Annotated in this window: 94 protein-coding genes, 1 tRNA gene and 1 pseudogene (1 of these 96 running past the window's edge); 46 read left to right on the top strand and 50 right to left on the bottom strand. The window is 41.6% G+C overall.

Going from position 1 to position 115,343, the window contains the following annotated elements; all coding sequences use genetic code 11:
- Window positions 1-80: 80 nt before the first annotated feature.
- A pseudogene (locus Q0017_RS00005) lies at window positions 81-455 on the bottom strand (cytochrome b); the annotation flags it as partial.
- Window positions 456-658: 203 nt separating this feature from the next.
- Here Q0017_RS00005 and Q0017_RS00010 point away from each other — a divergent pair.
- Both Q0017_RS00010 and rnhB read left to right on the top strand, forming a co-directional pair.
- Complete coding sequence (locus tag Q0017_RS00010; RefSeq protein WP_298141198.1) at window positions 659-1,051, top strand: hypothetical protein; 393 nt, start codon at window positions 659-661, stop codon at window positions 1,049-1,051.
- Between the two features lie 76 nt (window positions 1,052-1,127).
- Window positions 1,128-1,706 carry a ribonuclease HII gene (rnhB, locus tag Q0017_RS00015; RefSeq protein ID WP_298141671.1) on the top strand — a complete coding sequence of 193 codons (579 nt, stop codon included), beginning with the start codon at window positions 1,128-1,130 and terminating at the stop codon, window positions 1,704-1,706.
- A gap of 61 nt (window positions 1,707-1,767) precedes the next feature.
- On the opposite strand, the gene csrA is transcribed toward rnhB, so the two are convergent.
- From csrA to alaS, 3 genes are all read right to left on the bottom strand, one after another.
- Window positions 1,768-2,022: a carbon storage regulator CsrA gene (gene csrA, locus Q0017_RS00020; RefSeq protein ID WP_297424220.1), complete on the bottom strand. Its 255-nt coding sequence runs from the start codon at window positions 2,020-2,022 to the stop codon at window positions 1,768-1,770.
- Between the two features lie 258 nt (window positions 2,023-2,280).
- Window positions 2,281-3,561, bottom strand: coding sequence for an aspartate kinase (locus Q0017_RS00025; RefSeq protein ID WP_298141202.1), 1,281 nt, complete (start codon window positions 3,559-3,561; stop codon window positions 2,281-2,283).
- A 296-nt stretch (window positions 3,562-3,857) separates the two neighbouring features.
- Complete coding sequence (gene alaS, locus Q0017_RS00030) at window positions 3,858-6,551, bottom strand: alanine--tRNA ligase (RefSeq protein ID WP_298141205.1); 2,694 nt, start codon at window positions 6,549-6,551, stop codon at window positions 3,858-3,860.
- Between the two features lie 479 nt (window positions 6,552-7,030).
- Here alaS and Q0017_RS00035 point away from each other — a divergent pair, with 479 nt between their 5' ends.
- From Q0017_RS00035 to Q0017_RS00060, 6 genes are all read left to right on the top strand, one after another.
- Window positions 7,031-8,056 carry a type I glyceraldehyde-3-phosphate dehydrogenase gene (locus tag Q0017_RS00035; protein WP_298141208.1) on the top strand — a complete coding sequence of 342 codons (1,026 nt, stop codon included), beginning with the start codon at window positions 7,031-7,033 and terminating at the stop codon, window positions 8,054-8,056.
- A gap of 3 nt (window positions 8,057-8,059) precedes the next feature.
- On the top strand, window positions 8,060-8,365 hold the full coding sequence (locus Q0017_RS00040; protein ID WP_298141212.1) for a hypothetical protein: 306 nt from the start codon (window positions 8,060-8,062) through the stop codon (window positions 8,363-8,365).
- 238 nt (window positions 8,366-8,603) lie between these two features.
- On the top strand, window positions 8,604-9,770 hold the full coding sequence (locus tag Q0017_RS00045; RefSeq protein ID WP_298141215.1) for an ATP phosphoribosyltransferase regulatory subunit: 1,167 nt from the start codon (window positions 8,604-8,606) through the stop codon (window positions 9,768-9,770).
- 63 nt (window positions 9,771-9,833) lie between these two features.
- Entirely contained in the window at window positions 9,834-11,153 is a 1,320-nt protein-coding gene (locus Q0017_RS00050) for an adenylosuccinate synthase (RefSeq protein WP_298141218.1), read from the top strand.
- A gap of 122 nt (window positions 11,154-11,275) precedes the next feature.
- On the top strand, window positions 11,276-11,581 hold the full coding sequence (locus Q0017_RS00055; RefSeq protein WP_298141221.1) for a hypothetical protein: 306 nt from the start codon (window positions 11,276-11,278) through the stop codon (window positions 11,579-11,581).
- A gap of 95 nt (window positions 11,582-11,676) precedes the next feature.
- Entirely contained in the window at window positions 11,677-12,456 is a 780-nt protein-coding gene (locus Q0017_RS00060; protein ID WP_298141225.1) for a M48 family metallopeptidase, read from the top strand.
- 105 nt (window positions 12,457-12,561) lie between these two features.
- On the opposite strand, the gene Q0017_RS00065 is transcribed toward Q0017_RS00060, so the two are convergent.
- On the bottom strand, window positions 12,562-13,611 hold the full coding sequence (locus Q0017_RS00065; protein ID WP_298141228.1) for an NADP(H)-dependent aldo-keto reductase: 1,050 nt from the start codon (window positions 13,609-13,611) through the stop codon (window positions 12,562-12,564).
- A 152-nt stretch (window positions 13,612-13,763) separates the two neighbouring features.
- Window positions 13,764-14,471 (bottom strand): cAMP-activated global transcriptional regulator CRP, encoded by a 708-nt coding sequence (crp, locus tag Q0017_RS00070; protein WP_298141231.1) that lies wholly within the window; start codon window positions 14,469-14,471, stop codon window positions 13,764-13,766.
- 145 nt (window positions 14,472-14,616) lie between these two features.
- Between crp and Q0017_RS00075 the strand changes: the two genes are divergently transcribed.
- Window positions 14,617-15,042 carry an OsmC family protein gene (locus Q0017_RS00075; protein WP_298141234.1) on the top strand — a complete coding sequence of 142 codons (426 nt, stop codon included), beginning with the start codon at window positions 14,617-14,619 and terminating at the stop codon, window positions 15,040-15,042.
- Between the two features lie 341 nt (window positions 15,043-15,383).
- A complete protein-coding gene (gene clpB / locus Q0017_RS00080; RefSeq protein WP_298141237.1) occupies window positions 15,384-17,963 on the top strand; it encodes an ATP-dependent chaperone ClpB in 2,580 nt (859 codons plus the stop codon).
- Between the two features lie 47 nt (window positions 17,964-18,010).
- Here clpB and rlmKL read toward each other — a convergent pair whose 3' ends face one another.
- The gene (rlmKL, locus tag Q0017_RS00085) at window positions 18,011-20,215 is read right to left on the bottom strand and encodes a bifunctional 23S rRNA (guanine(2069)-N(7))-methyltransferase RlmK/23S rRNA (guanine(2445)-N(2))-methyltransferase RlmL (protein WP_298141240.1); all 2,205 of its coding nucleotides are present in this window, start codon (window positions 20,213-20,215) and stop codon (window positions 18,011-18,013) included.
- 345 nt (window positions 20,216-20,560) lie between these two features.
- On the opposite strand from rlmKL, the gene Q0017_RS00090 reads away from it, so the two are divergent.
- From Q0017_RS00090 to Q0017_RS00105, 4 genes are all read left to right on the top strand, one after another.
- On the top strand, window positions 20,561-21,577 hold the full coding sequence (locus Q0017_RS00090) for an aspartate carbamoyltransferase catalytic subunit (protein ID WP_298141243.1): 1,017 nt from the start codon (window positions 20,561-20,563) through the stop codon (window positions 21,575-21,577).
- A gap of 10 nt (window positions 21,578-21,587) precedes the next feature.
- On the top strand, window positions 21,588-22,823 hold the full coding sequence (locus Q0017_RS00095) for a dihydroorotase (RefSeq protein WP_298141246.1): 1,236 nt from the start codon (window positions 21,588-21,590) through the stop codon (window positions 22,821-22,823).
- Window positions 22,824-23,005: 182 nt separating this feature from the next.
- Window positions 23,006-24,505, top strand: coding sequence for an OmpA family protein (locus tag Q0017_RS00100; RefSeq protein WP_298141249.1), 1,500 nt, complete (start codon window positions 23,006-23,008; stop codon window positions 24,503-24,505).
- A gap of 82 nt (window positions 24,506-24,587) precedes the next feature.
- A complete protein-coding gene (locus tag Q0017_RS00105) occupies window positions 24,588-25,367 on the top strand; it encodes a Rossmann-like and DUF2520 domain-containing protein (RefSeq protein WP_298141252.1) in 780 nt (259 codons plus the stop codon).
- Between the two features lie 38 nt (window positions 25,368-25,405).
- Here Q0017_RS00105 and Q0017_RS00110 read toward each other — a convergent pair.
- Together Q0017_RS00110 and cysS are read right to left on the bottom strand one after the other, a co-directional pair.
- A tRNA-Gly gene (locus Q0017_RS00110) sits at window positions 25,406-25,481 on the bottom strand.
- A gap of 55 nt (window positions 25,482-25,536) precedes the next feature.
- A complete protein-coding gene (gene cysS, locus Q0017_RS00115; protein WP_298141255.1) occupies window positions 25,537-26,958 on the bottom strand; it encodes a cysteine--tRNA ligase in 1,422 nt (473 codons plus the stop codon).
- Window positions 26,959-27,188: 230 nt separating this feature from the next.
- Here cysS and Q0017_RS00120 point away from each other — a divergent pair, with 230 nt between their 5' ends.
- From Q0017_RS00120 to Q0017_RS00180, 13 genes are all read left to right on the top strand, one after another.
- A complete protein-coding gene (locus tag Q0017_RS00120) occupies window positions 27,189-28,166 on the top strand; it encodes an SIS domain-containing protein (RefSeq protein WP_298141674.1) in 978 nt (325 codons plus the stop codon).
- A 3-nt stretch (window positions 28,167-28,169) separates the two neighbouring features.
- Window positions 28,170-28,709, top strand: coding sequence for an HAD family hydrolase (locus tag Q0017_RS00125; protein ID WP_298141257.1), 540 nt, complete (start codon window positions 28,170-28,172; stop codon window positions 28,707-28,709).
- Window positions 28,710-28,740: 31 nt separating this feature from the next.
- A complete protein-coding gene (gene lptC / locus Q0017_RS00130; protein WP_298141260.1) occupies window positions 28,741-29,283 on the top strand; it encodes an LPS export ABC transporter periplasmic protein LptC in 543 nt (180 codons plus the stop codon).
- Window positions 29,273-29,815, top strand: a complete 543-nt coding sequence (gene lptA / locus Q0017_RS00135) for a lipopolysaccharide transport periplasmic protein LptA (RefSeq protein WP_298141263.1) — start codon at window positions 29,273-29,275, stop codon at window positions 29,813-29,815. Before lptC ends, lptA begins: the two co-directional genes overlap by 11 nt.
- Window positions 29,815-30,555: an LPS export ABC transporter ATP-binding protein gene (lptB, locus tag Q0017_RS00140; protein ID WP_298141267.1), complete on the top strand. Its 741-nt coding sequence runs from the start codon at window positions 29,815-29,817 to the stop codon at window positions 30,553-30,555. The genes lptA and lptB overlap by 1 nt, the downstream gene beginning before the upstream one ends.
- Before the next feature lie 148 nt (window positions 30,556-30,703).
- Window positions 30,704-32,242, top strand: a complete 1,539-nt coding sequence (locus tag Q0017_RS00145) for a TolC family outer membrane protein (protein ID WP_298141677.1) — start codon at window positions 30,704-30,706, stop codon at window positions 32,240-32,242.
- Complete coding sequence (locus tag Q0017_RS00150; RefSeq protein WP_298141270.1) at window positions 32,242-34,383, top strand: type I secretion system permease/ATPase; 2,142 nt, start codon at window positions 32,242-32,244, stop codon at window positions 34,381-34,383. Before Q0017_RS00145 ends, Q0017_RS00150 begins: the two co-directional genes overlap by 1 nt.
- Window positions 34,380-35,552: an HlyD family type I secretion periplasmic adaptor subunit gene (locus Q0017_RS00155; protein ID WP_298141274.1), complete on the top strand. Its 1,173-nt coding sequence runs from the start codon at window positions 34,380-34,382 to the stop codon at window positions 35,550-35,552. Before Q0017_RS00150 ends, Q0017_RS00155 begins: the two co-directional genes overlap by 4 nt.
- 250 nt (window positions 35,553-35,802) lie before the next feature.
- The gene (locus tag Q0017_RS00160) at window positions 35,803-42,777 is read left to right on the top strand and encodes an Ig-like domain-containing protein (protein WP_298141277.1); all 6,975 of its coding nucleotides are present in this window, start codon (window positions 35,803-35,805) and stop codon (window positions 42,775-42,777) included.
- 71 nt (window positions 42,778-42,848) lie between these two features.
- Entirely contained in the window at window positions 42,849-43,217 is a 369-nt protein-coding gene (locus Q0017_RS00165; RefSeq protein WP_298141280.1) for a hypothetical protein, read from the top strand.
- A gap of 92 nt (window positions 43,218-43,309) precedes the next feature.
- Window positions 43,310-43,903, top strand: a complete 594-nt coding sequence (locus Q0017_RS00170; protein ID WP_298141283.1) for a YigZ family protein — start codon at window positions 43,310-43,312, stop codon at window positions 43,901-43,903.
- Complete coding sequence (locus Q0017_RS00175; RefSeq protein WP_298141286.1) at window positions 43,896-44,513, top strand: DapH/DapD/GlmU-related protein; 618 nt, start codon at window positions 43,896-43,898, stop codon at window positions 44,511-44,513. Before Q0017_RS00170 ends, Q0017_RS00175 begins: the two co-directional genes overlap by 8 nt.
- Before the next feature lie 83 nt (window positions 44,514-44,596).
- Window positions 44,597-45,439, top strand: coding sequence for a universal stress protein (locus Q0017_RS00180; RefSeq protein ID WP_297425828.1), 843 nt, complete (start codon window positions 44,597-44,599; stop codon window positions 45,437-45,439).
- A gap of 118 nt (window positions 45,440-45,557) precedes the next feature.
- Here the strand turns inward: Q0017_RS00180 and Q0017_RS00185 are convergent, their stop codons facing one another.
- The 4 genes from Q0017_RS00185 to mutS all read right to left on the bottom strand — a co-directional run bounded on the left by Q0017_RS00185 (window position 45,558) and on the right by mutS (window position 50,339).
- Window positions 45,558-46,223 (bottom strand): O-methyltransferase, encoded by a 666-nt coding sequence (locus Q0017_RS00185; RefSeq protein ID WP_298141289.1) that lies wholly within the window; start codon window positions 46,221-46,223, stop codon window positions 45,558-45,560.
- A gap of 97 nt (window positions 46,224-46,320) precedes the next feature.
- Window positions 46,321-47,046: a D-Ala-D-Ala carboxypeptidase family metallohydrolase gene (locus tag Q0017_RS00190; protein ID WP_298141292.1), complete on the bottom strand. Its 726-nt coding sequence runs from the start codon at window positions 47,044-47,046 to the stop codon at window positions 46,321-46,323.
- Between the two features lie 133 nt (window positions 47,047-47,179).
- Window positions 47,180-47,503 carry a ferredoxin FdxA gene (gene fdxA, locus Q0017_RS00195; protein ID WP_298141295.1) on the bottom strand — a complete coding sequence of 108 codons (324 nt, stop codon included), beginning with the start codon at window positions 47,501-47,503 and terminating at the stop codon, window positions 47,180-47,182.
- Window positions 47,504-47,705: 202 nt separating this feature from the next.
- Entirely contained in the window at window positions 47,706-50,339 is a 2,634-nt protein-coding gene (mutS, locus tag Q0017_RS00200) for a DNA mismatch repair protein MutS (RefSeq protein WP_298141297.1), read from the bottom strand.
- A gap of 183 nt (window positions 50,340-50,522) precedes the next feature.
- Here mutS and Q0017_RS00205 point away from each other — a divergent pair, with 183 nt between their 5' ends.
- The 5 genes from Q0017_RS00205 (at window position 50,523) to Q0017_RS00225 (ending at window position 57,007) form a co-directional block, all read left to right on the top strand.
- Window positions 50,523-52,136 (top strand): GTPase domain-containing protein, encoded by a 1,614-nt coding sequence (locus Q0017_RS00205; protein ID WP_298141300.1) that lies wholly within the window; start codon window positions 50,523-50,525, stop codon window positions 52,134-52,136.
- 142 nt (window positions 52,137-52,278) lie between these two features.
- Window positions 52,279-53,832, top strand: coding sequence for a GTPase (locus Q0017_RS00210; RefSeq protein WP_298141303.1), 1,554 nt, complete (start codon window positions 52,279-52,281; stop codon window positions 53,830-53,832).
- A 50-nt stretch (window positions 53,833-53,882) separates the two neighbouring features.
- Window positions 53,883-54,164: a hypothetical protein gene (locus Q0017_RS00215; RefSeq protein ID WP_298141306.1), complete on the top strand. Its 282-nt coding sequence runs from the start codon at window positions 53,883-53,885 to the stop codon at window positions 54,162-54,164.
- Window positions 54,165-55,922 carry an AAA family ATPase gene (locus tag Q0017_RS00220; RefSeq protein ID WP_298141309.1) on the top strand — a complete coding sequence of 586 codons (1,758 nt, stop codon included), beginning with the start codon at window positions 54,165-54,167 and terminating at the stop codon, window positions 55,920-55,922.
- A complete protein-coding gene (locus Q0017_RS00225) occupies window positions 55,919-57,007 on the top strand; it encodes a hypothetical protein (protein ID WP_298141312.1) in 1,089 nt (362 codons plus the stop codon). Before Q0017_RS00220 ends, Q0017_RS00225 begins: the two co-directional genes overlap by 4 nt.
- Here the strand turns inward: Q0017_RS00225 and Q0017_RS00230 are convergent.
- Window positions 56,934-58,142 carry a GGDEF domain-containing protein gene (locus tag Q0017_RS00230; RefSeq protein WP_298141315.1) on the bottom strand — a complete coding sequence of 403 codons (1,209 nt, stop codon included), beginning with the start codon at window positions 58,140-58,142 and terminating at the stop codon, window positions 56,934-56,936. The two genes, Q0017_RS00225 and Q0017_RS00230, sit on opposite strands and share 74 nt — an antisense overlap.
- A gap of 329 nt (window positions 58,143-58,471) precedes the next feature.
- Here Q0017_RS00230 and Q0017_RS00235 point away from each other — a divergent pair, with 329 nt between their 5' ends.
- The gene (locus Q0017_RS00235) at window positions 58,472-59,245 is read left to right on the top strand and encodes a TenA family transcriptional regulator (RefSeq protein ID WP_298141318.1); all 774 of its coding nucleotides are present in this window, start codon (window positions 58,472-58,474) and stop codon (window positions 59,243-59,245) included.
- Between the two features lie 34 nt (window positions 59,246-59,279).
- Here the strand turns inward: Q0017_RS00235 and Q0017_RS00240 are convergent, their stop codons facing one another.
- The 14 genes from Q0017_RS00240 to Q0017_RS00305 all read right to left on the bottom strand — a co-directional run bounded on the left by Q0017_RS00240 (window position 59,280) and on the right by Q0017_RS00305 (window position 76,941).
- Window positions 59,280-61,268 carry an alpha/beta fold hydrolase gene (locus Q0017_RS00240; RefSeq protein WP_298141322.1) on the bottom strand — a complete coding sequence of 663 codons (1,989 nt, stop codon included), beginning with the start codon at window positions 61,266-61,268 and terminating at the stop codon, window positions 59,280-59,282.
- A gap of 114 nt (window positions 61,269-61,382) precedes the next feature.
- A complete protein-coding gene (locus Q0017_RS00245; protein ID WP_298141324.1) occupies window positions 61,383-62,288 on the bottom strand; it encodes an ABUW_2363 family tetratricopeptide repeat lipoprotein in 906 nt (301 codons plus the stop codon).
- Window positions 62,289-62,397: 109 nt separating this feature from the next.
- Window positions 62,398-63,204, bottom strand: a complete 807-nt coding sequence (cysE, locus tag Q0017_RS00250; RefSeq protein WP_297425799.1) for a serine O-acetyltransferase — start codon at window positions 63,202-63,204, stop codon at window positions 62,398-62,400.
- The gene (locus Q0017_RS00255; RefSeq protein WP_298141328.1) at window positions 63,204-64,052 is read right to left on the bottom strand and encodes an RNA methyltransferase; all 849 of its coding nucleotides are present in this window, start codon (window positions 64,050-64,052) and stop codon (window positions 63,204-63,206) included. The genes cysE and Q0017_RS00255 overlap by 1 nt, the downstream gene beginning before the upstream one ends.
- An 18-nt stretch (window positions 64,053-64,070) precedes the next feature.
- On the bottom strand, window positions 64,071-67,634 hold the full coding sequence (gene dnaE / locus Q0017_RS00260; RefSeq protein ID WP_298141332.1) for a DNA polymerase III subunit alpha: 3,564 nt from the start codon (window positions 67,632-67,634) through the stop codon (window positions 64,071-64,073).
- A 125-nt stretch (window positions 67,635-67,759) separates the two neighbouring features.
- On the bottom strand, window positions 67,760-68,455 hold the full coding sequence (locus Q0017_RS00265) for a methionine ABC transporter permease (protein WP_298141335.1): 696 nt from the start codon (window positions 68,453-68,455) through the stop codon (window positions 67,760-67,762).
- Complete coding sequence (locus Q0017_RS00270) at window positions 68,452-69,477, bottom strand: methionine ABC transporter ATP-binding protein (RefSeq protein ID WP_298141338.1); 1,026 nt, start codon at window positions 69,475-69,477, stop codon at window positions 68,452-68,454. The genes Q0017_RS00265 and Q0017_RS00270 overlap by 4 nt, the downstream gene beginning before the upstream one ends.
- A gap of 76 nt (window positions 69,478-69,553) precedes the next feature.
- Window positions 69,554-70,420, bottom strand: coding sequence for a MetQ/NlpA family ABC transporter substrate-binding protein (locus tag Q0017_RS00275; protein ID WP_298141341.1), 867 nt, complete (start codon window positions 70,418-70,420; stop codon window positions 69,554-69,556).
- Window positions 70,421-70,937: 517 nt separating this feature from the next.
- A complete protein-coding gene (purD, locus tag Q0017_RS00280; protein ID WP_298141344.1) occupies window positions 70,938-72,221 on the bottom strand; it encodes a phosphoribosylamine--glycine ligase in 1,284 nt (427 codons plus the stop codon).
- A gap of 129 nt (window positions 72,222-72,350) precedes the next feature.
- Window positions 72,351-73,925 (bottom strand): bifunctional phosphoribosylaminoimidazolecarboxamide formyltransferase/IMP cyclohydrolase, encoded by a 1,575-nt coding sequence (purH, locus tag Q0017_RS00285; RefSeq protein ID WP_298141347.1) that lies wholly within the window; start codon window positions 73,923-73,925, stop codon window positions 72,351-72,353.
- Between the two features lie 81 nt (window positions 73,926-74,006).
- The gene (gene fis / locus Q0017_RS00290) at window positions 74,007-74,276 is read right to left on the bottom strand and encodes a DNA-binding transcriptional regulator Fis (protein ID WP_001086304.1); all 270 of its coding nucleotides are present in this window, start codon (window positions 74,274-74,276) and stop codon (window positions 74,007-74,009) included.
- A 369-nt stretch (window positions 74,277-74,645) separates the two neighbouring features.
- Window positions 74,646-75,509 carry a DUF3426 domain-containing protein gene (locus tag Q0017_RS00295; protein WP_298141352.1) on the bottom strand — a complete coding sequence of 288 codons (864 nt, stop codon included), beginning with the start codon at window positions 75,507-75,509 and terminating at the stop codon, window positions 74,646-74,648.
- Between the two features lie 20 nt (window positions 75,510-75,529).
- Window positions 75,530-76,429, bottom strand: coding sequence for a 50S ribosomal protein L11 methyltransferase (prmA, locus tag Q0017_RS00300; RefSeq protein ID WP_298141355.1), 900 nt, complete (start codon window positions 76,427-76,429; stop codon window positions 75,530-75,532).
- A 152-nt stretch (window positions 76,430-76,581) separates the two neighbouring features.
- Window positions 76,582-76,941: a hypothetical protein gene (locus Q0017_RS00305; protein WP_298141358.1), complete on the bottom strand. Its 360-nt coding sequence runs from the start codon at window positions 76,939-76,941 to the stop codon at window positions 76,582-76,584.
- Between the two features lie 227 nt (window positions 76,942-77,168).
- Here Q0017_RS00305 and mnmG point away from each other — a divergent pair, with 227 nt between their 5' ends.
- Entirely contained in the window at window positions 77,169-79,049 is a 1,881-nt protein-coding gene (gene mnmG / locus Q0017_RS00310) for a tRNA uridine-5-carboxymethylaminomethyl(34) synthesis enzyme MnmG (RefSeq protein WP_298141361.1), read from the top strand.
- A gap of 42 nt (window positions 79,050-79,091) precedes the next feature.
- On the opposite strand, the gene Q0017_RS00315 is transcribed toward mnmG, so the two are convergent.
- Window positions 79,092-80,450 (bottom strand): tetratricopeptide repeat protein, encoded by a 1,359-nt coding sequence (locus Q0017_RS00315; RefSeq protein ID WP_298141364.1) that lies wholly within the window; start codon window positions 80,448-80,450, stop codon window positions 79,092-79,094.
- A 96-nt stretch (window positions 80,451-80,546) separates the two neighbouring features.
- A complete protein-coding gene (locus Q0017_RS00320; RefSeq protein ID WP_298141366.1) occupies window positions 80,547-80,906 on the bottom strand; it encodes a hypothetical protein in 360 nt (119 codons plus the stop codon).
- A 367-nt stretch (window positions 80,907-81,273) separates the two neighbouring features.
- Here Q0017_RS00320 and mhpT point away from each other — a divergent pair, with 367 nt between their 5' ends.
- Complete coding sequence (gene mhpT, locus Q0017_RS00325) at window positions 81,274-82,479, top strand: 3-(3-hydroxy-phenyl)propionate transporter MhpT (RefSeq protein WP_298141369.1); 1,206 nt, start codon at window positions 81,274-81,276, stop codon at window positions 82,477-82,479.
- Between the two features lie 306 nt (window positions 82,480-82,785).
- On the opposite strand, the gene Q0017_RS00330 is transcribed toward mhpT, so the two are convergent.
- Window positions 82,786-83,790: a WYL domain-containing protein gene (locus tag Q0017_RS00330; protein ID WP_298141372.1), complete on the bottom strand. Its 1,005-nt coding sequence runs from the start codon at window positions 83,788-83,790 to the stop codon at window positions 82,786-82,788.
- Between the two features lie 240 nt (window positions 83,791-84,030).
- Here Q0017_RS00330 and Q0017_RS00335 point away from each other — a divergent pair, with 240 nt between their 5' ends.
- The 5 genes from Q0017_RS00335 to Q0017_RS00355 are packed head-to-tail and all read left to right on the top strand — an operon-like array spanning window position 84,031 to window position 88,169.
- Window positions 84,031-85,572, top strand: coding sequence for a circularly permuted type 2 ATP-grasp protein (locus Q0017_RS00335; RefSeq protein ID WP_298141375.1), 1,542 nt, complete (start codon window positions 84,031-84,033; stop codon window positions 85,570-85,572).
- A gap of 27 nt (window positions 85,573-85,599) precedes the next feature.
- Window positions 85,600-86,202 carry an alpha-E domain-containing protein gene (locus Q0017_RS00340; protein WP_298141378.1) on the top strand — a complete coding sequence of 201 codons (603 nt, stop codon included), beginning with the start codon at window positions 85,600-85,602 and terminating at the stop codon, window positions 86,200-86,202.
- Complete coding sequence (locus Q0017_RS00345; RefSeq protein ID WP_298141381.1) at window positions 86,199-86,978, top strand: transglutaminase family protein; 780 nt, start codon at window positions 86,199-86,201, stop codon at window positions 86,976-86,978. Before Q0017_RS00340 ends, Q0017_RS00345 begins: the two co-directional genes overlap by 4 nt.
- Window positions 86,979-87,005: 27 nt before the next feature.
- A complete protein-coding gene (locus Q0017_RS00350) occupies window positions 87,006-87,740 on the top strand; it encodes a proteasome-type protease (protein ID WP_298141384.1) in 735 nt (244 codons plus the stop codon).
- 3 nt (window positions 87,741-87,743) lie between these two features.
- On the top strand, window positions 87,744-88,169 hold the full coding sequence (locus Q0017_RS00355) for a BLUF domain-containing protein (protein ID WP_298141386.1): 426 nt from the start codon (window positions 87,744-87,746) through the stop codon (window positions 88,167-88,169).
- A 35-nt stretch (window positions 88,170-88,204) separates the two neighbouring features.
- On the opposite strand, the gene alr is transcribed toward Q0017_RS00355, so the two are convergent.
- The 12 genes from alr to ppsA all read right to left on the bottom strand — a co-directional run bounded on the left by alr (window position 88,205) and on the right by ppsA (window position 100,581).
- Window positions 88,205-89,275 carry an alanine racemase gene (alr, locus tag Q0017_RS00360; protein WP_298141389.1) on the bottom strand — a complete coding sequence of 357 codons (1,071 nt, stop codon included), beginning with the start codon at window positions 89,273-89,275 and terminating at the stop codon, window positions 88,205-88,207.
- A gap of 24 nt (window positions 89,276-89,299) precedes the next feature.
- Window positions 89,300-90,733, bottom strand: coding sequence for a replicative DNA helicase (gene dnaB / locus Q0017_RS00365; RefSeq protein WP_298141392.1), 1,434 nt, complete (start codon window positions 90,731-90,733; stop codon window positions 89,300-89,302).
- A gap of 142 nt (window positions 90,734-90,875) precedes the next feature.
- A complete protein-coding gene (gene rplI / locus Q0017_RS00370) occupies window positions 90,876-91,322 on the bottom strand; it encodes a 50S ribosomal protein L9 (RefSeq protein ID WP_297425734.1) in 447 nt (148 codons plus the stop codon).
- Between the two features lie 9 nt (window positions 91,323-91,331).
- Window positions 91,332-91,559 (bottom strand): 30S ribosomal protein S18, encoded by a 228-nt coding sequence (gene rpsR / locus Q0017_RS00375; RefSeq protein WP_152874543.1) that lies wholly within the window; start codon window positions 91,557-91,559, stop codon window positions 91,332-91,334.
- Between the two features lie 12 nt (window positions 91,560-91,571).
- Window positions 91,572-91,961: a 30S ribosomal protein S6 gene (rpsF, locus tag Q0017_RS00380; protein ID WP_297425728.1), complete on the bottom strand. Its 390-nt coding sequence runs from the start codon at window positions 91,959-91,961 to the stop codon at window positions 91,572-91,574.
- Between the two features lie 193 nt (window positions 91,962-92,154).
- Window positions 92,155-93,039, bottom strand: a complete 885-nt coding sequence (cyoE, locus tag Q0017_RS00385; protein ID WP_298141395.1) for a heme o synthase — start codon at window positions 93,037-93,039, stop codon at window positions 92,155-92,157.
- Window positions 93,040-93,049: 10 nt separating this feature from the next.
- Window positions 93,050-93,385: a cytochrome o ubiquinol oxidase subunit IV gene (cyoD, locus tag Q0017_RS00390; RefSeq protein ID WP_297425842.1), complete on the bottom strand. Its 336-nt coding sequence runs from the start codon at window positions 93,383-93,385 to the stop codon at window positions 93,050-93,052.
- Entirely contained in the window at window positions 93,382-94,002 is a 621-nt protein-coding gene (gene cyoC / locus Q0017_RS00395) for a cytochrome o ubiquinol oxidase subunit III (protein WP_298141398.1), read from the bottom strand. Before cyoC ends, cyoD begins: the two co-directional genes overlap by 4 nt.
- Before the next feature lie 4 nt (window positions 94,003-94,006).
- Window positions 94,007-95,995, bottom strand: coding sequence for a cytochrome o ubiquinol oxidase subunit I (gene cyoB, locus Q0017_RS00400; protein WP_298141401.1), 1,989 nt, complete (start codon window positions 95,993-95,995; stop codon window positions 94,007-94,009).
- 3 nt (window positions 95,996-95,998) lie between these two features.
- On the bottom strand, window positions 95,999-97,096 hold the full coding sequence (gene cyoA / locus Q0017_RS00405) for a ubiquinol oxidase subunit II (RefSeq protein WP_298141404.1): 1,098 nt from the start codon (window positions 97,094-97,096) through the stop codon (window positions 95,999-96,001).
- A gap of 282 nt (window positions 97,097-97,378) precedes the next feature.
- Window positions 97,379-98,131, bottom strand: a complete 753-nt coding sequence (locus Q0017_RS00410; RefSeq protein ID WP_298141407.1) for an RDD family protein — start codon at window positions 98,129-98,131, stop codon at window positions 97,379-97,381.
- A gap of 68 nt (window positions 98,132-98,199) precedes the next feature.
- A complete protein-coding gene (gene ppsA / locus Q0017_RS00415; RefSeq protein WP_298141410.1) occupies window positions 98,200-100,581 on the bottom strand; it encodes a phosphoenolpyruvate synthase in 2,382 nt (793 codons plus the stop codon).
- Between the two features lie 153 nt (window positions 100,582-100,734).
- Between ppsA and Q0017_RS00420 the strand changes: the two genes are divergently transcribed.
- The gene (locus Q0017_RS00420; protein WP_298141413.1) at window positions 100,735-101,571 is read left to right on the top strand and encodes a pyruvate, water dikinase regulatory protein; all 837 of its coding nucleotides are present in this window, start codon (window positions 100,735-100,737) and stop codon (window positions 101,569-101,571) included.
- A gap of 242 nt (window positions 101,572-101,813) precedes the next feature.
- On the opposite strand, the gene Q0017_RS00425 is transcribed toward Q0017_RS00420, so the two are convergent.
- Window positions 101,814-102,809, bottom strand: coding sequence for an LLM class flavin-dependent oxidoreductase (locus tag Q0017_RS00425; RefSeq protein ID WP_298141416.1), 996 nt, complete (start codon window positions 102,807-102,809; stop codon window positions 101,814-101,816).
- A 222-nt stretch (window positions 102,810-103,031) separates the two neighbouring features.
- The gene (locus Q0017_RS00430) at window positions 103,032-103,466 is read right to left on the bottom strand and encodes a glycine zipper domain-containing protein (protein WP_298141418.1); all 435 of its coding nucleotides are present in this window, start codon (window positions 103,464-103,466) and stop codon (window positions 103,032-103,034) included.
- Window positions 103,467-103,802: 336 nt separating this feature from the next.
- On the opposite strand from Q0017_RS00430, the gene prfA reads away from it, so the two are divergent.
- Window positions 103,803-104,891: a peptide chain release factor 1 gene (gene prfA / locus Q0017_RS00435; protein WP_298141421.1), complete on the top strand. Its 1,089-nt coding sequence runs from the start codon at window positions 103,803-103,805 to the stop codon at window positions 104,889-104,891.
- Complete coding sequence (gene prmC / locus Q0017_RS00440) at window positions 104,892-105,710, top strand: peptide chain release factor N(5)-glutamine methyltransferase (protein ID WP_298141423.1); 819 nt, start codon at window positions 104,892-104,894, stop codon at window positions 105,708-105,710.
- A 36-nt stretch (window positions 105,711-105,746) separates the two neighbouring features.
- Here prmC and Q0017_RS00445 read toward each other — a convergent pair whose 3' ends face one another.
- Entirely contained in the window at window positions 105,747-106,100 is a 354-nt protein-coding gene (locus Q0017_RS00445) for a hypothetical protein (protein WP_298141426.1), read from the bottom strand.
- 158 nt (window positions 106,101-106,258) lie between these two features.
- On the bottom strand, window positions 106,259-107,272 hold the full coding sequence (locus Q0017_RS00450; RefSeq protein WP_298141429.1) for an AraC family transcriptional regulator: 1,014 nt from the start codon (window positions 107,270-107,272) through the stop codon (window positions 106,259-106,261).
- 126 nt (window positions 107,273-107,398) lie between these two features.
- Between Q0017_RS00450 and Q0017_RS00455 the strand changes: the two genes are divergently transcribed.
- Entirely contained in the window at window positions 107,399-108,163 is a 765-nt protein-coding gene (locus tag Q0017_RS00455) for a 3-hydroxyacyl-CoA dehydrogenase (RefSeq protein WP_298141432.1), read from the top strand.
- 175 nt (window positions 108,164-108,338) lie between these two features.
- Here Q0017_RS00455 and Q0017_RS00460 read toward each other — a convergent pair whose 3' ends face one another.
- Window positions 108,339-109,850 carry an aldehyde dehydrogenase family protein gene (locus Q0017_RS00460; RefSeq protein ID WP_298141435.1) on the bottom strand — a complete coding sequence of 504 codons (1,512 nt, stop codon included), beginning with the start codon at window positions 109,848-109,850 and terminating at the stop codon, window positions 108,339-108,341.
- A gap of 196 nt (window positions 109,851-110,046) precedes the next feature.
- Here Q0017_RS00460 and Q0017_RS00465 point away from each other — a divergent pair, with 196 nt between their 5' ends.
- Window positions 110,047-111,219 (top strand): transcriptional regulator, encoded by a 1,173-nt coding sequence (locus tag Q0017_RS00465; RefSeq protein WP_298141438.1) that lies wholly within the window; start codon window positions 110,047-110,049, stop codon window positions 111,217-111,219.
- Here Q0017_RS00465 and Q0017_RS00470 read toward each other — a convergent pair.
- Window positions 111,216-112,184 carry an alpha/beta hydrolase gene (locus Q0017_RS00470; RefSeq protein ID WP_298141441.1) on the bottom strand — a complete coding sequence of 323 codons (969 nt, stop codon included), beginning with the start codon at window positions 112,182-112,184 and terminating at the stop codon, window positions 111,216-111,218. The two genes, Q0017_RS00465 and Q0017_RS00470, sit on opposite strands and share 4 nt — an antisense overlap.
- A gap of 132 nt (window positions 112,185-112,316) precedes the next feature.
- Window positions 112,317-113,531 (bottom strand): iron-containing alcohol dehydrogenase, encoded by a 1,215-nt coding sequence (locus Q0017_RS00475; RefSeq protein WP_298141444.1) that lies wholly within the window; start codon window positions 113,529-113,531, stop codon window positions 112,317-112,319.
- Between the two features lie 233 nt (window positions 113,532-113,764).
- On the opposite strand from Q0017_RS00475, the gene Q0017_RS00480 reads away from it, so the two are divergent.
- Window positions 113,765-115,343, top strand: the 5' portion of a protein-coding gene (locus tag Q0017_RS00480; protein ID WP_298141446.1) for an AAA family ATPase. The gene runs 134 nt beyond the window's last position; 1,579 of the gene's 1,713 nt are visible here — the first part of the coding sequence; the start codon lies at window positions 113,765-113,767; the stop codon falls past the right edge of the window.

Raw genomic sequence — 115,343 nt, forward strand, 5'->3', positions numbered from 1 at the left:
TACTATGATAAGATTAACCCGTTAGGTCAGGTGGCCTAACTTAAATAAAAAGTCTCCGACAAACCCGGTACGGTTCACAACTCAAATAGATATAAAACTGGTGCAGGATGTCCTGCGCTCCAACTAAATAAACAGCCGGTTACCGGCAATGCAATCAACATAAAATATAAAGCCAAATGACCCAAATGCGCCATTTTTTTCATAAAAGGGCTCATGGTGTCGGGAAGTTGCGGTACGGGATGGGTATAGCGCCAAAAAAGGCGTACCACCAATAAGAAAATAATTACGGTAGCAATATTTTTATGTAAAGTGATGACATTGCCTTTGAAGTCACCATCGACCTCATAAGACAAAAAATTCCCACTATAAAAACCAATCAGCCATGCTGCAATAAAAATAATAGCCATAATCCAATGTAAGTACTGTGCTGTACGGGTGTAATATTTTTGATCCATGTTGTTTTAAACTCGTCTAAATAAAGATCAGTATAAGATGTATTTTTGTTTCAGCACATACTGTGCATGCAACGCTCTATTCATGTCATTGAAACGCTAGTTGCTGTTATTTTACCCATCTAAATGGGGTATGCATGTCTTATATAACAACATTTGGGCACAATAGCGCCATACATGTTGTATAACCATTTGGGAAAATGATCGTGAAAAAATTACTTGCTGTGGTAGCACCTTTTGTTCTTGCTTTAACTGCCTGCGCAACAACCGATGGCACAACTGCTACAGGTCAAACTTCACCTACAGTCGGTGCACAGCAATTGGCAATGGCAGCGGTAAAGGTAGGCGTACAGGCTAAATGCGTTACCGAAGTTGAAAACAACAGCTATTGGAAAACTGCCTCGCAACTGTTAACACAAACCCAAAAGCAAGAGCTACAAACTGAAGTTTGCGGCTGTGTGGGCGAAAAAGCCACTACTTCAGTGACTGCAACAGATTTAGTTATTGCTGCGATGGATAAAACCTCACAAGCCAATTTAGCCACTAAAATAGTGACGAATACCTTAAATGCGTGTGTGGTTGAAACTTTAAAAAACTAAGTCCTTAAATACACCCCAAAAGCGATCTTAAGCTGTGTCTTAGGGTCGTTTTTTTATGAACAAAAGTGAGAACAATATGTTAATTGCAGGTACAGATGAAGCAGGGCGAGGGCCTTTAGTTGGTTCGGTGGTGGCAGCAGCAGTCATTTTAGATCCAAAAAATCCGATTACTGGTTTAAATGACTCTAAAAAACTCACCGAAAAAAAACGTGAGCAATTATTTATTGAGATTCAAGACAAAGCTTTAGCATGGTCAATTGCCCAAAGTAGTGCAGCAGAGATTGATGAGCTTAATATCTTACAAGCCTCTTTACTTGCCATGCGCCGTGCTGTAGAGGGCTTAAGCATTCAACCGGAACATGTTTTGATTGATGGCAACAAGCTAGTGCAAGGTTTAAGCATGTCTTGCGAGGCTGTGATTGGGGGGGATGCTTTACATGCTGAGATTTCAGCGGCGAGTATTTTAGCCAAAGTGACCCGTGATCGCCAAATGCTTGAGCTTGATGCACAGTATCCGCAATTTGGTTTTGCCAAGCATAAAGGCTATCCGACCAAAGCACATTTTGCCGCTATTACAGAGCATGGCGTAATTCTTGAACACCGTCGTAGTTTTGCACCAGTGCGTAAAGCTTTGACCGAGCAGCAATCACAATAAAGCGATGTCGCAAAAACGTTTAAAGCGGCATAAATGCCGCTTTAGGAGAAAAACATCGATCTTAACGATTGTAGTTATTCTGTGAGAAATCACCTTCTTCAAAAGTAGGTTGATAATCTTGGTCAAGGTGCTGTAAATGCTCATGCATGGCACGCTCATGTTGAATGCGTTGGTAAATTTCTTCACGATGCACCGACACTTCTTTTGGGGCGTTTACACCAATACGAACTTGGTTACCTTTAACACCAAGCACAGTCACGCTGACTTGGTCCCCAATCATTAAAGTTTCTCCGACACGTCGGGTCAGAATCAGCATGCTTATCTCCTTGCCAAATGCTATAAACTGCGATTTTTAAAACGTAAAACACAACCTTGAGAATGAAAAGTATTCATCTAAAAAGATGTATCGCATTATATGCTATATAACGCAATATCTATTTTATATAGATTTACAAAAATCCTTATTTGCTAATATAACAGAGCCACTATAAAAGAAAATATAGTGGCTCTGTTTTTTTGTAGCATTTGGCAACTACAGCTAAAATCAACTTATTTTTCAAAGCTGATGATCGCATTAAGCACGTACGCTAGATTCGCCTGATTCGCGGTCTAAACCAAATGCGGTATGTAGGGCACGTACTGCAAGTTCAAGATAATTTTCTTCAATAATCACAGAAATTTTGATCTCTGAAGTTGAAATCATTAAAATGTTAATGCTCTCATCGGCAAGTGAGGTAAACATTTTGCTTGCCACACCCGCGTGTGAACGCATACCCACACCCACGATCGATACTTTTACGATATCATCGCGTGTAGACACTTCACGCGCGCCAATGTTTTGCGCTGTTTCTTCTAAGATTTTTTTAGCTTTAGCCAACTCGCTGCGGTTGACCGTAAAGGTAAAATCAGTCGTACCATCTTCTTCTACGTTTTGGATGATCATGTCGACTTCGATGTTCGCATCACCAATTGGCTTTAAAATTTTAGATGCAATACCCGGCTCATCAGGCACGCCTAAAATTGTTAATTTTGCTTCGTCACGGTTAAATGCGATACCCGAGATAATTGGTTGTTCCATGTTGTCTTCCAATTCAGTAGTGATAAGTGTTCCGACGTTTTGTTTAAAGTCTTCGTCAAAGGCGCCATCGTTGTCATTGTCAAAGCTTGAAAGTACACGTAGTGGCACTTGGTATTTACCTGCAAACTCAACCGAACGAATTTGTAGTACTTTTGAACCTAATGATGCCATTTCAAGCATTTCTTCAAATGAAATACGATCTACTTTTTTCGCTTTTGGTGCAACGCGTGGGTCAGTGGTATATACACCGTCTACGTCGGTATAGATTTGGCATTCATCTGCTTTTAATGCTGCCGCCAATGCCACACCTGAAGTATCTGAACCGCCGCGACCTAAAGTTGTGGTGTTACCCTGAGCATCAAAGCCTTGGAAACCTGCCACTACAATCACACGACCTGCATCTAAATGCTCAGTCATAACGTCGGTATCAATTGATTCAATACGTGCTTTGGTAAATGCGCTGTCGGTTCTAATCCCGACTTGACGACCTGTTAAAGACTTCGCCGCAACACCAATTGAGTTCAATGCCATTGATAACATGGAAATCGTGACCTGTTCACCCGTAGACACCATTTGGTCTAATTCGCGTGGGTCAGGGGTCTCAGTAATGGCTTTCGCTAAAGCAAGTAGACGATTGGTTTCGCCACTCATTGCCGATACTACCACCACCACCTTGTGGCCGTGGTCATGCCAGCGCTTTATACGACGAGCAACATTTAAAATGCGCTCAGGAGTACCCATTGAAGTACCGCCATATTTTTGTACGATTAATGCCATAACTATCCTTACCAAGTAAATAAGTCACTAGACTTAAAACACTTACACATATTTGACGCTGCCGATATAGCAGCCTCATATACCACGTTGCTTATTCAATATATCTTGTTAGGCGAGATATATTAAAGATACTTAGTGTCTGCAAGACTACATTGAGTCTTGCAGGACTCCATCATTATTATCATGTCAGGTTTAGCTTCATCAAAAAATCAAACTAAACTTCACAAGTGTTTGCCTTTTATACAATGAACAGGGTAGAACCCTCATACCCTGTTATTTTGGCCGTATAAAAAAGCTTATTTTGCTGCAAGCCAAGCTGCTAAATCAGCCATCACTGGAGCAAATTTTTCGTTGAAGGGCGCGCCACCTTGTGCTAAATCAGGTTTACCACCACCTTTACCACCAAGCTCAGTTGCAAGATGTTTGATAATGTCACCTGCTTTAATAGACGCGGTAAAGTCTTTTGCGACAGAAGCAAGTAAGCTGACTTTGTCACCTTCTACTGCTGCAAGCACAATCACTGCATTGTCTAATTTTGATTTCACACCGTCATGTAGGGTACGAAGTGATTTGGCATCCATACCTTCAACTGTGGTGATTAAGGTTTGACGACCTGCAATCTCTTGAACTTGGCTTAATAATTCAGCCGCTTGTAAGCTGGCTAATTTTTGATTGAGCTGTTCAATGTGTTTTTGCAAGCTTGATGCTGTGGCACTTAAAGCTTCTACTTTTTCTAAAGTTTGGTCTTTTTGCGCTTTTAACAGCTCATTAATGGCATGAATGTCACGATCGGCTTTTTGTGCAGCTGCAACAGCTTTACTGCCAGTCACCGCTTCAATACGACGCACACCTGCAGCAACACCACCTTCTGAGGTGATTTTAAACAAGCCAATGTCGCCTGTACGCTTAACATGAATACCGCCACAAAGTTCGATTGAGAAGTTTTTCTCTTCAATCACTGAACCCATCGCAAGTACGCGTACTTCGTCGCCATATTTCTCACCAAACAACATCATTGCGCCTTTGGCTTTGGCAGATTCAATGTCAAGCAGTTCAGTAGTGACTTCTGTATTGGCAACCACTTCAGCATTTACAAGACGTTCAATTTCTTGCAATTGTTCAAAGGTCACAGGTTGGTCGTTGGCAAAGTCAAAACGTAACACGTCAGAGGCAACCAATGAACCTTTTTGTTGAACATGTGAACCTAAGATTTGACGCAGCGCAGCATGTAAAAGGTGCGTTGCAGAGTGATTACGCGCAGTTGCAGCACGAATATCTGCTTTAACCACAGCTTCCACATTTTGAGTAACTTTTAAGTTACCCATGGTCACAATTCCTTGGTGAACGAACGCGCCACCAGATTTTTTGGTGTCTTGCACTTCAAAAATACCTGTATCGTTTTTAAAGATACCTGTATCACCAATTTGACCACCACTTTCTGCATAGAACGGTGTTTGGTTTAACACGATAAGCGCTTCGTCGCCTTCAAGCACTTCATCGACTTGCTCACCATCTTTATAGATGGCGATAATTTGACCTTGGCCTTGAGTTGCATCGTAACCATCAAACTGCGTTTCGCCTTCAACGTTCACCACACTGTTGTAGTCAATGGCAAACTTACCTGCATCACGCGCACGTTGACGCTGTGCTGCCATTTCAGTTTCAAAGCCCGCTTCGTCAAGGGTTAAATCACGTTCACGCGCAATGTCAGCAGTTAAGTCAGTTGGGAAACCATAGGTGTCGTAAAGTTTAAATACTACTTCACCCGGAATCACTGAACCTTTTAAGTTGGCAAGTTCACCTTCAAGCAATTTCAAACCTTGCTCTAGAGTTTTTGCAAATTGCTCTTCTTCTTTTAACAGTTGCGCTTCAATGCGTGCTTGGTTGGCTGCCAGTTCTGGATAAGCTTCACCCATCACTTCAATTAAAGGCTGCAACATTTTGTGGAAGAATGAACCCGTTGCGCCTAACTTGTTACCATGACGCACCGCACGACGGATAATACGACGCAATACATAACCACGACCTTCGTTTGAAGGATTCACACCATCGGCAATTAAGAATGAGCATGAACGTGCATGATCGGCAACCACTTTTAAAGAGGCAGGGTATTCAACAGGCTTACCTGTTTCTTGCGCTTTGGCTTCAAGTTCAGTGGTGTCGAGACCAATGATTTGAGCTGCCGATTTGAGTAAGTGTTGGAACAAGTCAATTTCGTAGTTTGAGTTGACGTGTTGTAAAACTGCAGAAATACGCTCTAAGCCCATACCTGTATCAACAGATGGTGCAGGAAGAGCATGAAGTACGCCATCAGCGGTGCGGTTAAACTGCATGAAGACGTTGTTCCAAATTTCAATGAAACGGTCGCCATCTTCTTCAGGTGTGCCCGGTAAGCCACCCCAAATGTGATCGCCGTGGTCAAAGAAAATTTCAGAACAAGGACCACAAGGGCCAGTATCACCCATTGCCCAGAAGTTATCTGATGCGTATTGACCGCCTTTGTTATCACCAATACGGATAATGCGTGACGCATCTAGACCAATCTCTTTGTTCCAAATGTCAAACGCTTCATCATCGGTGTGATAAACAGTGGCGTATAATTTGTCTTTAGGTAAGGCTAACCATTCATCTGAGGTTAAAAATTCCCATGCATATTGAATGGCATCGCGTTTGAAGTAATCACCAAACGAGAAGTTACCTAGCATTTCAAAGAAAGTGTGGTGACGGGCTGTATAACCGACATTGTCTAAGTCATTGTGCTTACCACCGGCACGTACACATTTTTGTGAAGATGTTGCACGTACATAATCGCGCTTTTCAAGACCCAAGAAGCAGTCTTTAAACTGGTTCATACCAGCGTTGGTAAACAATAACGTTGGGTCATTGGCGGGTACCAGAGAACTCGACGCGACACGTGTATGGCCTTTTGTCTCAAAAAAGCGCAAATATGCTTCACGAATTTCAGCTGATGTCATAAAACGAGTACTCACAACCAAGTCACTCCATAATTTCTGATTTGGCAAAAGCATAACAGTTTAATACGGCAAAAAAAGCCGAACTGTTACACGGGGCTTAAATATTAAAAAACGACAAATTATACCCAAAAAAGTGCTATCCACCAATGCTTTTAGCCCGATTGGCTGACAATTGCCAAGTACAATATTTTAAGTGCAAGGTGTTGTGGTCAAACGGTAATCTTTGAGGTACTGATACCAAACGCATGACCCTCAAGCGTTGGGACTCGGTAACGTGTTCATTTTTTACTTGTTTTAACGCATAAAGTAAACAAAAAAGGGGCATATTTTTAATTTTTTTGCAATTTAGTCAAATTTAATTTCAATATATTAGAATTTAATTCTATTTTGTTGGTATTTTGGGCATTAAGCGCGTTTAGTGTGCAAATTTTTCTCTCTTGTTTTGGTTAAATCCATTAACATAAGCCCGCTAGTAAAATGAAAAAGGAACGCGCATGCAACGGGTAGCCATTAATGGGTTTGGACGAATTGGCCGTAATGTATTACGTGCATGGTTTGAGCATCCTACACAATTTAATTTTGATTTAGTGGCCATTAATGACATTGCAGATGTAGAGACCTTAGTCCATTTATTTAAATACGACACCACCCATGGACGTTTTAATGGTGTAGTAGAGCTTGAACAACAACACAACGCCACCTTTTTAAAAATTTGTGCAGCCAATAAATCGTTGCGTGTTCAGGTGTTGCAATGTAAACAACCATGTAACTTACCATGGCAACCATTGAATGTAGATGTGGTGCTTGAATGCAGTGGATTATTTCGCTCAAGAGCTGCTGCCACAGAACATATCAGCGCAGGTGCTAAACGCGTGATTATTGGCGCAGCCCCGTTTGATACAGTTGATGCTGCCATTGTCTATGGTGTCAATCATCATGAAGTCAAAGCATCTGATCAAATTATCTCTAGTGTGTCGTGTACCACCCAAGCCTTAGTGCCATTGGTGAAAATTATCGATGATGCCTTTGGGATTGAAAGTGCATTAATGACCGAAATTCATGCTGTTACCGCCGATCAATCGGTGTTGGATCATGCGCATCGTGATTTACGTCGTGCACGTGCTTCGGGTCAAAATATCATTCCGACCACATCAAGTGCTTTAGGTGCACTCAAACGGGTTTTACCTAAAATGGATGGGCGGATCGATGGCTATTCAATTCGTGTGCCGACCATTAACGTAGCCGCGATTGATCTCAATTTTATTGCACAAACTACAATTGATGTGACGCGTTTAAATCAAGTCTTAAGCCAAGCCGCACAAGGGGACTACGCTTGTATTATGCAAGTCACCGATGAACCTTTGGTATCATCTGACTTTAACCATTCGCCTTATTCATTGATTGTAGATTTAAATCAAACCATGGTGGTCGGGCAGCAAGCCAAAGTTTTTGCATGGTATGACAATGAATGGGGCTATGCCAACCGTTTGTTAGATCTTTGCCAATCGTTTGAGGACTAAACTATGCTGCTATTGGCGATGATCCTGAGTTTCACTGCATTGGCGTTATGCATATTTTTATATCAAAAAATGCAGCAACGCGTGCAGACCACTGAAACAGCGCTTGAACATGCCACTCAAAAAACCGCGCATTTAGAGCAGCATTTAAGTCAAACCTTGAGCCTTATTCAAGACATGACGCAAAAGATGCAGCAACAACAGCACATACAGACACAGCAAGCCACGCGCTTACAACAGCTTGAGCAGCAACATGCGCAATTGGTTGAGCTGATGACTCAATTGGTCAAAGCACAGCAAAAAGCGCCTTAAGAAAAAGCGGCGTTAAAACATTGCAAAGTGCAAGTTCAGCAGATCTTTTTTGTTTAGACGCTTTGAGATAAAAAGCTCTAGATTCGCTCATTGCTAAGATTATTTATGATTTTTAAGTTTTGGCAAAAAAGACGTGTGCAAGCACTAAACTATCGTGCTAGACTAAGAGAAATCGGGTGTGCTCCCGATTTTTTTATGCGGATTTTGTTCCGCGCTGACAAGAATTTAGGTTTACAACATGCCCATTTCAGAGACATGGTTATTACCTGATGGTGTAGCTGATGTATTACCCGAACAGGCGCAAGTAATCGAAACTTTGCGCCGTGACGCATTAGATTTCCTCGCATCGCGTGGTTATCAGTTGGTGTACACACCTTTCATTGAATACATCGAATCTCTCTCTTCTCTTTCAGAATCGAATCAAGATTTAGACTTAGCCACTTTTAAAGTGATCGATCAATTGTCGGGTCGTTTACTTGGTGTGCGTGCCGATATGACACCACAAGTGGCACGTATCGATGCACATGTACATCCTGTACATGGTGTGGCACGTTATTGCTATGCAGGAACGGTCTTACATACGAAACCTCAAGGGTTTAATACCACACGTGCACCGCTGCAACTTGGTGCGGAATTATTCGGTTCAGACAGCATTGATGCTGACGTTGAAATGATTGATGTCATGCTAGGTTTGCTCAAACAAGCAGACTTTGCACACGGGATTCATCTTGATTTAGGTCATGTCGGTTTATTCCGTAGTCTTGTCAAGCATGCCGGTTTAAATAAAGCCACCGAACGTCATTTATCTGATTTGTATCAGCGTAAAGCATTACCGGAATTGGCTGAATTTACCCAAGATTTAAACTTCGGTCAGGACTTTTATGCCCTAGGTCGTTATGCAAGTGATCTACAACAATTGCAAGCACATTTAAGTGCTGAGATTGTCAAAGACCCTGCATTTAAACAAGCATTTGATGCCTTAAGTTCAACCAAAGCGGCGATTCAAGCCCGTTGGCCTGAGCTACATATTGGCATTGATGTGGTCGAATTACGTTCTTATCACTATCACACCGGCTTGATGTATGCTGTGTATGCACCAAATCGTGCTGCACCTTTGGCACAAGGCGGGCGTTATGATGGTATTGGAGAACACTTTGGCCGTGCGCGTCCAGCAACAGGTTTCTCATGTGACTTATATGCTTTAAGCGCGGGTCAATACCAACAAATTAACGTTGTGGTTGCACCAAATGGCAGTGATCCAGCATTACTTGCGGCAATTGAAGACAGCCGTAATCAGGGTTTGAGCGTCATTCAACTCTTAGGTGATGATGCGATTGAATCTGTTCCTGCAGCCACTCATCAAATGGTGCTTGTAGACGGACAGTGGCAAGTTCAACCAATCTAAATCAGTGATTGCCAAGAGATTGGCAATCGTTTTTTATTTTAAGCATGATGCAATGAGGCTATTATGGGCAAGAATGTTGTGGTACTTGGTACCCAATGGGGCGACGAAGGTAAAGGTAAAATCGTTGACCTGCTCACAGATCAAGCGGCTGCGGTTGTTCGCTATCAAGGTGGACACAACGCAGGCCATACACTGGTAGTTGGTGGTAAGAAAACTGTATTACACCTCATTCCATCTGGTATTTTACGTGAAAACGTATTGTGCTTAATTGGCAATGGTGTAGTTCTTTCTCCTGAAGCGCTGATCAAAGAGATGGATATTCTTGAAAAAGAAGGCGTTCCAGTAAAAGAGCGTTTACGTATTTCTCCAAACTGTCCATTGATTTTGCCAAACCACATTGCACTTGACCAAGCGCGTGAAATTAAGCGTGGCAACGCGAAAATTGGTACAACAGGTCGTGGTATTGGTCCAGCTTACGAAGATAAAGTTGCACGTCGTGCAATTCGTGTAGCTGACCTTGTACGTGGTGGCGAACATCTTAAAGCACAGTTAACTGAGCTTCTTGAGTACCATAACTTCCAATTGACTCAATTCTACGGCGTAGAAGCAGTTCAATTAGACGACGTACTTGCACTATGTGACCAATGGCGTGAAGTGGTTGCACCGCTGGTGATTGACGTGACTGGTGAACTTCATAAATACCGTAAAAACGGTGACAACATCATGTTTGAAGGCGCGCAAGGTTCACTTCTTGACGTTGACCATGGTACATATCCGTATGTAACTTCTTCAAACACCACGGCTGGTGGCGTAAGCTCAGGTTCAGGTTTAGGTCCACTGCACTTAGACTATGTACTTGGTATTACAAAAGCATACACCACACGTGTGGGTGCAGGTCCATTCCCAACTGAGTTGGTTTACGACGCTGCAAATGATGTGGGTGATGCCATTGGTAAACACTTAGGTGTTGTAGGCAACGAAATTGGTGCCTCTACTGGTCGTCAACGTCGTTGTGGTTGGTTCGATGCTGAAATTCTACGCCGTTCGGTAGAAGTCAACTCATTGTCTGGTATTTGCTTGACCAAGCTTGATGTTCTTGACGGTTTAGAAGAAATCAAAATCTGTGTAGGTTATGAAGCTGCAGATTCTGGTTGTGTAGGTTCTTCTGATGCGCTTGCATTTGAAACACTCAAACCAATCTACGAAACTATGCCAGGTTGGACCGAATCTACTTTTGGTGCTAAATCTTTAGAGCAATTGCCACAAGCTGCAATTGACTATATTAAACGTCTTGAGCAGTTAATCGAATGTCCAATCGACATCGTATCGACTGGTCCTGACCGTGACGAAACCATTATCCTTCGTCATCCATTTGATGCTTAAGCATAATTAATGAAAAACCCATCTTCGGATGGGTTTTTTTATGTCAAGACTAAAGTTGCACAGACCAAAGCTGACAGCTTGTTACAATCGAGAAAAATATAAAATTAGGATAATCACAACACATGCAGCGTCATATTGCCAATACCATGTTTTATTCACTTTTATTTGCCATGGGTGGAGCACCGACCATTGCGATGCTGATCATTCAGTCACAACCGCATGATCCTGCAATGTTTTATCAGATTTTTATTGGTTTGAGTGTCATGATTGCATGTGTGTTGGTGCCAGTGATTTTGCTGCAAAATGGTTATTTGTATTTAAAACGCAAAGATGATGTTTTAAATGAAAAGATTGAACCATTGACCCACTTTTATTTGGTGCTGAATGTTTTATGTTTAGTGTATTGGTTGATTTATCAATTTACATAAATCGTATGAATGCATTAAAAACCGATATAGGTATATGATTAAGGATTCTTTATAATTCATGTTATTACATCAAAAAATGAATGTGGAGATAGTTTGTGAATAAGATCATTTTAAGTGCGTTTGCCGTGGGTGCAATCACGTTATCGGGTTGTGCTACGGTTGCTGATATGGCAGGTGCTGACACAACAACATTGAATATGACAGCCACTGAAGGATTTAATAAAACCCTTCAAGAAGCGCGTGCTAAGGGAACATTAGATACCTCATCAAGCACATACCGTCGCATTAACACTGTATTTAACAATCTACGTCCTTATGCCGATCAAATGAATCAAACCGGTACTAAGTTTAATTGGCAATTGGCGGTGCTAAAAAATGACCAAGTCAATGCCTATGTAGCACCGGGCGGCAAAGTGGTGTTTTATACCGGTATTGTCAATAAACTTAAATTAACCGATGCTGAAATTGCAGCGATTATGGGGCATGAAATGGTGCATGCACTCGAGGAGCATGCGAAGCAAAAAATTGGCGCTCAAGCTTTAACCAATTTGGCGCTGAATGTAGGACTTGGTTATGCAGGTGTGGGTGAAGCTGGTACAGCTGCTGCCCAACTCGGTTCGCAAATTGGTATTGGCTTGCCGTATTCGCGTAATTTAGAAAGTCGTGCTGATCAAGGTGGCTTATTGCTCATGGCACGTGCAGGCTACAACCCACAAGCTGCAATTAGCTTATGGGAAAAAATGAGCGCTTATGACGGTGGTAAACAAGGCTTAGCATTTTTATCTACCCATCCATCAAATAGTGCGCGTACTGAAGCCATGCGTAAAAATTTAAGCCAAGCGCAAGCTTTATATAATCAAAGCAAGAAAAAATAAAAAAAGGCTGCATCATGCAGCCTTTTTTGTCAGCATAAGACAAGTCTTTTGTATCACATGCACTATTAATATATGGATAAAACAAAGCAGCGCTTTGTTTTATCTTTAAGGTGCAGGGTTGGGCTGCTGAACATGAATAGCTTGAATTGCTGTTAAAATTTCATCAGACAAATTGACCTCAAATGCATCAATATTTTCTTTCAGTTGAGTTAAATTGGTTGCACCAATAATGGTTGAGGTGACAAAGAATTGTTGCTTGATAAAGCCAAGCGCCAATTGGGTTAAGCTTAAATCATGTTGCTGTGCAAGTTGCGCATATTGTTCGGTTGCCCATTCGCTTTGTGGATTGCTGTAGCGAGTAAAACGGCTAAAACGTGTGATTCGAGCAGTTTCAGGACGTGCGCCATGACGGTATTTTCCAGTTAAATAACCAAAGGCGAGTGGTGAATAGGCCAATAAACCAACGCCCTCATAATGGGCAATTTCAGCCATGCCAATTTCATAACTGCGGTTGAGTAAGTTATAAGGGTTTTGCACGCTCACCACTTTTTCTAAACCCAATTTTTCAGCCAACTGCAGAAACTTCATAGTGCCCCAAGGCGTTTCATTGGATAGACCAATATAGCGAATGCGCCCCGCTTTGACTTCATCACTGAGTGCAGCTAAAGTTTCTTCAAGTGGCGTGAGCTGTAAAGCATCTGCTGCATTTTGGTTGCTATAACCTAGAGGTCCAAAAAAGTTGCTGGAACGCTCTGGCCAATGTAACTGATATAAATCGATATAATCGGTTTGCAAGCGTTGTAAATTGCCATTAATAGCAGCACGAAGATCTGTACGGTTAAAACGGGTGTGTCCATCTCGAATATGACTGCCACCAAAACCTGGACCGCTTATTTTTGATGCCAAAAACACCTTGTCGCGCCCACCACGCTGTTTGAAGTAATGACCAATGATCTGTTCGGTGGCACCTTGCGTACTCGCTTGTGGTGGCACAGGGTACATCTCAGCGGTGTCCCAAAAATACACACCACGCTCCAAAGCGTAATCGAGCTGATCGAAGGCTTGTTGCTGATTATTTTGTTCACCAAATGTCATGGTGCCTAAACAAATTTCAGGCACAAGCACACCGCTGTTTCCAAGCGCTTTAAATTGCATGGTTATCCTATTTAAGCTTTATTATAAGCATTGAGCATACGCAAATTGACAGCTCAATGAAAATAACAAATCTGTAAAAGCAACTGTGTAGATAAAACAGCATAAAAAAAGGCAAATGTGAAAACATTTGCCTTTTTTTATGCTTTAAAGATTTATTCTTCGTCGTCAAAATCATCTTCAGTGATTTTGTTTTCATCAGGTACGATATCAAAGATTAAGATCGCTTTACCTTCTGTTTCAATCATGCCTTGTTCTTCAAGGGTTTTAAGCACACGTCCCACCATCTCGCGTGAACAACCGACAATACGACCAATTTCTTGACGAGTAATACGAATCTGACGACCGTTTGGTAAAATCATCGCTTCAGGTTGTGAAGACAAATCAATTAAACAACGTGCAATACGACCTGACACATCAATAAAGGCAAGGTCAGTTACTTTACGTGTGGTATTTTTTAAACGACGTACCAACTGTGCAAAAACAGCATAGCTTAAATCAGGATAAATTTTGCTTAAATCATGGAAATTTTCGTAGGTGATTTCAGCAATTTCGCACACATCACGGGTACGAACTTCGGCAGTACGTTGTGGATTTGATTCAAATAACCCCATTTCCCCAAAAAAATCACCTGGATTTAAATAAGCCACTACAATTTCGCGTTCATCATCTTCACGCAAAATAATTGAGACAGAACCTTTTAAAATTAAATACAAAGATTTTGATTCTGTGCCTGCATCCACAATGGTGGTACGTTTTGGATAGCGGTTGATATAGGCACGTTTGAGAAGCGCTTTAACCGAGTCTGGGAGTTGACCTGGTGATAGGGCATCAGTACTCAATTGTGAAAAATTTGCAGTCATGCTAACAATTCCGAATGTGGATAAACGATAGGCGTTATGGCCTAAATCTGCTGCTCACACGTCAAGAGATGAAATTCCGTATCAACTCAATTTATGTTAGTGTACAGTTACCGGGTAAATTTATAGCTTTTTTTAGGTAGTTGCAATGCAAACAACAGTGCAGTGGATGGATAACGTCGCATTTGAAGCCCAATCAGAAAGTGGTCATCGTATCATTATGGATGGTGCTGAAGCCTATGGTGGACAAAACCGTGGTCCACGTCCGATGGAATTAATATTAATGGGGCTTGGTGGTTGTGCATCGTTTGATATTGTGACCATCTTAAAGAAATCACGCCAAGATGTGACCAATGTAGTATGTCAGCTACAAGCACAGCGTGCTGATAGTGTACCTGCGGTGTTTACTAAGATTCATTTACACTTTGTTGTAAGCGGTCGTGCGGTTAAAGACAAGCAAGTAGCCAAGGCAGTTGAGCTGTCGGCAGAGAAATATTGTTCGGCAAGTAAGATGTTGTCAGATGGTGGTGTTGAAATCACTCATGATTATGAAATCATTGAAGTTTCTGAATAATTTAGTTTAAAAATTAGACACTTGAAAGGTTGATGTTCTATCAGCCTTTTTTTTGAGCGATTTTTGCAAAAAAATACAGCCTTTGTAACAATTTATATGAATAAAAAAACCAACTAAATGAGTAAGTTATTTAAAATAAACTTGAGCAAAGTAGTTGGATTAAAAATAAACAGCTTTTTTAATTGCAAGACTTGAAATTTAAAGTTTATGCTACAATATTAAAACTAAAATTTACCTTAAATTTTTATTAAAACATTGAAAAATATATAAAAATAAATTGAAAAGATAAAACTTGCACCCATATATGTTTCAAGTCGAACATTTGCATAGGAACAATAACAATGCGTTTCGAAAAATTTACCAATCGTTTACAACAATCGCTCTCTGATGCGCAGTCATTGGCCATGAGCCGTGACCATACTGCCATTGACACCATTCATCTGTTATCCACCTTGTTAGATGAGTCGAGCAACCTCAGTTTATTACAGCAAGCAGGCTGCAATTTGCAGCAGCTTAAAAGCGCTTTACACCAAGCCTTAACTGATGCTGCCACCTTAAGTACGCCAAGTGCAGACATTAATTTAAACCCTGAGGCGGTCAAAGCCTTAACGCTTGCCGATAGTTATGCCACTAAAGCGGGGGATGAGTTTCTATCTACCGATTGGTTGTTGTTGGCTTTAAGTGAAGTGGGTAATACCAAACCATTGTTGCAAAAAACGGGGCTTAATCCATCAAGCCTGCGCCAAGTCATTAAAAAAATTCGAGGGGATGAAAAAGTCATGAGCAATAACCATGAAGAGCAACGCGATTCACTCAATAAATACACCATTGATTTAAATGAACGTGCCTTGGCTGGCAAATTAGACCCTGTGATTGGTCGTGATGACGAGATTCGTCGTACCATTCAAGTCTTATCGCGCCGTACCAAAAACAATCCAGTATTGATTGGTGAACCTGGGGTCGGTAAAACCGCCATTGTAAAAGGCTTGGCGCAACGTATCATTAATGGTGAGGTACCTGATAGCCTAAAAGGTAAACGGGTCTTGTCGCTTGATTTAGGCGCGTTGTTGGCTGGTGCCAAATATCGTGGCGAATTTGAAGAGCGTTTAAAAGCAGTGCTTAAAGATTTAGCCAAGCTCGATGGTGAAGTGATTCTATTTATTGATGAATTACATACCTTGGTGGGTGCAGGTAAAGGCGATGGTGCGATGGATGCAGGCAATATGCTCAAACCTGCGCTCGCGCGTGGTGAGTTACGCTGTGTAGGTGCCACCACTTTAGATGAATACCGTCAATTTATTGAAAAAGATGCCGCGCTTGAGCGTCGTTTCCAAAAAGTCTTGGTCGATGAGCCAAGTGTGGAAGACACCATTGCCATTTTGCGTGGCTTAAAAGAGCGTTATGCCACTCATCATGGTGTACAAATTTTAGATTCAGCCATTATTGCGGCGGCTAAAATGTCGCATCGTTATATCACCGACCGTCAACTGCCGGATAAAGCCATTGATTTAATTGATGAAGCAGCATCACGCATTAAAATGGAACTAGATTCTAAACCAGAAAGTTTAGATAAACTTGAGCGCCGTTTAATTCAACTTAAAATGCAGTTGGCGGCGGTGCAAAAAGATGAAGATGCGGGTGCTAAAGCTGAAATTAACCATTTAGAAAAACAAATCATTGAAGTTCAACATGAGTTTAATGATCTAGAAGAAATTTGGCGTGCCGACAAAGCTTTGGTTGAAGGCAACAAAGATCTACAGATTAAACTCGATCAAGCCCGTATTGCACTTGAAAAAGCCCAACGTGAAGGCAATTTAGAAGAGGCTGGACGTTTGCAATATGGCGTGATTCCTGAATTGCAAAAACAGATGGAACGCGTAGAAACTGCCACAGAAAGTGAAGCGCCAAAATTGCTACGCAATAAAGTCACAGACAATGAAATTGCTGAAGTGGTGAGTGCTGCGACCGGTATTCCTGTGGCAAAAATGTTGCAAGGTGAGCGTGAAAAACTGTTGCAGATGGAAAGCTTCTTACACAATCGTGTGGTCGGACAAGATGAGGCCGTGGTGGCTGTGTCCAACGCAGTACGTCGTTCGCGTGCCGGATTGTCAGATCCGAATCGTCCAAGTGGGTCATTTTTGTTCTTAGGTCCAACGGGGGTGGGTAAAACCGAACTGACCAAAGCCTTAGCCAATTTCTTGTTTGATGATGACGATGCCATGATTCGTGTGGATATGTCAGAATTCATGGAGAAACATTCAGTCAGCCGTTTGGTGGGTGCGCCTCCAGGTTATGTGGGTTATGAAGAAGGTGGAGTATTAACCGAAGCGGTACGTCGTAAGCCATATAGCGTAGTGTTGTTTGACGAAGTTGAAAAAGCCCATCCAGATGTATTTAACATCTTGCTACAAGTACTTGATGATGGACGTTTAACCGACTCGCAAGGGCGCGTGATTGACTTTAAAAACACTGTGATTGTGATGACTTCAAACCTAGGTTCGCATGATGTACGTGAATTAGGTGACCATGCCAGCGAAGAAGAAGTGCGTAGTGTGGTGATGGCGGCGGTGAGTGAACATTTCCGTCCGGAGTTTATTAACCGTATTGATGAATTGGTGATCTTCCATGCCCTGAAAAAAGCACAAATTCGTGGCATTGCTGATATTCAATTGCAACGTCTACGTAGTCGTTTGGTTGAGCGTGATTTGCAATTAACCTTAGATGATGCCGCTTTTGATCAATTAATTGATGCCGGATTTGACCCAATTTACGGCGCACGTCCATTAAAACGTGCGATTCAGCAACAAGTAGAAAACGGCTTAGCACAGCGTATCTTGGCTGGTGACTATGTGCCGGGTGATACCATTTTGGTCACTGCTCAAAATGGTGAATTGCTGTTTGATACACTAAAACTCAGCTAATTTAATAAAAAAAACCGCGCCTTGGCGCGGTTTTTTATGCAATATCTTTAGTTTTGCGGATGCATGATTTTCCATGCACGGTGAATCTTTTGGTTACGCTTAAAGTCGGGACCAATGGTTTCATGTGAAATTTCTTCGACATCAAAGAACGCTAAAATTTCTTCGTCCATTTCAAAACCACGGTAGTTGTTTGAGAAGTACAAGGTACCTTCCGTAGTTAGGCGGTTCATGGCACGTTTAAGTAACGACAAATGGTCACGTTGCACGTCAAAGGTACCGTGGAATTTCTTCGAGTTTGAGAAGGTTGGTGGGTCAATAAAGATCAAGTCATATTGTTCATGACCTTCTTTGAGCCACTCAAAGCAATCTGATGAGAAGAACATATGTTGTTCATCTGCATGATCGACAGTTAAGCCGTTGAGTACAAAGTTCTCTTTTGACCAATTTAAGTAAGTATTGGATAAATCGACACTTGTAGTACTCGCAGCACCACCTAAAGCGGCATGTAAGCTTGCTGTAGAGGTATAGCTATACAGATTTAAGAAGTGTTTGCCTTTAGCTTCTTTGGCAATACGTAAACGCATTTGACGGTGATCAAGGAACAAACCGGTATCTAAATAATCCGTTAGGTTGACCAAGACTTTGGCTTTGCCTTCTTGCACAATAAAACGCTTTGAAGCAGTACTTTGTTTGGTGTACTGATTTTTACCTTCTTGGCGAGCACGGGTTTTAATAAAGATCGCATCACGACCTAAACCAGTGACTGCACGAATCGCTTGTAAGCCTAAGTTAAAACGCTTTTTGGCTTTTTCAGGATCAATAGTTTTAGGTGGTGCGTATTCTTGCACATGTAAACGATCGCCATATAAGTCAATCGCCACGTTAAAGTCAGGTAAATCGGCATCATATAAACGTAAGCAATACACGCCTTCTTTAACCGCCCATTTCTTTAAAGTTTGCATGTTTTTGGTTAAACGGTTAGCAAATTCAACAGCACCTTCAATCGGTTCAAACTGTTGTGGCTGCCACTCGGCTAAAAACGGCACCATTGCGTTGCCCGGTTTAATTTTGCCTGAACGAATGTAAATCGGTAATTTACCGTTCATTAAACGTAAGGTTTGTGGCTCATTAAATGCCAAAACGTCGGCTTGTTCAATTTGTGATGCAATCACAGCCGCGGTTTGATTTGGGAAGTTCTTTTGTAACAGCGCTGATAAACCTAAATACAAGGCGCGGTTGGAGGCTTTTTCACCTAGACGCTCACCATACGGTGGGTTAGTGACCACAAAGGCACGTTTAGCTTCAGCTTTAAAATCAGGCCAATCGGCTAAAGTACGTTCTTCAATTTGGATTTGATCAAGCAAAGCTTCAAAGCCTGCCGCAGCAATGTTTTTCTTGGTGGCTTTTACAGCTTCCCAGTCGGCATCAAAGGCATAAATTTTTGGTAGTTCTTTGGCAAGACCCGCCTGATGACGTTCAGCCGCTTCAGCTTTAATGCTCATCCACAGTTCATGGTCATGACCATTCCAACCATTAAAACCAAAACGACGCACTAAACCTGGGGCACGGTCAGTCAAGATAAATAATGATTCAATAATAAAGGTACCCGAACCACACATTGGGTCGAGTAAAATTTCAGGCTGCACGCCAGCTAAATCAGCTTTATGCAAAATTGCAGCAGCTAAGTTTTCTTTAATCGGCGCATCGGTCATGTAATGACGGTAGCCACGTTTATGCAATGAATCACCAGATAAATCTAAGCAGTAAGTGTGCTCAGTTTTACCTGCCAAAATATACATGGTGATTTCAGGTGCTTTGGTATCAATACTTGGACGTTTACCTACCGCTTCCATAAAAGAATCGACGACACCATCTTTGGCACGTAAAGTGGCAAATTGGGTATTTACCTTAATTTCACGTTCGGTGTGTAAACGAATGGCAAAGGTGCTTTGTGGTGCAAAAATCAGTGACCAATCAAAAGCCATTGCGCCTTCATATAACTCTTCAGCAACATCACGCGCATCATGAGTAAATTCGATGTCATGGGTATGAATCGGTAACAATACACGTGAAGCAAGGCGCGACCACATACAAATGCGATAGGCATGTTCGAGTGTGCCTTGGAAAATTAAACGACCCGGTAAACGCTCAATCTTTTGAATCCCTAGATTTTCGAGTTCTTCTTGAAGTAGGACTTCAAGTCCATCTGCACAGGTGACCCAATACGTAGAAAGACGGGGTTTCGAATTCATGTAAATTTCCAAAAGCAATAACGCAATTTGCTATTTTAGCGTATTTTCATGGCTTTGGGTGACAGAGCTTTGCCTTTGTTTACACGCTTTTGTAGATTTGAGTAAATTTGCTCATCAGGCACAGACAACACCGCAAAGTGCATAAATCAAAAAGCCGAGCACGCTACAGGGCAAAAGCCAAGGAGAATAAAATTTCGTTTAAATTATCTAATTGAATTATCAGCTAAGAGTTTGCTTTTTGATTTTATGTGCCAAGCTGATTTTTGTACGAATGGTGCTGCGCGCCTGTGCCCAAATCTATGAATCTCTGTATAATGCATCAACTTAACCGCTAAGGAATCTCTCATGCACTTTGCTGCATTACACACCCCGAGCCAGATTCAACTCAATAAATACGGCAATTTAAAACATTTTTTGACCATTGATGGTCTTTCAAAAGAAACACTCACCAAAATTTTAGACACCGCACAATCTTTTTTTAATGACCAAAATCAATTGATCACCAACAATATGTTGGAAGGTCGTACGGTCATGAACTTATTTTTTGAAAACTCAACCCGTACTCGTACCACCTTTGAAGCTGCGGCAAAACGTTTGTCGGCCAATGTATTAAATATTGATATTGCCCGTTCAAGTACCTCAAAAGGCGAAACGCTACGCGATACGCTTTGGAACTTAGAAGCCATGGCCACCGATATTTTTGTGGTGCGTCATTCATCTTCAGGCGCAGCGCATTTTATTGCCAAAGATATTTGCCCCAATGTGGCGATTATTAACGCAGGTGATGGTCGTCATGCGCATCCTACGCAAGCGATGTTGGATATGCTGACCATTCGCCGTGAAACCAAAAAGAATTTTGAAGATATGTCGATTGCTATTATTGGCGATATTAAACATTCACGCGTGGCACGTTCGGATGTTGCAGCATTACAAACCCTAGGCTGTAAAGATATTCGTGTGATTGCACCCAATACGTTGTTGCCGTATGGCTTTGAAGAATATGGCCCTGAAGTGCGTTTATTTAACAACATGGAAGCCGGCATTCAAGATTGCGACGTGATTATCACTTTACGTATTCAAAATGAACGTATTGATTCACCTGCATTGGCTTCACAAGCTGAGTTTTACCGCATGTATGGTTTAAACCAAGAACGTTTGGCTATGGCAAAACCTGATTGTATCGTGATGCATCCGGGACCAATGAACCGTGGTGTTGAAATTGATTCAAGTGTTGCCGACGGTCCACAAGCAGTGATTTTAAATCAGGTCACCAACGGAATTGCGGTGCGTATGGCAGTGTTGGCACTTGCTATGCAAGGGCAACTAGAAGAACAAGGTTTAATTGAAGCGATTGCAGGTTAAGGGATTGGTCATGACTATTGTAAAAATTGAAAACGTACGCGTACTTGATCCGATTACTCAAACTGATTGCGTAGAAACCGTTTATATCCAAGACGGTAAACGTGTTGCAGCGGCAGACCATGTCGATGAAACTTTAGATGGTCAAGGTAAATGGCTGATGCCAACCATGGTCGATTTATGTGCACGTTTACGTGAACCAGGTCAGCAGCAACATGGTACTTTAAAATCTGAAGGGCGTGCTGCACGTGAAAATGGTATTTTGCATGTGTTTACCCCACCTGATTCTCAGCCGATTGTGCAAGACAATGGCGCGTTAATTCATGGTTTGGTTGAAAAAGCCATGCTCGATGGCGGTATCTATTTAGAAGTCATTGGTGCTCAAACCCAAGGTCTTAAAGGTCAACAACCAGCCAATATGGCAGCCTTAAAAAAAGGTGGTTGTAGCGCCGTGACCAACGCCAATGCGGCTTTTGCTGATGATGACGTGGTGATTCGCACCCTTGAATATGCAGCCGGTTTAGACATGACAGTGGTGTTTTATGCCGAAGAGCCACAAATTGCTAAAGATGGCTGTGTGCATGAAGGCTTTACCGCATCACGCCAAGGTTTACCGACCATTCCTGCGATTGCTGAAACTGTCGCGATTGCCAAATACTTGATTATGGTTGAAGCCACTCAAGTGCGTGCGCATTTTGGTTTATTATCAAGTGGTGCATCTGTGGCACTGATTCAAGCCGCCAAAGCCAAGGGTTTACCTGTAACGTGTGATGTGGCGATGCATCAATTGCATTTAACTGAGCATTTAATTGATGGTTTTAATGCGCTTGCACATGTGCGTCCGCCATTACGCTCAGAACAAGACAAACAACTGCTGCGTCAAGGTTTAAAAGACGGTGTAATTGACGCCATTTGTACCCATCACGAGCCACTCAGTGGTTCGGCAAAATTAGCCCCGTTTGCAGAAACCCAATCGGGTATCACCGCTTTTGATACATTTGTGGCACTGGGTGTGCAATTGGTAGATGAAGGCTTATTGTCAGCATTAGAATGGGTAGAAAAAGTGACCCTTGCACCGGCAACTGTGGCGCATATGCAAGCGCGTTGGCAACAACAAGCCGGTTTAGTGTTGCTAGACCCATCACATACGTGGAGCCTCACTAAAGACACTATTTTGTCTCAAGGCAAAAACACGCCATTACTGGGTCAACAACTCACAGGTAAAGTGCTACGTACCTTTGTTGCTTAAGTTTCATGTCAAAACAAGTCAGCTACGGCTGGCTTTTTTTATGCCTGCACTCCGTGAATTTTTTCTTCGCTTATATTTTATACAATTATTTACATCATCTTAAAAAAGCCGCTTTACACTGATAAAAGTAACTTCGATTACAAAGTAAGAATAATCACAATAAAATACAATGAGGTTTTGTTATGACATTTGATATTGTAGATGTACTTAAGCAAAAAGTGTCTGCACAGATACTTGCAGATGAAAAAGATTATGTCGTAGAAAAGAGTCAAGCTTTGGCTGGTTTTTATCCCATTTTATTGGCATTACTACAAGCCAAGCCGGATTTGATTCAAAGTTTACAAAATCAACTTAATCCAAGGATCGATGATCTGTTTAACGGTAATCAGAGCTTAAAACAGCAAATGCTGCAACATTTAAGCCCCACCATTCCGATTGACCAAACTGAAAAAACCTTAGGTCGTGCTATTGCGCCAAGCTTAACGGTTTTAGAGCATGAGGCAGGTTCTAGCAACCCTGATACCATTGCCCATTTTTTGAGTAGCAAATTAGCCACTATTCAAGCGCATTTACCCACATGGGCTGTGCCAATTTTGGCAGCGTTGGGGGTGAATCATGCCCAAGCGCAACCTGTGCAGCATCATCCGGTTGAACCTGTTAAAGAGGAGAAAAAATCGGGCTTTTTATTGCCATTGATTGCCTTTTTAATTTTGGCTGGTTTATTGGCATTTTTATTTAAAGCCTGTAATAGCCAAAAAACCGAACCTGTTGTGGCCACAAGCAATCAAACGGCCACCGAGTCGGCACGTTTTCAGCTCAATACCGGTGCAACAGGCGATTTAGTCACCTGTCAGATTTATCTCAATCAGCCAAAATATATGCAGCTTTTACAAAATGAAGTGAAGCAAATCTTTAACCACAATAACGGTTGTGGTGCCGATGGCAATGCCATGTATGGCACTGAATTTATGGATCAAGATTTAATTCCAAGCGTACTAAAGCAGATCAAAGGCGTGCCCAACACCAATATAGATTGGCAGGGTAATCAACTGACGATTCAATCTGCCAATCCAATAGATGCACAAAATCTTGCATATAAGATCAAACCATTACTTAAAAATATCAGCGTCATGGTAGCGCCTGCTGTGGCGGCAGTGGCAACGGATGCCAACGCCGTGCCGGCAAGCACAGCAGCTGAGGTCGATCGCGCGGTAAATGACAGTATTAGCCAAGCCGGTCAAGCACTCTCCAATATTGATCGTAATAATGTGACTGCATTAGATATCGCCACAGCATTAAATCTGCAAATTATTAATTTTGCTTCGGCATCAAGTGTGATTCCTCAGAGCAATAAATTGATTTTAGATCAAGCCGCAGATTTAGTGAAAGGTGCGCCACACGTGGTGTTAAATGTGGAAGGGCATACCGACAGCACAGGCAATGCAGCAGCCAATAAAACCTTGTCCTTACAACGCGCTCAAGCTGTGGTCACATATTTAGTTGCCCAAGGCGTGAACCCAAATCAGTTAAAAGCGCTAGGTTTTGGTCAAGAACAGCCAATTGCTGATAATGCCACCGAATCAGGTAAATTTAGAAACCGTCGTATTGAGTTTGAAGTGGTCAATACCGAAACAGGTACAGTACGTAAAGTGGATGAACAAGGGGTAAATAAACAGCCTTAACTCAAACAAACCCAAAAGGACGAATTGCTTCGTCCTTTTTTTATTGGCATGCTGTGGGCAAAATTAAAGATAGATGGCTGGTATGAAGATTAGTTTTATTGGTGCGGGACGTGTTGCTCATCATTTAGCCAAGGCTTTAAGTGCACAGCATCAAATTGTGGATGTGTATAGTCGCAGTGGTACAGCAGCGCAGGCACTCGCCGACCAAGTTGCAGCACGTGCGGTGAGCTCTGCACAGGATTTAAATCCTGAAATTGATATTGCGATTATTGCAGTGAGTGATCAGGCGATTGAAAGTGTAGTGCGTGATATTGGTGTGTACCTGCCTAAAGTTTGTTTGGTGCATACTTCAGGTAGTACGGCGATGCAGGTATTAAGCGCAGTGCATGATCGGGTTGGGGTGTTTTATCCTTTGCAAACTTTTAGCTTTGAAAGTGTGATTGATTGGAGCAACACCCCACTTTTAATTGAAGCCAAAGATCCAGAGGATGAAAAGCAATTGCTGCAATTGGCACAACAGATGAGCCAACGTGTCTATGCCTATAGTTCTGAGCAACGTTTAAGTTTGCATTTGGCAGCCGTGTTTGCTTGTAATTTTAGCAATTATTGTTTTGATATGGCCCAACAAATTGTAGATGCCAAACAAGTAGATTTTAGTTTGTTGCATCCTTTGGTGTTGGAAACAGCTAAAAAAGCCACCCAACATCCACCGCATAGCGTACAAACAGGACCTGCAAAACGTGGAGATCAAAATATTTTAAATCTACATCAAACCCTATTAAATGATGCAGCGCGTCAAGATTTACAACAGGTATATGCTTTACTCAGTCAACAGATTCAACAACGTGAACAGTATGCATAAAAAAATCCGAGATCAAAGATCTCGGATTTTTTGTATTCTGGAGCGGGAAAGGAGACTCGAACTCCCGACCCCAACCTTGGCAAGGTTATGCTCTACCAACTGAGCTATTCCCGCAATGAGGTGAATTATAAGCAAAAAAATGAGCTTGTCAATACCTCAATGAAAAAAATTAATCGGCACGGCGCCAAACTGTACCTTGACGGGTATCTTCAAGCACAATGCCTTGCTCAAGTAAGCTTTGACGAATTTCATCGGCACGCGCAAATTGTTTGGCTTTTTTGGCATCCACACGTTGTTGAATCAAATCTTCAATTTGTTCAGGGCTTAATGCTAAAGCGTCTTGACCAATATCTGATTTTAAGAATTCATCTACATCGTATTGAACAAGGGCTAAAATATCGGTGAGGTGGCGCAAAGTGGCATAATACACATGCGCTTGTTCAGCGTTTTGTTCTTTGACCGCCGTGTTTAAGGCTTTGTTAATTTCAAACAATACCGCAATCGCTTCTGAGGTATTAAAGTCATCACGCATGGCTGCATTAAAACGCTCAACTAAAGTTTCATCGGCAGTTGCGCGAACTTCGTTGCCATACACAGCTTGATACGCTTTAAATGAATGGTAAAAACGCGTGAGTGTGGTTTTGGCTTCTTTGAGTGCCACATCTGAGAAATTCACAGGGCTGCGATAGTGTGAAGACACAATAAAGTAACGAATCACTTCAGGATGAAACTTGTCCATCACATCACGAATGGTGAAGAAGTTGCCTAATGATTTAGACATTTTTTCGCCATCAACGTTAATAAAGCCGACATGCATCCAATAATTGACGTATTGTTCGCCAGTTGCTGCTTCTGATTGGGCAATTTCATTTTCATGATGTGGGAAAGTCAAATCTGAACCGCCACCATGAATATCAAAGTGATTGCCTAAGCAGCAAGTGGACATGGCTGAACATTCAATATGCCAACCCGGACGACCATTGCCCCAAGGCGATGCCCAAGATGGTTCATTTTCTTTGGCATGTTTCCATAATACAAAGTCAAAGGGATGTTTTTTCTCAACTTCAACATCTACACGCTCAGATGCACCTGCTTGCATATCTTCCAATTTACGACCAGATAAACGACCGTATTTGGCAAATTTCTCTACTTGGAAATACACATCACCATTGTTTGATGGATAGGCTGTGCCATTTTCCACTAAAGTACCAATCATGTTTTGCATGTGCGGAATAAAATCTGTGGCACGCGGTGCTTCATCAGGATGTAAACAGCCTAGATTTTGTGCGTCTTCATTCATGGCTTGAATAAAGCGGTCGGTGAGGGCTGTAATTGACTCGCCATTTTCGTTGGCACGTTTAATGATTTTGTCGTCAATATCGGTAATATTGCGCACATATTTCACCTGCCAACCTTGACTACGTAAGAAGCGAATAATGTAGTCAAATGCAACCATGACACGCGCATGTCCAATATGACAGTAGTCATACACGGTCATACCGCAAACGTACATGTCAATCTGACCCTCAACGCGAGGTACGAATTCTACTTTTTTGCGCTGCTCTGAGTTATAAAGAACAAATGGTTGCATGGCTGTTTCAATAAAAATTAACAAAAAGATGTGCTAATCATAACGTAACGCCCATGTTTAACAAAGTTTTCCACGTTATGTTTGCTAAATGCGGTACGGATATGGCAAAAAGGCCGCGATTTTGAAAAAGCCATTTGCATAGATATGCTAAAATTTGCGAAAATTCATTTTTGCTGATCCTCCTTAAGACACGTAATAGCGTGAAGGTTAAGACATTGAATCCACCGAATATCCCCAATCTTGTCGATTTTGAAAAAGTCGCCTTAGAAACCTTAAAAATTGAAGAACAAGCACTGCAAGTGTTAGCCACGCAGATTGATGCGCGTTTTAGCCGTGCTTGCGAGATTATTTTGCAATGCCAAGGTCGTCTAGTCATTACAGGGATGGGTAAGTCGGGACATATTGGTCGCAAAATGGCAGCCACTTTTGCTTCAACTGGTACACCCTCATTCTTTATGCATCCCGGTGAAGCGGGGCATGGTGATTTAGGCATGCTCATGCGCGGTGATGTATTAATTGCGATTTCCAATTCTGGCAAAAGCGATGAAATTATGATGCTGATGCCTTTAATTAAACATTTACAAGTGCCTTTAATCACCATTAGTGGTGATGCATCAGGTCCAATGCCGCAAAATGCTGACGTTGCACTGACTTTAGGTAATATTACAGAAGCGTGTCCTTTAGGTTTAGCACCTACATCAAGTACCACAGCCACATTGGCTTTAGGTGATGCTTTGGCGGTGGCTTTACTTGATGCGCGTGGTTTTACCGCAGATGATTTTGCTCGTTCGCATCCGGCAGGGGCATTGGGTAAGCGTTTATTGTTACAAGTCAAACATCTAATGCATACGGGTCAAGACTTGCCTAAAGTTGCACCTCATACACCCATGAACCAAGTATTGTACGAAATTTCCAATAAGCGTTTGGGTCTTACCACCATTGTGGATGAAAATGACACTTTATTAGGTATTTTCACCGATGGCGATTTACGTCGCTTAATTGATAAACAACAAGGCTTTGATGTGAGCTTGGCGGTGTCTGAGGTGATGACGGCACAGCCCTCAACGATTGACGCTGAGGCACGTGCAGTAGAGGCTTTAGCACGATTACGTGATAAAAAAATCAACCAATTTGTGGTGGTTGATGCAGCCAATAAAGTCATTGGTGTGGTCAGTATGCATGATCTAATTCAAGCTGGGGTAAATTAACACATGGCATCTTATATTTTACTAGAACAAGCGCGTGATATTCAGGCCTTAGTCCTTGATGTCGATGGTATTTTAAGTGATGGCTTTGTCACACTCACCAACAATGGTGATGAGATTAAATCCTTTGATATTCGTGATGGTCTTGGCATGAAACTGGTGCAACAAGCCGGCATGAAAGTGATTATTATCACCGGTCGTAAAAGCCATATTGTTGAAAAACGCATGAGCGATTTAGGGGTTGATTTAGTTTATCAAGGCCGTGAAGATAAAGGTGTGGCATTAACAGAAGCCTGTCAGCAACTGGGTTTAAGCCCAGAAGATTGCCTCTATATGGGTGATGATTGGCCAGATTTATCAGCGTTTGCCATTGCAGGTATGAAAGTGACTGTGCCCAATGGTCATTTAGAAGTGCGTCGTCGTGCAGATTTAGTGACCCAAGCTATGGGTGGCCGTGGTGCGGTACGTGAGATTTGTGACATGTTGTTAATGTCAAAGGGTGTGTATGACGCTTTACTTGAAAAGTATGCTGCGACCCCACACTAATATTTTATCTAATTAAAGTGAAACCACAGCGATGGATACTAAAGTTTTATACGTCGCAGCAGTTGTGATTGCTGCTGTAAGTGGTGGCTACTACTATTACAGCGGAAAACAGCAAAAGCTTGAAGCAGATGCTGCCCAAAGCATGACTTATTCTGCTGAAAACATTCATTTAACCCAAACCCATGAAGATGGTCAGTTGCATGTTAAAGCGACGGTTGAGCGACTAGAGCAAGACATGCAGCAAAAAACTGCCAGCTTAACCAAGCTAGATGCATCGTTGTATCAAGATGGTATGGTCAACGCGACCTTTACCGCCAATAAAGCGCACAGCGTTGACGATAACAACAAGGTGGTGTTGTCAGAGCAAGTTTCTGCCACCAAGTTATTGACCCAAGGGCAAATGCAACTTGATACCACTGAGTTAACTTTTTACCCAAAGACGCGCGATATACAAACCGATAAAATGGTGATTGTGCAATCCCCACAAGCTGAGTTTGTCAGCCAAGGTCTGAAAGCCAATTTAAATGAAGGGCAATACGAATTTTTTAATATTCGAGGAACGTATGAACGGTAATTTTAAGCATACAGCATTAATCAAAGCTGCCCTCCTTGGAATGACACTGCTTGCAAGTACGGCATGGGCCTTGCCATCAGATCGCAATCAACCAATTTCATTGGTAGCCGATCGTGGTAGCTTTAATGAAAAAAGCGGTGTCATGACCTATAGCGGCAACGTGGTCATTGAACAAGGCACCATGAAGCTGCAAGCGGCAAGTATTGTAGTTAATTTAAATGCCAAAAAAGAAATCAGTAGCATTACTGCATCAGGCTCACCTGCACGTTTTCAGCAGCAGCTTGAAGCCAATAAAGGCTTAGCCAAAGGTCAAGCCAATAAAATTACCTACAACGCACAAACCGGTATTTTAACTCTGTCGGGCAATGCTATCTTAGAGCAAAATGGCGCAAGCTTAAAAGGCAGCACCTTACGCTATAGCATGAACAAAGGTGATATTGAAGCGATTGGTACCCCAGGTTCATCTTCAGGTCGTGTACAAATTGTGATTCCACCATCAAGCACTAAATCATTCCCAGGAGCACGTGACTAATGTCAAGCACTCCAGTACAGACCTTAACCATTAAGCATTTGGCCAAAAACTATAGTAAGCGATGGGTGGTCAAAGATGTGTCTTTTAGTATGCAAAGTGGTCAAATTGTAGGGCTACTTGGACCCAATGGTGCAGGTAAAACCACCAGCTTTTATATGGTGGTAGGTCTTGTACGTATGGATAAAGGCGAGATTCATCTTGATCATTTAGATTTGTCTGACCTTGCAATGCATGAACGTGCCCGCAAAGGCATTGGTTATTTGCCACAAGAGGCCTCAATTTTTCGTAAATTGACCATTGCTGAAAATATTATGGCAATTTTAGAAACACGTAACGATTTGACTAAAGACCAACGTAAAGTACGTTTAAACGAATTGTTAAGTGATTTTAAAATTACGCATATTAAAGACTCTTTAGGTATGAGTGTGTCAGGTGGTGAGCGTCGTCGTGCTGAGATTGCGCGTGCTTTAGCGGCTGACCCTAAATTTATGTTGTTGGATGAACCATTTGCTGGGGTTGATCCAATTTCGGTAGGTGATATTAAAGATATTATTACCACCTTAAAACAGCGTGGTATTGGGGTATTGATTACCGATCACAACGTACGTGAAACCTTGGCAATTTGTGAGCGTGCTTATATTGTCAGTGAAGGTGCTGTAATTGCTGAAGGTACGCCGCAGGACATTTTAGCCAACGAAAAAGTGCGCCAAGTATACTTAGGTGAAGATTTTACTGTTTAATTGAGCTTTAAAATCATAAAAAGACCAGAACATGACTGGTCTTTTTTCATGGAATTTACAAAAAGTAAGTCATTGAAAATAAAAATACAAAAAAGTGTCGATAAACAAGGTAAAATACCGAAAAATATTAGCTCATTCAAACTTATTGATTATGGCATTCAGACAAAAAACTAAAGTAAAACAGGGCGATGGGGTGCACGCAAATGTGATTAAGGGAGTAATTTTAACGTTATCTCTTTTGGTTTCGATAGCATATGCAGATACACCGCAGTCGTATTTCAGTACTTTTAAGGATAAAGGCTTTGGTTTGCTGGGTCCTAAAAGTGATGAAAACTTTAATAAAGCAAATGTTAAAGCACTGAGCAATTTCCAAATTGATACTTCGGCAATTCCGGAATTGCCGATGGTGACCCGTTTTGACCCAAACCTTCCCAATGGCACCAATTACATGCCAAATGTGCAGCGTTTAGCATTCAATGAAGCTATTTTGCGTGCGGTGCAACGTAATCCTGATATTTCTCAAGCCATTGCCAATTTAGCTTCACAAAATTCCAATATTGATGTGGCAAGAGCGGCATACTATCCGCAAATTTCAGGTGGCTTAGGCACAGGCGATTTAACGTCAGGTGAGCGTGGTCGACAGGTGATCAACCTCAATCTAACCCAAATGCTATATGACTTTGGTAAAGTCAAAAGCACTGTAGATGTGCAGCAAGCAAGATTACTTGCCGAACAAGCCAATGTTTTGGTGAGTATGGATGATGTGGCGTATCAAGCGGCCAATTCAATTGTGCAAATTAAGCGTTATCAAGAGATTACCAAAATTGCCGAAGAGCAAATTTCAGGAATTTCACGTATTACTGAAATTGCCAATTTACGTGCGCGTGCCGGGATCAGTAGCCAAGCCGATCCTGTGCAGGCACAATCGTATTTAGAATCGTCACGTTCTAATATGATCGTGCAGCAAACCCAATTGCGTCAGTATCAACAAAAATTACGTACTTTACTGGGCTTTGATGTGTCGGGTTTAGAATGGACTTTGCCTGAGCGTTTAATTGTGGATTCCAATTTATATCAAGAACCAGAATTTAACCAAGTCCCCAAAATGATGCTGGCACAAGCCCAAATTGAAGTGGCCAAGACAGAACTTGAGCAAACCCGTTTAAGTAATTATCCAACCTTGAATGTGAAAGGTTCGCTGAGTCAAGCGATTAATGGGCGTAATCCTAATAATAATGAAGATGATGGCTTTTATCACTCGATTATGCTTGAAGCCAACAGTAATTTTTATCAAGGTGGTGCAACCACATCACGCACAAAAGCTGCAAGTTATGCTGAACAAGCGGCGCGTGCACGTTTAAATACTGAATATTTAAATGTACTCGATCAAGTACGTGTATTACGTGAAGAAATTGAAAACAAGCAGCGTCAAATGAGTATCTTAATGGCGCGTAAAGAAACCGCAACGCGTACCAAAGAGCTGTATCAAGAGCAATATAAACTCGGCACACGTACTGTCGTAGATCTGTTAAATGCAGAGCAGTCTATTCATAGTGCCTCGCAAGAGATTGAAGCGGCACGTTATGACATCTATACCGCGATTGTGAACTATATTGCACAAACAGGACGTTCACGCGATTTGTATGAACTAAATAATATTTCTATTCAGGGGTTTGAAGTTCAATAATGAGTACGAAAATCAACTACCAACCATGGCTGCAAGCGGTTTTATCCATCGCCAAGCATTACCGTATTGAACCATCGGAAGAACGTATTCGTTTGCAATTGGACTGGAATCCCAACCAAACTGTAGATGATGTGCTTCATGTCATGACGCGTCAAATTGGCATGAGTGTGCGTAAAGCTGCATTTTCTGATGATTTGATGAACCCATGGCGTTTACCTGTTGTGGTTGAGTTTAATGGCGGTCAAGTAGGCGTCATTGATAAAATTGACAGTGAAGGCAACAGCAGTGTGCAATTTAGTGGTGATCAGGGCTTATCACAAACTTTAACGCTTGAGCAATTACGCGAAAATGCACGTTATTTGTATGTGATTCGTCCTGAAAAATCGGTACCCGATGCACGTGTTGATGAATACATCAAACCGTTTGAAAAAAATTGGTTTTGGTCAATTGTGTTAAAAGACTGGAAACGCTATATCGACATTATGTTTGCCTCACTCTTGGCAAACGTGTTGGCATTGGCCACGATTGTCTTTTCCATGAACGTATATGACCGTGTTATTCCGGCACAATCCATTCCAACGCTGTGGGTATTGGCCAGTGGTGTACTGATTGCGGCAATCTTTGAATTTATTTTAAGGGTGAGTCGGATTTATTTATCCGATGTGATTGGTAAGCGCGCTGATTTACGTATCTCTGATCGTGTTTTTGGACATGCTTTACGTATTAAAAATAATGAGCGTCCAAAATCAACCGGTACCTTTATTTCACAAATTCGTGAGCTTGAGGGTGTGCGTGAGTTAGTCACATCAACCACGGTATCTGCGATTGCTGATTTGCCATTTTTCTTCTTGTTTTTGGCTATTTTTTGGATTATTGGTGGCGATTTATTTTGGGTGATGTTGTTGGTGGTTCCACTGATGATTTTGCCGGGTATTTTGGCACAAAAACCATTAGCGAAATTGGCACAAGAAGGCATGCGTGAAGGTGCAATTCGTAATGCTATGTTGGTTGAGTCGGTACAAGGGATTGAAGACATTAAGTTATTACGTGCAGAAGCGCGTTTTCAAAACCAATGGAACCACATGAATGAAGTGGCAGCCGATGTGGGTATGCGTCAGCGTAAAATCATTGGTTTAATGACAGCATGGACACAAAAGATTCAAGGCTTAACCTTTGCTGTGGTGGTTTTAGTGGGTGCGTTTGCCGTGATGGATGGTGAAATGACCACAGGTGCCTTGGTTGCGTGTTCAATTTTATCATCACGTATGCTCGCGCCAATTTCACAACTAGCAGGGGTGTTAGGGCGTTTACAACAAGCCAAGGTGGCGAAACAAGGTCTAGATGAACTGATGAAAAAATCAGTCGATCAGCCTGATCATGCCTCATTGATTCATCGTCCTGCGATTCATGGGCATTATGAATTAGCAGGAGTGGCATTTAAGTATGCTCCTGATGATGCAAAACCCACTTTAGTGGTGCCAAAGCTTGAAATTAAACCGGGCGAGAAAATTGCGATCTTAGGGCGTAACGGTGCGGGTAAATCAACGCTGTTGCAACTGTTGTCGGGTATGCAAGAACCTACGCAAGGTAAGGTGAAGCTTGATGGTGTGGAACTGAACTTAATTGATCCATCGGATGTACGTCGTGATATGGGTTTGCTCAATCAAGGGGCACAACTGTTTTATGGTACGGTGCGTGAAAACTTAACCCTTGGTGCACCACTTGCAACTGATGATGAAATTCTACAAGCATTGCGTATTACCGGTGCGATTAACTTTGTTCAAGACAAAAAAGAAGGTCTTGATCATGTGATCTTAGAAGGTGGGGTGGGTTTCTCAGGTGGTCAACGTCAAGCTTTACTGTTGTCACGTTTATTGATTCGTCAACCTAATATTTTGTTGTTGGATGAACCAACTGCCGCAATTGATGATGTATCTGAAAAACAATTGATTGACCATCTTAAAGGTTGGTTGACGAATCGTACTATGGTGGTGGCGACCCATCGCCGTGCGGTATTGCAATTGGTGGATCGAATTATTGTGGTCAATGAGGGTAAAATTGTCATGGATGGACCGCGTGATCAGATCTTGAATCAATCTGCACAAAAACGTCCAGCACCAGCAGCAGGAGCCAAAGGATGAGTAAGCAAGCACAAAAAGTCACTGAGCTTGAACCACCATTACCAAAATCGAGTCTGCTGATTTGGATTGTTTGTATTGGTTTGTCGGTATTAATTGCTTGGGCATGGTTGTTTAAGCTTGAAGAAGTATCAACCGGTACCGGTAAAGTGGTTCCTTCTTCTAAAGAGCAAGTGATTCAATCCCTTGAGGGTGGTATTTTAACCAAGCTCAATGTGCGTGAAGGTGAAATTGTTGAGCAAGGCCAAGTCTTAGCTCAGCTTGACCCGACACGTTTTGAATCTAATGTAGGTGAATCAGAGTCATTGTTATTGTCGTCTTTAGCGACCTCTGCACGTTTACGCGCTGAGGTGAATGGAACTGCGTTGGTATTTCCCACTGAAGTACTCAAAGAACCTAAGTTGGTCAATGAAGAAACTGCTTTATATAATTCACGCCGTGCCAATTTAGAGGAGTCTTTGTCGGGTTTGCGTCAAGCTCTGAATTTGGTTGAGCAAGAGTTGCGTATGACGGAACCTTTGGTGGCCAAAGGTGCGGCCAGTGAAGTAGAAGTATTGCGTTTAAAACGTCAAGCCAATGATTTAAGTAATCAAATGAATGACATTCGTAACCAATACTATGTAAAGTCACGTGAAGAATTGGCCAAAGCCAATACGGATATTCAAACTCAATCACAGGTGGTTAAAGGTAAATCAGATACTTTAAGTCGTACGATTTTTAAATCACCTATGCGTGGTGTGGTCAAAGAAATTGATGTGATGACCATTGGTGGTGTGATTCCACAAAACGGTAAATTAATGACCATTGTACCTTTAGACGAACAGTTATTAATTGAGGCGCGTATTTCACCACGTGATATTGCCTTTATCCGTCCGGGGCAAGAAGCATTGGTTAAAATTACCGCCTATGATTATTCAATTTATGGTGGTTTAGACGGTAAAGTCACTGTGATTTCACCAGATACCATCCGTGATGAAGTCAAGCAAGACCAATTTTACTACCGTGTTTATATTCGTACCGATAAAGATAAGTTAGAAAATAAATCGGGTCAGCAATTTAGTATCACACCGGGTATGGTTGCCACAGTGGATATTAAAACGGGTGATAAAACCATTATTGATTACTTGATCAAACCGTTTAATAAAGCCAAAGAAGCTTTACGTGAACGATAATGATTAAGTGAATTTGAAATAAAAATCCTGCCTATACGGCAGGATTTTTTTTCATCTTTAGAGGAGAAAAGATGCACATAAAATGCACACAATATGCCAACCATATATAATTTGATACGTGGTTTATTGTCAACTGAGTCACATTATCTGCTTTAGATTTAACCGCGTTATGTTAATATATAGCGTGAATTATCTAACTTTTAATTCAGTAGTAATTGTGTGATTAGGGTATAAATTTTGGGGTTGCTATATGCAAGTACAGATTATTTCTAAATCGGCTTGGACCAATCAATTGGTCGATAAACCACAAGCAGGTATAGAGTTAGGGGAAGATTCTGTTGTTTTAGTGGATATTGATCCAGCGCAGATTAAAACAATTGAATATGTGGGTCATACAGTCGTCATTACCTTAAAAAATGGTGATGTAATAAAGATTGAAAATTTTGTAGTAGAAGAAAGTTCATTGGTGTTTCGTAGCCAAGATGAACAATTTTTTTACTATGATCTAGAAAAAGTTGAATATGTCAGCTTAGATCAACTTGAGCCTTTACTTTACTCTAAATCTGAATCTGTAGTATTTCCTTACCTGTGGCCAATTTTAACCGGTTTAGGTATTGCGGCAGCAGCAGCGGCAACCTCTAGCTCTAGTGGCTCAAATAACGACTCCGATTCTGACAGTGACTCTGACTCGGATAGCGACTCGGATTCGGACAGCGACTCGGATTCAGACAGCGACTCAGATTCGGACAGCGACTCGGATTCAGACAGCGATTCAGATTCGGATAGCGACTCAGATTCAGACAGCGACTCAGATTCTGACAGCGATTCGGACTCAGACAGCGATTCAGACTCGGATAGCGATTCAGACTCGGATAGCGATTCTGACTCGGATAGCGATTCTGACTCGGATAGCGATTCAGATTCAGACAGCGACTCGGATTCAGACAGCGACTCGGATTCGGACAGCGATTCAGATTCGGACAGCGATTCAGATTCAGACAGCGATTCAGATTCGGACAGCGATTCTGACTCGGACAGCGATTCGGACTCAGATAGCGATTCAGACTCGGACAGCGATTCGGACTCAGATAGCGACTCTGATTCAGACTCGGACAGCGACTCGGATTCGGACAGCGATTCAGATTCAGACAGCGACTCTGATTCGGACAGCGACTCTGATTCGGACAGCGACTCAGATTCGGACAGTGATTCAGACTCGGACAGCGATTCTGATTCTGACAGTGACTCGGATTCTGACAGCGACTCGGATTCAGACAGCGACTCAGATTCGGACAGCGATTCAGACTCAGACAGCGACTCGGATTCGGACAGCGATTCAGATTCAGATAGCGACTCAGACTCGGACAGCGATTCAGATTCTGACAGCGACTCTGATTCGGACAGCGATTCAGATTCAGATAGCGACTCAGACAGCGATTCTGACTCAGACAGCGATTCAGACTCGGACAGCGACTCAGATTCGGACAGCGACTCTGATTCAGACAGCGATTCAGATTCAGACAGCGATTCAGATTCAGACAGCGATTCAGATTCGGACAGCGATTCGGATTCGGACAGCGATTCAGATTCAGATAGCGACTCAGATTCGGACAGCGACTCGGATTCGGACAGCGATGCAGATTCGGATAGCGACTCGGATTCGGACAGCGACTCGGATTCGGACAGCGATTCAGACTCGGACAGCGACTCAGATTCAGACAGCGACTCGGATTCGGACAGCGACTCGGATTCGGACAGCGATTCAGATTCGGACAGCGATTCAGACTCAGATAGCGACTCTGATTCAGACTCGGACAGCGATTCAGATTCGGACAGCGATTCAGACTCAGATAGCGACTCTGATTCAGACTCGGACAGCGATTCAGATTCGGACAGCGATTCAGATTCAGATAGCGACTCTGATTCAGACAGCGATTCAGATTCAGACAGCGATTCAGACTCAGATAGCGATTCAGATTCGGACAGCGATTCGGATTCGGACAGCGATTCAGATTCAGATAGCGACTCAGATTCGGACAGCGACTCGGATTCGGACAGCGATTCAGATTCGGATAGCGATTCAGATTCGGACAGCGACTCGGATTCGGACAGCGATTCAGACTCGGACATTATTCCCGAAATCGCGATTGATGCAGTTGAAGGCGATAATTTAGTAACAGCAGTGGAAATTGCAGATGGCTTTGTGAACGTTACTGGTCGTTTAATCGACTTACAAGACAATCAAAAAGTTGAAAGTTTAAAAGTTACAATTGCAGGTCAAACCGTTGATGCATCTTTAAATACAGATGGCACATGGACTGCACAAGTTCCAGCAGAGGCAATTGAACAAGGGCAACAGCAAGTTTCTGTTGAATTAATCGCGACTGATGCAAATGAAAATGAATTCACGATTAAAAAAATAGCAGACTTTAATGTCGATATCCGTCCACCGCAAGCTTCGATCAGCATGGACGATGTGACGGAAGATAACGTCCTTAATACCGAAGAGCTCAAAGCTGAACAGGTGACGATTACCGGTCAAGTGACAGGCTTAGGCGAAGGCGAGACTGCACAAAGCATCCAAGTGTTGGTAAATGATCAGTTGGTTGACGCTCAAGTGACGCCAAAAGGTACATGGACCGCCAAAGTCCCATCATCCGATTTAACAGACGGTGCCAATCCAATCGTCATCAATGCGGTTGTGGTCGATGCGGCAGGCAATCCTGCGGATGTCAGCTTCACCAACAACATCAATGTCGACATCCGTCCACCGCAAGCTTTGATCAGCATGGACGATGTGACAGAAGACAACGTCCTCAATACCGAAGAGCTCAAAGCTGAACAGGTGACGATTACCGGTCAAGTGACAGGCTTAAGCGAAGGCGAGACTGCACAAAGCATCCAAGTGTTGGTAAATAACCAGTTGGTGAATGCTCAAGTGACACCAGAAGGTGCATGGACCGCCAAAGTCCCATCATCAGATTTAACAGACGGTGCCAATCCAATCGTCATCACTGCGGTTGTGGTCGATGCGGCAGGCAATCCTGCGGATGTCAGCTTCACCGACAACATCAATGTCGACATCCGTCCACCGCAAGCTTTGATCAGCATGGACGATGTGACAGAAGACAACGTCCTCAATACCGAAGAGCTCAAAGCTGAACAGGTGACGATTACCGGTCAAGTGACAGGCTTAAGCGAAGGCGAGACTGCACAAAGCATCCAAGTGTTGGTAAATAATCAGTTGGTTGACGCTCAAGTGACGCCAAAAGGTACATGGACCGCCAAAGTCGCCACATCCGATTTAACAGACGGTGCCAATCCAATCGTCGTCAATGCGGTTGTGGTTGATGCGGCAGGTAATCCTGCGGATGTCAGCTTCACCAACAACATCAATGTCGACATCCGTCCACCGCTATTAAAAACAGCTGAAGTAAACGTTGACGGTCAAGTAGTACTGACCTTTGACGAAGCCATTGATCCAGCCAATCCGCCAAGTCTTAACGACTTTAGCGTAACGGTGGCAGGTGAACCTGTGAAGGTTACTGAGATCATCATTGATGGTGCACAAGTGACCCTTGTCCCTGCAAGCTTGATTGAAAAAGGTCAGGTGGTGAATGTGCAGTACCAAGATCCAAGCCAAGCGAATGACACGGCAGCATTACAAGATGTAGTAGGCAATGACGTTGAGGATTTCAGTATTTTCATTAATGCCATTAACGAAATTGATGTATTAACTCAACCCGTTAAACTTGTGGGCAGTTTGGTCGGTACCAATCCAAATACCACGATTGATGTCTCAAATACTGCATTGCCTAAACTTAGCGTTGCAAGTCAGCCAATCACATGGTCAGGTACAGGTACACCAACTGATCCATTGATCGCTACAGCGAAGATTGAGGGTGTAGATGTTGAGGTAGCACAACTCATCTTGAATGGTGAAACAGGCCAATACGAATTCACCTTATCTAAAGCTGTAGATCATCTTGGTGCCAATGGTGATGCATTAACGCTAAGCTTTGCATTGCAAGATGCAAGCATGCCAACGCTTGATGTTGTCATTAATGACTCAGCTCCGGTGGCCAATGTATTGGAGCCAAAAATTGACATCACTCAAGTGGGTGAATATGGCTATGACGGCTTTAAAACTTTAGGTGCTGATAATGGTTATATCAGCCAAGTTGTGATTGATGGTACAACCTTTAAAGTTGCTGCAAATGGTGCGGTTACCTTAGACGGTAGCTTAAGCGCTGATATTTATGACTACAGCGTGGTCGATGGTCATTTAAATGTGGCAACCTACCGCGGTGAAAATATCAGTGTAGATTTAAAGACAGGTCAATACGATGTTGATGTAACTGGACTTTATAGTGTAGGCACTGCTGAAACCAATCCATTGGCAGCTTCAGTCACTAAAGCGGGTGGTCTATTGGGTGTGGTGAATGCTGACCTTTTAGGTGCCATTGATCTTAGTCAAGACCAAATGTTTAGTGTAAGCGGTGAAAACATTAAAAAAGTTGATCTCACTTATAACACTCAATTGGGTGGCTTAGTGGGTCGCTTGGTCGATGATCTGATTGCAGGCTTAGAGGGAGTTCCTCTTTTAGGTGGAATCCTTGCAGGTACATTAAAAGGCTTAGGCGTTGATGAGTTACTTAAGTTCTTATTAGATAATAATTTAGTTGATGGTTTAGGCTCAACCTTAAATGCAGTCTTAAACGGTACAGTGGACTTAACCTACAATGAAACTCTAGCTACCGAACTGGGCTTAAAAGTTGTGGGTGGCCAAGGGACCAAAGATGGTGATTTGAACTCAGCAAACTTAAGCATTACTTCACTTGATCCAAGTAAACCTTTAGATCCATTTAAGGTGAACGAGTTCTTAGCAACCGTGAAACTGACCGATGGTTCATCAGGTATCTTAGATTTATTGGCAACCGAAGCACAGTTAGCCACCACATTAGGCTTAACGGTGACTGATAAGGATGGTCAAATAGCATCTTCTGAATCAAAACCAGAAGTGGCAGATCTAGGCTTACTCACAGTTAAGGAAGAAACCGACCACAACCAATACGGTACAGCTGCTGCAGATGCGATTGATGCAAGTCAAGCGACAGAAGCCGTACGTATTTATGGTTTAGATGGTCATGACACTATTACAGGTTCGAACTTTGCAGACTTACTGCGTGGTGGACGTGGTGATGACATCCTTAAAGGTGGTCAAGGTGCAGATATCTTAATTGGTGGTGCAGGTCAAGACACCTTAACCGGTGGTGAAGGTCGCGATATCTTCCGCTTTGAAGAAGCAGAAGCTGCGGTTGTGGCACAAGATGCTGTTGATGTTGCTGATGCTGCACAAGATGCTGCTGATGCTGCTAAAACTCAGTTAGACGCAGCGGAATCTGTACGTAGCAATGCTCAGCAAGTATGGAATGAAGCAGATCAAGCAGTCAAAGATGCTGAAGTTGCTCTTGCCAATGCTGGTTTGATTAAGTGGAGTGAAGAGCGAGACCTAAAAGATGCTCAAGAAGCTTTTAATACTGCGGATGCAGCACTTAAACAAGCACAGACTGCTGTGAGTAATGCGCAAAATGCATTTGATCAAGCCACTAAACTTGCGCAAGAGGCAGTTGAAAATATTCCAGCTGCTTACTACACAGATCGTGCAGCAGCACGTGCAGCAGCAGATATCATCACCGACTTTAACAATGAAGCCTTGGTGATGGGGGGTGATGTACTTGATGTGGGTAGCCTCTTGGTCGGTGAAGATTACTTTGGTGCAAATCGCAGCAAGTTAGTCAATTACTTAGACTTTGAAGTCGCTGAACAAGGCACATGGGTTTATATCAGCTCACAAGGCGATATAAATCAAATTGATCAAGCCATCTTGTTGCAAAACGTTGATCTATCTGCGGGTTTACCAAATGCTTCTGCTGCGACCATTATCGATAGCTTATTGTCTAAAGGTAATTTAGTTCTTAATACCTCAACAGTGGATGGTAAAGCACTCGATTCGACTTTAGATATTTCGATTACTGCACAAGATCATGATGGTGACATCGTGAAGCACGACAATCATCTTAATGTTGAAGCGATTAAAAATAATGCCACTCCAATTATTGAGGGTAATCTTGCGCCAATCCCTGCGGTCAATGTGGACGGTTTATTGGGTCTTATCGGCTTAGAAGCATTAGGTTTACTTGATTTAAATCAACAAGCGTATAGCGTGATTGATGTCAATAATGACTTACGTACTGTGCATTTAAACTATGAGCCTGTACTCAATGTTGGTCTCACCAAGTTGGTGTGGGCATGGTCAAAAGAGATGCAGGCGGAGTTTGGTTTAACCGTAACTCCAATCATTAATACGGGTGCATTAACATTGCTTGATTATAGTGCATCGGTTGAGATTAAAGCCTTTAATCCAGACGGTACACCACGTAACTTAGATAATTTGGTCATTAACGAGTTCTTAGCTACGTTTAGACTTACCGCTGAAGATGGCACTTTATTAAATAGTGACTTGCTCAGCTTAAATCTTTTGAATTCTATTAGCTTAGAAGCACAAGATAGCCAAGGCTTAAGCGTCAAAGCAGCGGGTACTAATCTGTTAGATCTTAACTTGATTGACTTGGTGGGTGAAGCAGCTCAACCGATTCGAGAAGACCTCTTAGGTGCAAATGTATTAGATGCAAGCGAAGATACCTCTGCTGTCCGTCTGTATGGTTACGAAGGTGACGATACCCTGACAGGTGGTGCAGGTAATGACATCCTACGTGGTGGTGCAGGTAACGATACCTTGGTTGGTGGAGCAGGTTCTGACATCTTAATTGGTGGTTCAGGTAATGACACTTATACAGGTGGCTTGGGTCAAGATCTAGTGATCTTTGATGTCTTAGATCAAGCCGATACAACCGCAGGTAACGGTGTAGATACCTTTACTGACTTTGAGTTTGGTGAAACAGGCGATCTGATTGATGTTTCTGATTTATTAATCAATTACGGTGAAACGCAGTCTATTGACGACTATATCTCACTCAAAGTTGAAAATAACCAAGTCACTTTGACAATCGATCGTGATGGTGCAGAAGCGAAATACGCTGCTGAAGATCTATTGGTGCTTCAAGGTCAAAGCGTACAAGCTGCCATTAATGGTGTAACAGCAGGTCAAGATGTGAAAGACGCATTGCTTGATCAATTGCTGAACAACCAAATCCTTTACTAAGACCAAAAGCAAGGAAGCAGTTCGCTGCTTCCTCGTTTGACTTTAACTTTAAAATAGAGCGAGAATTTCAAATGAAAAACATGCTATTGGGTCTAGCAGTACTGGGCAGCTGTGCCGCGACTTGGGCTGAGCTACCGTCACAATTACAAGGGCGTTATGCATTAGACTGTAAGGTCGAAAAAGCCGCAGAATTGTCTTATATTGTTGGTGATCGTACTTTAGTGCGTTTGGTTGAAGGATTAGCTACACCGCATGTTTCTGTGCCTAAAGAATTACGTGTAGTGTTAGCAGAGAGTCAACCTTTAGCGGTGCAGCAGTATGACAAAGATCAGGTGAGCTTTTATCGTTTTTCTGATCAAAATTATGCTTATGTAGAATCTAAGCGTACACTCAGCTTGTTACGACCAGATCGTAAAGTGTTGTTAAAACAATGCTTATAATCTAAGCAGAATAGACAAAAGAAGCGATTTTCTCAGGAAAGTCGCTTTTTTTTGGTTAAAATAAAGCGCAGTAATGGCGCAAGAAGGTAGGCATGTTTACATTAGCAACAATGGTACGCTACGAAGAAGAAATCAAAAAAAGTCGTTTTGAAGCGATTGCTGTACCTGTGGAAAATGAGCAAGAGGTCAAGGATTTTTTAGAGGCAGTGAAAGACCCAAGTACCACGCATCAATGTTGGGCATGGAAAATTGGGGTTAATGTACGCTTTAACGATGATGGCGAACCTTCAGGTACTGCAGGTCGTCCCATTTTAGCCACCATTGAAGGCAATGATTTAACCAATGTTTTAGTGTTAGTGAATCGTTGGTATGGCGGCATTAAATTGGGTACGGGCGGGTTGGTGCGTGCCTATGGTGGCTGTGCAGGTCAGTGTTTATTGCAAGCTGAAAAAATTGAGCTGATTGAAAAAAAACAGATTTTATTTGCTTGCCAATTTAACGAGTGGGCGATTATGCAATATGAGCTTAAACACAATCAAATTGAATACCAAGAAGACTATACCGCAACAGGGGTACAGATTAACGCGCGCCTACAAGTACATCAAATTGAACCGCTAAAAATTAAATTGCAAGATGTAACACGCGGACGTGAAGCCATTAAAATCATGGAGGACAGCCATGACTGATCTTGACCCATTGCTTAAATACCGTGAGCAACACAAACATCGCCTCAATTATATGCCGTGGTTATATTATTCTTTAAAGCCTAAACATCGGGCATGGGCCCAAGCATGGCAACATGAATACCAAGATTATTTAAGACAAATGGAAACGGTTGAGATTGGTGAAAACTGTTTTATCTCACCCCTTGCGCATATTTTTGCCGAACCTGGACGCACAATTCGCATTGGTGACAATACCTTTATCGCCGCCGATTGTACTTTGCATGGACCACTTGAGATTGGCAATGAAGTTGCGATTAACCATCATTGTATTTTAGATGGTGGGCGTGTTGGGATTAAACTACATGACCAAGTACGGATTGCAGCCTACTGTCATTTATATGCCTTTGATCATGGTATGGATATAGATCTGCCGATTTATCAACAACCTGTGCGTTCTCAAGGTATTGAAATTGGACGTGATGTGTGGCTTGGTGCGCATGTTGGCATTAAAGATGGTATTAAGATTGCAGAACAAGCTGTAGTGGGCATGAACAGTATGGTGACCAAGGACGTGGCGGCTCGGCAGATTGTGGCAGGTAATCCGGCACGCTTAATTCGTTATCGTGAATAATACGCGACAAGGCATAAAAATATGCTAAGTTAAGGGCAATAATTAAAAAACATCCGCCAACTCACCTACTAAAAGAGGCGAATATGAAACGTGTGATTGCCTGTATTGATTCATCCCCTTGTGTCAATGCCTTAGCCGATGCAGCTGCTTGGGTGGCCAAGCAAACCGGTCGTGAATTGGTGTTATTGCATATTTTGGACTATTACCCTGCAAGTTATCACTTAGGTGAGATTAGTGGGGTGATTGGTTTTGAAAGTAATGCCATGTTATTAAAAGAATTGGCTGAACTTGAAGACAAACAAAGTGAATTGGCACTTAGTTATAGCAATAATTTACTCAAACATATCTCCGATTTAATCGCCTTTAAACACGGCTTGAAAACCACCCATATTCAAGAAAAAGGTGACTTTTTAGAGCAAAGTTTTCATGCCTTACGTGATGATGACTTTGTGCTGATTGGGCGCGTTGGCGAGCGTGCTGCTGAAAAAAATAAAATCTTAGGCGGCAATGTCGAAAACTTTATTCGTGGCGCACGTTGTGCCGTTATGACGGTAGGTGAAACGTTTAAACCACCAACACGCTTTATTTTTGCCTATGAATATTCACCCACCTGCTTACAAATGATGAAGCGCGTGGCTGAAAGTGATTTATTGCGTACTTTACAATGTCACTTGTTGTATGTGGGTGATCATCCTGAAATTTTAAATGAGCCAAGCACATTTTTACGCCAAAAAGGTCTAGATGTGGTGGTGGAATATCGCTACGGTGATGTGTCTGACAATATTTTGGCCTATCAGCAAGAACATGGTATTCAACTGATTTTATTGGGTGCATTTAGTCACAGTAAGATTCATCAATTTTTCTTAGGTAGTATTACCACCAGTATTTTCCGTAATAGCAAAGTCCCGTTGCTCGTCGTCAAATAAACTGCTATACATAAAGATTAGGGAAAAAGTTATCCGCATTAACTGTGGATAACTTCGTGGATAATATTATTAAGTTTATGAAATTTATAATAAAAAACAAAAAGGTTATTTTTTAAGCTTATTTCACAATTGCCAGTGCAAAACCATCATGACCTTTAGAGCCTACTGTCTGTAGTGCTGTGCAAGATAGAATCTTTGGATGATTTTGCATGAGGCTAAACATGTCACGTAAACCTTCAATACTTGGCTTTTTATTGGTGTGATCTAACAAAGCGCCCGCACGAATCACGTTATCTAAAAAAATCACCGTTCCTGAATGAGACAGGTTTAAGCACAGCTCTAAATATTCAGGATAACTTTGTTTATCGGCATCAATAAAAATAAAGTCAAACGGTGCGGTATCTTCGGGTAGGGCACGTAAAATATCGGCAGCACGACCACATTTCAGTTCTACAGTGGGTTTTAGATTGGCGCGGTCGATATTTTCTTGACCCATTGCCGCATGGGTATCACGACCTTCGATCGTTAAGATATAGCCATCTTCGGGCAAAGCACGCGCCAACCATACGGTGCTATAGGCTGCAAACGTGCCTAGTTCTAACACACGTTTGCAGTGATTCATTTGAATCAACATTTGCAATAACATACCTTGATTGGCAGCGACTGCTAAATGATCAGGGAAGCCATGTGCCGCGGTATTGTCTAAAGTTTGGGTTAAAATGGGGTCATCAGGGATTAAATGTGATTCGATATATTGGTCGAGTTCGGTCCACATTTGTTGCATAGTCGTGATCATCTTACAAATAATGCATGCATTTTAAACTTTTCCCTCTAGAGTGCAATTTCTAACAGTATATTTGGGTAAATCTTGGGCAATTGCCTTAGAAGTCACTGTTGTAGTTACACATTGAGCTGCGGCGGGTTAAGTCAGGTCCCCATGTACGAAAGCCTTGAGTATCAATATGTACTTGCCCTGAAGCATATAAACCTAAGCCCATATTTAGGCTTTGACCATGTTGGCTCCAAAATTGGCACAGTTTAAATTTGGTGGCTTCAATAAAAGCATAATCTTCTGCACGTGGGTATTGTGGTCCAATGCGAAAATCAATCGCTGAGTTAAACAAATGCCGTGAAGAATTGGCACCGCCTGCACACTTATTTAACGGTAAATCACGATACACCGAGGTGACTTCATACTCAGTTAAGACTTTAGAGGCGACGAGGTACTTAAACACAGTTAAGGTGGGCACCTGATTGGACCACAGTTCACGGCTTGGCACCATATATTGCGAACGACCACATTTTTGCCAATCACGGGCAGTACGCAGTAATTCATGCATGGGGATAATATTTCCCACCTGATTGCGCTGCAAAAATTGATCATATTCGCGGGCTTGTCTTAAATTTTCGCTGACACTGCTCCACGAATGATACGCATGAGGAATGACTTTAGGCGGAATGGGGCGCTGTGTAATAATTGTTTCGCGTGGTAGATAAATACGTGTTTGGCCTGTAGTTTTAGCTCCATCTTGTGAAGTTGAGCTACAGCCAATCAGAAAACAAGGCACAACAGCAACGGCTAATGCAGCCTTAATAAGATGCTTCATTCGGCTATTTTAATGATCATGAGTGTGGCTTAAGTGTAATGCAATTTTGCTCAAAGCCACGCAATAAATTGCAATGAAATGTGTAATTTAGGTATAAAAAAAGACCAGATTAACTGGTCTTTTTACACAATATTTATTTTTCTAAATACTGTAGTTTGTCGGCTTTACCATTCCATTCTTCACGGTCGGCAGGTTGGTCACCAATTTGCGTGATATTTGGCCAAGTTTGCGACAAGTCAGCATTGAGTTCGATAAACACTTCTTGACCTTCTGGTAACTCATCTTCAGAGAAAATGGCGTTAGCCGGACATTCTGGTTCACATAAAGCGCAGTCGATACATTCGTCTGGGTTAATAACCAAGAAATTTGGACCTTCGTAGAAACAGTCAACAGGACAAACTTCAACGCAGTCTTGATATTTACATTTAATACAGTTTTCAGTGACAACAAAGGTCATGGCGACAGCTACCTAAAAAATATGCTTCGAATAACTAAGCTGTATTTTAGGCAAAAAAGCACCGAACTAACAATTCCTTTTATTGATATTTGTTATATATGTGACTACTTAGTTTGGTAAAGTACAATTTTTACTCAAAAAGTGCATTAAAAAGGCCATGCATGGCATGACCTAAATTAAAATGCTTAGATTTTAAGCAAAATTATTCAGCTTTAAGCAACTTTTTCAGCGCATAAAGTTGTTCAAGTGCTTGACGAGGACTTAAATCATCGACGTCAATTGCAGCCAAAGTCTCCAAAGTGGCTGATGGTTTGACGATTTCCACCACGCGTTCTATCTCATGTGCAATGGGTGTAGCATCAAATAAATCTGCTTGTGGCAAGACCGTGCGGTGCTTTTGCTGCTGGAGTTCCAATTGCTGTAAGCGTTTTTGCGCATCAATAATCACATTGTGCGGAATGCCGGCTAATTTTGCCACTTGTAAACCATGACTTTGACTGGCAGGACCATGTTTGACCTTGTGTAGTAAAATCAAATTTCCATTAAGCTCTTTGGCGGTGACATGATAATTATCAATGGCAGGTTCTTGTGCAAGTTCGGTTAATTCAAAATAATGCGTTGCAAATAAGCATAAGCATTGAATGCGTTTGGTCAGATCAAGCACACACGCCCATGCCAATGACAAACCATCATAAGTACTGGTGCCACGTCCAACTTCATCCATCAGCACCAAAGATTGCGAAGTGGCATGATGCAAAATTTGTGAAGTTTCAGTCATCTCAACCATAAAGGTCGATTTACCTGTTGATAAATCATCGGCTGAGCCAATACGGGTAAAGATACGATCAATTGGACCTAAGGTAGCGGCTTGTGCCGGCACATAACAGCCACAATACGCAAGCAGCACAATTAAGGCTGTTTGGCGCATAAAGGTCGATTTACCGCCCATATTGGGACCGGTAATAATCGCCATACGGTGGGCATGATCAAGTTGGGTATTATTGGGTGTAAAAGCTGATTTGCTCAGGGCTTCGACCACAGGATGACGTCCTGCCACAATGTTTACACCCACTTCAGGGGAAAAATCAGGCCGTGACCAAGCACGCAAACGCGCTTGATGGGCAAAGTTACTGATTAAATCTAGCTGAGCAATTGCGCTGCTCATCATTTGTAAGCTGCCAATATCAGCACGTAAGTTCTCAAGCAGTGCTTCAAACAGCATTTTTTCGCGTGCTAAAGCGCGGGATTCACTCGATAAAACTTTATCTTCAAAGGCTTTAAGCTCAGGGGTAATGTAACGCTCGGCGTTTTTAAGCGTTTGACGACGAATGTAATGTTCAGGCGCTTGTTCAGCTTGAGCGCGAGTCAGCTCAATATAATAACCACTAACACGGTTATAGCCGATTTTAAGGGTATTAATGCCGGTATTTTGGCGCTCTTGTAACTCAAGGTTAATTAAAAATTGCCCTGCATGATCGCGAATTTGGCGCAGTTCATCCAATTCTGCATCAAAGCCTTCGGCAATCACGTTGCCATCCCTTAACAGTACCGGCGGATGTTCAACAATCGCGGCCAATAAATGCTGATACAAACCATTAAAGTCACCAAGCTCGTGATTAAATTGCGCAATTAAGCTTGAATGTAGACAGAGCGTTTCAATACTTTGGCGTAGCGCAGGAATATGGGCACAAGCTTGGCGCAATTGCACCAAATCACGCGGACGCGCTGTGCCTAAAGCCACACGACTTAATACACGTTCAATATCACCAATGTCTTTTAACACCAAACGCATGGGTTCTTCACAATAGCCTTCAAGGCAGGCTTGAATGGCATCTAAACGCTGATCGAGCTGTTGAGTGTCCCGCATCGGTTGCATTAAGGTGCGATGCAATAAGCGTGCGCCCATGGCAGTTTGGCAGTCATTGACCAAATCAAATAAGGATGTTCCATGCTCAAACAAAGGCGCGACCAACTCTAAATTGCGCCGTGTGACCGGATCAAGGGCAATAAAATCTGAGCTTTGCTCCAATTGAATGCTACGAATATGCGGTAACGCGGTTTTTTGTGTGTCTTTGGCATAATGAATTAATGCTGCCGCCGCCGCTTTAGCCAATGGCAAATGATCAATCCCAAAACCGGCCAATGTCGACACAGCAAACTGATCACATAAGGTTTTTTGCGCGTTATTTAAATTAAAATCAACATTTGGGCGCTTTGAGATTGGACATTCTAGTTGTTTTTTTAAATTTTCAAGCAGTTCTTGATCATTAAAATCTTCATCTACCACAATTTCACTTGGCATTAAACGCGCTAGTTCAATGGCCAATTGTTCAGGCTTAAACTGCAACTGTTGAACTTTAAAAATACCTGCACTTAAATCTAATAGCGCAATCCCAATGTGTTTTTGTTGTAAGCACAGCGCCACTAAGTTAGACGATTGATGACGATTGAGTAGCGCATCATCGGTTAAGGTGCCGGGAGTTAAAATACGCACCACTTGACGATCTACAGGTCCTTTGCCTGTGACTTCACCCACTTGCTCACAAATGGCAACCGTAACACCTTTTTTAACTAAGCGCGCTAAATAGCCTTCGGCAGCATGATAGGGTACACCTGCCATGGGAATCGGATCACCGTTGACTTTGCCACGATGGGTTAAGGTAATACCAAGCAGTTTAGCCGCTTGCTGTGCATCTTCAAAAAATAACTCGTAAAAGTCGCCCATGCGATAAAACAGCAACGAATGTTGATGCTGCAGTTTGACCTTAAAATATTGCTGCATCATTGGGGTGAGCGTAGATAAATTGGCAATCGCTGCTGCGCTGGAGCTACTCATAGATCAAAAAGCCTGAAATAAGAAAAAGGGCATTAAATTTCACGTCAGTGTAGCAAAAATTAAAAACAGCTCAAAACGTAGCTAGACACTTATATGAGCAATATGTCTAAATAGATCAAACAAGCACAATACAAAATATAAACCAGCACACATTTTATGATTGTTTATTGATCTGGGGATGGTATGAATCTATCTGTTTTATTACAACGTTTGCAAAGCATTTGCTATGAATATCAAGACGATCCAAAATATGAAATTGCCCAGTTACAACTACAAAAAAAGCTGGTGCAAGACTGGTTAGAGGAATGGATGCTGCAAGTACCTAAAACGGTACATCCAGTTAGCCCCATTGCACGCGATATTCGCTATTTTCATAAGAAATTACATCAGTTTTTGCGTCGTTGGGATAGCGCTTTAGTGAATCAGCAAAACTTGCAACAAATTGTTCTTGAGTACCCACAGCATTTGATTATTTTAATTTATGGTAAGGTCAATAGTGGTAAAACATCTTTATGTAATTGGCTGATGCAATACTTCAGTGAGCAAAAAAACCGCTGCTTTTATGTAGAACGTGGAGAAATTATTGATTATCAAGGACCTTTTCAAGCTTCAATTTTAGATGATGAACCCAGAATACAAGGGGCTGAAATTGCTGAACGTCTGGTGTTAATCGATGTACCTGGATTGTATTCAAATAATTTACAGCAAGGTGATTTAGCCAAAGCAGTTATCGCACATAGTGATGCGATTTTGTGGTTGACGCCATCTCATGCTCCGGGGCAAAGTGATGAACTTAAAGATTTAACAGACCTATTACAAAGAGCAAAACCCTTATTGCCTATTATTAGTTGTAGCGATGTATTTGAAGAGGATATTGACCCCAATACCCAGCAACTATATGGTATATACCGCAATAAAACCACTGAAGAACGAAAAGAACAAGAACAGCAGTTATTAAAACGTATCAAAAGTCAATTTCATCCCAGTAGTCGACCGCTCTCGATTTCTTTAAAAATGTATGAGCAGACACAAGACCTAGAGGCCACAGGTTTAACAGCTTTAGTCGCTCAATTGAGTGAGTTAATTGAGCAAGCCAGTTTTTACAAATTACAAAAGTCACAACGTAACGTTAAGCATTTTATTGAACAACGGATGCTAGGTGATTTAAAACGCTTATGCAACAAGGCGAAACCACGTCTTGAAAGGCATTGGCAACAACAGCAACAAGATATACAAGCACATGTGCAACATGTTTCTTTATTAATTACCGATGAAATAGAACAGCGTATTTCAAGGCTAGTACAACAATATCAACAAGAAGCCAATCGAGATCGAGTCGTTGAGGAAGTCCAACAGTATTTAAATCAAATTTTAAACCAACAAATTCCACAACAACTTAAACGATTTATACAAGATGTCCCTCAGCAATCGATTGATTTATCACCTGATACGTTTCCTCATTATGTTGAACAATATATCGAAGTGCCACAATATTATGGCCAAGCTCAAGTAGTGCTATTCAGTGCTTTATTTGCACTCATCAGTGGCATTGCAACATTTGCAGTCATCAGTGGTCTTACAACATTTTCAGGGGTTACTAGTACTGAAATATTTACACAGATTAATAAGTATCAAATATTTAAAGGGATTAATACGGATCAAATATTGCAAATATTGCTTTCAGGGGGGGTATCTGCGCTTACCCATTGGTGGACAGCCAAGCAGTTAAAATTGGGGCGCTTAAGGGTTAAAATGATCAAAGAAAAGGTCAATGCTCAAGGGCAGGATTTAACTTAGCCCTAAAACAACAAGTCAAGCTAAAGCTCCAAGAGGCTATGACACAGCTAGAACAACAAATGTTGTTCGATATTGCACAGTACGAACAATATTATAAAAAATTTACGCTGTTGTTGGTCAAAATTGAGCGGGAGATGTGTGTATGACCAGTCATGTACAGGCAATAACTGATTGCGTACAAGAATGTTTAACTATGCTAAAAGATGCATGTGATTTACATAGTGTATTAAATCTTGATTTAGATGAATTAGAGCAGCAAATTTTAAAAGAACTTGAGTTTTTAGAAACTAAAGTGACAATATTGGGGAGTTATAATGCAGGCAAAAGTACCCTAGTGAATGTATTGTTGGGTAAACGGCGTGCACCAATCAACAATTCTGAGCTCGATCATGGCTTAGAGTGTTACTGGTGGCGTGATATTCAGTTAGTAGATACACCCAGTTTGTATGATGTGGCACATAATAAAAATATTGATATGCAGCACTTTATAAATGCACAGCAAATCATTTTTGTGGTTCGTGATTATGAAGTGGAAAGTCGGCGTATTTATGAAGCTTTAACGCAAATCTTAATGCAGCATAAGCGTTTGGCAATTGTATTAAATCATCAACTTCCTGTTGATCAAGTTGATCAAGTTGATCAATTTAAGCAACGTTTTTTATATCATTTGCATAAATATGCAGCCTATCGTGCATTGAGTCCACATACCATGATGCAAGTGCCGATTTTAAGTTTAAATTTAAAGATAGCTTGTCGAGCACGTCATGAAAAAAATGAAACTTTATTAAAACACACGGGGTATTTAGCACTACGCCAAGGCTTAATGCAATGGTTGGATACCAAAGTGTCACAGCAAGAAAAGATCCAAAAATTCCAGCAAATGCTTGAACAGCAATTATTTCTCCCTATAGATCGAACCTTAAAAAGTATTGGTGTAAAACCAGAGCAGTTACGTTCTTTGTATCGTAGTAAATTACAGCTTGAGCAAGAGCGTATAAAAACACGCACAGATTTGCGTCATTTCATTGAGCAGCAAGTATTTGATGTGCATGCAGCAATTATAGAAATTTTACAACAGCCTGATGTGGTAGTTGTGGAACATCAACTACAGCAATTGTATGAAAAATTACAGCAGCAGCTGTTCCTAGAAAGCCAGAAACATCTTCAAGTGACCAATCAAACAGTGCTTAAACGTTTAAATGCGAAACTAGATGCTTTAAAACAAGAACAAGCTGTGCCAAGCCAAATATGGTATGAAAGCGTTTTAAAGCAAGGTCAAGCATGGTTAGGTAATTTTTCCGAAAAATCATCGGTGAACCTTTCGAGTTTACTAAGCAGTGGAAAAATTCCTAGCTTATCTGGATTGACACGACATAATTTAGGCGGCATGGCAGCACAAGTTTTTTTCACAGCCTACGATGCTTATCAAGCGCATCAAAAAGAGCAACACAATAATCGACGTGCACGTATACTGACTCAAGCCAGACAGCAAGTGTTAATTAATATTCAACAAGATATGCATTATCAATTGCTTGAGTATGTTGAACATGTCATCGAAAATAGTTACAACCAAAAATTGCTACAGATGCAAACCACGCTCGATCAACTCCTCATTGCTGAGGAAAAATATCAAGAAATTGTTGATCAGTTTGCAGAATTGTATGATGAATTTAAGCAGTTAAAAGGTGTAGCTTAATAAAGCTTAAAAATAGGTATACTACGTTGAGTCTATCTAGGCAGATGTGTATGACAAATTCTTTACATTGGATGCTTAATTCAATATTGCTACACCCCAAACAGGAAGTATTACATTTATCTAATGGGTATTTAAATGAGATGAAAATTGGGGATGTAACTGTACTAAAACGCATGCAATTAGATTCAGATATGCAGATTGAAGCTTATGGAAAAATTGAGCATAAAACCACCCAAAGCATCTGTATAAATTGGCGAAAGCATTTGAAAAGCAAAATGTGGTGTGATTATGTACGTTATGGCGAAGTATGGAAAGTTACTGGACAAAATTAGATGGATCAAGCTCTAGTCAATTTTGTGCTGCATGATCAAGCTCAGCCAAGAGATGCTTTTGTCAATGCGCAGTGCCATAGCCACCACAACGACCCACGTTTTGCATGGACTGAATTTTATCAAGCCATCGCACAGGCTCTATTAAATTATCAAGATAAACGTCAAGCTTTGTTGCAATGGGTCATGAAGATGGCACAGCATTATGAGCTGGCTTATTTACTGGGCCATGATCTACAAGACATCTGTCCATTTACCGTGCTAGGGATGTTTAATCGCGGGATCACCGTGCAAAAGCGCCGTGCGATTGCCACAGAATTGGCAGAATTTCTAGGCGTAGGTTTAAAAGCACCGCAAGATTTTGCTGGAATTCCAACCTTAAATAATCAGCGCTCTTTATTTTTTCATCCCAATCATCGTCATGGCTGCCAAGACATTGCGCAATTGTGGCAATTCTTTGCGATCGCTTTAGACTATGCCCACCAAGCAACAGCTGAAAACACCCAACGTTTTATGCTGCACTATGATCAGGTAAGTGCCCAATATGCGGTGGGCTGGAATTTGAGTATGGGCTTATTTTGGTTGGCACCGTATCATTTTATGAGTTTAGACCGTCAATCACAGGCGTATATTGAGCAAGATTTAGACCTGAGCATTGTCAAGCACGGTGTAAAAGGCCGTTGTCATGGGCATGATTATGTGCAGTTAAAATATGCTTTGAAGCATTATTTTCACAGCGCTTATGCCTTGGCACATAATTTTCCAGAACTAGCGTTATATGCATGGCAACAAACCAGTGGCTTAAAAAGCTTGTCTCAAGATCACGACCAAGATTTAACCGATGTGAGTATGGCATTAAAAGAACTACCTGTAGCCCCTTATGGTTTACAACAGTTACAACAAGAGGGCTGTTTTTTAGCACTAGACGAACTACAGACCTTACAGCAGCGTCTTTTATATAAAAAAAATTTGATCTTGCAAGGTCCAAGCGGTACAGGAAAAACTTGGCTTGCGAAACGCTTGGCCTATAGTGTGGTGGGGCATCAAAGCGATGATCATATACAAAGCATGCAATTTCATGCCAATACCAGCTATGAAGATTTTATTCGGGGTTGGCGACCGCAGCCCAACAGTAACGGACAACATGAACTGCAATTGGTAGATGGGCCATTTTTACAACTGATTGAAAAAGCACAGCATTTTCCTAATGATCGTTTTGTCATGGTGATTGAAGAGATCAATCGCGGGCAAACCGCGCATATTTTTGGTGAAATGCTCACCTTGTTAGAGCATTCTAAACGCCATAGTCATCATGCTTTACGTTTAAGCTATGCCAAGTTGGATGAAAAAATTTATCTGCCCGATAATCTGTATCTGATTGCCACCATGAATACCGCAGATCGTAGTTTAACGCCTTTGGATTTTGCATTCAGACGCCGTTTTGCTTTTGCACAGCTCAAGCCAAGTTTTAATCTTGCATGGCACACTTATGCACAACAACGAGGCATCAGTGAGGGTTTATTGCAACATATTGCACAGACCATGCACGCGCTGAATCAGCAAATTGCAACCTCTGTGTATTTAGGCCAAGGTCTACAGTTAGGGCATAGTTATTTTACCCCACATCTTCAGATTGATGACGAAAAACAATGGTATATAGATATTGTGGAAAGTGAAATTGTGCCGATGTTAGTGGCCTATTATGCTGAACAACCCGATGAAGTTGACGCATGGTATATGCGTTTTATGGATCATGTATGAAGACCTACGCAGGTATTCCAATTCAAAATTTGTGGTTATTGATGCTGTATGCCTCAGATTTAAAATTAACTCAGCTGCGCCAAGCCATTCAATATCTAGATACACCTTATATCCATGACAGTTTGGTGGCATGGCTAATACAATGCCTAGAACAGTATTTACAGCAACCTCAGCAGCATTACGTGTCTAAGCAGCAAGCCTTAGCTTATATTCGCGGTAAAGTGGATATACAACGCAGTTATTTGACACACAGTCTGATGCAAGGTCAAGTGCATTGCCAATTTGCGCAATTGAGCTTTAATTCAGCTGAACATCAGTACCTGTATAGTGTGATTGACAAGCTGCTTAACCACACTAAGCCTGAGCATCATCTTGCTCTGAAGCATTGCCAACGCCAACTTGTACAATTGGGCGTGCAAGTCATTGGGCGCCCTTTAGCGCCAAAACATGTCACCCATCGTGCTTTGTCTGAGCTATTGGCTTTAGCAGATGTGCTGCTTAATTTTAAAATCCCAAGTACCAAGAGTGGTCAACAGATGTGGCAACAGCCGCAAGATGATGTACGCTGGTTAAGACAACTGTTTGAGCGCGCCATAGGTGGCTTTTATAAAAAATATTTAACTCAAAGGTGGCGTGTTTTACAGGGTACCGTGTTGCGCTGGCCACAAACAACCCAACACATCGCTTTGCCACAGATGAAAAGTGATGTGATTTTAACCCATCAAGATGGGCGTTGTATTTTAATGGATACTAAATTTACCCAAATATGGACACAAGGTTATTATCGCAAGCAAGACCTGTTCAAAAGTCCGCATCTGTATCAGCTGTATACCTATTTACGTTCGCAAGAAGATTCTAAAAGTCGCTTTGATTTTACACAAGGGATATTAATTTACCCCAGTATAGGACAAACCGTAACCGCAGATTTTCAATTACATGGCTACCAGCTTAGTTTTTACACCCTTGATTTAACGCAAGATCAGCAAGGTATTGAACAACAGTTGCTTGGTTTTATAGGATCATCAAGGCATACTGATTGCGACCATATTTCTTGGCCTGATAAAGCGCTTGATCGGCTTGCATAATTAAATCTGACAATTGATGATGGCGCTGTGGAATTGTACTAATCACGCCTACACTAATACTAATGGTGTTGCAGACTAAACTACTAGGATGTGGAATGGCCAGTTCGTTGACGCGTTGAATTAAATTGTTGGCAATTTTTTCTGCCTGCTCACGATTGGTCATCGGAAAAATTAACATAAATTCTTCACCGCCATAACGCGCTGCCAGTTCATTGCCACGAGAAGTCATTTGTTTTAACACATGCGCAATGGCTTTTAAGCAGCTATCACCTGCAACGTGTCCAAAGCTGTCGTTATAGTGTTTAAAATAATCAATATCAATCATCATAATGGTTAAAGGATGTTGATAACGCAACGCACTAAACCATTCTTTGGTCAGCACTTCTTCTAAGTAGCGACGATTGGCCAAATCGGTGAGCGCATCTTGACGTGATAAAGATTCTAATAGCTGCGCCTGTTGCGATAGCTTCTTTTGATTGAGTTGAATAATGCAGTTTTGTAAATAGTTTTCACGATGCTGACGGTCAATGGCATAAGCCAGTGCCATACCAAAAAAACTACTAAAGGTATAGGTGCGGTTAAATAAAACCCAATCGATTTGGTAATTTAGCAGCAAGCTGACCACCATGGCCAACAAGCCACCTGACCAACCGGCAATAAAAGCGGTATAAAAACGTAAACCAACAAAGCCATAGATAATGACCACGGCATACATCATGGCAACATGAAATAAAGCATTGCTATGGACTGAGCCGATGACAGTGACCATCAAAAAGCTTAAAGCTACCGCAAGCATAGAGCCAATACCGACATACACGTCAAAGAAACGATCGAAACGTCGAACAAAGGACATGACCCATGCGATAAAAATGATAATACCGACCCAAGCGTAGTAGTACAGCCAAGTGATACTTACGTCGTAATCAAGGCTGATTTTATAGATACCAAGGGTCAAAAAACCATATAACGCTAAAATAATCGGGGCACGATAACGGAACTCGCGTGCTGCCTCTTGACAATAACGACGACGATAAATGGCTTCAACTTGCCAAGTAAAATGCACCAAATTCAAGCCATGTGAAATCAGCTTCTCAATTTGATGATAGGTAAATTTACTTGAGCCGGGTAATTTCATAATCCAAACTCAGAGAAAAAGAAAGTATCCATGTTTATTTTTATATAAAAGGGCAGTAAAAGATGCGGCATTAGAGCTTGCAAAATGTACAAATTGTTGTAGATTGAATTGCACTATAAACGATATTTGTGTTGAATAATAGTGGCTTAGTTTAAAGGGTTTGAGATTGCTTGTAAAAAGATTGATGCTATTTTATTTTTATTAAAAAATTGAGATACAGTTATCTTTTTGATGCATACAGACCCTTAATATATTTTCACACTGCATTATCACATAATAAGCAAGATTGTTATTTTTATAATAAATGCATCTTGGTTAAAGGGGACGCTATGAACGCAAAATATGAAGATGAATTAGAAATTACACCGCATAATGAATGGTCGCAAAAATTTTGGGATGATTTGATTCCATTTAAAGACCGTATTAGTCAACACCCATTTTTCTTAAATATGGCATCGGGTCAGTTAACTTTAACCAGTTTTCGCTATGCACTTTTAAACTTCTACCCATTGGTGGCGCATTTCCCATCTTATATGTCATTGGCTTTGGCCAAAGCCACCAATTTTGCCGATCCAGGCGTGACTGAATCACGTAATTGGTTGATCCAAAATATTAAAGTAGAAGAGCGCCATCTCAATTGGTATCGCGATTGGGCAGCAGGCTTTGGTTTGACGGTGGAAGAGTTAGACAGTGTTAAACCCAATCCAGCCATGAATGGGGTCAACCATTTTTTATGGAGCAACAATACCCGTGGCAATTTGGCACAAGCTTTAGCTGCCACCAATTTAGCCATTGAGTGGGCAACAGGGGATTGGAGCAGTCATGTGTATGAAGGCATTCAAACTTATGCTGATCATCCTGAAATTCACATTAACAAACGTACAATTGCATGGCTACGTGCCCATGCGCATTATGATGACATCCATCCGTATGAAGCGATGGAGTTAATCAAGCGTCTTGCCAATCATGATGTTAAAATGCAACAGCAAGCTTTTGAAGCGGTCAAAGAAGGTTTGGCTTATTATGAGTTGGCTTTAGATGAATGCCAACGTGTGCATGAACTAAGCTTAAAACAAGATAAACCCGTGGCAGAATCTGCTTAAGCAAAACAGCCGAAGTTCAAACTTCGGCTTTTTTTTAAGGTTTATATAAACCCAATTGAGTTAAATGTAGGCGTAAAATGCGTCTGAGTTCTAGCACAGCCTCAGGCGTTTCTTGAATGGAATGACTGCCACGAATGATTTTTTCAGATTGTGCGTCCTTTAAATGTGCACTTTGATAAGGTACAACGTCATCATTGATTTGTGTGAGATCATCTAAGCCGGTGTTATTGCCAATAATGCTGTGAACAGGTACGTTTTGACGCGGCATAATGTCTTGAGTGAGCTGCATAAATTTAGATTGATGACTTAAATCACTCGGTCCATTTTGAATTAAGCTGCGATCAATTTGCTGCCAAAGTTCTTTTAAACTTGGGTCTTCATCGACTAAGGCATCACTGATGGCGGTTAAAAATGCAACCGGTAATTTAATGATTTTACGTGCAGCTTTGGTGAACCAACGATCAGCAAAATCCGTTCCGCGATGGGGTGCAGCTAGAAAAATTGCACGATCAATATTGGGAATGTGTTTCATGACCATACGTTGTCGCACAATCGGTAAATTACGATAACGATTCAGTTGACGATTATTCATTAAAGCTAAAGTGGCTTGGGTAATATCGGCATTGCTCACCAATAATCTTGAAATAATACCGCCCATACTATGCCCAACCAACACTGCATCGTCCTTGGCTGCTGCCTTGGCATCGACTTTTGCAAAAGCTTGCGTTAATAGCGCATAAATCTGAAAACGACTCTCTAAAATTGGCATATTGGTTGAATAAAACACCTGCCAGACTTGATAGTGCTCACGCAGTACCGGATCACCCATAATGTCATTGGTTAAACGTACCCAAGCCTCAGGACTACTAGCCAAACCATGCACCAAAATAATCACTTTTTTATTGGGATTATACGGCTCCAACATATATAAATGCGGCATGGTAAGACGGTCATCACGATCAATTAAGCTTAAATACGCCGCTTTGCCCAAATTATTTTGTGCAAGCCATAAGCCATAAGGGGCTGAGAAATTCGCCGCTAATGGATAAGTTTTTTGCGCAACTTGCACGCTTTCGTATTGATAGGGATCATAAGCGGAAATTTCAAAATCGCCGTGATACAAAATGCGCTCAATCGATTGAGCCCCTTTGGGCTGAGCTGTAATGGTTGCGGCTAAATAACGTGGTGCATGTAAATTGGGGTTATGTCCATTTTTATACGCATAATTGAGTGGATCGACGATATAAGTCGTTTTAGTGGTGCGCATAACTTCAGGCAACACCAAGGCAAATTCTGCACCAAAACCGTCACGACGGTTAATCGAGCGTAGCCCTAAAAAATTCAAATTATAGGTGGAGATTAATTGTTCAATCGGGCGATTTTTAAGTGCAGGATAGGTATCAAAATTTAAGTGGTAACGACTCTCACCCACCTGAATGGTTTTGGGCATATGCGTATGTTGATGACGCATGGCATATACACTGACCATTTTGGCTAAAGATTGATTATAAAAATCACGGATTTGTACTTGTCGGTTATCAAACAGGCGATCTTGTGGGGCGCGTTTACTTTGAAACATATAGGCATAGCTATAGCGAATACTTTTATCTAGCATATGCAGCTGCTGATCTAAACAGTCTTGGCGTGCTATTTGTCTTTGTTGTTGTTTTTGTTGCGATTGAATCCCTGTAATTAAGGCGGTTTTACACGCGGCTGATTGTTCAAGCGCAATGGCTTTGGCCAAATAAATTTCACTTGCTGTGGAGAAAAATTGCTCATCTTGAATTTGCGGAATTTCTTTTAAATCACTCACACATTGTTCAGGCTGACTACTACAGATTTTTGCTTCGCGCCCAGTCATAGACAGCAAATTCAGACTGGCCTCACTTAATTTATTGCGTGTTAAAATACTGTCACGTTCATTGGCAATACTAATATTTAAAGATTGATTCTTGACGCTCACCACCTGACAACCAGACAGGAGTAGCATGCTTGTAAAGGACAGCAGGAAAATCTTGTGCATAGCGCTAGAAGTCGATGGGGATGAATTATTTTTATCATACGTGATTTTAGTGAAATGATAGAATTTTTTGTATAAAAAAAGACCGCAAAGTGCGGTCTTTTGACAAGTTTTGAATTATTTATTCATCACTTGCCACACGTTCCAACGTCCTTTTTTATTAATTTCTTCAATCAAACGATCTGCCACAGCTGCTTCTTGTGGATATTTGACCTTGTAGTTACGTAAAATTTGTAAGGCACTTTTCTTTTGTTCAAGGGCAATATAATTATTGACCGATGATAAATAAGCTTCTTGCACGCCAGCTTTCATGGCTTTATCTAAATAAGGAATTGCCTCGCGGTGACCACCACCTTCTGAGAGTGCAAAACCAAACCAAAAGTTCACTTCTGCATCATTTGGATTAATCTTTAAAATACGCTGTGCATAGTTTAACGACTTGGTGGTATATGCCGAACCTAAATCGAGATTACGACCCATAACAGCCGCTTTAAAAGCACGCACTAACACGTCAAAGGAAGCATTGGGTGCTGCAGCTAAAGTATCCAATTGAGCACTGACATTTTTAAGCTTGTATTCAAAACCACGACGTTCTTTACGGTCGCTAAAACGTGGCGGGTAGTGACGTGCTTTACCTTCCACCATATTTAAAAAGTCATCAATATCCGTGATGTCAATTTGATTTTGGCTGGCCAATGCAGCATAGCTCATGCTGCGTTGATTGCTATTGATGGTTGGAATAATCAGTTTATTGCTATCAAGGGTCAGCTTACGATCAGGGTCGTTTTGACGGCTCACCACCATTTTGGTGACGGGTTGTTTTTGTGCAGCAACCAATGCAAGCTCAAACGGAGATGGTGCTTGATAATCCATTGGGTTTAAAGCATAAAAAGGTGCAGATACTTCAGGCTCAGTAAACACAACTGCATTTGTATTTTGAGTATTATTTTTTGGGGCAGTTGAGGCACAGCCGCTCAAGACTGAAGCTGCAAGTAAAGCGCAAGCCAAGGGCATTAATTTCATTGGTGTAATCCGTTCAATTTATTGTAAACATAGAGATTTAGTGTTGTTCGTCAGTCTAAGAAAACTCTGACGAACATGCAAGCTTGGCTACATATTAAAACTTAAAAGCTTACTTGAGCTCGGTACTTTGTGCTTCACATTCACGGCGTACTTCATCAATAATTTTAAGTTCTGCTTCGCTAAATGGTTGTGCGTGAGCAGATGATTTATTAAAGGTGGGGTCTAATAAAGACAAACGCTGACACAATAAATTCATACGTTTTTCATTGTGTTGAATACGATCAAGTAAGACACGCATACCTTCAAGCATTGGATCGCTTTGATCTTGCGTGGCCGCATAGGGCTGAAAACCAATACTTTGTGCGTAGTCACGACGACGGCTTTCTTCATCAGTTTGGGGTTTATCTTTACTGATAAAACGTGCAGGGTTGCCCACTGCTGTGGTTTCAGGCGGTACCGCTTTGGTCACCACTGCATTCGAGCCAACTTTGGCATTTTTACCCACCGTAAACGGGCCTAAAATTTTTGCACCAGCACCCACCACCACACCATCTTCTAAAGTGGGGTGGCGTTTGCCTTTATTCCATGTAGTGCCACCTAAGGTCACGCCATGATATAAAGTGACGTCATCGCCAATCTCAGCGGTTTCGCCAATCACCACACCCATACCATGATCAATAAAAAAGCGACGACCAATTTTAGCCCCCGGATGGATCTCGATGCCGGTGGCAAAACGGCTAAAAGAAGAAAGCACCCGAGCCGGTCCTTTACATTCTTTTTTCCATAATTCATGCGCCACACGATGCATCATTAAGGCATGAATGCCAGGATATGTGGTTAAAACTTCTAAAGTATTTCGAGCGGCAGGATCTCGCGCGAATACAGCTTGTATGTCTTCTTTGAGCTGTTTAAGCATTAGGATTGATCCTCATGATCTGTAGTCGATTTGCCAGATGGGGTCCATGTGCCATGACGCATGGCTTGTACACGGCTAAAAATGCCGCGTAATAAGTGATATTCCATTTTATCTAATTGTATACGTCCAAAAAGGCGACGCAAGCGTAAAGGCAATAATCGTTTATTATTTGGGTCCATAAATTCAATTTCGGCCAACATTGTTTCTAAATGTGGGTAGAATTTATCCATGTCTTGATGGGTAACTAAAGGTTCATCCCAATGCATACTTTGCCCATCAATCACCTGCATGGTCGCACTTTGATCAGACTGAACTTCAGCCAGCTCCATAGCAGCCATACGCATTTCATAACAAATGACCTGAATGGCTTGTGCAACGTTGAGCACGCCATACTCGGTGTTGACCGGAATGGTGACATGATAATTGGCAAGCGCAAGCTCTTCATTGGTTAAACCACGATCTTCACGACCAAAAACAATTGCTACCTCTTGGTTTTGCTGCGTTACCGCTTGCATAGATTTTTGCGCTGCAGGACGAGCATCAAGTAAAGGCCACGGAATAGTACGGCTACGGGCACTGGTACCAAAAACCAAATGGCAATCTTGAATGGCTTGTTCTAAGGTCTCTACAATTTCAATCTGTTCAATAAGGTCAGTTGCACCTGCAGCCAAGGCATCAATATCAGGATGTGGATAGGTCTTAGGCGCAACCAACACCAATTTGCTTAGACCCATGGTTTTCATGGCGCGTAAGGCACTGCCAATATTGGCAGGCAAGGTGGTATTGACCATGACAATACGCACATGGGAGAGGGTTGCTGAAAGGGCAGCATTATCAATCGGGTTCATGGGTGATCCAAAGTCTATTTAAGAATATTGTTGTTGCATGTCGGTGTGATAAGCATCTAAAGCATCATCAATGTTTTGCTCAGGTGGCGCTGCTACGGCTTGTTTATAGGGTTTAGGTGCTGCTTTTGCTGCTTTGGATTTGACTTGATATTCAATATAAATCTGGTCTTTACCAAAATAATCGCGCAGTCGAGCCAGCAATTCATCCATTGGAGCCACTTTCCAATTGACCCCTAAATTGAGATCGGCACGCGCATAGCTATAATCAAGTTGCAATTGCAGCGGAATATGCTGACATAGATCGACATTGCAAAATGGCACTAAGATTTGAGTTAAATCCTGTGGCAAAGTTTGGCTTAAATGCTCAGGCAACAATTGAATTTTAATGCAATTGGCACGCTTTTGACGAATCTCATTTAAAGCAAAGGCTTTGGTTAAGCGCCCCATAGGACGATCAAAACCTTCACGCTCGTAAATTTCACCTTCAATCACCACCACTTTATCCACTTGTACAATGTCTTTAAAGCGTTGGAAACGTTCGTGGTTACAAGAAACTTCAATCCGCGATGTGCCATCGTCTAAAGTAATCACCATGCGATTGGGGAAATTGGCCACATCAAGCACCAAACCTGCAAATACAGTGGTCACACCACGCCGCGTTGGGGTTAGCTCATTGAGTTTATGCGGAATAAAGGCTTTGAGTTCACTACGATAGACATCAATTGGATGACCCGTTAAATATAAGCCTAAAGTGTCTTTTTCACCTTTTAAGCGCACCTCATCCGACCAAGCTTTAACTGGTTTGCTGGGTTTACGTTGTACTTCAGCCACTTCACCAAATAAATCCATAATGCCGGTTTCACGGTTAGAACGCGCTTGTTCCGCCGCCTGTACAGCTTCTGGCAATTGTGCCATTAAATCAGCACGTTCAATTCCAAGGCAGTCTAAAGCACCGGCACGAATTAAAGCTTCTAAGGTGCGTTTATTGATTTTCTTTAAATCAATACGATGGCAAAAATCAAATAAATCTTGATAAGGGCCTTGGCTTTGACGTGATTCAATCACCGATTGCATGGCTGCTTCACCCACGCCTTTAATCGCGCCTAAACCATAAACAATGGTTTTGGTATCCACAGCATGGAAGTTATACAAAGACATATTCACCGAAGGCGGCAGCACATCTAACCCGTTAATACGACAGTCATCAATTAAAAACACCACGTTATCGGTGTTTTGCATCTCTGAAGTCATCACCGCCGACATAAATTCGGCAGGGTAATGCGCTTTGAGCCATGCCGTTTGATACGCCACTAAGGCATAAGCTGCTGCATGGGATTTGTTAAACCCGTAGCCTGCAAATTTTTCCATATAGTCAAAGATATGGTTGGCAGTGTCGGTATCAATGTCTTTTTGAGCTGCACCTTCAATAAAGATTTGGCGCTGTTTGACCATTTCTTCAGGTTTTTTCTTACCCATGGCACGACGTAGTAAGTCGGCACCACCTAAGCTATAGCCAGCACAGAACTGCGCAGCCTGCATTACCTGTTCTTGATACACCATAATCCCGTAGGTGGGTTCAAGTACGCCTTCAAGTAAAGGATGTAAGTATTCAAACTCACCGCCATGCATACGATGGATAAAGTCAGGAATCAGGTCCATAGGACCGGGACGATATAACGATACAAAGGCAATAATTTCTTCAAACTTACTTGGGCGTGCTTCTTTGAGCATTTTTTTCATGCCCACGGATTCAAACTGGAACACCGCTGTGGTATTGGCCTCGGCAAATACTGCATACGCAGCTTTGTCATCCAGAGGAATCAAAGAAATATCAAGCGGGGTATCTAAATTGGCGCTTTGGTTAATATGTTGAATGGCATCTTCAATTACGGTTAAGTTACGCAGACCCAAGAAGTCAAACTTCACTAAACCTGCCGATTCAACATCATCTTTGTCAAATTGCGCCACACGGTTGCTGCCATCGGCATCACACATCACCGCAGAATAATCGGTCAGTTTAGTGGGTGCAATCACCACGCCGCCGGCATGTTTACCGGTATTTCGGGTAATGCCTTCAAGTTTAAGCGCCATTTCCCAAATTTCAGCCGCATCATCATGATCGGGGTTATTGGGGTTGGTGACAATATCTTTAAGCTGTGGTTCAGCGTCTAAAGATTCACGTAAACTTAAACCCAAAGGTTTGGTCGGAATCATTTTAGAAATACGATCGGCCAAACCGTAAGATTTACCCAAAACCCGTGCCACGTCACGAATGGCACCTTTGGCAGCCATGGTACCAAAGGTGGCAATTTGCGACACGGCATCACGACCATAGGTACGCGCCACGTAATCAATCACGCGGTCGCGACCTGCAATACAAAAATCCACGTCAAAGTCGGGCATCGAGACACGTTCTGGGTTTAAAAAACGTTCAAACAGGAGGTCATAACGCAGCGGATCAAGGTCGGTAATTTTTAAACTATATGCCACCAAAGAACCAGCACCCGAACCACGACCGGGACCCACCGGTACACCATTGCTTTTGGACCACTGAATAAAGTCCATTACAATTAAGAAGTAACCGGGAAAGCCCATGGCGTTAATAATATTAATCTCAAACTCAATACGTTCATCGTAAGGTTTGCGAATATCAAGCCAATCTTCACCGCGCGTTTGGGGCGGATACAGGAAATTTAAGCGCTCTTCTAAGCCTTCTTTAGACAAATGGGCAAAGAAGGTGTCAATGGTATAGCCTTCAGGAATTGGATAATCGGGTAAGTCATTAAAGCCTAAACGCAAAGCCACGTTACAACGCCGTGCAATGTGATAGGTGTTTTCAAGCGCAGATGGAATATCGGCAAACAGCTCACTCATCTCTTGAGCGGTTTTAAAATATTGATCTGGACTATAGCGTTTAGGGCGACGACTATCGCCTAATACATAACCATCGGCAATACACACCCGTGCTTCATGCGCTTCATAATCGGTTGCATGAATAAAGTGCACATCATTGTGTGCCACAACACCAATATTATATTTACGCGCCAGTTTGACCGCTTCACTAATAAAGTCATCTTCAAAAGGGCGATTGGTGCGTGTTAAAGCTAAATACACCCGATCGCCAAATTTGGCAATCCACTCTTCCAATAAAGGTTCAGCTTTTTGTGGGTTGGATGACAGCAACATTTTACCCACATCACTGTTAAGCCCCAGCATAACAATCATGTCTTGGTGTTGTTCTAATACCCATTGTTTTTTAACACACGGAATATCAAGCTGCTGACCTTCAATATAACCGCGTGACACGATCTCGGTGAGATTACGCCAACCGGTGTTGGTCATAGACAATAAGGTGACACGATGTTCAGCATCGTTTAGACGAATTTCTGAACCTAAAATGGGTTTAATGCCTTTGTCCAAGCATTTTTTATAAAATTTTACCGCTGCATGCAGATTAGATAAATCTGTCAGTGCCAAAGCCGGCATTTCATCACTGGCTGCGGCTTTTACAAGCTCTGGCACACGTACAATTGATTCTGTAATTGAAAATTCTGTATGAATACCAAGATGGACAAAGTGCATAGATGAATCCTTGCTAAAACTGTCGGCATTTTATCATGCAATCGGTTTGGGTTCTGTCTAATATTTAACAGATAAAAAATAACCCTCCAAAGCGGAAGGTTAAATGAAACACGAATAGGGAAGGCTTAACGCATTTTTGCTAGCCATTCACCCAACATTTGCACAACTTGCACTAAAACTAACAGTACAATCACGGTTAAAATGACCACACTTGTATCAAAGCGTTGATAACCATAAGAAATGGCCAAGTCACCAATACCACCGGCACCCACTGCACCTGCCATCGCTGTAGCGCCAATTAAGCTAATAGTGGCGGTGGTTAAGTTTAAAATGAGTGAACTACGTGCCTCAGGTAACACAAATTTAAAAATAATCTGTGTAGGTGTAGCACCCATCGCTTGAGCAGACTCAACAATGCCTTCATTGACTTCAAGCAACGAAATTTCAATCAAGCGCCCAATATATGGCCCAATGTAAATGGTTAAAGGGACAATTGCCGCCCATGTACCAATCGAACTGCCCACTAAAAACTTCGTCAGTGGAATCACAGCAATCAATAAAATAATAAACGGCAATGAGCGTAAGGCATTAATAATCGGATTCAGCCCGTGATAAATCACTTTATTGGGTAATATCCCTTGCGGACGTGTCGTCCAGACAATCACAGCTTGGATCAAACCCCAAATACAGCCAAACAACAGTGCAAAAAACACCATATGCATGGTTTCTTGCAAAGCTGTTACAAACTGATCAATAGACAAAGAGCTTTTCCAAAACGGTGCAGTGATGTCAGTCAGCCAAGCAACAATTAAATCTCTCATGCTTGTACTCCTGCTTGTTGTACTTTCACGCCACGCGCTTGTAAAAATGCAATCGCTTCTTGAATAATCTGTTCATCGCCAAGCAATTGGACAAACATTTGCCCAATGACCGTGCCATCAATTTCAGTCATGTTGGCAAATAAAATATTTAAACTTAAATTAAACTGTTTAATCACGGCTTGAACCACAGTTTCTTGTGCTGAGGTGCCTAAAAACTGCAAACTATAAATACTGTGATGATTTTTATTTTCTAAATTATTTAAAATCTTCACCGGCAAGTGTTGCTGTAATACCGTTTGAATAAAGGTTTGTGTGGTTGGGTGTTGTGGCTGACTAAAAATAGATAAAGTTGAACCCATTTCAATCACTTGACCTTGTTCCATCACCGCCACATGATCACACACTGATTCAATCACATCCATTTCATGTGTGACCATAACAATGGTAATACCTTGTTCTTGATTAATTTTTTTAAGCAATTGCAATACAGATTGTGTGGTTTGTGGATCAAGTGCCGAAGTGGCTTCATCACAGAGCAAAATTTTTGGATGATTGGCTAAAGCACGTGCAATACCTACGCGTTGCTTTTGTCCGCCAGAGAGTTCATCAGGATATGCATTACGTTTATGCTCAAGATCAATAAACGCCAATAATTCATCTAAACGCTGTTGGCGCTTGGCTTTACTCCAACCCAAAAGCTGCATGGGCATTTCAATATTGGCCGCCACGGTTTTGGTTTGCATTAAATTAAAATGCTGAAAAATCATTCCAATGTTGGCACGCTGCTGACGCAATGATGCAGCATTTAGCGCAGTTAAGTCATGTCCATTGACAATCACTTGACCTTCACTCGGGCGCTCAAGCAAGTTGATTAAACGGATTAAGGTACTTTTACCTGCACCACTATAGCCAATAATGCCAAAAATACTGCCTTGTGGGATATCTAAATTAATCTGTTTTAAGGCGGTTAAGGTTTGACCTTTGAGCTGATAGTGCTTTGAAATATTTTTAAATTGAATCATATTGTCAACATAGGCCCAAAAATGAAAAAAATAGGCAAATTGCTCTGCCTATTTTATAAAAGCGTAAGGGAGATGGTTATTTCACTTCATCAAAATAACTCATTGGCTTATCAACTGCAATTTTAGTACCGCCTAAATTGTCTGCTACGTACTTTTTCACCGCTTCGCTATGATACAACTGACCTAAGCGCTGTAATACAGGATCATTTTCACGCCCTTGAGCAGTCACCAATAAGTTCACATACAAGCGCGTAGATGCATCTACTGGCTCATAGAATGTGGCATCTTTAAGGACGTTTAAACCGCCTTCCATTGCCAAGGTGTTGCCAAGTACAATTGCGTCAACTTCGCTTTTGATACGTACTGCGGTGGCCATAGGAATGGTTTTAAGAGTGATATTTTTTGGATTTTCAATCACATCTTTGGTGGTGCCTAAGATCGGACTAAAATCACTTTTAAGTTTAATTAAGCCTGCTGTTTGCAATAAAGACAATGAACGTGCTTCATTGGCTGCATCGTTTGGAATCGCGATGGTGGCATTATTGGGGAATTGATCAATTTTTTTGTATTTATCTGAGTAAATTCCCATCGGTTCGATATACGTGGTTGACACCGCAGCCACTTTTTTGTCTGTGGTTTCGGTGTTGTACGCCACCATGTAATTGTATGATTGGAAGGTATTGACATCAATTTCTTGATTGGCTACAGCCGTGTTCATCGCTACATAGTCGTTAAAGTTTTTAACTTCAAGCTTGATCCCAGCAGCTTCGGTTTCAGGCAAAGTGGCAATATAGCGCCAGATATCCCCATCTGAACCTGTAGAGGCCATCGTAATGGTGTGTAAATCATCTGTCGTTTTTGCATCTGACTGTGGAGATTGTGATTGACCACAACCCACTAAAACCACAGAGGCACCAAAAGCCAAACCAATAAGCTTGTTCATATGTTCGTCCTGATTCAATTTAACACTATGTTAAAGCACGTACCTGCTCTTAAAGAGACTAGATTTTGTACACATTATGTGTTTAACACAGTTGTCGTAAAATAGATGACTGTTGTTTAGATCAATACGGGAGAGCGCGTGATATAGAGCATAAACAGAACAGCGATTTTTCGCATCATAGCAACAAAACAATATTCGATATAGTGCATAAAAATGCCATATTTAGCGAATAAAGTGCATAACAATTATACAGTATAATTAAAAAATTTGAATAAAAACAAGAGAATGATAAAAATTGTTTTGTTAAAAAATAACCAAATATTATTAATATTTAATTTATAAGATTTTATGCCATATTTATCACAAAAAAAGATATACATGTACGCAGATAAACCTACTGTTTTTTAAGATTAAATTATAGGATTAGCAGCAGCATTGTTGCTCAATGATTTAAAGGTTGCTTGCTGTTTTAAGCAAAAAAAACCTGTCACATGGACAGGTTTTTTTAAGTCATGCTTTATGCATTTTCACGCGCAATGGCACGGTAACCAATATCTTGACGATACTGTACGCCATCAAAGGTGACTTTTTCACAAAGTTCTAATGCTTTGGCTTGTGCTTCACCAATGGTTTCGCCGAGTGCAGTCACGCAAAGCACACGACCGCCTGCAGTGACAATGTCGCCATTTTCATTGGCTTTAGTGCCTGCATGGAATACTTTGGCATCAGTCATAACAGTGTCTAAACCTGAAATCACATCGCCATTGCTAGAGGTTTCAGGGTAACCACGTGACGCAAGTACGATACCGACAGTTTTACGCTCATCCCATTCAGCTTCGCTTGGTAAATTACCTGCAATACCTGCTTCAACCAATTCAACAAGTGATGATTTTAAACGCATCATAATCGGTTGAGTTTCAGGGTCACCAAAACGACAGTTAAACTCGATCACTTTTGGTTGGCCTTGTTCATCAATCATCAAACCTGCGTATAAGAAACCTGTATAAACATGGCCGTCTTTTTTCATACCTTCAACGGTAGGACGCATCACTTCATTCATGGTTTTTTCAAATACATCAGCAGTTACAACAGGGGCAGGAGAGTAAGCACCCATACCACCTGTGTTTGGACCTTGGTCACCTTCAAAGATACGTTTATGATCTTGTGAAGTTGCCATTGGCAAGATGTTGTCGCCATCAATCATACAAATGAAAGATGCTTCTTCACCTGCCAAGAACTCTTCAATCACAACGCGAGAACCAGCATCACCAAATTTGTTGCCTGCCAGCATGTCATCAATCGCATCAAATGCTTCTTGGTTGGTCATGGCAACAATTACGCCTTTACCTGCAGCAAGACCATCCGCTTTAATGACAATTGGCGCGCCATTTTTTTCAACAAATGCTTTGGCTGCATCTACTTCTGTAAATACATCATAAAAAGCGGTTGGGATGTTGTGACGTTTTAAAAAGTGTTTTGCAAATGCTTTAGAGCCTTCAAGCTGCGCTGCAAATTGAGTAGGGCCCCAAACTTTAACATCTGCTGCACGGCAAGCATCGACTACACCGTTCACAAGTGGTGCTTCAGGACCTACAATCACAAGTGCAACTGCATTATTTTTTGCAAATTCGATAATTGCTGCATTGTCTAAAATGCTCAAATTTACGTTTTCACATTTATTTTCAGTTGCTGTACCTGCGTTACCTGGTGCAACAAAAACTTTAGCTACTTTTTCATCTTGTGCGATTTTCCATGCTAAAGCATGTTCACGACCGCCATTACCCAAAACTAAAATATTCATCGGTTCATACTCCATGAATCGAAAATGACATAAAGTCCTCAGCCTAGACCTAGGAGAGGACTTTATGTCAGATTAAAAATCTGTAGGCTTTAATGTAGATGACCATGTCATTACATATTTTCCAATCAATTAGTGACGGAAATGGCGCATACCTGTGAACACCATTGCAATACCAGCTTCATCTGCTGCTGCAATTGTTTCTTCATCACGCATAGAACCACCCGGTTGAATGATACATTTGATACCAGCTTTAGCAGCGTTATCAATACCATCACGGAACGGGAAGAATGCATCAGATGCCATTACCGCACCTTCAACTACAAGGCCTGCATGTTCAGCTTTAATCGCAGCAATACGCGCAGAGTTCACGCGGCTCATTTGACCTGCGCCAACACCAATGGTTTGACGGTTTTTAGCATAAACGATCGCGTTTGATTTCACATATTTTGCTACTTTCCAAGCAAAGATCATGTCATCAATTTCTTTTTCAGTTGGCGCACGTTTAGTTACAACTTTAATATCATCTTTAGTAATCATACCTAAATCTTGATCTTGTACCAATAAACCACCGTTTACGCGTTTGTAGTCTAACTGTGCTTGACGAGCATCAAGTGCAGGTAATTCGCCACATACAAGTACACGTACGTTTTTCTTGGCACCTGTCACTTCTAATACGCCATCAGCAATGCTTGGTGCAATAATCACTTCAACGAATTGACGGTCCACAATCGCTTGTGCTGTTGCTACGTCTAATTCACGGTTGAATGCAATAATGCCGCCAAATGCAGATTCAGGATCAGTTGCATAAGCCAAGTCATACGCCGCTTGAATACCATCTAAAGACACTGCAACGCCACATGGGTTTGCGTGTTTTACAATAACACAAGCAGGTTTAGCGAATGATTTAACACATTCTAAAGCCGCATCGGTATCTGCGATGTTGTTATAAGATAATTCTTTACCTTGTAATTGTGTCGCTGTAGAAACAGATGCTTCAGTTGCTGTTGATTCAACATAAAACGCAGCAGATTGATGCGGGTTTTCACCGTAACGTAAATCTTGAGCTTTGTTTAATTGCGTGTTGAATGTACGCGCAAATTTGTCCGCTTGACCTTCTTCTTTACCTACACGCGCACCTAAGTAAGATGCGATCATGCCATCGTATTGCGCAGTATGCTCAAATGCTTTTACTGCTAAATCAAAACGAGTTGCATAAGATAAAGCGCCTTCTGTTTTAAGCTCAGCCACAACTGTTGCATAGTCAGATGCGTTGACTACAATACCCACAGATGCATGGTTTTTCGCTGCAGCACGAACCATTGTAGGACCACCGATGTCGATGTTTTCAATCGCATCAGCAAGTGAGCAGTTTGGTTTTGCAACAGTTGCAGCAAATGGATAAAGGTTAACCACAACTAAGTCGATTGCATCGATGTTGTGTTCAGCCATCACAGCTTCGTCTAGACCACGACGAGCTAAGATACCACCATGAATTTTTGGATGTAGTGTTTTTACACGGCCGTCCATCATCTCTGGGAAACCTGTATGCTCTGAAACTTCAACTACAGCGATATTGTTGTCTTTCAACAATTTGTAAGTACCGCCAGTAGATAAAATTTCTACCCCTAGAGCCACTAGGTTTTGTGCAAATTCGACAATACCAGTTTTGTCGGAAACAGAGATTAAAGCGCGTTTAATAGTCATGATCTTCGTCACAGTTTTCAAGGAACATAAAACAAAATAAGGCAAAAAAAATGCCTGCGTTCAACGCAAGCATCTTATCATTTATTCACTCATTAAACCGTGAGCTTTCAACTTTTTACGTAAAGTGCCACGGTTAAGGCCTAGAATCTCAGCAGCGCGTGTTTGGTTACCGCGAGTGTATTCTAAAACAACAGAGAGAAGTGGCTTCTCCATTTCTGCTAGAACCATGTCATACACTTGAGATGGTTGCTCGCCTTGCAATTGTGCAAAGTAATGGCGAACTGCGCGATCAACGTGGATACGTAACGCAACGTCTGATTGAGCAGTAAAAATAGGAGATTTGCTATTCATGCGAAGTAATCCGAAAAATAAATATCACCGGGATAAGGTGATATATAAATGTGGTCTAAAAATCAATTGAACCCCCAGTTTTAGATCTTAAATCCAGAAAGCTCTAAAACAGATAGGTTAGCTTGCCACAAGCACACGCTTTGGTTGTTTTTTGATCGTAACAAACCATGAATTTTTGTTACACACCAAAATAAAACAAAAAACCGGCTCATACGCTGTTATAGGAGATAAAGCGCAATATGAGCAGAATTTGTTATTTGTTTTAAATCAAGCGAGGTGTTTGCAGCCGAAGCTGTAATGGCGCGTATAATACCATTGTCTAAGAAAAAGTGAGCAAGAAAACTGCATTTTTTTCATTTTTTTTTAAGATTAAGGCGCAACGATTTCTAAATGTGGGTTTTTTATTTGGTTTTTAGGTAAAGCAAGCTGAAAATCAAAGCCAAAGGGTATATTTGAGGGGATACGTTCAATACCTTGGTATTTAGACTCAAGATAATCTTCAGGTAAATACAGATATTCTACTGTGCCAGTGTGATTTTCAAAGCGTAAACGTAAATTGGGCAGCGGCATACTTTTCGTATCTTGATTAACCAACGCGCCTTTAAATACTTGCTGACCATTTGCCTGGGTGGTGATGTTTAATTGAGTGATTTGGATATTTTTATAACGCTGATCAAATTCTTGGCAACGCATTAAGTTGCATGCAAACACTAAAGCATGATTTAAACTTGGATAGCGCGTTACAAAATCAGGATTAAACCATAACATTTGAAACGCTAAAAAAACCACCAAAACTAAATTAATACTGCTCCACAAGAGATAATAGCCAAGACTACGTTTCTCAGGCACATGTAACTCTCGCTCTGAGAGTTTTAAACTGGGAAATTGATAGATCGGGTCACTACTAAAATAATTGAGATTATTTAAATAAGTGTGCAAGTTAATGTTGGACTGTTCAATTTTTCGATCAAAAATATCCAATAAATGTTGCTGACTGTAACTTCTGGTTAAGACATGATCACTGACTTCATGCTCATAGTCGTGGTGCAATAAAGCCGGCTGAGCTGCCTTGGGGAGATGTTGTGGTGAGTTGATCTGAACCAAATGCAATAAGCCATTAAAGCTGTGAGTACATTTGGGACAACAAACCATGCCCTGTGCAATGGTGAGCTGTGCAACAGAAACTTTATAGATTGTTGTACATTCAGGGCATTGGGTTTGCTTTTTATTCATAATTAATAACTTAAACTTTATTAAGGTTGGCGTTTACCCGAGATACGACACCAGTATCCATCGCGTTTTTCAACCTCTAATATATCAAAAAATTCAGCATAAACACTAGAAACATCAGATACTTGCTCTTCAATTACACCTGCAAGTGCGAACTCTCCCTCAGATTTGACTAGTGTTGCGAACTGTGGCGCAAGCATCATTAAAGGGCCTGCTAAAATGTTGGCTACAAACACATCAGCTTTTTGGTCTTTTAAGGTTTCATTGAACTCATCGGGTAAACCTACATAGAGGTTATTGAGTACGCCATTGAGTTCGGCATTTTGTTGGGTAGCTAAAACCGCTTGAGGGTCAATGTCAGTGGCATAAACTTTTTTGGCGCCCAATAATAATGCTGCAACCGCTAAAATGCCTGAACCACATCCATAATCAATCACAACTTTGTCTTTAAGATCTGTTTTTGCTAACCATTGTAAGCATAAGAAGGTTGATGCATGGTTGCCTGTACCAAACGCCAAGCCCGGATCAAGTTTTAAATTGACCGCATTTTGATTTGGTGCACTAAGCCATTCAGGCACAATCCAAAAATTGTCGGCAATTTGAATCGGCTCATAAGCATCCATCCATGTGCGTTCCCATTCTTGGTCTTCAATAAATTCATGGCTCAATGGGGCATCAGGTAACTGTGCTTTGGCAAAGGTCACAATCGAATCAACATCAATTTCTTCGTCATCTTCTTGAGCATAGATGCCTGTTACGATCACTTTGTTCCAAAGTGGTGTTTCACCCGGCAGTGGTTCGAGTAAATCTTGGTTTTCAGCATCATCTAAAGTCACGCTAAGCGCACCTAAAGATTCAAGTAAGGTTTCGGTAAAATCGACTTGCGCTTGATCAACTGTAATATGAATTTGTAACCACTTCACGGGCATCACCTACAACAAAAGGAAAGGCAATAGTGTAGCGTACCTCAAGCTCAAACCGTGAGTTTTAGCAACAATTGATTGTGCAACTTAACTAAGCTGATAAAAAATGCACGATGAGGTGAGCCATCGTGCATCCATAGCAGGTAAGGGGCTTAGCGATTGCCTGCATTTGGGCGTGGTGGATTAAAACCTAAGGCACATTGACCTTTATAGGTGCGTCCTTCTAAGGTAATGCTGTTGCTTTGAGGGTTTTTGCGGCAGACATTTAGTAACTCGGGTTCATCACCGTAAATAACGGCATTTTTTTCTGAGCTAAAAAATTGTGGTTGGCAGCTGCCATTCCAAATAATGCCACGGTAAGCAAACTGTACCCAATCACCTTGTTGTTTGCCTTGACAGACTTTTTGAAAGCCTTGTGGGTGATAAATAGTCGCCACTTTGTCATTGGCAGTGGCCATCATTGGACTGAATAGACTTGCAAGTAAAGCGCTGATTAAAATTTTCTTATTCATAGTGAATACCCTAAGATTATTGTATATGCAACAACATGCATATGATCATTGCTGTTGTTTGGTTTGATCTTTAATCAAAAAAATCAAATTTAACCTTAAACCAAATGAACTCAAAAACATACCGTGATTGTTATTTTGTCCAAAAAGAAAAGCTATGAAAATGTCAACTTATAGACAAACTTTTGTTATAATCTTCGGTCTTATTTTTCAATCTCTCTATTACCACTATGCACTATCCTAAAGTTTATGATGTCATTGTTATCGGTGGCGGTCACGCAGGTACGGAAGCCGCACTTGCTGCAGCACGTATGGGTCGACAGACTTTGCTTTTAACTCATAACATTGAGACTTTGGGGCAGATGAGCTGTAACCCTGCGATCGGTGGTATTGGTAAATCGCATTTAGTCCGTGAAATTGATGCCCTAGGCGGTGCGATGGCACTTGCTGCCGATAAAGGCGGTATCCAATTTCGTATTTTAAACTCACGTAAAGGTGCAGCAGTACGTGCCACACGTGCCCAAGCTGACCGTGTGCGTTTTAAGGCGGCCATTCGTGAAACCTTAGAAAATCAAGCCAACTTAGATATTTTCCAACAAGCAGCAGATGACTTGATTGTTGAAGGCGATACCGTTAAAGGTGTTGTGACGCAAATGGGTATTCGTTTTGATGCGAAAACTGTGGTGCTGACAACAGGTACGTTCTTGGGCGGTGTGATTCACATTGGTTTAGAAAAATCGAGCGGTGGTCGTGCCGGTGATCCACCTTCAATTTCATTGGCTGCACGTTTACGTGAATTGAATCTTCCTGTGGGACGCTTAAAAACAGGTACGCCACCACGTATCGATGCGCGTTCTGTAGACTTTTCTGTGATGACAGCACAGCCGGGTGATTTCCCATCTCCGACCATGTCATTTATGGGTGATGCCTCTATGCACCCTGAACAAGTCAACTGTTACATTACCCATACCAATGAGCGTACCCATGAGATTATTCGTGGTGGTTTAGACCGCTCACCAATGTATACTGGCGTGATTGAAGGGGTAGGTCCACGTTATTGCCCATCAATTGAAGATAAAATTCATAAATTTGCTGATAAAGATTCGCATCAAGTGTTCTTAGAGCCTGAAGGTCTAGATACACATGAACTTTATCCAAATGGTATTTCAACCTCATTGCCATTTGATGTGCAGTTTGAATTGGTACGTTCAATCCGTGGTATGGAAAATGCACACATTTTGCGTCCGGGTTATGCGATTGAATACGACTACTTTAACCCACAAGCGTTAAAATTCTCACTTGAAACCAAAGCCATTAATAACTTGTACTTTGCCGGTCAAATTAACGGTACCACAGGTTATGAAGAAGCCGGTGCGCAAGGTTTATTGGCAGGTTTGAATGCCGCGCGCCGTGCATGGGATCAAGAACAATGGACTCCAAAACGTGATGAAGCGTATATGGGGGTATTGGTTGATGACTTAATCACGCTGGGTACCAAAGAACCGTACCGTATGTTTACCTCACGTGCCGAATACCGTTTGATGCTGCGTGAAGACAATGCAGACCAACGTTTAACCGCGATTGGTCGTGAGTTAGGTTTGGTGGATGACGCGCGTTGGGCAGCATATAGCCAGAAGATGGAAGCTGTCGAGAGTGAAAAAGGTCGTTTGCAACATCTTTGGGCTGCACCAAACAACGCCTTAGGTAAAAAGTTTGTTGAACTCACAGGCGATGATTTATCTAAAGAAACCAATGCGATTGATTTGCTCAAACGTCCAAATATTAATTTTGCACAAATTGCTGAAATTACGGATTCTGAAGTTTCTGCATTTGTCGGTGAGCAAATTGAAATTGCTGTGAAATATGCCGGTTATATTAACCGTCAGCAAGAAGACGTGGCGCAAATGAAGCGTTTGGAAGAAACCAAAATTCCTGCAGATTTTGACTATGACATTGTGTCAGGTTTATCACGTGAAATTACATTAAAGTTAAAAGATGTGCGTCCTGAAACACTTGCACAAGCAGGTCGTATTCCGGGGGTAACGCCTGCGGCAGTACAATTGGTGATGATTACAATTCGTAAAAATAACCAAGCCAAAAAATCTGCATAAGATTGAACCATAAAACACCCGCTTTTAAGCGGGTTTTTTTATTTAAGAGGATTTTTCTGTTATTGTTTCTTTTTCTTGTAAGCGACTAAGTATCTCAATAAACCATGCTTCATGACGCACAGAATCTAAATCTCGATCTTCTGTTAGATGCTGATAAGGGTGCAAAGGTAGCGTGTTATGGTTTTCGGCATGTAATAAATACTTTTGACATAAATCAGCCTTGCCCAATACTGCATAATAACATGCCAAGTTATAGGTTTTATTGGGTTCAAGCTGTAATGCTTTCTCAAACAATATTCGGTCTTGTTTAACTTGAGCAAGACTGGAAAGCGCAGCAGCGTAATTGCCGAGACGTGTTGCGTGATTAGGTTCAAGCTGTAATGCTTTTTCAAAAAGTTCGAATGCTTTAGCAAATAACGTTTGATCTTGTTTAATTTGAGCTAACCTAGTTAGGGCATTAGCATAATTTCCAAGATGTCGTGCGTGATTAGTCTCAATGGCTAAAGCTTTTTCGTACTGTTTTAAAGCTTTTTCAAATATAACTTCGTCTTTTTTAAATAGAGCTAGATCAGAAAGAGCATTGCCATAATTTCCAAGCGTATCGGCAGCTTCAGGCTGAATGGCGAGTGCTTTTTCGTAGTGTTTCAAAGATTTCTCAAACAATGTTTGGTCTTGTTTAATTTGAGCTAGGTTGGCAAGAGCAATAGCATAGTTATTTAAACAGCCTAAATGAGTAGGTAAAATCCCTAAGGCTTGCTCATAATTTGCAACACTCTCTGCAATTTTTTCTTGTTTGATTAAATATTCCGCTTGTTTATTATAAGCCCACATAATCTCATTAATGGCTTTGTCACTTAAATCTTGGGTTGATTTTTGATTGGGGTATTTATGAATAAATGCGGTATATAAGCTTTCAATTAAGGGTTGTTTTGCCTTTTCTTTTAAATATTTGGATAAATCTTCTAAAATATCTAAACCATCAGCTAAAGGATAAGGTTGAATATTTTGTAATTGTGTATCTAAAAATTCATACGGATTTAAAAATAATTGCGGTGGAAAACAATCTAATTCTTTGGCAAGTTGGATAAGAAAGTGGTCAGCATCAATATCGCCAATATAATGTGTTAAATTCTGATTCTCTTGCAGAAATTCTTTGACTGATTCTGCTTCTATGTCATCTATGCTGTTTTTTCGTCCAGTCCAAATTAAACGATGTTGCTCGGAATATTTGTCTTTGAGTAAAGGAAAAAATTCATCGGCGTTGCCACTATAACCAATAAATAAACTTGGATTTGAGTTTAAAGTTGCTGCAATAAAATCGCCTAATTTTTCTGTATGGCGTTGAGTTTCATCTTGGGTGTTGAGCTGAATAAAACCTGTTCCTTGCCCATGTAGGTGCACAATAGAAGGATCATTAATGAGATGATAAAGATGTGGATTGGCAGTGGCAAAATCATAAATAGATGGATGTAAACCTAACAGGTTACAAGCACGCGATCAAATACTATCAAAATTAAAAGTGAGGACGCGTTGGATATATTCTTCTTTCATCAGGCAGGCAAGTGCAATGTGTGCCCAATTAATTTTTTTATTTTCAATAATATGAGGTTTTAAAAGCCGTCTGCGCTCGTCTTTGTCTAACGCAGACATATACTTACCATAATTATATCGATCTTGCTCATGGTCAATCTTGTTGACTTGAATACGAAATTGTTGACGAATTTCTTTAATTAAGCCCGTCGCTGATGGCACGCCCGCACTGATAGAACAACCTGCTCCGGTAAAAAATACATAAGGTTTTTTATTTTCTTTTGCTTGTTTGAGAAGCTCTGCTACTTCTTGAATAGAAAAACTCATAAAGTTGTAATATCTAGGTTGTTTTTACAGGAGTATATTAAAAAATCTAAATATATTGGTCTATCAATAAATAAGTTAATTTTTGTCCAACCTCTATTCAGCACAGATGCTGCTTTTCCCTTAAATTACTTTTAATGATGATACGATCGTTAAAAACTTTCAAATATATAAATCTATGTTTTTTAAGTATTAATTAAATAATTAAGACGTAATAGTTATTTTTATTCAAGGTTTTAACTATAAAAGAATGAAGTTTGCTAGGTTTTTGCTTTATATTTGTCCGACTATTGTCGTGCTAGGTATCTGAACGCGACTCGCTCAAAATGCCCCATTACACGAATGCACTGTGAAAAACGGAGAATTATTTATGGCGCACAGTACCACAAGCAAGAAACAAAAAATCTTGATCGTATTTTTATGTTTCTGGGTCGCATTCTTTGAAGGCTTTGATTTACAAGCACCAGGGATTGCTGCACAAGGAATTGCAGCAAGCTATGCTTTAGATCAAGTACAAATGGGCTATGTGTTTAGCTTAGGTGTATTTGGAATGTTGTTTGGGGCATTTTTTGGCGGACGCGTGGCCGATTATCTAGGTCAAAAGAAAGTTCTAATGCTCTCAATCGGGATTTTTGGCGTGTTTATGGCATTCACTGCAATTGCACCCAATCTAGAGATCTTATACCTTGCGCGCTTTTTAACAGGCTTAGGTTTAGGTGCTGCCATGCCAACCATGATTTCGGTGGTTGGAGATGAAGCAACTGAAGAAAATCGCGGAAAACTCAATAGCTTAATGTACTGTGGTCTACCTGTAGGTGCAATTTTCGTGGCTGGTTTGGCAATGCTGGTCACTGATATTAAATGGCAAACGCTGTTTTTAATTGGCGGCTTAACCCCATTGTTGCTCATTCCATTTATGGCGGTGATTTTAAAAGACAAGCCACGTGCAGTTAAACAAGCCAGCACTGAAGATGTACCGGGTATGGCAGAGGTCTTGTTTAAACAACAGCAATATAAAAATACATTGCCGCTGTGGGTCGGCTTCTTTTTTACCTTAATGATCAACTACATTTTAATCAGTTGGTTACCAAACTTACTTATGCAACAAGGTCTAGAAAAACAACAAGCCTTTTTGGTGATGTTGGTGTTCCAAGTGGGTGCAGTGATTGGTACTTTAGGATTGGGTTATTTACTTGACCGTTTAAAACTTTGGCAAATGGCAGTGATTATTTATAGTGGTTTGTTTATTGCACTGTCACTGTTATTTACCACAACCGCTGTGCCAGTGTTAATTTTAGCAGGTGTGATGGGGGGGATGTTCTCTACAGGCGGACAATCGATCTTATATGGCATCTCACCGATTTTTTATTCAGGTTCAGGTAAAGTCACTGGTGTCGGGACTGCAATTTCACTGGGACGTTTAGGTGCGATGACCGGTCCATTACTCACAGGTAAAATCTTGGCATTGGGTTTAGGCACTACCGGTATTTTAATGGCAAGCTTACCTGCTGTGGTGGTATCGGCTGTAGCAGTAACTGCCTTGTCACGCTATAAAGCCAAGCAAGGCTCAAAATAACTGATGCACAACATGAGGCAGCATCGGCTGCCTTTTTTGTGCCATATATTGCGCAAAACTAGGTAAATGTAGATTTAAAAGCGCTGACTCTCCACTTTAGCTTTACTGTTAATGCTGAGTTGTTTTGGTGCTATTAGATTTAAATCGCTGTTTTTTTAAATATTAATACCTCAAATGCGCTTCAAACTCAAAAAATTCTGATTGCAGAAAAAATGGCATACAGTTTGCTTTAATCAAAGAAAAAAACTTAAAAAACTCATAATCATAACAAATAGGCGTCCCAAATTTGGTGACGCCTTGTTTATTTTAAGCATTTACTTCATGTTCATATACGGCATCAGCGACTATTTTTGGCTCAATCTGCAAAATTTTGCGGCCAAAACCACGTAACCACCAGACCAATTGCGAGGTAAAAGGCACCGTAGCACGCACTTGATACAAATTGTCAGTGAATTGCTCAATGACTTGATCGCGGCTTAACGCACTTTCTTCAAAAAAATGCACAGTTTTGGCATCCATGGTCAATTTTAGTTCAATATTTTCTGTGGCTTTATGATAGTCCACGCGAAACCCTAAAGCACCTGATTCGATGTACTCATCTAAATGGAAATCATTTTGGTGCATTGCACGATTCTCAAGCACTCTTGCTGCCTTAAAACGGTGCAAAGCAAAGGTTTGAATGGCATTTTTATCGTGGCGGGTGCAAATGAGGTAAATCACCGCGCCTTTTTGCACCAAAGCGAGCGGGTTTAAGATATAGGTTTTCTCTTCGCCTGAAATACGACTTTGATATTCGCATTCAAGCTGTTTGTCTTGTAGTAAGGCTTCATAAATTGCTTGCTGTGCTGCTTGATCGACTGTAGGTGGAATCAAAGGTTGACTGGAAGGCACAATACGCACTCTATTCATCCATTGTTTAACATGATTTTGGTCGGGTAGGCTACGACGTGCTGCATCAAACCAAGGATTCATCTCGGCCACTAAGCTTGGTGGTAGTAAATGCTTGAGGTGTTCTTCCACCATCATAAAGGTGACTGCTTGAGAGCTGGTCATATGCGGTAAGCTCTGAATGGGTGCATCATGGCACCAACGCCAACCCTGCGGCACGGTTTTATTGCTCTCTATGGGAAAACGTTGTGCAATTTGGTTCAAGTCACGTTGGATGGTACGCAGACTGGTGTCAATGCCTTCACGTTGTAATTGTTGCTGCAACTCACGTGTACCAATCCATTTACCCGTAGACAGACGCGCTAAAATTTGCCATTGGCGATATAAGCTGTTGGAGGTTTCTTTTTCTGTGTGACCTGTCATATCCATATCAGTTTGCAGTCAATTGAATAGGCATTGTAAGGCGTGCAAGCCTAAAAATTGAAGTGTTTTCATGTGTCTTGAAATATAAATTCTGTCGTGTGATCGCTTGATAAAAAACAACATTGCGAACAGATAGAATGATGCTTTATTATACAGCAGCATGCTATGATCTATTCTAGTGGCATTAATTTTGCTTACATATATCAATAATACATAACAAATAGATAAAAGAGGGTAAGCATGTTGAAAGAAACTAAGCACAATGCTCGCGCACCTGTGCAGGCGACCGAGCAGCTACAGCCAAAAACAGTTGAAGAGGCAAAGCGTGTCCCTGCGCAAGCCCATTATCTATTTCAACAGCTCAAATCTGAGTTTTTTAATGAATTAAGAGATGAAAAAAGCATCTCAGGTGAGACTTGCGCCAACATTGAGCACTGGTTAGCGCAACATAACCTCAGCGAGCTCAATGCACTCAATGAAGCAGCCAAACAGCATTTTTTATACGAAGGGATTACCTTTACGGTTTATGGTGAAGACGAAGGGATTGAACGTACTATTCCATTTGATGTGATTCCACGTGTCATTGCTAAGCAGCAGTGGAATAAGATTGCGTTAGGTTCGGCACAACGTGTGCGTGCTTTGAACTTATTTTTACATGACATTTATCATGATCAAGAAATCTTAAAAGCCGGTATTGTACCGGCACAACAAGTTTTAACCCATGAAGCTTATTTGCCACAAATGTTAGGGCATCACTTAAAAGGTGGGATTTATAGTCAAATTAGCGGCATAGATATTATTCGTGACCGTGAAGGCGAGTTTTACGTTTTAGAAGATAACCTACGTACCCCATCGGGTGTATCGTATATGTTAGAAAGCCGTAAAATCAGCCAAAAATTGATGCCAGATTTGTGCCAAAGCAACCATGTATTGGCCATAGAACAATATCCACAATTGCTAAAACAGATTTTGGCAGAAAGTGCTTATGTTGATAATCCATTTATTGTAGTCCTTACACCAGGACGTTTTAACAGTGCTTATTATGAACACTCATTCTTGGCGCGTGAAATGGATGTGCCTTTAGTCTCAGCGCGTGATTTATTTGTTGAAAATGACAAAGTCTATGTACGTACCTTACGTGGTCGTCAACAGGTCGATGTAATTTATCGCCGTGTAGATGATGCCTTTTTAGATCCATTGTGCTTTAAAGCAGACAGCACTTTAGGAGTTGCAGGTTTAATGTCGGCTTATTTGGCGCATAATGTGGTGATCAGTAATGCACCAGGCACAGGGGTGGCGGATGATAAATCAATTTATCCTTATGTGGATAAAATGATTGAATATTATCTTAATGAAAAACCAATGTTAAAAAATGTACCAACGTATCAATGCCGTGAACACAATGCTTTAGGTTATGTGCTTGAAAACCTAGAAAAGTTGGTGGTTAAAGAGGCACAAGGTTCGGGCGGTTATGGCATGTTAATTGGTCCGCAAGCATCTCAAAAAGAGATTGAACTTTTCCGTAAAAAGTTATTGGCCACGCCACATGCTTATATTGCACAGCCAACTTTAGATTTGTCGGTGTGCCCAACCTTAACCCATGATGGTATGGCAGAGCGTCATATTGACTTACGTCCTTTTGTGTTAAGTTCACCGTTACGCACCGAAATAGTGCCGGGCGGTTTAACCCGCGTGGCGATGCAAGCCGGTTCATTGGTGGTAAACTCATCACAAGGTGGTGGGATTAAAGACACATGGGTTGTAGACACACGCCGTCATTAATTTAAAACAATAACAACGAGATAAAAAATGATTTTATTAAGCAGCAATGCACAGCAGATTTTTTGGTTAGCGCGTTATTTAACCCGAGTACAGTATTTGTGCAGCCAATTTCCATTTCAAGCCAATGACGTTGCCAAACATTATGCTGATGCTTTTGCCTTAGGTGAGCATGATGCCGCATCTTTAAATGCCTTGGTAGAAAACACTCAGCACTTTGCTTCTTTTGCCCAACAGTTTAATTGTGCCAAAGACAATATTCAGGATTTACGCGGTGTGTTGTCTGCTAAAAGTTATGCTGAACTTAATCAGCTGATTAAAAATGCCAGTGAAAATAGCCTTGATATTTGCGATGTGGTGTCAGAGTGCCATGAGATTTTAGAGGCAGAATCACAACACATCTTCTTATTTTTTATGTTGGGTCAATATATTGAACAACTTGATCGACAATTACGCTTAAAACAAGATACACAAATCACGTTAAATCAACTTGATCAAGTGATCGATTTATTAACCCAATTGGGTTGGTCAGGTGTAAAAGCGGCATGGCAACAACTGCATATTTTGCCAAATAGCATTAACCTCTATCACTTTAGTGATCATATCCAACATTTATTTGAGGTTGATGTATGAAATTGATGATTAATCATCAAACGCATTACCACTATAGCGATCCTGTACACAGCAGTATCCAATATATTCGTATGTCGCCAAGCAATAATGCCCATCAAAAGGTACATTATTGGGAGATGAGTGTACCCGGACAGCGCCAAGTCAAAAAAGATGCCTTTGCCAACATCTGGATCACCAGTGCCCAACGTTTTAGTTATCAACATATGTCAATTATGGCGCAAGGTACGATTGAAATTGAGCCAGATACACAAGCAATGCCTATTGATCATATGCATCCGACTATTTTTTTGCAGCCCACCTTAGCCACCCAGTGTAGTCAAGAGATGTTGGAATTTGCGCATCGTTATGTCAAACATCCCTCACGGCAGTGTTTGATTCATCTAGCTGGTGCAATTTTAGATTATATGCCGTACTTGCCTGCTACGACATCGGTCAATACGTCAGCAGCACAGGCTTTTGCCCATCGGCAGGGGGTATGCCAAGATCATAGCCATGTGTTTATTGCCATGTGTAAAGCTTTAGGTTTACCTGCGCGTTATGTATCGGGTTATTTATATGTACCCAATTCATCACATTTGGCCAGTCATGCTTGGGCAGAAGTATTCTTAAATCAAGCTTGGTATAGTTTTGACATTAGTAATCAAATTTTCACCCCTGCATCGCATATTTATGTCGCTGTTGGTCGCGATTATTGGGATGTAGCACCTGTGCGTGGCGTACGTCAGCAAGGGGGCATAGAAAGTATGCATTCGATTGTGCAAGTTTTGGCTTGCTAGTATAAACAGATCATCACAGGAGGGTGTATGACCTATTGTTGTGCGCTACGTTTAAAACAAGGACTTATTTTTATCAGCGATACCCGCACCAATGCGGGTGTAGATCATATTTCAGTATTTCGTAAGCTCTATACTTTTGGTATAGAAGGCGAGCGTTTTATTGCAATTCAAGCTGCAGGGAATCTAGCCACAACACAAGCGGTAATTGGACATTTAAAAAATCAGTTGGCGCTTGGGCAAGAACCCAATTTAAACAGTGTCAATACCATGTTTGAAGCTGCCGAATTGGTTGGAAATTTGGTCAAAAAAGTCATTTACAATGTCGCGCCCGAACCTGAAGATCAAAGTACCTATTATTGTAGTTTATTGCTTGGTGGACAAATTGGTGACCAAGAAATGCAATTGTATAATATTTACTCACAAGGTAATTTTATTTGCGCCACCAAAGACACGCCTTTTTTCCAAATTGGCGAAAGTAAATATGGAAAACCGATTTTAGACAGGGCTTTAAGCTATGATATGCCTTTAGATCAAGCCTTGCGCTGTAGTTTGATTTCTTTTGATTCAACTTTGCGCTCTAATGTGTCTGTAGGTTTGCCACTGGATTGTTTTGTGTATCAAATTGACAGTTTACACATTCCAATTGGCAAACGTATTTACGAAGAAGACCCTTACTTTGCCAAGATTAGTAAACAATGGTCGGAAACCTTAAGAAAAGGCTTACACGAATTGCCCACCCCAACTGCTGATTATTTGGAATAATGCATGCATACCCTATGTTATATCAGTCATGCCACTTTTGAGATGCCTATGCAAATGCAGCATCTCAGCGACATTTTAACCGAAGCACGTCAATTTAATGCAAGACATGACATTCATGGGGTCTTATATTTTGCCGATGGGAAATTTTTACAATGCTTAGAAGGGCAGGCTGAAGATTTAGAGCAAGTCATGCAACGCATTTGCCGTGACCCAAGGCATCAAGATCTTCACATTATTTTGCAGCAACCTCTAAGTCAGCCCTTATTTTGCAGTTGGTCGATGAAATTTATTTCACGGCATCACCCGATTAAAGAGTTTTTTCAGCGGCACAATCACAGCCAATTTTGTCCAGATCAATTAAGTCCAGAACAACTACAGGCTTTATTAAATTTGATGTACCAACTAGATGCCAATGATTTGGTGGCGTAAAAAAAAGAACCTTCAAGGTTCTTTTTTTATGGGGTTTAAACTATTTTACGCTTAGGGCGATTGCTTAAACGACACAGCAGCTCATAGCCAATTGTTCCATTGGCACTTGCAACATCATCTACTAAACGGTTCGGTCCCCAAAGTTCTACTTCTGTGCCTAAGTCAACTTTGATATTGGTGACATCAATGGCAATCATATCCATGGCTACCCGTCCAACCACAGCGACAAATTGACCATCAATTACAACGCTATTGGGCGCAACAAATGCACGTGGATAACCATCACCATAACCAATCGAGACAATGGCTAAGGTCATGGCTTGTTCAGCTATAAAAGTTGAACCATAACCGACCGATTCGCCCGCTTGAATACTGTTAAGGGCAATAATTTCGGCAGTAAAACGCATCACTGGCTTTAAATCTAGGTCATGCACATCGCGATCTGCAAAGGGGCTTGCACCATAGAGCATAATCCCCGGACGCACATAGTCAAAATGTAGCTCAAGATATTTATAAATTGCCGCTGAATTACAGCATGATGCTAAAATGGGTGCACAGTCTTGTTTAATTTCTAAAAATTGAGCAATTTGTGCATCATTTAAGGCATGCTCAGCGTCGGCATTGGCAAAATGCATGGCAAGCACGCAATTAAAACCTAGAGCTTGTAACTGCTTGATAACCGCTTTAATCTCAGTGATTTTAAAACCTAGACGGTTCATACCACTGTTGAGTTTGACCCAAACTTTTAAGTTTTTGGCGATATAGGCATCTTGATGGGCAATCAGCCAATCAACTTGTTGCTGATGATGCACCACAAGCTCAAGATTGTGTGCCAATACAATTGGCATTTCATCGAGGCTAAATACACCTTCAATTAAAGTGATTGGTTGCTCAAAGTCCAACTCACGAATTTCTAAAGCTTCTTGCAGGCAGGCTACCCCAAAGGCATCGGTTTGCTTCAAGGCGTCTAGGCAGTCTTTAATCCCATGTCCGTAGGCATTGGCTTTGACCATACTCACCACTTTGGCCTGTGGTGCAAGTTGTTTGACACGGTTTAAGTTATATTGCAGCGCTTGACGATCAATATAGACGGTTGCTTGGCGCACCTGAAGTTACTCCTTAGGGTTTAATTATTCGTCATCATTATATTGGCTATAATATTCTGGCGAGAGGTTACTAAAACGTGTGTAATGACCTTCAAAAGCTAAGCGTACTGTACCAATTGGACCATTACGTTGCTTACCAATAATAATCTCGGCTGTTCCGGCTTCTTTTGATTCTTTATTGTAAACTTCATCACGGTAAATAAACATGATTAAGTCGGCATCTTGTTCAATAGCACCCGATTCACGTAAATCTGACATCACAGGACGTTTATTCGGGCGATTCTCTAAGGCACGGTTAAGCTGTGATAAAGCAATCACCGGACACATCATTTCTTTGGCTAAAGCTTTTAAGCTACGTGAAATTTCTGAAATCTCACCCACACGGTTATCGCCCATACCTGGTACTTTCATCAGTTGGAGGTAATCGACCATAATACAACCGAGTTTGCCGCCATGCTGCTTGGCGATACGACGCGCACGCGAACGTAACTCAGTTGGTGGTAGGGCAGAGGAGTCATCAATATACAAATGCTTTTCTTGGAGTTGTAAAATAGTGCCTGTGACTTTTGACCATTCATCACCATCGAGTTTACCAGCACGTAAATGCCCTTGATGAACTTTACCATACGATGAAATCAAACGCATGGCAATGGAGTCGGCAGGCATTTCCATTGAAAACACCAAGGCAGGTAAATCACAGTTAAATAACACGCTTTCTACCAAGTTCATGGCAAAGGTGGTTTTACCCATCGATGGACGTGCCGCCACAATAATTAAATCACCAGCTTGCATACCTGAGGTTTTATTATCCAGCTCCACAAAACCTGTGGTTAAACCGGTAATATTGCCATCGAGTTGTGATAATTCATTGAGCTTATCAAACACATCGGCGACAACTGAGGTAATGGCTTTAGGGCCTTGTGCACGCGCATTATTATTGTGTTGTTCGGCAATCGAGAAAATATTGGTTTCAGCCAAATCTAAAATTTCAGACACACTACGACCTTTGGTGTCATAGGCATTTTGTAAAATTTCAGTGCTGACTTTAATCATATTGCGTAAGGTGGCAAATTCTTTGATTTTGCCTGCATAAGTTTCTAAGTTATAAAAACTTGATGGGGAGTCGGCCATCAATTGCATTAAATATTCTTCGCCACCAACCACATCAATGAGATTTTGTTTGATCAGCCAATCATTGACCAAGACTGCATCATAAGGGGAGCTATCTTTAGCGAGTTGATGAATAGCGCGGAAGATGTATTTGTGCCGTGTCGCATAGAAGTCTTCTTCAACTAAAATGTCACTCACTTGTTCAAAAGATTCGGCCACAGTCATTAAAGCAGCCAAAACGGCTTGCTCAATCGCAAGATTGTGTGGCGGAGTACGAAACTCTTTGAGTTGTTCTGGTTTTTTTTCAGAAGCTACATTGAGTACAGGAGCGGCGTTCGCCTGAGACATAAAAAACCCTATAAGAAGCTGGTGCACAACAAACGGCAAAGACCGATATTAACAAAAATCAAAGTGGACGAGAGCGCATTTTTTGAAATTTTACAGATAAAAAAAGAGCATGCCAAAGCATGCCCTTTTTTATGGTGAGAAATTACTCTGCTACGATAGTAACAAGAACTTCTGCAACAACATCATGGTGCAATTGGATTGCGATGTTGAATTCACCAGTATTGCGAAGCGCACCGTTAGGTAAACGAACTTCAGCGCGGTCTACAGTAAGACCAGCATTCGTTAACGCGTCAGCGATATCACGAGTACCGATTGAACCGAATAATTTACCTTCGTCACCCGCTTTCGCAGTGATTACGATGTTTACTTCGTTCAATTGGTCAGCACGTGCTTGAGCAGCAGCTAAAATATCAGCTTCAGCTTTTTCAAGTTCAGCGCGACGAGCTTCAAAAGCAGCTGTGTTAGTTTCAGTTGCAGCAACAGCCTTACCTTGTGGGATAAGGAAGTTACGGCCGTAACCTGCTTTAACAGATACTTTATCGCCTAGCTTACCTAGGTTTTTAATGCGTTGTAATAAAATAATATCCACAGCTCAACCTCACTTATGATTGTCAGTGTAAGGGATCAACGATAAGTAGCGAGCTTGTTTAATAGCAAGCGCTAATTGACGTTGGTAACGAGCTTTAGTACCTGTAATACGGCTAGGAACAATTTTGCCGTTTTCAGTGATGTACTGTTTTAATGTATCGATATCTTTGTAGTCGATATACACAACTTTTTCTGCTGTAAAGCGGCAGAACTTGCGACGACGGTAAAAACGTGCCATTGAATGTTCTCCTTATGCTTCAGCAGAGTCTTGGTTAACTTGTTGTGCTTCTTCACGTTGAGCTTTACGCGCACGTTTTTCTTCAGCACTCTTAGCCAATAAAGACTCTTCAGTAATTGCGTTTTCACGACGAATGATAAGGCTACGAAGGATTGCATCGTTGTAACGGAACAATTCTTCTAATTCATCAAGCGTAGTTTGATTACATTCAACGTTCATTAAAATGTAATGTGCTTTGTGAATTTTGTTAATTGGGTAAGCCAATTGACGACGGCCCCAATCTTCTAAACGGTGAATTTGACCTTCAGCGTCTTTGATGTGAGTTAGGTAACGTTCTACCATACCCACTACTTGATCGCTTTGATCAGGATGTACTAAAAGTACGATTTCGTAGTGACGCATTGTCAGCTCCTTACGGATTATACAGCCGCTAACGCAATTGTTAGTGGCAAGGAGTCACAACCGAAGTTGTGCGAGGCTGCAATTCTAGAGCTTTTGGCTTAAAAAGACAAGCGAAGAAAGGGAAGAAAAAGAGATTGCTGCTTTTATCAGCAAGATTGGCAGGATCTTTTAAAAGATAGCATGCAACTATCTTTTAAAAGAATACCGTATTGAAAGATGGTGCTGTTGAGGTGACGCTAAACAACAAACTAATCACAGTAATTAAAATCACTGAAAATAAGAAAAAGCGTTTTGCCCACAGCGTGTCCTGTTCAGGCTTTGTTTTAAAGCCAAGCACTGCAATATATAGCCAATAAATACATAAAGCATTTAAGACGATGGCGTAAATCCAATTGGCATAGCCATAGACGAACAAACCATTCATTGCCAGTGTGAATAAAACCACATAAATCAAAGATTCAACTTTGGTACGTAAAATACTACGCGCCACAGGTAAAATGGGAATACCTGCATTTTTGTAGTCGTCAAAACGGTAAATTGCAATCGCCCACGAGTGGGGCATTTGCCAAAGCGCATAGCCTAAGAAAATCAGCAAAGCAGCTAAGTCAAATTGATTGGCAACCGCCGTATAGCCGATCACCGGAGGACTCGCTCCAGAGATACTACCCACCACTGTTTGATGAATCGTTGTGCGTTTGGTCCATAAGCTATAAAAGCCAACATAAAACACATAACCAATCAATGCAAAAAGAAAAGCATACGCATTGACCCAAAACCAGAGCAGGCTAAATCCAATGACACCTAAAACCAATGCATACACAAGGGCAACAGGCACCGAAACAGATTTTTTAACCATGGCACGATTTTGTGTACGTTGCATTTTATGGTCGATGTCTTGATCAATAACGTTATTGACCACACAACCAGACGCAACGACGAGGGTAGTCCCAAGCAGGGTCAGCAGAAGGAGAAGGAAATCTACAGAACCTTGAGCGGCTACAAAGTAGCCGCCCAAAGTGGTAACGAAGTTACCAAAGAGAATTCCTGGTTTTGTCAGGAATAAATACTTTTTCAGCATGACAACCAGTTTAGATCATCATGTTGTAGTGTAAGTAGTTCATAATCCATACAGAACCGATGAGTAATACAGCGATACATAAGATGGTATAAACAAATGCAATCACGTTCCAGCGTTGTTCAGACGACGAGTTCATGTGTAAGAAATACACCAACTGAACAAGAATCTGCGCAACAGCAGTAATCGCGATAACAGCAACCACTAAACCACGTTGAGTTTCTTGCATACCTGCCATGACCATACCGAATGGAATGACGGTAAGTAATACAGAAAGAATGAAACCAATCGTATATTGTTTAACGTTGCCGTGAGAAGCACCAGCTGCGTTATGATCGTGACTCATTATAGAACTCCCATCAAGTAAACGACGCTGAATACACAGATCCAAACGATGTCAAGGAAGTGCCAGAACAAGCTTAGGCAAGCAAGACGACGCAAATTGATTAATGTCAAACCATTTTTCTTGATTTGATACATCAATACCAGCATCCATACTAAACCTGAAGTTACGTGAATACCGTGCGTACCAACTAAAGTAAAGAACGCAGATAAGAACGCACTTACGCTTGGACCGTGACCTGCATGAACTAAATGCTGAAATTCATAAAGTTCCATGCAAATGAAGATAGCACCAAATACCCAAGTGATACCTAACCATGTTAATACTTTTGCAACGTCTTTTTTATATGCAGCAAGAACTGCAAAACCAAAGGTTACAGAAGAGATTAACAGTGCAAAAGTTTCAGTTAATACAAAACCTAAAGAATCTGCAAACAGATCTTTTGCACTTGGTGTACCCACAGGAATATGGCTACTTAATACAGCGAACGCAATGAAGAGTGTACCAAAAAGTACAAGGTCACTCATCAAATATGTCCAAAAACCAAAGACCGTGATGTCAGTATCATCGTGGTGATGATGCTCATCATGTCCGTGGTTGTCGTGATGAAGTACGTCAGCCATTGTCTTAGTCCTTCTTCAAGTGTTTTTCAAGAATCGCATAGCGTTCGTTTTCAATACGCTCAACTTCAGCTGCAGGAACATAGTAGTCCACTTTCTTCGTGAAAGAAGAAACGATGAAGGCAATGATCGAACCAACGAAAGTTGCGATAGCTAACCACCAAATGTGCCAAACCAATGCAAAGCCCATGACGGTGAGAAGACCACCAATCACAACACCAGCAGCACGATTTGTTGGCATATGGATGTCTTCGTACTTAGTTGGTTTTGCATACGCAATACCATTTTCTTTGTCATTCCAGAACGTATCAATACCATTGATTTTTGGAAGATGCGCAAAGTTATAAAACGGAGCAGGAGAAGCTGTTGCCCATTCTAAAGTACGACCATCCCATGGATCGCCCGTATAGTCGATACGTTGGTTGCGTTGTAAGAAACCAACTACAATTTGCATAATGAAGCAAAGAATACCGAACAAGATAAGAACCGAACCGAAGAACGCAATCGCTAAGTACGGATCCCATTCTGGGTTGTCATATGTATTCAAACGACGTGTCATACCCATGAAACCAAGGATATACAACGGCATGAATGCAAAGTAGAAACCGAAGAACCAGAACCAAAAAGCAGCTTTACCCCAAGTCTCATTTAAGCTCCAACCAAACATTTTTGGCCAGTAGAAAATGATACCTGCGAACATACCGAACACCACACCACCAATAATTACGTTATGGAAGTGAGCGATCAAGAATAATGAGTTGTGTACAAGGAAGTCCGCTGGTGGAACTGCCATTAACACACCTGTTAAACCACCGATACCAAAAGTCACAAGGAAGCCAAGTGTCCAAAGCATTGGAGTTGTATAGGTAATACGACCCTTATACATGGTGAATAACCAAGAGAAGATTTTCACACCAGTCGGAATCGCAATAATCATGGTCATGATACCGAAGAACGCGTTAACGTTGGCACCAGCACCCATGGTAAAGAAGTGATGTAGCCATACCACGAACGCAAGTACTGTGATCGCGATGGTTGCATACACCATAGATTTATAACCGAACAACGTTTTACGAGAATACGTTGAAACCACTTCTGAGAAAATACCAAATGCAGGTAAGATCAGAATGTAAACTTCTGGGTGACCCCATGTCCAAATCAAGTTTACATACAACATTGGGCTACCACCCATGTCGTTGGTAAAGAAGTGGAAACCGAAGTAACGGTCAAGGGTAAGCATTGCAATTGTTGCAGTTAATACAGGGAATGATGCAATGATTAACACCGCGGCACATAAAGATGTCCACGTGAAAATCGGCATGTCCATAAGTTTCATGCCAGGCGCACGCATTTTGATGATGGTAACGAAGAAGTTAACACCCGTTAATAGCGTACCTAAACCTGAAACTTGCAGTGCCCAGATGTAGTAGTCCATACCTACGCCTGGAGAGTATTCGATACCCGACAATGGTGGATAAGCCATCCAACCTGTTGCCGCGAACTCACCAAGAGCTAAAGACACCATCATTAAGCCTGCAGAGCCGGCGAATAACCAAAAGCTAAGCGAGTTTAATAATGGGAATGCAACGTCACGTGCACCGATTTGCAGCGGTACAGAGATGTTCATTAGACCAACAACAAGACCCATCGCCACGAAGAAAATCATGATCACACCGTGTGCGGTGAAAATCTGGTCGTAGTGTTCTGGGTGCAAATAACCTTCACCGCCACCTTTTGCAAGGAACAGTTGAAGACGCATCATAATCGCATCGGCGAAACCACGTAATAACATGATGATCGACACGATAAGGTACATAATACCAATTTTTTTATGGTCGACTGATGTGAACCATTCGTTCCACAAATAGCCCCATTTTTTGAAATAGGTAATCCCTGCAAAAACTGCAAGACCACCTAAAATCATCATGACAACGGTCACCTGTACGATTGGATCGTACGGGATCGCGTCTACATTTAACTTACCTAAGAAGCTCATGTCTTATTCCCCTACAACTGAAGAAGCAGGTTGTTCAGCATTCACAGCAGCAATTTCAGCAGCAGCAACAGCATCATGTGCAGGTACAGCTTCTACAGCACTCGCCGGCTTATGATCGGCGCCATGGTAGTTGCTCATGTATTTGTTAATTACTGATTCAAACAGCTTAGGTTCAACTGCAGAGTAGTAAGTCACAGGATGAGGCTGATTTTTGTATGCACCTTCAGCTTCAGCTGTCGCAGCAAGCTGCTTCTCTAAATCAGTTTTCGCGTTACGAACCATTGCCGCAATTTGTTTCTCTGAACGGTTACCGTCACGTAGTGATGCAAATTCAGTTTGGTCTAACATGCCTTTTTGAACTGCGTCAGCGTTGATTGAAGTACCGTTACCTGCTTGAACAGCAGATACCCATTCAGCAAATTGTGCATCTGTCACAGCATGAGCTTTAAAGCGCATTTGTGAGAAGCCATAACCTGAATAGTTAGAAGAGAAACCACGGAATTCACCTGGTTCGTCAGCCAACATATTCAAATGTGTTTGCATACCCGCCATTGCATAAATCTGACCAGATAATGCAGGGATAAAGAACGAGTTCATTGTGAAGTTAGACGTTAAACGCAAGCTCAGCGGTGTTTCAGCTGGGAAGCGTAATTCGTTTACTGTCGCAATGCTTTGTTCAGGGTAGATAAAGATCCATTTGAACTGTTCAGCAATCACTTGAACTGTGAGTGGCTTTTTATCAGAATCGAGCGGACGATAAGGGTCATATTGGTGTGAACCCCACCATGTTAAGTACGCAAGAATACCAATAATAATGACAGGGATACCCCAAACTACAATCTCAATTGCAGTTGAATGTGCCCATGTAGGTTTATAGTCTGCATCTTTATTTGACGCGCGATATTTCCAACCAAACCATAATGCCATAACGATAGATGGAATCACCACCAATAGCATTAAATAGATCGCTTTCATCATCAAATCAGACTGACCTGATGCGACTGGACCTTTAGAGTTTAGAAGTACCATATCACCACCACACCCAGTTAAGAGTGCAGCGATCGCAGATAAAGACAATACAGCTAAAGTCGTTTGTCTCATTTTACAACCTCGGTGAAGAGTCCCATTCCCTAATAATATGGGATAGCGATCAAAGTGTCGCATGGTTGAAAAGCTTTTTTTCAGATGTGAAAAAACCTCTCAATCATGAGACACCGCTACGTTTGAGGCATTATGCCCTATATCAACAAACTAAGCTATATATAAAGATGCTTTAAATGACTGTATTAAAAACTGATTTTTTTACTCGGATTTAAATTTCCTATCTTATAATTTTTTTTGAATATCAAGGTTCTGTAAAGAAAAAGAGGCGCAGAGCACCTCTTATTTAAGTTTCTTAATCACTTTTGTTTTGGCGAGTTTGTCATGGAGTGTTTGACGTTTTTGGCTTAATCCAAAGGCATAATCAACTAAAGTGATAAAGGGAAAAAACATCAGGTTTAAAAACACAAACAAAAAGGTACGTAAGGTAAAGCCGCGCCATAAACTGACCTTTTCATGATTGTCTTGATCAACAATTTGAATTTTACACAAACGTTTGCCCAAGCTTTGACCTGTTTTGGTGATCATCAGCGCTTGAATGATCAACATCAAGACAATATATATACCCATCACTTGCCATGCTTCAGGTGGTACCAAGGTCCATAATTGATTTTGGAGATCTTGCGCTTGAGTGGAAGTGGTGGCTTGCTGCATTTTTTGTTGTAAAGCACTGAGTTGTTCAAGCTGTTCAGCGCTTAAGAAAAAAGAGGGAATGGCAATGGCTGGTAACCAAAGCACCAAATCTAAAATTTTGGCAAGCGCACGTTGACCAATAGAGGCAAGTTCAGTACTAGGTTGCACAGCAGTGGGTGCGTCGACTTTGGGTTCAAAAGCGCTGACTTGTGGTGCAATATAACCTTGTGGCTGATAAGTCATATGGCCTTGAGTTAATTCACCTAAGGTTTTCCACTCAGTTAAACCCTGATGCCAAGCTAAATCGGTGAGCAAGACTTGCTGGCTGGCCAACATCTGATTGAGCTGTTCTAAGCTATACGGGCCGGCTTGTTGATTGTTGCGTGCCAAATAAATTTGCATAAAAATTTAGTCTCAAAAACGGGAAATAAAAAAAGACCCAAGGATGGGTCTTTTTTTAACACAGATTGTTACGCTTGTTGAGCTTTTTCTTCTTCAGCTAAGAAGAACCATGTCTCTAATACTGAGTCAGGGTTCAAAGACACTGAGTCAATGCCTTGTTCCATGAGCCATTTTGCAAGATCTGGATGATCCGATGGGCCTTGACCACAGATACCTACATATTTACCGGCTTTGCGACATGCTTGAATAGCAAGAGACAATAATGCTTTTACCGCAGGATCACGTTCGTCAAACAAATGCGACACAATACCTGAGTCACGGTCTAAACCAAGGGTTAACTGGGTTAAGTCATTTGAACCGATAGAGAAACCATCAAAATGTTCAAGGAACTGATCTGCCAACAATGCGTTCGTTGGAAGTTCACACATCATGATCACTTTAAGACCGTTTTCGCCACGTGTTAAACCGTTAAGCGCTAACAATTCAATCACACGTTTTGCTTCAGCCACTGTACGTACAAACGGAATCATGATTTGAACGTTGGTTAAGCCCATTTCGTCACGTACTTTCTTTAATGCGCGGCATTCAAGTTCAAAGCAGTCACGGAAGTTGTCAGATACGTAGCGGCTTGCACCACGGAAACCTAACATTGGGTTTTCTTCTTCTGGCTCGTATAACTTACCACCGATCAAGTTTGCGTATTCGTTTGACTTAAAGTCAGACATACGTACGATCACCGGTTTGTCAGCAAATGCAGCTGCAAGTGTTGAAATACCTTCAACTAATTTTTCTACATAAAACTCGATTGGAGATGCATAACCTGCAGTACGTGCCATCACAGCTGCACGTGTTTCACGCGGTAAGCTATCAATGTTAAGTAGTGCTTTTGGATGCACACCGATCATACGGTTAATAATGAACTCTAAACGCGCCAGACCAATACCTGCGTTTGGAATTTGCGCAAAGTCAAATGCGCGGTCTGGGTTACCTACGTTCATCATTACTTTAAATGGAAGGGCAGGCATAGATTCGATTGAGTTCTTTTGAATCTCAAAATCAAGCGCACCTTCGTAGATGAAACCAGTATCACCTTCAGCACAAGACACAGTCACTTCTTGACCGTCAGTTAAAAGCTCAGTGGCATTACCACAACCGACAATTGCAGGTACACCAAGTTCACGGGCAATAATTGCTGCGTGACAGGTACGACCACCACGGTTGGTGACAATCGCAGCAGCACGTTTCATCACTGGTTCCCAATCTGGGTCAGTCATGTCCGATACCAGTACGTCGCCGTCTTGTACTTTGTCCATTTCTTTAATAGAAGTCACAATACGTACGCGACCTGAACCAATACGTTGACCGATTGAACGACCTTCGCATAGTACGTTACCTTTTTGTTTTAACAGGTAGCGTTCCATCGTACCGACGTTTTCACGGCTTTTTACTGTTTCAGGACGTGCTTGAACGATGTAGATTTCACCGTCATCACCATCTTTTGCCCATTCGATGTCCATTGGCGCACCGTAATGGTTTTCGATGATCAAGGCTTGTTTAGCAAGCTCTTGTAACTCTTGGTCGTTTAGAGCGAATTGTTGACGTTCAGCTTTGTCGACATCAACGATAGACACAGATTTACCTGCAGAAGCATCTTGGCTGTAAATCATCTTTTGATGTTTAGAACCTAAGTTACGACGTAAAATCGCGTGCTTACCTGCATTTAAAAGCGGTTTAGAGATGTAAAATTCGTCAGGGTTTACAGCACCTTGAACGACCATTTCACCCAAACCATAAGACGCAGTAATAAACACCGCATCACGGAAGCCTGATTCTGTATCTAGGGTAAACATTACACCCGCAGCGCCCGTTTCAGAACGTACCATGCGTTGAATACCCGCAGATAACGCAACCACGTCATGGGCAAAGTTTTGGTGTACACGGTAAGAAATCGCACGGTCATTGTATAAAGATGCAAATACTTCTTTAATTGCAATCAATACATTGTCAATGCCACGGATATTTAAGAATGTTTCTTGCTGACCTGCAAAAGAAGCATCGGGTAAGTCTTCTGCTGTTGCAGATGAACGTACCGCAACCGCAATGTCAGGGTTGCCATTTGAAAGTTCTGCAAATGCAGTACGAACTTCTTGTTCTAAACCTGCAGTCAGTGGAGTGTCAACAATCCATTGACGGATTTTGGCGCCTGTTTCAGCCAGTGCATTCACGTCATCTACGTTGAGTGCAGCAAGCTCAGCATTAATTTTGGCGTTTAAGCCACTTTGCTCGAGGAATTCACGATAAGCTTCTGCTGTTGTTGCAAAGCCACCTGGTACAGATACACCAGCGTTAGCTAAATGGCTAATCATTTCACCTAAAGATGAGTTTTTGCCACCCACGAGTTCAACGTCGTGTTTTCCTAATTTTTCCAGACCAATTACGCGCGCTTCCAAAGTTGTTACTCCACTTTTTGCAGTATAAATCCCTATCTAGGCATGATTTTATGAAAAAGCTTAGTTTGTATATTTTTACTAAGCGACTCATGTAAGATGGGTTTACTATAAAGATAATCGTGCACTTAGACAAATATTTAAGGAGAAAAGTTGATGTCAGACGAGAAACCGATTAAGCGCAGTGTATTTTTCATTTCTGATGGCACTGCAATTACGGCAGAAACGTTAGGTCACTCGCTTCTGGCGCAGTTTCCCCATGTGGATTTTGATATCCATATCATCCCGTATATTAGCTCAGAAGAAGCAGCCATGAATGTGGTGGCTGAGATCAATCAACGTGCCGATACCGATGGTCAAAAACCCTTAGTATTTGATACCTTAGTTGATAAAGATGTGCGTGATATTATCAATACTGCCAACGCCATTAACCTAGACGTTTTTGAAGGGTTGATCAGTAAACTCTCAGAAGAATTGGGTACGCAGCCTACAACTTTGGTCGGCCAAACCCATGCAGTGACCAACTCAGAATCGTATAAGGCGCGTATTGATGCGGTGCATTTTGCCCTTGATAATGATGATGGCGCACGTACACGTCACTATGACAAAGCTGATTTGATCCTGATTGGTGTATCTCGCTCGGGTAAAACCCCCACTTCAATCTATTTATCGTTGCAATTTGGTATTCGTGTGGCCAACTACCCATTGACCGAAGAAGACTTAGATGACAACCGTTTACCTGCGGTGTTACGTCCGCATAAAAACAAATTGTTTGGTTTGATGATTGATGCAGATCGTTTGGTGGCGATTCGTAATGAACGCAAAGCCAACAGTCGTTATGCAAGCTTTAGCCAGTGCCAAATGGAATTGCGTGCCATAGAAGGCATCTATATCTCAGAAGGTATTAAGTATTTGAACGTGTCTGAGATGTCAATTGAAGAGATTTCAACGCGTGTTTTACAGATGACTGGATTAAAACGTCGTATTAGTTAATCTGCATATTCAGCCATCCATGGGGTGGCTGGTTTAATTCCATCATTAAGACAAAAAATATATAAATCAAAGAATATAGTCCTCTGTCATACACAGCAAAATAGGGGTGAAACCACCAATTTAACCTGTTTGATTGATTAAATTTTAATCAATTTGGGTGAATTAGTTTTAAAATGTCTAAAAAAAAACACCATTATCATTTAAATAAATGGTGTTTGTTTGTATATAAATACCAATTAGCGCTATTTCATATCGCTTAAAGCACTAAAATTATCTAAACGTTGCTCGGTATCATAAATATCACAGGTGAAAATCAACTCATCTACTGCATATTGTTCAAGCAGTTTTTGCAGACCCTGACGTACAGTATCCACTGAGCCAATTTGTGCCAACGCATAGAAATCTTGTACCGCACGTTGCTCACTTAACGACCATCGTCCATCCATGCTTTTAACTGGTTTAGGTAAATGTCCACGGGTGCCACGCAACATATTTAAGATACGTTGATAGGGTGTAGTGGCTAAATACTGTGCTTCTTCATCTGTCTTGGCAATGATGGTGGGTACACCCATCGATACATAAGGTTGGCTTAAATATTCAGAAGGCTGGAAATTGTCACGGTACAATTGAATTGCTTGACCGAGCATACGTGGGGCAAAGTGCGATGCAAACGAGTAGGGCAAACCTAAACGCGCTGCCAGTTGTGCACTAAATAAGCTAGAACCCAATAACCATACCGGTACATGCGTACTTTGTCCTGGGGTTGCAATAATACGTTGATTGGCTTCAGGAGCTTTAAAATACTGCAAAATTTCCAATACATCTTGTGGAAATTGATCTTCACTTTCTTGATGACCGCGGCGTAAAGCACGCATGGTGTACGCATCGGTTCCGGGTGCACGACCTAAACCCAATTCTACACGATGAGGATACAGCGTGGCTAAGGTACCAAATTGTTCAGCAACCACTAACGGGGCGTGATTGGGCAGCATCACACCACCTGAACCAATGGTTAAATGTTGGGTGTTGGCAAGCAGATAACCCATTAAAACACTGGTCGCAGAACTGGCAATACCGGACATATTATGATGTTCGGCTAGCCATAAGCGGCGAAATTTTAATTTTTCGGCATGTTGTGCCAACGCTAAAGCATGGTTTAGGGCATCTTGGATGGAATGATCGGTACGGACGGGAGCAAGTTCTAAAATAGAAAACTCAGTATGGGCTAAACGACGCATGATAATCTCAAGCTGTGGTGTTTATCGAAATATTACGATATAAGCTGTACTTTGTATATCGAGAGTATTTGATGAACTTGCTTGATCACCATAAGGCGATAAGTAAATAGCTTTACAGTGTGCTCAAAGGTCTAAAGCTATATGGAGCATCATGTTTAAAGTATCGCTAGAGCCATAGGCTTAAAACAAGACATTAAAAAAGCAGCCTAATGGCTGCTTTTTTTAATCATAACGGCGCTTTTTCCAACGCTTTTGTGCGCGTTGTTCGGCACGTCGCTCTGCGGCTTTATCTTTGGCAATTTTATTACCTAAGGCTGCACCACCTGCGGCACCTAAAGCTGAACCTACATAACCACCATTGGTGCCGCCCATATTTTTACCTACGGTATAACCTGCACCACCACCCAATGCACCACCAATGGCAGATTCGGTACGATTTCTCTTATTGCTTGCAACTGCCGCACCACCTGCACCACCTAGTGCTGCACCAATGGTTGCACCAGTTGTGCCACCTAAATTTTTGCCCAATGCCGTACCTGCAACGCTGCCTAATGCACTTGCCGCTGCAACACGCGCTGCACTATCAGCATGTGCTGACACAGTAAACATTGAACCTGCTGCAATCACAGCACCCATTAATAAGGCATTTAATTTCATGGCAAACTCCATGTCCACATGGACCAAAAGTAAAATAATTTCAATGCGGCTAATTTAACAGGCGATCTACAAAAAAATATGGAGAATCTAAGGAGGTCTGCGACAAAAGCGATCTTGTTTGTATAGCTTTGATTAAAATTGTGGAGAAATATGTGAAATATCGACTAAATTAACAGCAATGTGCAAAAAATAAACAAGATAAATTTTGTGTCAAATGCCTTGAAAAATAAAGCTTGAATCGGGGCAAAGATGTCTTTTGAATCCAAGAATAGGTAAACTAGGCGCAATGTGTCATACACAGGGCGCAAGCCGTCCTATTTTGAGAATAATTTTCCCATGAAAGAATCTTTACGCTTACGTTTGGATCAATTGTCCGACCGTCATGAAGAACTGACCGCATTATTGGCTGATATTGAGGTGATTTCTGATAATAAACGTTTTCGCCAACTGTCTCGTGAACACAATGACTTAACAGAAATTACAGCAGTTTGGAGTAAATACAGACAAGCCGAAGCAGATATTGAAACTGCACAGGCCATGCTCAGTGACCCTGACTTTAAAGAAATGGCAGTTGAGGAAATCAAAGAAAATAAAGCGGTGATTGAGTCACTTGAAGCTGATTTAAATATCCTCATGATTCCCAAAGATCCAAATGATGCTAACTCTGCTTATTTAGAGATCCGTGCTGGAACCGGTGGTGATGAAGCCGCGATTTTCTCAGGTGATTTATACCGTATGTATAGTAAGTATGCCGAAGCTAAAGGTTGGCGTATTGATATCCTGTCTGAAAATGAAGGTGAACATGGCGGTTATAAAGAAATCATTTGCCTGATTAACGGTGAAGGGGTGTATGGTCGCTTAAAATTTGAAAGTGGCGCGCATCGTGTACAGCGTGTTCCTGCCACAGAATCACAAGGTCGTGTACATACTTCGGCATGTACCGTGGCGATTTTGCCTGAAATTGATGTTGATACGACTGTTGAAATTAATCCATCTGAATTGCGTATTGATACTTACCGTGCTTCGGGTGCTGGTGGTCAGCATATTAACAAAACTGACTCTGCTGTTCGTATTACCCATTTGCCAACAGGCACAGTAGTGGAATGTCAGGATCAACGTTCTCAGCATAAAAATAAAGCCAAAGCGATGGCTTTATTGGTCTCACGTTTAGAAAATGCCAAACGTGCTGTTGCGGATGCTGCAACCTCTGAAATGCGCCGTGATTTGGTGGGTTCAGGTGATCGTTCAGAACGTATTCGTACGTATAACTATCCACAAGGTCGTATGACCGATCATCGTATTAACTTAACCTTATATAAGTTAGATGCGGTGATGGAAGGTGATTTAAACGAGCTTTTAGACAGCTTGCATCGTGAATACCAAGCAGATCAATTGGCAATGCTTGCTCAACAAAATGGTGGTTAATTGAATATTGCACAGGCTTTGGCCTTACGTGGGGAAGCGGAGAGTTACGAGCGCCAAGAAAATGCATGGTTGCTTGAACATATTACCAACATTGATTCTTTTGATTTAATCATGAAAAAGGATCAAGCATTAACCCCTGAGCAAGAAGCAGCCTATAAAGCTGCGCTGCAACGCATTGAAGCAGGTGAGCCATTGGCGTATGTGACCGGTTCACAGCCATTTTGGACGCTTGATCTCAAAGTCACCCAAGATACTTTGGTGCCACGTCCTGACACAGAAGTCTTGGTAGAAACCGTGTTAAAGCTAGATTTACCTGAAGATGCACGAGTGGTAGATTTAGGTACAGGCACAGGTGCAATTGCATTATCTTTGGCATCTGAACGTGCAACATGGAAAATTACGGCTTCAGATATCTATGCGCCTACGCTTGAAGTGGCGAAATTTAATGCCGACAAGCATGATTTAACTGAAGTTGAATTTGTGCTAGGTTCGTGGTTTAAACCTTTTGGTCGTCAATTTTTTGATGCGATTGTCTCTAATCCACCTTATATTGATGCAAAAGATGTGCATATGCAGGCTTTGGCCACTGAGCCGCGCCGTGCTTTGGTGGCGGAGCAACAAGGCTTAGCCGATTTGGCCGAAATTATTGTAAACGCCAAAAAGCACCTGACTGTCAATGGTTGGGTAGTGCTTGAACATGGTTATGATCAAGGCGATGCAGTGCAGCATTTATTCCGCCAAGCCGGCTATAAACAGGTGCGTACCGTGAAAGATTATGGTGGCAATGACCGTGTCACTTTAGGGCAATGGCCACATTAAACAGCACACAAAAAAGCGACCAAAGGGTCGCTTTTTTTAGATTGGAAAATCTTGTAAGGGTTCAGCAATATCAAGCTGATCTAAGGCATTGGTTTCAAGTGCCAAACATAAAGCAGCAATCTTTAAGGTATCGCTTAAATATTCAGCTTTAAGTGCAATACCTTGTTTTAAGGCTTGAATTGCATCTAAGCTAATATCTAAAGCCGATGCGCTTTGTAAGGCATCAGGACGTTCAAAAAATGCAGCAACTGCACGCGCTAAAGCATGGTCTGAGGCATTTAAAATGCTTTGATTCAGTTGTTCATCAAGTTGTGCAGCAGACAATGATGAAAAACCTTGGGTGAAGTTCTGTACGAGGTTATGTGACAGTACGTCAGTCATCTTAAGCATGAATAAACCTTAAATCAGGTGATAAAAGCGAAGCATCTAAGCCCATACACGGTGCATAGGGCTTAAAATTTGGGCAAAATTTAACCTAAAATCGAGTGCTTGGCAAAGCGATTAAGATGAATGGTCAGTCATAAAAAACACTTGGCAGATGATTTTTATCATTGCTTTAATTTTTGTGAGCGATAATAACTTGGCTGTAAACCGGTCCACTTTTTAAAAGCACGATAAAAGGCACTTGGGTCATGAAAATTGAGTTGTTCACTAATGTGTTGCAAGCTTAAATGGGGTTGTTTTAACAGTAAAATAGCACGCTCGCAACGAATCTCATTTTTAAGTTGTTGATAGCTGGTTCCTTCTGCTCTTAAGCGCCGTTGTAAAGTGGCCTCAGACATATGCAGTGCATGCGCCAAAGCACGAAATTCCAACCAATGTTGCGGTGCTGTATGTAAAAATTTTTTACGAATCTGTTGGCTTAAAGCAGCAGGGTTTTTAAAGCGTACCAATAAATTGGCCGGGGTGGCTTGTAAAAACTGATCACGTGAGTGGGCATCTTGCTTAATGGTTAAGCTTAAATAATCTACCGAAAAGCTTAAGATATTTTCAGCACTTTCATAGCGAATATCGGAACAAAAGCGGGTTTGATAGTCAGCGTGTGCAAGTGGCATGCTGCTTTGAACAGACATCCAATTTAACACAATACGTTGACCACTGAGCCAGCACATTAAGGTGTGAATGAGCATCCAATAACAGGCATAAGCAAACATAGATTGCCTTGGATGTTGATCTACAATCACAATCTGTGCGCTATTTTGTACTAAGCGCAATTCACCATATACATCTTCAAAACATACATTAAAAAATTGCAAAGTTTCTTCAATGGCATGTTGAATGGTTTTGCAATGAATTAACCATTTGGTTAAAAGTTGAAAACTACCACGTTTTAAAGCGCGGCGATCGAGGCCAAAAAATTCATCATTCATTGCATCTGCAATCGCAATCCAAAGCTGTGCGTAGTTGGTAATCGTAACCCGTGCTTGAGGTAAAGCAAGCAGCTCCACTGCAATATTGGCGCGTTGTAACAGCAAATTCGTGTCTATACTTTGTGCTTTTGCCGATTGCAAAGCTTCATGCACAAGACTGATACAAATACTGTGCTCGGGTCTATGGCTCACCTGATTGTCCTTATTGTGTATTGTCCAAATCCATCACGACGGCTGCATGTTTTGGAAATTGTACTTAAAAAGCAGACTGATTACTCTGAGGCTTAAGTCGAGTGCAACAATATGAGGAACAATAACATGCACATTCAAGGAAAAGTGGCTGTAGTAACAGGTGGCGCATCGGGTTTAGGTGAAGCCACTGCGCGATATTTAATGACACAAGGCGCCCAAGTGGTATTGGTCGATTTAAATGCCGAACAAGGTCAAGCTGTACAAGCACAATTAGGTGATCAAGCCCGCTTTGCCAGTTTAGATGTCACGCAAGAACCACAGGTCGCTGCATTCTTTGAACAATTAAAACAACAAGAAGGGCGTTTAGATATTTTGGTTAATTGTGCCGGTATTGCACCTTCTGCCAAAGTTTTAGGTCGAGATGGCTTGCACGGCTTAAGCCTGTTTCAAAAAGTACTCGATATTAATGTCACAGGCACATTTAATATGTTGCGTTTTGCCGCACAAGTGATGGCCCGTCAAGAATTGCAGGATCAAGAGCGCGGTGTGATTATTAATACCGCATCTGTTGCCGCTTATGAGGGGCAAATTGGACAAACTGCTTATGCTGCATCTAAAGGTGCAATTGTCGCCATGACCTTGCCTTTAGCACGCGAGTTAGCACGCGATGCCATTCGGGTGATGACCATTGCCCCCGGTATTATGCACACCCCCATGATTGCGGCCATGCCTGAACATGTGCAACAAGCCTTAGGGGCGATGGTGCCATTTCCAAATCGTTTGGCGCAGCCAGATGAATTTGCCAAATTAGCGGCACATATTATTGAAAACAGCTATTTAAATGGTGAAGTAATTCGCTTTGATGGAGCCATTCGTATGGCGGCTAAATAGCCTAATCAATATCTTCATTATGTTTATAAGTCAAGCCACAAAATTCTAAAATATTGGTTGAGGGTTTAAAAAAGGCCATGCTTCATCACACATGCTAAATTTAAACAATTATTAAACGCTTAAAAATCAGTTAAAAAAATAGCGAACCCAAGGTTCGCTATTTTTATGCTGGGTTTTAGAAGAAACCTGCAGGTTTAGTTGAGTAACTCACCAACAAGTTCTTGGTTTGTTGGTAATGATCAAGCATCATTTTATGGTTTTCACGGCCAATACCTGATTTTTTGTAACCACCAAAGGCTGCATGCGCTGGATAAATATGGTAGCAATTGGTCCATACGCGACCGGCCTGAATTGCACGACCGGCACGGTAAGCAGTATGGGTTGAGCGTGACCAAACCCCTGCGCCTAAACCATAAATGGTGTCATTGGCAATTTTAATCGCATCTTCAAAATCTTTAAATGTGGTCACTGCAAGTACCGGTCCAAAAATTTCTTCTTGGAAGGTTTTCATGCTGTTATGACCTTTAAAAATGGTTGGCTCAATATAAAAACCTTCACCCACTTCGTGACGCGCGCCACCACCGGTTAACACCTGCGCACCTTCTTCACGACCTGTCGCAATACAACCTAAGATTTTATCTTGTTGTTCTTGTGAAGCTTGTGCACCAATCATGGTGGTAGTGTCTAGTGGATGACCAGTTTTAATACGTTTAACACGCTCAACCGCCATCTCTAAAAATTGATCAGCAATACTTTCTTGAACCAAGGCGCGTGAAGGGCACGTACAAATTTCGCCTTGGTTTAAGGCAAACATGGCAAAGCCTTCTAAAGCTTTATCTAAGAACTCGTCTTCTTGATCTAAAATATCGCCAAAGAAAATGTTTGGTGATTTACCACCTAACTCTAAGGTCACCGGAATAATATTTTCCGTTGCATATTGCATGATCAATTGACCCACCGCCGTTGAACCGGTAAAGGCAATTTTAGCAATACGTGGATTGGTTGCGAGTGGACGACCCACTTCAACCCCATAACCATTGACAATATTGAGTACACCAGCAGGAAGCAAATCTTGGATTAATTCTGCTAACACCAAAATACTAACAGGAGTTTGTTCAGCCGGTTTTAATACAATACAGTTGCCCGCTGCTAAAGCAGGTGCCAATTTCCATGCCGCCATTAAGATGGGGAAGTTCCACGGAATAATTTGGCCGACAACACCAAGTGGCTCATGAAAATGATAAGCAACGGTATCTTGGTCAATTTCAGAAATGCCACCTTCTTGGGTACGGATACAGCTGGCAAAATAACGGAAATGATCAATGGTCAGTGGAATATCTGCAGCTAAAGTTTCACGAATTGGTTTGCCGTTGTCCCACGTTTCAGCCACGGCCAAAGTTTCTAAGTTGGCTTCAAGACGATCAGCAATTTTAAGTAAAATATTGGCACGTTCAGTTGGAGAGGTTTTGCCCCAAGCATCCTTGGCTTTATGTGCAGCATCAAGTGCAATTTCAATATCTTCAGCAGAAGAACGTGGCACTTTGGTAAACACTTTGCCGTCTACTGGCGAGATATTGTCAAAATATTCACCTTTAACGGGTTTTACCCATTCGCCACCAATAAAGTTGTCGTATTGAGCTTTAAACTGTACTTTTGAGCCCGGCTGATTTGGATCGATATAGCGCATATTTATTTTCCTTAACGTCGTGTAATATGTCAGGGTCAATGACAAACATTCATCAACTGAATAGACTGAAGATTATAGTTAGCATAAGGTTGGAAAAAGGTAGGCAAAAGCCCTATTACAAGATCAAGACAATTGTTTACATAAGCAATGCGTAGGATGCGCGTTTTTTTGAGACTGGTTTAAAGGAATAAAAAAAATGAATAGAAGCCAATTGATTGAAAAAAGACACCAAATTGAACAATTTAAGCATAATCCACATAGCCTAATCCAAAACAGCCATGCTTTAGGCGAGAGCATCATACGCTCATGGCAACGCTCCGCCCGTGCCGATATTCCAAAAGAACGTATGGCAGCACCTTTAATTCGTCTAGATACACAGCTCAGTCCATTACAACATGCCCTAGCTTATTGCGAAGATGAGCTTAAAACCATTGCAACACAGGCCAATATGGTCTTAGCAGTTGCCGATGTGGGCAGCACCATTGTATGGAGTGCTGCACAAGGACAGATGCAACGCGAGGCAGAAAATGTGCATTTTGTACAAGGTGGGCAGTGGTGTGAAGCGTTAGTGGGTACCAATGCCTTGGCTTTGAGTCTAAAGACCGAGCAATCGAGCTGGGTATTTTCCAATGAACACTATATGCCCTCGGTCCACAATTGGGTCTGTTATGCGGCTCCCATTAGTGATCCATATTCAAAACAAATTTTAGGCGTAGTGGATTTATCTACCATTTGGGATCAGCACAATAGTTTAGGGGTATTGGCAGCAGAGCGCTGTGCTGCAATTATTCAAAGTGCATTATTGCAATGTCAGCGCCAACGTTTGTATATCCGTGCTTTTAGTGTGCCGCAAGTGTTGTTTAACGGTAAAATTTTAGTGCTTACCCCACGTCAAATTGAAATCTTGACCATTTTAGCGCTGTGCCCGCAAGGTCTAAGCTTAGATTCTTTGCACCAAGCTTTATATGGTGAACGTAAAGTGAGTATGGGGACTTTAAAAGCAGAAATGTCACAATTGCGTGAACTGTTGGGTGGCTTGCTAGGTTCACGTCCTTATCGTTTATTGGCAGATGTAGAAGCTGACTTTTTACAAGCTGAACATGCTTTAGACCGTGGTGCGACCACTGCTGCTTTAAAACTTTGCTCTGGGGTGTTTTTAGCCAAAACAGAAAGTCCATTTTTGTCAGCATGGCGTGATTGCTTAGAATCACGCTTAAGTGATGCCATTTTTAAAGCCAATGAAACCGATGTATTGCTCAGACATTTAGCCCGTTGTCCTGAGGCAATTGATGCCATTGAACGTCTGATTGAACTGATGCCGATTGAACATCCCGTGCATCAAAATTTACTCAAATATAAAGCCCATTAAAGTGCTTTTTGTTGTAACCATGCAAAAAGCTGTTGATAGACAAATGTGCGTACTGCAGGTTGAGACAGCACCACGTCATGTAATGCGCCTTCCACAGCCACAATGCTGACATCACCCTTGATCTGTTTGGCACAACGCACCATGTCATTTACATTTAAAATAATATCGCTATGGTTGACATCTTTGCTCTTGGTTTTGGGTGAGCTGCTTTTTTGACTGTGCATGACAAGGGTAGGCAAATGCAGCGAAATACCTTGTTGTAACTGTTGCTGTACGCGATAGACTGCATGAATAAAACTTAACCGTACCCGTGGGTAATGTTGCGGTTTAAGTTTTAAGTCAAAACACCATTCACCATCAAAGTCCTCATGCAAACTCGGCACATATAAAGGATTTAAGCCACTAGGCACGGCTAAATTAGGCACAATGTTTGCCAATTTTACCACGTGATGCAGTAAGAATTTTTGCACTGAGCTGTTTAAATTAAAATCAAAAAATGGGCTGTTGAGCCATAAAGCTTTAATGAGGGGATGTTTACTGTGGCGTGCAGCAAACGAGGTGCAAATTAAGCCACCGGTTGAATGTCCGGCTAAAATTAAGCTTTGATGACCTTCGCGCCAAATCACATCTAAAGCCTGATGTATTTCTGCATCATATTCACGTAAATCCTGTACATCGTAAGCCTGTTGATGTGGCAACAACGCACGCCCGTATTTACGTAAATCTAGGGCATAAAAATCATAGCCGTGTTGGTTAAATTGCTGAGCAAGTTCAGTTTGAAAAAAATAGTCAATAAAGCCGTGAATATACAGCACCGCTTTTTGAGTGCGATGTGGGGCAGTTTGACGAATCAGTTTGGCAATTACTGTACCTTGATGGTCATCTGGCAAGTTTAAAGTGGCACAGTCAAAGCCGGTTAAGGGGTCAGTGTCATAGTGAAGGGGGAACTGTAAGAAACTCGCCATAATTGTGTAACATGTTATTGTTGTAAAAGTGCATCTTTGATCAGTTTACGACTGCTTGTCAAATAAAAAAAGGGCACCCCCTCAAGAGGAGGTTGACCCCAAAAGCATGTAAGCGTAAAACTTGGGAAAAACTTACATTGCCGCTTTAAAGTTTACAATGCCGGCATCAGGGCTTTGCATGGCTGCTTTAAACATATTGACCACATCGGCATGGGTGGCTTGACGTGGATTGGTCAGCATGCAGGCATCTTTTTGTGCATTTTGTGACATCACATCTAAGTCTTCTTCTTTTACACCTAATTCAGATAAATTGGCAGGAATGCCGATGGATTTAGACAAGCTACGAATAGCATCAATGGCAGCATGTGCCGCTTCAGTAACGGTTAAACCATAAGTATTTACGCCCATCAATTCTGCAATACGGGCATAACGATCTGGGCAAGCAATGAGGTTAAATTCGCATACATGCGGTAAAAGAACAGCATTACATACGCCGTGTGGCAAGTTGTAAAAACCACCTAACTGATGTGCCATAGCATGGACATAACCGAGTGATGCATTGTTAAAGGCCATACCAGCTAAGTATTGGGCGTAGCTCATGGCATCACGCGCTTCTAAGTTTTGGCCATTCGCCACTGCAGGGCTGAGCCATTCGCTAATCATGCTAATGGCTTTTTCAGCACACGCATCGGTAATTGGGTTAGCTGCAGTGGAAACATACGCTTCAACCGCATGGGTTAAAGCATCCATACCCGTAGCTGCTGTTAATGCAGCAGGTTTGGCCAGCATTAGTTTTGGATCATCAATGGCAATCAGTGGAGTACATCGCCAATCGACAATCGCCATTTTGACATGCGTGTCGGTGTTGGTAATGATACAAAAGCGTGTCATTTCAGAGGCTGTACCTGCGGTGGTGTTTACGGTAATGAGGGGAGTCATAGGTACGGTGCTTTTATCAATGCCTTCATAGTCACGAATATGCCCGCCACCTGCTGTCACCAAGCCAATGCCTTTAGCGCAGTCATGGGATGAACCGCCGCCTAAAGAAACAATAAAATCACAGCCATGTTCGTTGTAGGCATTTACGCCGTTATGCACGTTAATGTCGGTTGGATTGGGTTCAGCACCGGGGAAGATATGACTTTGTACGCCAGCTTCGGTTAAATGACCGGCAATAATGTCAGCCACGCCAAATTTAAACAAACCGGCATCAGTCACAATTAAGGCTTTTTTTGCGCCTAAACTTTTGGCTTTATTGCCAATTTCTTTAACGCAGCCGGGTCCAAATAAAGATACACATGGGATATAAAAGCCGTTGGTTTGGTCGGCAAGATGTTTAAACGCCATAGTTAAATTCCTTTTTTTCGTATTGTTGTGATTATGCTCGGTGAGCCTCACCGTTGCTTTGAGTATCTAAACTTTAAAAGGCAAAGACAACCTACCAAACACCTACCATGCAGTGTTTTAGGACTAAGCTTATAGTTTAAATAAATATATAAGCACGACAGCTTTTGACCATGAGAGCTGAAATCTGCGTCAAAAAATGCTAGGCTACAGGCGTTCTTTGATGGTATAGGCTTATGAAACAAGAAACTGCGCTCAAGCTTTTAAAAGCAGGCGAAAACGTCTTTTTAACCGGTTCGGCAGGCGCTGGCAAAACCTATACCTTAAATCAGTACATTCAATATTTAAAAGCGCGTAAAGTGCCGGTGGCAATTACCGCGTCCACAGGCATTGCAGCTACTCATATGAACGGCATGACCATTCATACGTGGGCGGGCATTGGTATTAAAGATGTCTTAAGCGATCATGATTTAAAAAACATGAAAGAGCGTAAGTACTTAAAAGAGCATTTAGAAAATGCCCAAGTCTTGATTATTGATGAAATTTCAATGCTACATGCCAAGCAGCTCAATTTAGTTAATCAAGTACTTAAATATTTTAAAGAAAGCGATGAGGCATTTGGCGGTATTCAGGTGATTGTGGCAGGGGATTTTTTTCAGTTGCCACCTGTGGGCAAATCTGACGAGCGCAATCGTGATAAATTTTGTTTTATGTCAGATGCTTGGGTGGAAGCTAAATTTCGGGTCTGTTATTTGACCGAGCAACATCGCCAAGGCAACGATATTTTAAATGATATTTTAAATGCTATTCGCAGCCAAAGTATTAGCCAGCAGCATATTCAAGCACTTGAAAACACCCGTGAACAAGACATTGGCGATACTTTTACTCGACTTTATACCCATAATGCCGATGTCGATCAAATTAACTACCAACACTTACATGCCATTGCCACCGATGGTAAACAGTTTGATGCCAAATGTGATGGCAACGCCAAGTTGGTTGAAACCTTAAAATCATCGGTACGTGCGCCTGAGAGCTTGGTGTTAAAAAAACATGCCAAAGTTATGTTTGTTAAAAATAACTTTGATGTAGGCTATATCAACGGCAGCTTAGGCGAAGTGGTAGGTTTTGAAGAAGATGATGAATATGGAATATTGCCAAAAGTAGAACTCACCGATGGCACTACTTTGCTTGTGGAGCCTGAAACATGGTCGGTGGATAATGATGCCGGTAAAACCATAGCCAGTTTTCAGCAAATTCCGTTGCGCTTGGCATGGGCCATCACCATTCATAAATCCCAAGGTATGACCTTGGCTGCCGCTGAAATTAATCTCACCCATACCTTTGAAAAAGGGCAAGGCTATGTGGCATTGTCACGTTTAAAAAGTTTAAGTGGTTTACGTTTACTTGGCTTTAATTTACAAGCTTTAGAATTAGACTCCTTGGCACTAAAAGCGGATCGTCGTTTTCAAGAACTCTCTAATGAAGCAGAAGATAAATTCTTAGATGTAGATTTAAGCTTGCAGCATAAGGCATTTATTCGTCACTGCGGTGGCACTTTAAACGAAGCAGAAATTCAGCGTAATCAAAAGAAAATTGCTAAAACTACAAGCAAAGCCAATTTAGGTGTGCAAACGGTCGAAGAAACCCGTGTGCTGTTTGAAGAAGGCTATCATATTCAAGATATTGCCACCGAACGTGGTTTAACACCTGCCACCATCATCAATCATTTGGCCAAATTACAAAAAGAAGGTTTAGATATTTCAGAAGCGCATCCCGGTGAAGATGTGGTAGAGCAAGTGCGTAAAATTTATA

The organism is uncultured Acinetobacter sp., from assembly GCF_947624825.1.
GTDB lineage: Bacteria > Pseudomonadota > Gammaproteobacteria > Pseudomonadales > Moraxellaceae > Acinetobacter.

Bases quoted from the DNA above. Each gene is read 5' to 3' on its own strand.
- dnaE (WP_298141332.1), bottom strand. From the start codon at position 67,634: ATGCACTTTGTCCATCTTGGTATTCATACAGAATTTTCAATTACAGAA.
- Q0017_RS00105 (WP_298141252.1), top strand. From the start codon at position 24,588: ATGAAGATTAGTTTTATTGGTGCGGGACGTGTTGCTCATCATTTAGCC.
- Q0017_RS00245 (WP_298141324.1), bottom strand. From the start codon at position 62,288: ATGAAATTAATGCCCTTGGCTTGCGCTTTACTTGCAGCTTCAGTCTTG.
- Q0017_RS00190 (WP_298141292.1), bottom strand. From the start codon at position 47,046: ATGAAGCATCTTATTAAGGCTGCATTAGCCGTTGCTGTTGTGCCTTGT.
- csrA (WP_297424220.1), bottom strand. From the start codon at position 2,022: ATGCTGATTCTGACCCGACGTGTCGGAGAAACTTTAATGATTGGGGAC.
- crp (WP_298141231.1), bottom strand. From the start codon at position 14,471: ATGACTGCAAATTTTTCACAATTGAGTACTGATGCCCTATCACCAGGT.
- fis (WP_001086304.1), bottom strand. From the start codon at position 74,276: ATGAATAGCAAATCTCCTATTTTTACTGCTCAATCAGACGTTGCGTTA.
- Q0017_RS00340 (WP_298141378.1), top strand. From the start codon at position 85,600: ATGATTTTATTAAGCAGCAATGCACAGCAGATTTTTTGGTTAGCGCGT.
- Q0017_RS00045 (WP_298141215.1), top strand. From the start codon at position 8,604: ATGCCCATTTCAGAGACATGGTTATTACCTGATGGTGTAGCTGATGTA.
- Q0017_RS00320 (WP_298141366.1), bottom strand. From the start codon at position 80,906: ATGAGTTTTTCTATTCAAGAAGTAGCAGAGCTTCTCAAACAAGCAAAA.
- Q0017_RS00150 (WP_298141270.1), top strand. From the start codon at position 32,242: ATGAGTACGAAAATCAACTACCAACCATGGCTGCAAGCGGTTTTATCC.
- purD (WP_298141344.1), bottom strand. From the start codon at position 72,221: ATGAATATTTTAGTTTTGGGTAATGGCGGTCGTGAACATGCTTTAGCA.
- Q0017_RS00055 (WP_298141221.1), top strand. From the start codon at position 11,276: ATGCAGCGTCATATTGCCAATACCATGTTTTATTCACTTTTATTTGCC.
- Q0017_RS00420 (WP_298141413.1), top strand. From the start codon at position 100,735: ATGTCAGACGAGAAACCGATTAAGCGCAGTGTATTTTTCATTTCTGAT.
- cysS (WP_298141255.1), bottom strand. From the start codon at position 26,958: ATGCAACCATTTGTTCTTTATAACTCAGAGCAGCGCAAAAAAGTAGAA.
- Q0017_RS00475 (WP_298141444.1), bottom strand. From the start codon at position 113,531: ATGGCGTTTAAACATCTTGCCGACCAAACCAACGGCTTTTATATCCCA.
- Q0017_RS00410 (WP_298141407.1), bottom strand. From the start codon at position 98,131: ATGCAAATTTATTTGGCACGCAACAATCAACAAGCCGGCCCGTATAGC.
- lptC (WP_298141260.1), top strand. From the start codon at position 28,741: ATGGATACTAAAGTTTTATACGTCGCAGCAGTTGTGATTGCTGCTGTA.
- rpsR (WP_152874543.1), bottom strand. From the start codon at position 91,559: ATGGCACGTTTTTACCGTCGTCGCAAGTTCTGCCGCTTTACAGCAGAA.
- Q0017_RS00330 (WP_298141372.1), bottom strand. From the start codon at position 83,790: ATGACAGGTCACACAGAAAAAGAAACCTCCAACAGCTTATATCGCCAA.
- Q0017_RS00220 (WP_298141309.1), top strand. From the start codon at position 54,165: ATGGATCAAGCTCTAGTCAATTTTGTGCTGCATGATCAAGCTCAGCCA.
- lptA (WP_298141263.1), top strand. From the start codon at position 29,273: ATGAACGGTAATTTTAAGCATACAGCATTAATCAAAGCTGCCCTCCTT.
- Q0017_RS00295 (WP_298141352.1), bottom strand. From the start codon at position 75,509: ATGAATAAAAAGCAAACCCAATGCCCTGAATGTACAACAATCTATAAA.
- cyoE (WP_298141395.1), bottom strand. From the start codon at position 93,039: ATGCTGAAAAAGTATTTATTCCTGACAAAACCAGGAATTCTCTTTGGT.
- Q0017_RS00425 (WP_298141416.1), bottom strand. From the start codon at position 102,809: ATGCGTCGTTTAGCCCATACTGAGTTTTCTATTTTAGAACTTGCTCCC.
- Q0017_RS00025 (WP_298141202.1), bottom strand. From the start codon at position 3,561: ATGGCATTAATCGTACAAAAATATGGCGGTACTTCAATGGGTACTCCT.
- rpsF (WP_297425728.1), bottom strand. From the start codon at position 91,961: ATGCGTCACTACGAAATCGTACTTTTAGTACATCCTGATCAAAGCGAT.
- Q0017_RS00305 (WP_298141358.1), bottom strand. From the start codon at position 76,941: ATGAATAAGAAAATTTTAATCAGCGCTTTACTTGCAAGTCTATTCAGT.
- mhpT (WP_298141369.1), top strand. From the start codon at position 81,274: ATGGCGCACAGTACCACAAGCAAGAAACAAAAAATCTTGATCGTATTT.
- Q0017_RS00210 (WP_298141303.1), top strand. From the start codon at position 52,279: ATGACCAGTCATGTACAGGCAATAACTGATTGCGTACAAGAATGTTTA.
- Q0017_RS00235 (WP_298141318.1), top strand. From the start codon at position 58,472: ATGAACGCAAAATATGAAGATGAATTAGAAATTACACCGCATAATGAA.
- Q0017_RS00345 (WP_298141381.1), top strand. From the start codon at position 86,199: ATGAAATTGATGATTAATCATCAAACGCATTACCACTATAGCGATCCT.
- prfA (WP_298141421.1), top strand. From the start codon at position 103,803: ATGAAAGAATCTTTACGCTTACGTTTGGATCAATTGTCCGACCGTCAT.
- rlmKL (WP_298141240.1), bottom strand. From the start codon at position 20,215: ATGAATTCGAAACCCCGTCTTTCTACGTATTGGGTCACCTGTGCAGAT.
- Q0017_RS00430 (WP_298141418.1), bottom strand. From the start codon at position 103,466: ATGAAATTAAATGCCTTATTAATGGGTGCTGTGATTGCAGCAGGTTCA.
- Q0017_RS00075 (WP_298141234.1), top strand. From the start codon at position 14,617: ATGCAAACAACAGTGCAGTGGATGGATAACGTCGCATTTGAAGCCCAA.
- Q0017_RS00100 (WP_298141249.1), top strand. From the start codon at position 23,006: ATGACATTTGATATTGTAGATGTACTTAAGCAAAAAGTGTCTGCACAG.
- cyoC (WP_298141398.1), bottom strand. From the start codon at position 94,002: ATGGCTGACGTACTTCATCACGACAACCACGGACATGATGAGCATCAT.
- dnaB (WP_298141392.1), bottom strand. From the start codon at position 90,733: ATGTCTCAGGCGAACGCCGCTCCTGTACTCAATGTAGCTTCTGAAAAA.
- purH (WP_298141347.1), bottom strand. From the start codon at position 73,925: ATGACTATTAAACGCGCTTTAATCTCTGTTTCCGACAAAACTGGTATT.
- mnmG (WP_298141361.1), top strand. From the start codon at position 77,169: ATGCACTATCCTAAAGTTTATGATGTCATTGTTATCGGTGGCGGTCAC.
- Q0017_RS00165 (WP_298141280.1), top strand. From the start codon at position 42,849: ATGAAAAACATGCTATTGGGTCTAGCAGTACTGGGCAGCTGTGCCGCG.
- Q0017_RS00185 (WP_298141289.1), bottom strand. From the start codon at position 46,223: ATGCAACAAATGTGGACCGAACTCGACCAATATATCGAATCACATTTA.
- Q0017_RS00335 (WP_298141375.1), top strand. From the start codon at position 84,031: ATGTTGAAAGAAACTAAGCACAATGCTCGCGCACCTGTGCAGGCGACC.
- Q0017_RS00050 (WP_298141218.1), top strand. From the start codon at position 9,834: ATGGGCAAGAATGTTGTGGTACTTGGTACCCAATGGGGCGACGAAGGT.
- Q0017_RS00275 (WP_298141341.1), bottom strand. From the start codon at position 70,420: ATGAACAAGCTTATTGGTTTGGCTTTTGGTGCCTCTGTGGTTTTAGTG.
- Q0017_RS00205 (WP_298141300.1), top strand. From the start codon at position 50,523: ATGAATCTATCTGTTTTATTACAACGTTTGCAAAGCATTTGCTATGAA.
- rnhB (WP_298141671.1), top strand. From the start codon at position 1,128: ATGTTAATTGCAGGTACAGATGAAGCAGGGCGAGGGCCTTTAGTTGGT.
- cysE (WP_297425799.1), bottom strand. From the start codon at position 63,204: ATGCTTAAACAGCTCAAAGAAGACATACAAGCTGTATTCGCGCGAGAT.
- fdxA (WP_298141295.1), bottom strand. From the start codon at position 47,503: ATGACCTTTGTTGTCACTGAAAACTGTATTAAATGTAAATATCAAGAC.
- Q0017_RS00265 (WP_298141335.1), bottom strand. From the start codon at position 68,455: ATGAGAGATTTAATTGTTGCTTGGCTGACTGACATCACTGCACCGTTT.
- Q0017_RS00355 (WP_298141386.1), top strand. From the start codon at position 87,744: ATGCATACCCTATGTTATATCAGTCATGCCACTTTTGAGATGCCTATG.
- Q0017_RS00215 (WP_298141306.1), top strand. From the start codon at position 53,883: ATGACAAATTCTTTACATTGGATGCTTAATTCAATATTGCTACACCCC.
- Q0017_RS00255 (WP_298141328.1), bottom strand. From the start codon at position 64,052: ATGAACCCGATTGATAATGCTGCCCTTTCAGCAACCCTCTCCCATGTG.
- cyoA (WP_298141404.1), bottom strand. From the start codon at position 97,096: ATGAGACAAACGACTTTAGCTGTATTGTCTTTATCTGCGATCGCTGCA.
- Q0017_RS00160 (WP_298141277.1), top strand. From the start codon at position 35,803: ATGCAAGTACAGATTATTTCTAAATCGGCTTGGACCAATCAATTGGTC.
- Q0017_RS00350 (WP_298141384.1), top strand. From the start codon at position 87,006: ATGACCTATTGTTGTGCGCTACGTTTAAAACAAGGACTTATTTTTATC.
- Q0017_RS00465 (WP_298141438.1), top strand. From the start codon at position 110,047: ATGAATAGAAGCCAATTGATTGAAAAAAGACACCAAATTGAACAATTT.
- mutS (WP_298141297.1), bottom strand. From the start codon at position 50,339: ATGAGTAGCTCCAGCGCAGCAGCGATTGCCAATTTATCTACGCTCACC.
- Q0017_RS00125 (WP_298141257.1), top strand. From the start codon at position 28,170: ATGGCATCTTATATTTTACTAGAACAAGCGCGTGATATTCAGGCCTTA.
- Q0017_RS00170 (WP_298141283.1), top strand. From the start codon at position 43,310: ATGTTTACATTAGCAACAATGGTACGCTACGAAGAAGAAATCAAAAAA.
- clpB (WP_298141237.1), top strand. From the start codon at position 15,384: ATGCGTTTCGAAAAATTTACCAATCGTTTACAACAATCGCTCTCTGAT.
- Q0017_RS00240 (WP_298141322.1), bottom strand. From the start codon at position 61,268: ATGCACAAGATTTTCCTGCTGTCCTTTACAAGCATGCTACTCCTGTCT.
- Q0017_RS00180 (WP_297425828.1), top strand. From the start codon at position 44,597: ATGAAACGTGTGATTGCCTGTATTGATTCATCCCCTTGTGTCAATGCC.
- Q0017_RS00230 (WP_298141315.1), bottom strand. From the start codon at position 58,142: ATGAAATTACCCGGCTCAAGTAAATTTACCTATCATCAAATTGAGAAG.
- Q0017_RS00455 (WP_298141432.1), top strand. From the start codon at position 107,399: ATGCACATTCAAGGAAAAGTGGCTGTAGTAACAGGTGGCGCATCGGGT.
- Q0017_RS00225 (WP_298141312.1), top strand. From the start codon at position 55,919: ATGAAGACCTACGCAGGTATTCCAATTCAAAATTTGTGGTTATTGATG.
- Q0017_RS00095 (WP_298141246.1), top strand. From the start codon at position 21,588: ATGACTATTGTAAAAATTGAAAACGTACGCGTACTTGATCCGATTACT.
- lptB (WP_298141267.1), top strand. From the start codon at position 29,815: ATGTCAAGCACTCCAGTACAGACCTTAACCATTAAGCATTTGGCCAAA.
- Q0017_RS00445 (WP_298141426.1), bottom strand. From the start codon at position 106,100: ATGCTTAAGATGACTGACGTACTGTCACATAACCTCGTACAGAACTTC.
- Q0017_RS00040 (WP_298141212.1), top strand. From the start codon at position 8,060: ATGCTGCTATTGGCGATGATCCTGAGTTTCACTGCATTGGCGTTATGC.
- Q0017_RS00460 (WP_298141435.1), bottom strand. From the start codon at position 109,850: ATGCGCTATATCGATCCAAATCAGCCGGGCTCAAAAGTACAGTTTAAA.
- Q0017_RS00175 (WP_298141286.1), top strand. From the start codon at position 43,896: ATGACTGATCTTGACCCATTGCTTAAATACCGTGAGCAACACAAACAT.
- Q0017_RS00270 (WP_298141338.1), bottom strand. From the start codon at position 69,477: ATGATTCAATTTAAAAATATTTCAAAGCACTATCAGCTCAAAGGTCAA.
- Q0017_RS00035 (WP_298141208.1), top strand. From the start codon at position 7,031: ATGCAACGGGTAGCCATTAATGGGTTTGGACGAATTGGCCGTAATGTA.
- Q0017_RS00470 (WP_298141441.1), bottom strand. From the start codon at position 112,184: ATGGCGAGTTTCTTACAGTTCCCCCTTCACTATGACACTGACCCCTTA.
- Q0017_RS00065 (WP_298141228.1), bottom strand. From the start codon at position 13,611: ATGCAATTTAAAGCGCTTGGAAACAGCGGTGTGCTTGTGCCTGAAATT.
- Q0017_RS00155 (WP_298141274.1), top strand. From the start codon at position 34,380: ATGAGTAAGCAAGCACAAAAAGTCACTGAGCTTGAACCACCATTACCA.
- cyoB (WP_298141401.1), bottom strand. From the start codon at position 95,995: ATGAGCTTCTTAGGTAAGTTAAATGTAGACGCGATCCCGTACGATCCA.
- Q0017_RS00090 (WP_298141243.1), top strand. From the start codon at position 20,561: ATGCACTTTGCTGCATTACACACCCCGAGCCAGATTCAACTCAATAAA.